We start from the raw sequence: 112811 nt of genomic DNA on the forward strand, positions 1-112811 counted from the left end.
CCTGGTGGCCGGTGGCCCGATGTCTCTCAGGGAGTTGCTCGTGTTCTGGTTCTTGCTGATCGCGCTGGTCGTGGTCGTCGCGGCGGTCACCCTGGCCGTGGTGGGCGGCGGTTCCGAGGCGGTGCTGCCGGAGGCGGAGCCGGACCGGGTGGCCGACGCGCTGCCCGAGAGCCGCCCGGTCGTACGGGCCGACATCGATGCCCTGCGGCTGCCGGTCGCCCCGCGCGGGTACCGCATGGCCGAGGTGGACGACGTACTGGAGCGGCTCGCGGCGGAGCTCACCGAGCGGGACGCACGGATCGCGGAGCTCACGGCGGCGGCCGCGCAGAACCGCGCGCAGGGTCCGGGCGGACCGGTCGTCGACCTGCACAAGGAGGAGCAGCAGTGACGGCGATCGCGGGCCCGGACGGCGGCCTGCGCTGCCCCTGGGCACTGGCCACCGAGGACTACATCGCGTACCACGACACGGAGTGGGGCCGCCCGGTGCACGGGGACGACGCCCTGTACGAGCGGCTGTGCCTGGAGGCCTTCCAGTCGGGGCTGTCCTGGCTGACGATCCTGCGCCGCCGTGAGGGGTTCCGTACCGCCTTCTCGAACTTCGTGATCTCTGAGGTCGCCGCCTTCGGGCCGGCCGACGCACAGCGGCTGCTCGCCGACGAGGGGATCATCCGCAACCGGGCCAAGATCGAAGCCACGCTCGCCAACGCGAAGGTCCTCGCGGAATGGGAGCCGGGCGAACTGGACGGGCTGATCTGGTCGCACGCCCCGGAGCCGGGCCGTCCGGCCCCCGCGACGATCTCCGAGGTCCCGGCGGTGACGCCCGAGTCCACGGCCCTGTCCAAGGCGCTGAAGAAGGCCGGGATCCGCTTCGTCGGCCCCACCACCGCCTACGCGCTGATGCAGGCCTGCGGGCTGGTCAACGACCACCTGGCCCCCTGCGTCGCCCGTACCCCCGCCTGAGCGGCGGGGGCGGGCGGCGCCTAGCGGCCGAGGTACTTCGGCGGCTGCTTGGCGAGGAAGGCCTCGACGGCGATCGAGTGGTCCTCGGAGGCGCCGGCACGGGCCTGCAGGGTGTCCTCGTGGGCCAGGGCTTCCGTCAGCGAGTGGGACGCCCCGTACGCCAGGGACTCCTTCAGCGCCGCGTAGGCCACCGTCGGGCCGGCCGCCAGGGTGCGGGCCACCGCCTCGGCCTCCGCGTGCAGGGAGTCCGAGGGGACCAGGCGGTTCACGATCCCGAGCTCGTACGCCTCCTGCGCCTTCAGCGAGCGGGGGAAGAGCAGCAGGTCGGAGGCCCGCGAGGCACCGATCAGGCGGGGCAGGGTCCAGGAGACGCCCGAGTCCGCGGTGAGGGCCACCCCTGCGAAGGAGGTGTTGAAGGAGGCCGTGTCGGCGACGACCCGGAAGTCCGCCGCCAGGGCGAAGCCGAAGCCCGCTCCGGCCGCGACGCCGTTGACGCCCGCCACCACCGGCTTGGGCATCTCGGTCAGGGCGCGCACGATCGGGTTGTAGTGGTCCGCGACCGTGTTCATGGTCAGCGTGGACCCGTTCGCGCGGTCCGCCGCCAGGTTCCCGATGTGCTCCTTGAGGTCCTGGCCGACGCAGAACGCCCGATCGCCGGCCGCGGTCAGCAGCACCGCCCGGACGGCCGGATCCGCGGCCGCCGCCTGGACCGCGTCGCGCAGCGCGACCTTGGCCTCGGTGTTCATCGCGTTCATGGCGTCGGGCCGGTTGATCGTGATTTTGGCGAGTCCGTCGGTCACTTCGTAGAGCACGCTGTCGGCCATGGCAGGGGGTCCCCCTTCGTCGCGGGCTTGGCTACCGGCCGGTACCGGCCGGTGCAAGGGCCAGCATGGCGGACCGGACCGTCCCGGGGCATGTGATGTGCGTCAAAGAAAGCGGAGGGCGGACGGCGGGTGCGGCGGCGAAGTATCGCAGGCACGTCCCCGAAATGAGTGGTTTTGGCCGAGCGCGTTGCCCAAGCGTTCCCTGCCGATGTTGGTCATCGGGTCCTGACATGCGGGATAATGGCCAGGAAGCAATGTGTTCGATGCCGGGTTCCAGGCGCCTGAATGGGGCCGTCGGCTGACGATGAGCTGGTTTCAGGAAGGGGAACGAGCATGGCGGCCATGAAGCCGCGGACGGGCGACGGCCCGCTCGAGGTCACCAAGGAGGGGCGGGGCATCGTCATGCGCGTACCGCTCGAGGGCGGCGGTCGGCTCGTCGTCGAGCTGACTCCGGACGAGGCGGACGCCCTGGGTGACGCCCTGAAGAAGGTCGTCGGCTAACGAGTCGGCAGCACCGCACCATCTGCATTCTCAGTATTCTCTGCGCTGCCCCGTCCGCTCCCCGCGGCCGGGGCAGCGTTGTGTCCGGGGCCGGCCGGTGGGTGTTCCGGTGCCGTGCCGTGCCGTGCCGGTGATCGTGCCGGAACCGGTCAGCGCCGGACCGCGCACAGCAGGCCGTCACCCACCGGGAGCAGCGCCGCTTCCAGCGCCGGGCTCTCGCGGACGCTGCGCAGCAGCTCCCGTACGCGCAGCACCTCGGTCTGCTGGGCCCCCGAGTCGACGGTGCGGCCGTCCGAGAAGACCCCCTCGAAGCACACCAGCCCGCCGGGCCGCAGCAGGCGCAACGATTCGGCGAGGTAGTCGAGGGACTCGGACGGGTCGCCGTCGCAGAAGACGAGGTCGTACCCGCCGTCGGCGAGCCGGGGGAGTACGTCGAGTGCCCGGCCGGGGATGAACCGGGCGCGGTTGCCCGCGAAGCCTGCGGCGCGGAATGCCTGGCGGGCGAAGGCCTGCCGGTCGGCCTCGGGATCCACGGTGGTCAGCACCCCGTCGGGGCGCATGCCGTGGAGGAGGTGGATGCCGGAGACGCCGGTGCCGGTGCCGATCTCGGCGACCGCCTTGGCGTCCGCGGTGGCGGCGAGCAGGCGCAGCGCGGCGCCGGTGCCCGGGGAGACGGAGCGCAGGCCCGCTTCCCTGGCCCGGTCGCGGGCCCACCGCAGAGCGTCGTCCTCGGCGACAAACGCGTCGGCGAACGCCCAGCTCGTCTGCCGGTTGCCGGTAATGACCCTCTCCTGTCCCCATAGTTGGCGCAACGGTGACTGTATCCGTTGACGTCGGGAACCCGCAGATGGGACCGGGCGTTGAAGAAAACGGCGGCGGAAAGACCCAGCGCGGCAAAAGGGGGCGAAAGGGCGGCGCGCAGCCGGGATAGATGGGGACGGCACCGGGCAGATCGACGGCCTGGCGAGTCGCAGGCACGTGCAAAGTTAATGCAAAAACGCTTATCCGGAGCTGACGGGAGGGGTGGCTATGGTAGGGACTCCACTGGACACCACCAGAGCCGATAGGGGAGGTGCGGCTGCGCCTGTGGATCGTGGAGGCGTACTCAGACGTCTCTTCTGGTCGGCGGGTGAGCCGAAATCCGTGACCAACATTGCTGACCGCTTCCACACCGCTGCCACCGCAACCACCGCGACCTTTGCCGCCGATGCGGGCACCCAGGCGTGGACCCCTCCCTCCTGGGAGGAGATCGTCAGCACGCACAGTGCGCGGGTCTACCGCCTTGCCTACCGTCTGACGGGTAACCAGCACGACGCCGAGGACCTCACGCAGGAGGTCTTCGTCCGCGTCTTCCGCTCGCTGTCCACCTACACACCGGGCACGTTCGAGGGCTGGCTGCACCGGATCACCACCAACCTGTTCCTCGACATGGTCCGGCGCAAGCAGCGGATCCGCTTCGACGCGCTCGGTGACGACGCGGCCGAGCGGCTGCCCAGCCGTGAGCCGTCCCCCCAGCAAGTCCTGCACGACACCCACTTCGACGCGGACGTACAGCAGGCGCTGGACACCCTCGCGCCCGAGTTCCGTGCGGCCGTGGTGCTGTGCGACATCGAAGGCCTCTCTTACGAGGAGATCGCCGCCACGCTGGGCGTGAAGCTCGGCACCGTGCGCAGTCGTATCCACCGGGGCCGTTCGCACCTGCGCAAGGCGCTCAAGCACCGGTCTCCCGAGGCCCGTGCCGAGCAGCGGGCGCTGGCGGGAGTGGCGGTGGGCGCGCCGGGCGCCGGGGGAGAGGGCGGAGCCGAGTGAGCGGAGTCAGTCCCTCTCCTGCCGAACAGCACCTGGGCGACCGGCTCGCCGCCCTGGTCGACGGGGAACTGAGCCATGACGCGCGCGAGCGGGTCCTGGCGCATCTGGCCACCTGCGCCAAGTGCAAGGCCGAGGCCGATGCGCAGCGTCGTGTGAAGAGCATGTTCGTCGAGAGCGCGCCGCCGCCCCTGTCGGCCGGCCTGCTGGCCCGGTTGCAAGGGCTGCCGGGCGACGGTCCGGACGGACCGCCGGGTCCGCCGGCCCCGCCGGGGGCGGAGCTCTTCGGGTACGTGGCACCGACCGCACCGCAGCAGGGCTTCCGCATACACGAGGTGGGGCGGCCGCGCCGGCGCTTCGCGTTCGTGGCGGCCGGAGCGGTCTCGCTGGCCGCGATCGCCCTGGGCGGCTCGCTGCCGGTCGACAACCTCGACCCGAGCCTCCGGGGCGAGGCCCCGGCGTCGCGGCCCGGGCCGGCGGTGTCCGTGGCCGACGCGGTGGTCCGGGACCGGGCACCCAGTCCCGGATTCGTCGCCGGTCCGCGCCCCACGGCCCCCCTCCCACCGGTCCACCCGTCGCTCACCCCGTCCCCCCGCCCGGTCTCGCTGACCCGCTGACCCGGTGCCACCCCCGGACCCCGGCAGGCTCGGGGTCCGGGGGCGGAGCCGGTGGCGGCGGGGAGACCTGGTTGAATCGGCGGCAGATGCGCCGCCCGGCGGTGCCACAGGTACCTCGGGGGAGCGTCCATGGCCGACCAGCAGCAGCCCGACAAGGCCCCGCCGGCAGAGCCCGGCGCGACCCCGTCCCCGACACCGGCCCCCACGCCCGCTGCGGCGCCCGAGCCGGCTCCCGCTGGGGTGCCCGAGTCCGAGTCCGGCGTCGCGGCGGTCGAAGCCGGCCCGCAGGCGGCTGGAGCCGATTCCGACTCCGGACGAGCGCCCGAGCCGTCTCCCGCTGCGGCGCCCCAGTCCGGGCCGCAGGCGCCTGGGGTCGAGTCCGGCACGGCGCCCGAGCCGGCTTCCGCTGGGGTGTCCGGGTCCGGGTCGCAGGGGCCTGAGGTCGAGTCCGGCACGGCGGTCGAAGCCGGGCCGCAGGCGACCGGGTCCGGGGCGCGGTATGACCCCTGGGGGGAGCAGCCGTTGCAGGTCGCCGACCAGGGCAAGGCGACGGCCGGCCGCGGAATCCGGCTGCGCCACGCCGTGGCCCTCAGCCTCGGCACCGCCCTCCTCGCCGGCGGCGTCGGCGGCTGGCTCGGCGTCCTCGCCGAACGGCAGAGCAGCACCCGCCTCGAACTCCCCCAGGCCGCCGTGGAGAGCAAGGGCCGCGCCCCCGAGAGCGTGGCCGGGATCGCCGCGACGGCCCTGCCCGGCGTCGTCACCCTCCACGTCCGCGGCAGCACCGGCAGCGGCACCGGGACCGGGTTCGTCCTCGACGGGCAGGGCCACATCCTCACCAACAACCACGTCGTCTCCGACGCCAAGGACATAACCGTCACCTTCAGCACCGGCGAGAGCGTCACCGCAGCGCTGGTCGGCCGGGACAGCGGCTACGACCTGGCCGTGGTCAAGGTCGAGGGCGTACGGGGCCTGCGGCCGCTCTCCCTCGGGAACTCCGAGAACGTGAAGGTCGGCGACCCGGTCGTGGCCATCGGCGCGCCGTTCGACCTCTCCAACACCGTCACCGCCGGCATCATCAGCGCCACCGGCCGGCCCATCACCGCCGGCGGCGACAAGGGCGACGGCAGCGACATCAGCTACGTCGACGCCCTCCAGACCGACGCCCCCATCAACCCCGGCAACTCCGGCGGCCCGCTCCTCGACGCCAAGGCCCGCGTGATCGGCATCAACAGCGCCATCCGGGGGGCGGACGCCGACGGGGGCGGCGACGAGCACGCGAAGCAGAGCGGCAGCATCGGCCTCGGCTTCGCCATCCCGGTCAACCAGGGCAAGCGCGTCGCCGAGGAGCTCATCCGCACCGGCCACGCCACCCACCCGGTCATCGGCGTCACCCTCGACATGGAGTACACCGGCGACGGGGCCCGCGTCGGAACCAAGGGGGAGGGCGGCAAGCCCGCCGTCGCCCCCGGCGGCCCCGGGGCCCGCGCCGGGATCCAGGGCGGCGACGTGATCACCAAGGTGGACGGCGTCCGTGTGCACGGCGGGGACGAGCTGGTCATCAAGATCCGCGCCCACCGCCCGGGTGATCCGCTCACCCTGACCGTGCTCCGCGACGGCCGGGAACGCACCCTGGACCTCGTCCTCGGTTCGGCGAACGGATCATGACCGTACGGAGAATCCACGGCTGATGCCGCACCGATGTATGGGCCCGCCGACATCGCCGGGTACCGTGTGTCGTGGCCCGAAATGAAGAGAGCCGAGGAGCGGCAACGTGTTCAACGACATAGGCGCACTCGAACTCGTCACGATCGTGGTGCTCGCCATCCTCATCTTCGGCCCGGACAAGCTCCCCAAGGTGATCCAGGACGTCAGCGGGTTCATCCGCAAGATCCGCGCGTTCTCCGACAGTGCGAAGCAGGACATCCGGTCCGAACTCGGACCCGAGTTCAAGGACTTCGAGTTCGAGGACCTGAACCCGAAGACGTTCCTGCGCAAGCAGCTGACCGAGAACGACGACCTCCGGGAGATCCGCAGCACCTTCGACCTCCGCAAGGAGCTGAACGACGTCACCGACGCCGTGAACAGCCGGGAGACGGCCGCCGCCCCGGCCTCCACTGCGGCCGCCGCGACCTCCGCGACCGGCCCGGACCTGCTGAAGAAGCCCGCCGCCCCGGCCGCCGAACAGCGCACCCCGTACGACGCCGACGCCACCTGAGTTTCGAGCCTTCCGGGCGATTCGGGGTCCGGTGGCTATCCTCCATGAGTCCGGACCCAGGACGCCCCAGGGTGGGGGTCCCCCCGACAAGATGTGGGGGAGGGCCGTTCCGGACCACGGAACGAGAGGCCTCAGATGGAGACGACGAGCAGTAGCCGGGTCGGGGTGCAGCCCGCCGAGGCGCCCGCTGCCGCACCGGCGACGCCCGCCGCATCGGCGGAAGCCGCACCCGCACAGCCCGCACCCGCACAGCCCCAGGAGGCCGCCGCGCCCGTCCCGGCGGCCCGCCGGACGGTCGACGGGTACCTGCGGGCCGATTTCCCCTGGTACGGGCTGGACGGGGCCTTCACCGGCCCCCGCTGGCTCATGCAGGTGGGCACCGGAGCCGACGGCACCGTCGAGCACGGTTCCACCGGCCACGGCGACGAGCCGTCCGCGCGCGGAGAGCTCGCCACCGGCGAGAAGGAGCGCTTCGCGGTGGTCGTCACCGTCGCGAGCAACCCGCTGCGCCGCAGCAGCGACGGCACCGGCGTCCTGGAGGCCACCTCGGTCTCTTCGGCGGCCTGGCTGGCCGGTTCCGGGCTGCTGGCCTACAGCTGGCCCGGCCAGATGGACCACACCCTGCGCGACGACTGGCTCGACCAGCAGACCGAGGCCGCGTGGGAGCTCGCCGACGACCTCGACGGCGAGGACTGGTCGACGCTCTCGCTCCCGGTCGACGGGGAGCCGACGCAGTTCCACTACCGCGAGTCCGAGTTCGGCTGGGTGCTCGCCGGTTCGACGCGGGGCGGCGTGCACGTCGGGGCGTACGGGCGGGGCATGAGCGCGTACGGGCTCGGCTTCTCGGTGATCGGTGACATCGCCTCGTACGAGTAGCCGCACCGGCAGCCGTACGAGCGGCAGTACGCGAAGGGGCACCGCCGGCCGGCGGTGCCCCTTCGCGTTTGCAGGCCGCGGAACGGCCCTCAGAGCGTGTCCTAGAACTTGTTGCGCGGGGTGATGCCCAGCGACATGCCGGCCAGACCGCGGGCGCGGCCGCCCAGCTTGCCCGCGATGGAGCGCAGCGCCGCACCGGCCGGGGAGTCCGGGTCCGACAGGACGACCGGCTTGCCCTCGTCGCCGCCCTCGCGCAGCCGGACGTCGATCGGGATGGAGCCCAGCACCGGGACGGTCGCGCCGACCGTCTTGGTGAGGCCGTCGGCGACCTTCTGGCCACCGCCCGAGCCGAACACGTCGACCATCTCGTCGCAGTGCGGGCAGGGCAGCCCCGACATGTTCTCGACCACGCCGACGATCTTCTGGTGCGTCTGCACGGCGATCGAGCCGGCCCGCTCCGCGACCTCGGCCGCGGCCTGCTGCGGGGTGGTGACGACCAGGATCTCCGCGTTCGGCACGAGCTGGGCGACGGAGATCGCGATGTCGCCCGTACCCGGCGGCAGGTCCAGCAGCAGCACGTCCAGGTCGCCCCAGAACACGTCCGCGAGGAACTGCTGCAGGGCCCGGTGGAGCATCGGGCCGCGCCACACCACGGGCGCGTTGCCCGGGGTGAACATGCCGATGGAGATGACCTTCACGCCGTATGCCGACGGCGGCATGATCATGTTCTCGACCTGGGTCGGGCGGCCGTCCACACCCAGCATGCGGGGCACGCTGTGGCCGTAGATGTCGGCGTCGACGACCCCGACCTTCAGGCCGTCCGCGGCCATCGCCGCGGCCAGGTTCACGGTCACCGACGACTTGCCGACGCCGCCCTTGCCGGACGCGACCGCGTACACGCGGGTCAGCGAGCCCGGCTTGGCGAACGGGACCTCGCGCTCGGCGGTGCCGCCGCGCAGCGTGGCCGCCAGGTCCTTGCGCTGTTCGTCGCTCATCACGTCCAGCGTGACCGCGACCGAGGTGACGCCCGCGACCCGTTCGACGGCCTCGGTGACGGTTTTGGTGATCGTCTCGCGCATGGGGCAGCCCGACACCGTGAGGTAGACCGTGACGGCCACTTCGCCGCCGTCGCCGATCTCCACCGATTTGACCATGCCGAGCTCGGTGATCGGCCGGTGGATCTCGGGGTCGTTCACCGTCGCCAGTGCGTCGAGGATCGCATCCTGCTCGGGCACGGCGGCGGAGCTTGTGTCGGTAGCCATGCCCCGATGGTACGACTCGGTAGCCTGCCTCAGGTAAGGCCGCTAGCGGTCGCCTTCGTCACTCTCCGCCGGGAATAGACGCCGCTCGTCCATCTCCTTGATCAGGTCCTGGAACTCCGACCTGATCCAGTCGCGCGTCGCCACCTCGCCCAGCCCCATCCGCAGGGCCGCGATCTCCCGGGTCAAGTACTCGGTGTCGGCGATGGACCGCTCGTTCTGCTTCCGGTCCTGCTCCAGGTTGACCCGGTCGCGGTCGTCCTGCCGGTTCTGCGCGAGCAGGATCAGCGGAGCGGCGTACGAAGCCTGGAGCGACAGCATCAGCGTCAGGAAGATGAACGGGTACTGGTCGAACCGCAGGTGGTCCGGCGCGAAGATGTTCCACAGCACCCACACGATGATGACCAGGGTCATCCAGACGATGAACCGGCCCGTGCCGAGGAAGCGCGCCACCCGCTCCGACAGCCGCCCGAACGCCTCCGGGTCGTACTCGGGCAGCAGCGAGCGGCGCGGCGCCCGCGGCTGGTCGAGGCGGACCCGCGAGCGCGTCAGCGCGCTCGACCCCGTCGAATGCCCGGCCTTGGTGCGCTCGGCGCGCTCCGCGGCGCGCTCCGCCCGGTCACCGGCCTCGGTGAGCCCGTGCTCGCGCGACTGCAGCCGTGCCTGTTCGCGCCGCTCCCGGATCTGCTCCCGGCGCCGCTCGCGCGCCCCGTCGCGGTCGCGGTCGCCGCGCCCCCGCTCAGTGGCCATGCACGATCTCCTCGGAATGGAAGTCCGTCTCCCGCCAGTCGTCCGGCAGCAGGTGGTCCAGTACGTCGTCCACGGTCACCGCGCCCAGCAGCGAACCGCTCTCGTCGACCACCGGTACGGCGACCATGTTGTACGCGGCCAGGTAGCTGGTGACCGCCGGCAGCGTGGCGTCCGGGCGCAGCGGCGGCAGGTCCGTGTCCACGATCGAGCTCACCAGCGTGAACGGCGGGTCCCGCAGCAGCCGCTGGAAGTGCACCGTGCCCAGGTACTTGCCCGTCGGCGTCTCGTCCGGCGGCCGGCACACGTACACCTGCGCGGCCAGCGCCGGCGACAGGTCCGCCTGCCGTACGCGGGCCAGTGCGTCGGCGACGGTCGCGTCCGGGCGCAGCACGATCGGTTCGGTGGTCATCAGACCGCCCGCGGTGTTCTCCTCGTACGACAGCAGGCGGCGCACGTCGGCCGCGTCGTCCGGCTGCATCAGTGTCAGCAGCCGCTCCTTGTCGACCTCCGGCAGTTCCGAGAGCAGGTCGGCCGCGTCGTCCGGGTCCATCGCCTCCAGGACGTCGGCGGCCCGCTCCTCCTTCAGCTTGCCGAGGATCTCGACCTGCTCGTCCTCGGGCAGCTCCTCCATGACGTCCGCGAGCCGGTCGTCGTCGAGGGCGTTGGCCACCTCGGCGCGCCGCTTCGGCGTCAGGTGGTGCAGGACGTTCGCGACGTCGGCCGGGCGCATCTGCTCGAAGGTGGCGACCAGGTTCTCGGCGCCCTGCCCGTGCTCCTCCAGCGAAAAGCCGGTCACGGCCGACCACTCGACGGTCAGGGTCTCGCCGCGCCGGCGCAGCGCGCCGCTCTTGCCCTTGCGTACGAAGATCTTGTCGATCTCCCAGTCGCGGCGGGCCGGCAGTTGCTGGATGGCCACGTCCAGGACGGTGACCTCCTCGCCGCCCGCGACGAGCTTCACCCGCCGGTCCAGCAGTTCGCCGAGGATCAGCCGCTCGGTGGGCCGCTGCTCGAAGCGCCGCATGTTGACGACACCGGTGGTGATGACCTGCCCGGACTCCACGCCCGTCACCCGGGTCATCGGGAGGAAGATCCGGCGCCGGCTGACCACCTCGACCACCAGGCCCAGGAGCCGCGGCGGACGGCCGCCGACGCGCAGCATCGCGACGAGGTCGCGGACGCGGCCGACCTGGTCGCCGGCGGGGTCGAAGACGGGCACACCCGACAGATGCGAGACGAAGATCCGTGGGGCGCCACCAGCCATGCGAGCGCCTCCTAGTGCGTCGATCCTCAGTCCTACCGCCCCTCAGGCTAGCCCGTGCCGCTGGAGAGCGTCCTGGTGGGGCGGTCCGCCCGTGGGTTGCGCGGCGACGGGCGACCGGGCGGCTTACCGGGCGCGCTACCGGGCGGCCGGCCGGGAGGGCCGACCACCCGCCCGGCGCCGGAGCTACGGCCGGGTACGCTGCCTGCTGCTCGAAGACGCACGACGAGAGGCACCTGCCCGTGACCGCCTACCTCCCCGCCGCTCGGCTGCGCCGGGCGGCCCTCGCCGGTGTCCTGTTCGCTGGCCTGGCCGTCACCGGCACGGGTTGCGGGGCGGACCCGGACGAGGGCACCAACGGGGTCGGCAAGCTCACCGCCGACCAGATCGAGGACAAGGCGAAGGCCGCGGCCGGCGCCGCCGCCTCGGTGCACCTGTCCGGCACGCTCGTCAGCGGCGGCAAGTCCTTCGCGATCGACCTGCGGCTCGGGAAGGACGGCGGCTCCGGCGAGGTGAAGCTGCAGGAGGACACCTTCCAGGTGTTGCGGGTGGGGGAGCAGCTCTACCTCAAGGCGAGCGCCGCTTTCTGGGGGAAGTCCGACTCGGCCGGCAAGCTCGGCGACAAGTACGTGAAGGTGCCCGAGAGCGACCCCACTTACAAGCAGTTCCGCGGATTCACCGACATGCACGTACTGCTCGACGGGCTGCTCGGGCTGGACGGGAAGCTGACCAAGGGCGAGTACACCAAGATCGGGCCCACCCGCGCGGTCCCGGTCACCGTGGACAAGGGCAAGGGCGGCAAGCTGTCGGTCTCCCTGGAAGGGACCCCCTACCCGCTGCGCCTGGAGCGGGCCGGCGGGGCCGGCCGGGTCGACCTCGCGGAATGGGGCAAGGCCTTCCCGCTGGAGGCGCCCGCGCAGGACCAGACCGTCGACTACGGGTCCCAGATGCCGACGACCAAGGGCCAGAGCGGGGGGCCCGCCCCCGGCCCGAGCCCGAGCAAGGGCTCCGGGCAGGGCTCGGACCCTACGAAGTAGCGTCCTGGCGGGCCGTCTTCTTCCGCCGGAACAGGAGCTTCGGCAGGGCGGCCGGGACGGGCCGGCGGGTGACCGCCGGCGAGCCCAGCGGGACCGCGGCCAGCGATCCGCCGGGCAGGTCCGTGCTCGCCGTCACCGGTTCGAGGCGCAGCAGCCGGCACTCGCGCGCCCACCGCTCGGTCATCTCCTCCGAGTCGGGCGCGTTCAGCCGCTTCCCCTTCAGCTCGGCGACGGCTGCCCGCCACTGCTCGCCGAGGGGGTCGAGCTCCTGCACGGTCGCGGTCCAGGCGACCAGCCGGCCGCCCTTGTCCTTGCTGCGCACGGTCACCTCGGCGGACCCGCCGTCCGTGAGCCCCGGGAACGGCTGCTCCCCGGGCCCGTCGCCCAGCACGTGGGCCGCGCCGTCCACCCAGGCGTGCCACAGGGCCCGGTCGGCCCCGGAGCCGCGGACCCAGATCAGGCCGGACTTCTTGGTGGCCTCCTCGACGAGGGCGAGGTCGAGCGTGCTGAGAGTCATGCGCAACAGAGTAGGGGGTGCCCGGGCGGCGGCTAGAGCCAGCCGTGGCGGCGCAGTGCCCGGTGGATGGTGAAGCAGGATGCGGCGATCGCGGCCATCACCATGGGGTAGCCGTAGCGCCAGTGGAGCTCCGGCATGTGCTCGAAGTTCATCCCGTAGACCCCGCAGATCATCGTCGGGACGGCGATGATCGCCGCCCAAGAGGTGATCTTGCGCATGTCCTCGTTCTGGGCGACGGTCGCCTGCGCGAGATTGGCCTGGAGGATCGAGTTCAGCAGTTCGTCGAAGCCGATGACCTGCTCGTGCACCCGAGCCAGGTGGTCGGCGACGTCCCGGAAGTACTTCTGGATGTCCGGGTCCACCAGTCGCATCGGGCGCTCGCTCAGCAGCTCCATCGGACGCAGCAGCGGGGAGACGGCCCGCTTGAACTCCAGCACCTCGCGCTTGAGCTGGTAGATGCGGCCCGCGTCGCCGCCGCGCGCACTGCCCTTGGCGGGCGCGGCGAAGACCGCGCTCTCCACCTCGTCGATGTCGTCCTGGACGGCCGCCGCGACCGCGATGTACCCGTCGACGACGTGGTCGGCGATGGAGTGCAGGACGGCCGAGGGACCCTTCGCGAGCAGCTCGGGGTCGTCTTGGAGACGGTGGCGCAGGGACCGCAGCGAGCCCTGGCCGCCGTGCCGGACCGTGATGACGAAGTCGGGGCCGGTGAAGCACATCACCTCGCCGGTCTCCACCACCTCGCTGGTCGCGGTCAGTTCGGCGTGCTCCACGTAGTGGATCGTCTTGAAGACGGTGAAGAGCGTGTCGTCGTAGCGCTCCAGCTTCGGCCGCTGGTGCGCGTGCACCGCGTCCTCCACGGCGAGCGGGTGCAGGCCGAAGGTGGCGGCGATCCCCGCGAATTCGGCTTCGGTCGGCTCGTGCAGGCCGATCCAGGCGAACCCGCCGTCCTGGCGGACCCGGGCCATCGCCTCACGGGGCGTCAGGCAGGCCGACCCCAGGGCGCGTCGGCCGTCGCGGTACACGGCGCAGTCGACGACCGCACTGCTCGCTGACGGGTCGCGGGTGGTGTCGTAGCCGGGCAGGACGGGCGTGGGCCTGCGAAGGGCCGGACGTACGGCGGCACGCAGGTAGGGCAGCATCGACATGGCAGGCTCCTTCGCACGCACGGCTGCGGACCGTACGGGTGGGAGGTCCCTTCCGGATGGCACGGCCGCGGCGGGCGGGCAGGCCCGGGCGGACGGAAGGAACAGGACGGGAGGACAAAGTTCTGCCGTCGCTCTTCGACTGATCAGATGATCAAACGGGCGGGAACGCGCCCGTACGGGGAGTGGAAGAGCGGTTTGTACTGCACGATCGACTTCGATCCATTGCAGCCCCACCTCCTCCGGCCGGTCCTCCGTGGAGGACGTCCTGTCGCCGGACGCCCCGAAACGCCCCCAGCTACCGCTGGGAGGTGCCCCCATGCTGAGTGTGGCCCCGACCAGCGGTCAACATTATCAGCCGACGGATGGTCAAGACCCGCCCTTTACCCGCCTCATACGAGTTCTATGCTCGCTTCATGGCAGAAATTCTGGCTCTTGTGGAAGCCCGGCTGCGCAGCGCGCTCGGCGAACCCGACGCCCGCGCCGCCGTCACCTTCCTCGGCACCGACCGCATCGAGGTGCTCCGCTTCGCCGAGGGCGACCTCGTGCGGTACGCGACCCTCGGCATGTCCGCGCTTCCGATGTCCGACCCGACCGTCGTGGTCGCCGACCCGCTGCGCGGGCCGCGCGCCGAGCTCGTACTGACCGTCCGCGCGGGCCTGGCGCCCACCGACAAACTGCTGCGCCCGCTCGCGGTGCTCGGCGCCTCGCCGCAGGTGGAGGGGCTGGTCGTGACTCCCGGCGCCTCGCTCGACGTGGGCGGGCCGCTGTGGGACGGGGCCCCCTTCACCTCCGTGCTCGTCGCCGAGCCGGGCGGGCTGGTGGAGGACCTCGAACTGGACGCGCCGATGGACCCGGTGCACTTCCTGCCGCTCTTGCCGATGACGGCGAACGAGGCCGCCTGGAAGCGGGTGCACGGCGCTGCGGCGCTCCAGGAACGCTGGCTGTCGCACGGTACGGATCTGCGGGATCCTCTTCGTACCGCCGTGGCGCTGGACTGACACATCCGGACGGGTGATCGTGTCTTGACGGGGCGCCGGGCGGGGAGGAGCGTGGCCTTTTATGAGGGGCGAACCAAGTTGCCCGAAGTGCGGTGGCCGGGTCAGGGCGCCCGGGCTCTTCTCCGACTCGTGGCAGTGTGCGCTGCACGGCACGGTGCACCCCCTGCAACCCGTCATCCCGCCCAGCGTCGAGGGCCTGGGCGTGGTGGTGAACCGGGCGAAGGTGCCGGTGTGGATGCCGTGGCCGCTGCCGGTGGGCTGGCTGTTCACCGGGGTGGCGGCGGCCGGTGACGACCGCAGCGGGGGCCGGGCGACCGCGGTGGCCTGTTCGGGCCCCGGACCGCTCGGTGGGATCGGCGAGCTGCTGCTGGTCGCCGAGGAGTTGGGAGTCGGCCTCGGCGCGCGCTACGCCGGGATCGACGGCCCCGACCCCGGTACGTACATGGACGTCTCGACCCCGCCGCACGCCAAGGTCGTCGCGGCGGGCCGCCCGACACCGCTGTGGCACGTGAAGGGGGCCCCGGACGACCGGGCCGTGTTCGCCGGCGAGGCGTGCGGGCTGTGGTTGTGGGCCGTCGTCTGGCCCGAGCAGTCGGGCCTGCTGATGTACGACGAACTGGTGTTGACGGACCTGCGGGACGCGGGAGCCGAGGTCGAACTCCTCCCGTGCGGCGCCCTGAGCCCCCGCGTCCTCGGTCCGTAGGGCCTCCTCGCGGGGCCCGGCGGCCGGCGGCATGGCACCCGCGCGGCGGGCGGGCGGTATCCTGGGGTGTCCCCCCGTACCCGCGAGACCCCTGGAGCACCGGCCGTGCGCATCGACCTGCACGCCCACTCCACGGCTTCCGACGGGACCGACACCCCCGCCGAGCTGGTCCTGGGCGCGGCCGCCGCCGGGCTGGACGTGGTCGCACTGACCGATCACGACACCGTCGGGGGATACGCCGAAGCCCTTGCCGCACTGCCGCAGGGGATCACCCTCGTCACCGGCATGGAGCTGTCCTGCCGTCTCGACGGCATCGGGATGCACCTGCTCGCATACCTCTTCGACCCGGAGGAGCCCGAGCTCGCGCGCGAGCGGGAACTGGTCCGCGACGACCGCACCCCCCGCGCCCACGCCATGATCGGCAAGCTCCGGGACCTCGGCGTCGACGTCACCTGGGAGCAGGTGGCCCGGATCGCCGGCGAGGGCTCCGTCGGGCGGCCCCACATCGCCACCGCCCTCGTCGAGCTGGGCGTCGTCCCCACCGTGTCCGACGCGTTCACGCCGGACTGGCTCGCCGACGGCGGCCGCGCGTACGCCGAGAAGCACGAGCTCGACCCCTTCGACGCGATCCGCCTGGTCAAGGCGGCCGGCGGGGTCACCGTCTTCGCGCACCCCGCCGCGGTCAAGCGCGGCCGCTGCGTCCCCGAGTCCGCGATAGCCGAGCTCGCGTCCGCCGGACTGGACGGGATCGAAGTGGACCACATGGACCACGACGCCGACACGCGCGGGCGACTGCGCGCCCTGGCGGGCGAGCTCGGGCTCCTCACGACCGGATCCAGCGACTACCACGGCAGCCGCAAGACCTGTCGCCTCGGGGAGTACACGACGGACCCCGAGATCTACGGCGAGATCACGCGCCGCGCGACGGGGGCCTTCCCCGTTCCGGGCGCCGGCGGAGCGACCGGCGCGTAAGCGCGCCCGTCCGCCCTTTCTTCTTCCTTCGTAACACCCCTCTCTCCTGCAAGGCATCACTGTGTTTGACTTCGCCGTCTTCGGATCCCTATTTCTCACGCTTTTCGTGATTATGGACCCCCCGGGGATCACGCCGATCTTCCTCGCCCTGACCTCCGGCCGCCCCGCCAAGGTGCAGCGCCGCATGGCCTGGCAGGCCGTCTGCGTGGCCTTCGGCGTCATCGCCATCTTCGGCATCTGCGGCCAGCAGATCCTGGACTACCTGCACGTCTCCGTCCCCGCGCTGATGATCGCGGGTGGTCTGCTGCTCCTGCTCATCGCGCTCGACCTGCTCACCGGCAAGAACGACGAGCCCAAGCAGACCAAGGACGTGAACGTCGCCCTCGTCCCGCTGGGCATGCCACTGCTGGCCGGCCCCGGTGCGATCGTGTCCGTCATCCTCGCCGTGCAGAAGGCGGACGGGGTCAGCGGGCAGCTCTCGGTCTGGTCCGCGATCATCGCCATGCACGTGGTGCTGTGGATCACGATGCGCTACTCCCTGGTGATCATCCGGGTGATCAAGGACGGCGGCGTCGTCCTCGTGACGCGTCTCGCCGGCATGATGCTCTCCGCGATCGCCGTCCAGCAGATCATCAACGGCGTGCTCCAGGTCGTGCACGGCGCCTGACCGGCACCGCGTACACGAACGCCCCCGCACCGGATCGGTGCGGGGGCGTTTCGCTCGTGCGTGTGGAGTGTCAGGAGGACGCGCTCTCGGCCGGTCGGATCAGTATGCGCTGGCCTATCGCGGCCGCGTGCTGCACGATCCGGTTGACGGAGGCCGCGTCCACGACGGTGCTGTCCACGGCGGATCCGTCGACGTCGTCCAGGCGCAGAATCTCGAAGCGCATGGGGCTTCTCCCTTCGTCAGTGTTCTCCTTGCACTGTTCCAACGAAGTGTAAGAGGCAAACATTCCCTACGCTAAGGAAATTTTTTCACTGGCTAACTAACCGTGCGGGTGGGCGTCCCAAAACGCGGCCAGCGCACCCGCCGTGACCTGCGGATCCTCCGCATTCGGCGAGTGCTCGGCACCCGCCACCACCACCCGCTCAGCACCCAGGCGATGTGTCATGTCGTCCATCAGCGGGACCGGCCACGCGTAGTCGACCTCGCCCGACAGCACCAGCTTCGGCAGGTCCACACCGCTCAGCCCGTCCACCCGGTCCGGCTCGGAGACCAGGATCCGGCCCGTGGCGATCAACTGCTCGGGCACCGTCGCCAGCCACCGCCCGCGCAGGAACTCCGCGAGCTCGGGGGAGTCGGGCACCGCGTCCTCGGGGTCGAAGGACCGCATCGCCGTCCACACCCCCGGCATGTCCTCCCGCATCGCCTCCAGCGCCGCGACCAGCAGCTTCGTACGCTCCTGCTGCTCCTCGGAGATGGCGGCGGGCCCGCTGCTCATCAGGGTGAGGGAGGCGAAGGGCGCCGCGTCGCGCAGTACCGCGGCCCGCGCGATCAGCCCGCCCAGCGAGTGGCCGACCAGGTGGACCGGCGCCCCGTCCAGCGCGGCGGTCTGGGCGAGGACGTCCAGGGCCAGCTCCTGGAGGGCGTACGCCGACTCCTCGCGCGGGCCGGGACTCTCGTGCTGGCCGCGCCCGTCGACGGCGACGACCCGGTACCCCGCCGCTGCCAGCGGCTCCAGGAGCCCGATGAAGTCCTCCTTGCTGCCCGTGAAACCGGGGACCAGCAGGGCGGTGCCGCGGACCGGCTCGCCGGCCTCGTGCACGGCGAAGTCGCCGCGGGCGGTGGACAGGAGGTACGCGCGGGCACCGGACGGCAGCGTGAGGCGGGGCGGCTTGCTCATGGCCAGAGGTTACCGGTCCGTAGGGGCGTGTCCAGTCGGGGTACGCAGGTGGCCCCGGCCCCCTCGGAAGGGGACCGGGGCCACCGGACGGCGGAACGCGGATCAGGCCTCGGTGGTCTCCGCGGCGGCCTTGCGGGTCCGGGTGCGCTTCGGCTTGGCCGGAGCCTCCTCGGCGACCGCCGCGGCCGGGGCCTCGACGACCGCAGCGGCGGCCTTGCGGGTCCGGGTGCGCTTCGGCTTCGCCGGAGCCTCCTCGGTTGCCGCGGCGGCCTCGGCGACCGGGGCGGCCTCCGCGACCTTGCGGGTCCGGGCGGGGGCCCGGCGGGCCCTGACCGGCTCCACCGGCGGGGCCACCTGGAAGTCCGGCTCCGGCGCCGCGTCGACGACCTTGCGGGTCCGGGACCGGCGGGCCACGACCGTGGCCTCCGCGGCGGGGGACTCGGCGATCGGGGTGACCTGGGCGAGGACGGGCTTCTGGGTCGGGACCCTGCGGGCCCGGACCGGCTCGGCCTTGACCGCGTCGGCCTTGACCGGCTCGGCCCCGGTGGGCTCGGCCACGACCGGCTCGGCCACGACCGTGGCCTCGGCGACCTTGCGGGTCCGGGTCCGGCGGGCCTTGACCGGGGCCTCCGCGGCCGGAGCCTCGGCGGCCGGCGCGACGGCGACGGCCGGGACCACGACCTCGGCGACCGCGACCGCGACCGGAGCCTCGGCGACCGGGGCCACGGCCACCGGAGCCTCGGCGGCCACGGCGGCCGCCGTCGTCACGGAACGCGTCCGGCGGCGACGCGGCTTGCGCGGCTCTTCGGCGGCCGGGTCCTCGGGAACCTGTGCCACCGCAGTGACGGCGGCACCGTCCACCGCGACCTCGGCGACCTCGGCACCGCCGCGCGTACGGCGGCGCTGGCGCGGGGTGCGCGTACGGGCGGGACGCTCCTCGGCAGGGGCTGCCGCGGCCGGGCCGCGACCGCCACGGCCACCGCGGCCGCCGGTCTCGCCCAGGTCCTCCAGCTCCTCGGCCTTCAGGCCGGCCCGCACGCGCTCGGCGCGCGGCAGGATGCCCTTGGTGCCCGCCGGGATGTGCAGCTCCTCGAACAGGTGCGGCGACGTGGAGTACGTCTCGACCGGGTCGTGGAAGTCCAGCTCCAGCGCCTTGTTGATCAGCTGCCAGCGCGGGATGTCGTCCCAGTCGACCAGGGTGACGGCGGTGCCCTTGTTGCCCGCGCGGCCGGTGCGGCCCACACGGTGCAGGAAGGTCTTCTCGTCCTCCGGCGTCTGGTAGTTGATGACGTGGGTGACGCCCTCGACATCGATGCCGCGCGCGGCGACGTCGGTGCACACCAGCACGTCGACCTTGCCGTTGCGGAACGCGCGCAGCGCCTGCTCGCGCGCACCCTGGCCCAGGTCACCGTGGACGGCACCGGACGCGAAGCCGCGCTTCTCCAGCTGCTCGGCGATGTCGGCCGCCGTGCGCTTGGTACGGCAGAAGATCATGGCCAGCCCGCGGCCCTCGGCCTGCAGGATGCGGGAGACGAGCTCCGGCTTGTCCATGTTGTGCGCACGGAAGACGTGCTGCTTGATGTTGGCGACCGTCACGCCCTCGCCCTCGGGCGAGGTGGCGCGGATGTGCGTCGGCTGCGTCATGTACCGGCGGGCCAGGCCGATGACGGCGCCCGGCATGGTCGCCGAGAACAGCATCGTCTGACGCTTGGCCGGGAGGTAGTTGATGATCTTCTCGACGTCGGGCAGGAAGCCCAGGTCGAGCATCTCGTCGGCCTCGTCCAGGACGAGGGCCTTGACGTGCGACAGGTCGAGCTTGCGCTGGCCGGCCAGGTCGAGCAGGCGGCCCGGGGTGCCGACGATCACGTCGACGCCCTTCTTGAGCGCCTCGACCTGGGGCTCGTACGCGCGGCCGCCGTATATGGCGAGGACGCGGACGTTGCGGACCTTGCCGGCGGTCAGCAGGTCGTTGGTGACCTGGGTGCACAGCTCGCGCGTCGGGACGACGACGAGGGCCTGCGGGGAGTCGGTCAGCTGCGCGGGCGTGGCCCGGCCGGCCTCGACGTCCGCGGGGACGACGACCCGCTCCAGCAGCGGAAGGCCGAAACCGAGCGTCTTGCCGGTTCCGGTCTTCGCCTGGCCGATGACGTCCGTGCCGGAAAGGGCGACGGGGAGGGTCATCTCTTGGATCGGGAAGGGGGACACAATGCCGACGGCCTCAAGGGCTTCGGCCGTCTCGGGAAAGATCCCGAGGTCTCGGAACGTAGTCAGGGTGCTGCCTCTTCTGTGAGACGCGGCGCGAGGCGGCGAGGGGGGTCGTACCGTGCCTGGCTGCAGTACTGCGCCCGCCCAGATTCGGGCAGGTCGTACGAAGCTGCGCGGGACCACTAGCCTTCGCTCAAGCGCTCGTGCCGCTGAGGGGGCCCCTCGTGGAGAGGCGGTACGCATGGACGTACGCATCACGCCGAGGGCGGTCGGGTGGAGCCGATCGGGCCACCGACCGGGCATCCTCATTCGGATGGCCCGCCGAGTATCCGGCAGGCGCATTACCACTGTACCCCGGAATCGCGCAGGTGTGTCGGGTGAATTCACCTGGTAGTCGCGTTTAGGCAGACCGGCAGTGACCTGATGCGATGCTTTGAGCGCCCTTCCGGCGGGCTATTGTGCGGAGCATGTCGACCGTTGAAAACGCATCGCCCTCCGACGACAGCGCCGCCGCCGAAGCGACCGGGATCGCTGCCCAGGACTGGGCGGCCGCCTCCGCCTCGCCGCAGTACCGGGCCGCCGTCGTGGACCTGCTGGGCGCGCTCGCGTACGGAGAGCTCGCGGCCTTCGAACGCCTCGCGGAGGACGCGAAGCTCGCGCCCACCCTCGACGACAAGGCCGAGCTCGCGAAGATGGCCTCCGCGGAGTTCCACCACTTCGAGCGGCTGCGCGACCGGCTGGCGGCCATCGACGCCGATCCCACCGCCGCCATGGAGCCCTTCGCCAAGGGCGTCGACGACTTCCACCGCCAGACCGCGCCCTCGGACTGGCTGGAGGGCCTGGTCAAGGCCTACGTCGGCGACTCGATCGCCAGCGACTTCTACCGCGAGGTCGCCACCCACCTGGACAGCGACACCCGCGCGCTCGTCGTGAGCGTGCTGGACGACACCGGCCACGGCGGCTTCGCCGTCGAGAAGGTGCGCGCCGCCATCGAGGCCGACCCGCGCTGCGGCGGCCGGCTCGCGCTGTGGGCCCGCCGGCTGATGGGCGAGGCGCTCTCGCAGGCACAGCGCGTCGTCGCCGAGCGCGACGCCCTCTCCACCATGCTGGTCGGCGGCGTGGACGGGATGGCCGCAGGCTTCGACCTGGCGGCCGTCGGCGAGATGTTCACGCGGATCACCAAGGCGCACACCAAGCGGATGGCCGCACTGGGCCTCGCCGCCTGACCGTCCTACCTGCTCGGCCCACCCCGCTCGTACGCCGGCCCCGGCGCGGAATTCCGCGCCGGGGCCGGCGTACGTCGTCAGTCGGAGGAGTCGGAGGAGTCAGACGAGTCGGAAGACCGGTCAGCCCTGCGACGGAAGTGAAAACGGAGTCCGGTGGGAGGGCCGCCGGGGCCCCGAGGCGGGGCGCAGCAACAGCGACAGCACCACCGCGGACACCAGGACCGAGCCGACCAGCGTCGCGGTCAGCGTGTTGTGCCCCGGGCCGAGCGCGAACTGCGTCAGGTACGCCCCGAACAGGGCTCCCAGCACCCCGCTGACCAGCACCATCCTGGGGGACGGCAGCCGCCGGGGCAGCACTCGCAAGGCCACTCCGGCAAGGGCGAGGCCCAGGAGGGCGGAGCCGAGCGCTTCCATCAGCAGCATGTGGGCCTCCCGCGGGTCAGGGGCAAACCGGTTCACTGCGGTCCTACCCGAAGCGGAAGAAAGGGAAACGGCCCGGTGGGATCAACCACCGGGCCGTTCCACTCAGTTCTCGGGTGCGTCAGAGCGCGCCGAAACCGACCTTGCGCACGCTCGGCTCGCCCAGGTCGACGTACGACAGGCGGTCTGCCGGCACCAGGACCTTGCGGCCCTTGTTGTCGGTGAGGCTCAGCAGCGGCTCCGAACCGGTCAGCGCAGCGGTGACGATGCGCTCCAGCTCCTCGGCGCTCAAGTCGCTCTCCAGCACGATCTCCCGGGGTGCGTGCTGCACGCCGATCTTGACCTCCACGGCTTTGTCCCTCCGATGGTCGGTTGTGCGCGATCAGCCGCGCCGTACCCGGTCCACATTAGCCCGGAGAGGGGACGCGGATGCGGCGCTCAGGCCACGCTCGCAGCGAACAGCGGCCGGTCAGGCCCCGCCGGCCCCGTCGGCCTCCTCTGTCGGGGTCAGGCCTGAGCCGCCGGCCCGCCCTCGGTGCCGTGCAGCGGGAAGCCGGCGATGCCGCGCCAGGCCAGCGAGGTCAGCAGGCCCACCGCCGTGTCACGGGCGACCGGGCTCTCGCTGGAGAGCCAGTACCGGGCCACGACCTGCGAGACCCCGCCCAGGCCCACGGCGAGCAGCATCGACTCGTCCTTGGACAGGCCGGTGTCCTCGGCGATGACGTCGGAGATGGCCTCGGCGCACTGGAGCGAGACGCGGTCGACGCGCTCGCGCACCGCGGGCTCGTTGGTCAGGTCGGACTCGAAGACCAGCCGGAACGCGCCGCCCTCGTCCTCCACGTACGCGAAGTAGGCGTCCATGGTCGCGGCCACGCGCAACTTGTTGTCGGTCGTCGACGCCAGGGCCGTCCGCACGGCGAGCAGAAGGGCCTCGCAGTGCTGGTCCAGGAGCGCCAGGTAGAGGTCGAGCTTGCCCGGGAAGTGCTGGTAAAGGACGGGCTTGCTGACGCCGGCACGCTCGGCGATGTCGTCCATCGCCGCCGCGTGGTACCCCTGCGCAACGAAAACCTCCTGGGCCGCACCCAGGAGCTGGTTGCGTCGGGCTCGGCGCGGCAGTCGCGTGCCCCGGGGACGCGCTGCCTCCGTCTGCTCGATGGCTGTCACGCCGCCTCCCACTTTCTCTAAGAACACAGTGCGCTCTGCGCCGCGCCGCCATCGTACTTTTCGGTAACCGAATCTGTAGGGTCGAAGCCGAGTTTTCTCGCTGTACGGACCGCCCGGAGGCGCTGGTCAGCGGCGCTCGGCAGGGGTACCGGGCGGTAGCCGGAGCTGGTCAGCGGTAGTCGTCCTCGTCCAGGGTCACCACCCGCGCCTGCTCGACGGCGTCCCCGTCCGCGGCCTCGTCGCGGTCCACCCCCGTGACCCGGTCATCGTCGTCGGGCTGCAACTCGGCCAGCTGTTCCGCCGCATCGGCCTCGGGCGCCTCGGCGTCGAGGGACTCCCGGAAGCGCTCCTGGAAGGTGTCCGGCTCTGCGGGGTCGACGGTCATGTGGCTCCCCTTCTTCCCTCTCCCCTCGCGGGTGTGCCTCACCTACGAGCCTAGGAGGATCGCGGATACCCCGCTACGCGGATCCCCATGCATCTGTGATGCCGAACACAAGAGTCCGGACGTGATCGTCTCGTAACATTGGCCGCATGTCTTCGACCGAGCTGCCGGGTGTGCGATCCACATCCGAGGCGTCCTCCCAGGTGGGAGCCGTCCACGTCGCCGAGGGGGAGCAGCTGCGCACCGTGGTGCTGCCCGGACTGGAGCTCGCCGTCCGGTCCCGGCCCCCGGCGTGCACGGGTCTGCCGCCCGCTCTCTTCGTCCACGGACTCGGCGGTTCGTCGACGAACTGGTCGGACCTCATGGTGCAGCTGGAGGACACCGTCGACGGCGAGGCCCTCGACCTGCCCGGCTTCGGCTGGTCCCCGCCACCCGCCGACCGGGACTACTCGGTCACGGCGCTGGCCCGCGCGGTCATCCGGCACCTCGACGCCGCCGACCGCGGCCCCGTGCACCTGTTCGGCAACTCCCTCGGCGGCGCCGTCTCCACCCGCGTCGCGGCGGTCCGCCCCGACCTGGTGCGCACGCTCACGCTGGTCTCGCCCGCACTGCCCGAGCTGCGCGTGCAGCGGTCGGCCGTCCCGACGGCCCTGCTCGCCGTCCCCGGGACGGCCTCCCTGTTTCTGCGGCTGACCCGCGGGCTGACCGCCGAGGCGCGCACCCGAGGGGTGACGGCGCTCTGTTACGGAGACCCCTCCCGGGTGACACCGGAGGGCTTCGCCCACGCCGTCGAGGAGATGGAACGGCGGATGGCCCTCCCGTACTTCTGGGAGGCGATGAGCCGCTCCTCGCGCGGCATCGTCGACGCGTACACCCTCGGCGGGCAGCACGGGCTGTGGCGCCAGGCGCAACGGGTCCTCGCCCCGACGCTGTTGGTCTACGGTGGCCGGGACCAGCTGGTCTCGTACCGTATGGCGCGCAAGGCGGCGGCGGCCTTCCGGGGTTCGCGGCTGCTGAGCCTGCCCGAGGCCGGGCACGTGGCGATGATGGAGTACCCCGAGGTGGTGGCGGGCGCCTTCCGGGAACTGCTGCACGACACCGACCGGGAAGCCCAGGGCATCCGGGACATCCGAAATTCTGAAGACGGCAGAGGCTGAGGACCGTGGGACGACATAGTCGCAAGGGGCCCGCTCCGGCCCCCGCCCCTGTCCACCCGGCGCCGGCGGCGGAGCCCGCAGCGCCGTTCCCGTACGAGGAGCCCCTCCCGTACGAGGAGCCCCTCCCGTACGAGGAGCCCCTCCCGTACGAGGAGCCCCTCCCGTACGAGGAGCACCGTCCGTACGAGGAGCAGCCCCCGTACCAGCAGCACCGTCCGTACGGCGGGCAGCGCGGGTACGAGGAGCCGCGCGGCGGCCACCCCGAGCAGCGCGAGCCCGGCGGCGCCTGGGGCGCGGGGCCCGACGCGGTCTACGGGGACTGGCACGGCGTCCCGCGGGCGCGGCGTTCGGCCGCAGCCGTCCTGGACACCGACACCCAGGCCTTCGGCACCCCCGCGGCCGGCTTCCCGCAGGTGACGCTCCCGGCGCCCGCGCCCGCGCCCGACCCCTTCACTTCCACCGGTTCGCACCACCGCGTGCCCGGTCCGCGTACGCCGGTGGAGACGGCCGCCCCGACCCCGCCGGCGGCGCCCGCCGCTCCCGCCGGGCCCGCGGCCCCCGCCGAGGAGCAGCCCCGCTCCGGTCGCGGGCGCAAGGTCCGTACGTACACGGTGGCCGCCGCGGCGGTCACCACCGTGCTCGCCGTCGTCGTCGCCGTGCAGGTGAACTCCGACGGGGACAGCGGCTCCTCGCCCACCGCGCGGGCCGCCGGCGACAACGGCAAGCGCGCCCAGCCCGGCAGCTCCGCGGCCTCCCGCTCCGACGGCCGGGCGACCCCCGCCGCACCGGCGGCACCCGCGGTGGAGCTGTCGTACGAGCAGAAGATGGCGCAGCAGTTCCCCATCGACGAGAAGCTGAAGGGCTCCGGGGCCTTCGACACCGTCCCCGGGGTGGCGCCCGCGCCCGGCAAGGGCAAGAAGGTCCGCTACCGGGTCGACGTCGAGCAGGGGCTGGGTCTGGACGCGCAGCTGTTCGCCGAGGCCGTGCACCGCACCCTCAACGACGACCGCAGCTGGGGTCACGGCGGGACGAAGACCTTCGAACGGGTGCCGGGCGGCGACGCCGACTTCGTGATCACGCTGGCCAGCCCCGGCACCACCGGCGTGTGGTGCGCCAAGTCCGATCTGGACACGACCGTCGACAACGTCAGCTGTGATTCCGCCTCCACCGAGCGCGTCATGATCAATGCGTTCCGCTGGGCGCAGGGCTCGACGACGTACGGCGCGGACCAGATGTTCGCCTACCGGCAGATGCTCATCAACCACGAGGTCGGACACCGCCTCGGCCACGGGCACGTGAACTGCCAGACCCCGGGCGCACTCGCGCCGATCATGCAGCAGCAGACGAAGTCCCTGGACATCGGCGGAATCCAGTGCAAGGCCAACCCCTGGGTGTTCCCCGGGAATTGATGGGCACTAGGTCGTGAACTGCGCCTTCGTGCGCCCGAGTTCAGCGGCGACGGGCCCGGCTCCGCGTTCGACGTGACGACCCGGGCCCGGGTCTCGGTGCTGCTGGCCGCCGTACCGGCCCTGGACCCGGGGCTCGCCGCCGCGCGCCGCCCTCGCGGCAGCGGCCCCTTGCGCAAGACGAGGGGCGCGAGGGGTACGAGGGGCCACGAGAGGTACGAGGGCCGTAGGCCCTTTCTAGCGCGCTCGAACGCGGGCCGTGGGCGAAAGTTACGACTCTTCACCCCTTCCGGTGGCGCGACGGACAACCGTCCGTCGCGCCTTCGGCATATCCGCTTGAGTTTCCCGCGGCGGGTCACCGGACCGACGGCGGCCGCCTGAACGGGAGATCGGGGGTGCCACTCGTGCGGATCGGACTGCTCACCGAAGGTGGTTATCCGTATGCGACGGGAGAGGCGAGGCTGTGGTGCGACCGGCTGGTCCGCGGGCTGCCGCAGCACGAGTTCGAGCTCTACGCGCTGAGCCGCAGCGCCGAGCAGGAGGAGCGCGGCCGGGTCGTCCTGCCCGAACACGTCACCCGCGTCTGGACCGCCCCGCTCTGGGCCCCGGCGGACGACGGGCACACGTACTCCCGGCGTGAGCGCCGCCGCTTCGCCGACTGCTTCAAGGAACTGGTCCGCGGGATCTGCGCGGGCGAGCCCGAGCCCTTCGCCGCCGGACTGTACGGACTGGCCGAACTCGCCCGGGAACAGGGCGGGCTGTACGCGGCCCTGCGTTCCGAGACCGCGGTGCGGGCGGTGGAGTCCGCCTGCCGGGCCCCCGGCGCGCTCCGCTCCGTACAGCGCGCGCAGGTCGCCGACCTGCTGGACTTCGTCGACGAACTGGAACGGCTGCTGAGGCCGCTGTCCCTCGACTGGTACGAGGACCTGCGCGAGGTCGACGTCTGCCACGCGGCGGCGGGGGGTGTGGCCGCGCTCCCCGGCCTACTGGCCAAACGCTTCTTCGGGGTTCCGCTGCTGGTCACCGAGTACGGGGTCCAACTGCGGGCCCACTACCTGGAGCACGCGGCGGACGCCCCCGCAGGACCCGCCGGACCCGGCGGACGGGGAGGCGCGCCCAGGCCCGCGGTACGGGCCCTGCTCGCCGCCTTCCACATGCGCCTGGCCACCGAGATCTACGCCCGGGCCGACCTCCTCACCCCCGGCAACGCACACGCCCGGCGCTGGCAGGAGCGCTGCGGCGCCCCCCGGGACCGGCTGCGGACGGTGTACCCGGGAATGGAGGCGGACCGATTCGCCAGCGTCGGCGAGGACCCGGACCGCGGCGACCCGGACACCCTGGTCTGGGTCGGCCGGATAGAGCCCGCCAAGGACCTGATCGCCCTGTTGCACGCCTTCGCCGAGGTACGCAGGGCCGCGCCGCAGACCAGGCTGCGGATCTTCGCGACAGCCGTGGTCCCCGGCTACCTCGCCGACTGCCGCTCGCTCGCCGCACAGCTCTTCCCCGACGAGGCCGTCGACGCCGTCACCGTCGGGGAGAACCCCGTCTCCTTCGAGGAGATCGGCGGCCCCGACGCCCCCTCGCCGGCCGACGCGTACGGCTGCGGACGGGTGGTCGTGCTGTCCTCGGTGATCGAGGGCTTCCCGATCACCCTCGCCGAAGCCATGCTCTGCGGCCGGGCCACCGTCTCCACCGATGTCGGCGCCGTGTGCGAGGTCATCGGCGGTACCGGCCTGGTCGTCCCGCCGCGCAACCCGCGGGCCCTGGCCGACGCCTGCCTGTCGCTGCTACGGGACCCCGAGCGCGCCCACCGGCTCGGCGCGGCCGCCCGGGCCCGGGCCCTGGAGCTGTTCACCGTCGAGCAGAACGTCGCCGCCTTCCGCGAGATCTACCTCCAGCTATTGGCCCACGGATCGGCCCGGCCCGACGGCGGGATCCCCTTCGAACAGCCCCCCGAGGCCCGGGTCCCGGGCCACTGGACGAGCCCCGCCTGGGCGGCCCCGGACCCCGCGCCCGCGAAGACCCCGAACACCACCACGACCACGACCACGGAGGCGACGGTATGACCCTGGACGAAGCCGCCCCCGTCACCGCGGCCCCCCGCCGCAGGGCCGCCGGGGACCCCGTCAAGACGCTGCTGCACCGGCACCGGGCCCTGTGCGAGCGGGCCGTGGACCCGCTGGAGATCGCCGCCGGACTGGAGGTGCAGGGCATCACCGACCGCACCGCCGCCCGTTTCCGGCACCGGGACGTGTTCTCCCTCGCCGAAGAGCTCTACGCCCGCACCCCGCGCGGGGACGAGCCGGCCGCGCCCTGCGCCGTCCGGCCGTCCGACGCCCGGGCCTTACGCGGCTTCGGGTACGCCGTACTCCCCGGAGCCGTCGCGCTCGGGGCGTCCGCCGCCGGGGTGCCGTTCGCCGGGCCCGTCGCCGTACTCGTCACGGTCGCCGCCCTGGTGTGGCCCGCCGGGCCCGCGCCGGTCTCCGCCGGCCGGTTCCCCTACGCCGCGCTGCTGCTCGCCGCGGCCGCCGTCGGCTGGGCCGTGCACCGCCACGGCACGCCCCTCGGCGTCGCCCTCGCCCTGGCCGCGGCCCCCGGGTACCTGGTCGGCGCCGTGTTCGCCTCCCGCGCCCGCAGCCGGCTCGCCGGTAGCCGCGCCCTGGAGGACTTCGCGGACCGGGCCCGGCCGCTGCTGATCGCGGCCGCGCTGGCCTTCACCGCGGCCGCCACCGGGGCGGCCGCGATCGCCGGAACCCCCTACGCCGTCGCCGTACCGCTCGCCCTGCTGCTCTTCCTGGCCCGCCTGCTGCTCGTGCACGGCGCCCCGCGCGGGCCCGTCGCCGCAGCCCTGGCCCTCGTCCTGGTCCCGACCCCGCCGGCGGTGGCCGCCGCCGCGGCGGGGCTCCTCGTGCACGCCGCCCTCGTGCTGTCCCGCGCCTCCGCGCACGCGCGGCACTGAGCCGGGCCCACCCCGTCCCGCCGCCGCTCTTCGGAGCCGCCGCCGAGGCGCCGTACCCCCCCACATCCCCTACCCGCGTCTACCCCCGACCCCCTGCCCAACGACCAAGGAGACACAGGATGACCGGCCAGCCAACCAACCGAGGGGCCGCGCGATGAGGGTGCTGCTGATCGGAGCCAATGGATACCTCGGCCGCTACGTCGCCGACCGGCTGCTCGCCGACCCCGCCGTCCAGCTCACCGCGCTCGGCCGCGGCGACGACGCGGACGTCCGCTTCGACCTCGCCACCGGCAGCCCCGGCGCCCTCACCCGGTTCCTCGACGCCGTCCACCCCGGCGTCGTCATCAACTGCGCCGGCGCCACCCGCGGCGGGGCCCGGGAGCTGACCCGGCACAACACCGTCGCCGTCGCCACCATCTGCGAATCCCTGCGCCGCAGCGGATGCGGGGCCCGCCTCGTCCAGCTCGGCTGCGCCGCCGAGTACGGGCCCAGCCAGCCCGGATCGTCCACGGCCGAGGACGCCGTGCCCAGACCGGGCGGCCCGTACGGCGTCAGCAAGCTCGCCGCCACCGAGCTGGTGCTCGGATCCGGGCTGGACGCCGTCGTCCTGCGGATCTTCTCGCCCGTCGGGCCCGGCACCCCCGCCGGATCCCCGCTCGGCCGGCTCGCCGAGGCCATGCGCCGCGCGATGCAGTCCGGGGACGGCGAGCTCAAGCTCAGCGGGCTCGGCGTCCAGCGCGACTTCGTGGACGTACGGGACGTGGCGCGGGCCGTGCACGCCGCCTCGCTCTCCGCCGCCCAGGGCGTCGTCAACATCGGCACCGGGCGCGCGGTCCGGCTGCGCGACGCCGCGGCGGTACTGGCCCGCGTCGCCGGGTACGGCGGCGCCCTGCACGAACTCGACGTACCGCAGCAGGGCCAGCACGGGCAGCACGGGCAGGGCCACGGCCACGTACCGGGCCACGGCGCCGGCCACGGACACCCGCTCGGCTACCAGGGCCGGCCGCAGCAGCTCGCCGCCATCGGCTCCCCGCGCTCCGAGGCCACGGCCGAACAGCTCGCCGCGGCCGCCGTGGCACCCGCGTACCCGTACCCCGACGGCTGCGGCGCCTGGCAGCAGGCCGACGTGCGCACGGCCCGGGACCGGCTCGGCTGGCGGCCCCGGATCGGCCTGGAGGAGTCCCTCGCGGACATCTGGATGGAGGCGGCGTGCCGCATCTGACGACGGCGACGACGGCGGCCGCCGCGACCGAGGCGGGCCGCCTCGGCCTCGGCGTCCCCGGCTACGCCCACCCGCTGCTCGCCCCGGTCGAATGGGCCGAGCTGACTCGCCCCGGGACCCCGCTGCACTGGACCGTGCTCAATGTCACGGACGGCCCGGGCGGCCGACCCGACCCGCACTGCACGGAGGCCGCGGGCAAGCTCCGGGAGGTGGGCGGGACCGTACTCGGCCATCTCGCGATGCGAGACGGTGCGCGGTCGTTCGGCGAGCTGGTGTCGGACGCGCACCGCTACCTCGACTGGTACCGGGTGGGCGGCTTCTATCTGGCCGAGGCCCCCGCGGACCGGGCCGAACTGGCTGCGGTGCGCCGGGTCGCCGACGCCCTGCGCGGCCTCGGCGACGACCTCCGCATCGTGCTGGGACACGGCACGCACCCGTACGAGGGCTACACGGAGGCCGCCGACCAGCTGGTCACCTTCTCCGGGGCGTGGGTCGATTACCGCTGGTCGCAGGTGGCCGAGTGGACCGCTGAGCACCCGCCCGAGCGTTTCTGCCACCTGGTCCACGGGGTGCCGCGGACCCACCTGGAGGAGGCCGTCCGGATCGCCCGCTGGCAGGGCGCCGGCACGATCTGGTTCACCGACCGGGGCAACGCCGGAGGTCGCGATCCATGGACCTCAATGCCCGCTTACTGGGACGAATTCGTCTCGCGGATCGGACCGGGTGTCTCGGAATGAAGAAGGGCGTGGCAGTGTTACGGAAAGAACCACCGTTCAGACTTTCCCATCTACGGAGTCCCCGTGTCGCTGCCACCCCTGGTCGAGCCAGCTGCTGAGCTCACCGTTGACGAGGTCCGTCGGTACTCCCGCCACCTGATCATCCCGGATGTCGGGATGGACGGCCAGAAGCGCCTGAAGAACGCCAAGGTGCTGGCCGTGGGCGCGGGCGGCCTCGGCTCGCCCGCCCTCATGTACCTGGCCGCGGCCGGCGTCGGCACGCTGGGCATCGTGGAGTTCGACGAGGTCGACGAGTCGAACCTCCAGCGCCAGATCATCCACAGCCAGTCGGACATCGGCCGCTCCAAGGCCGAGTCCGCCCGCGACAGCGTGCTGGGCATCAACCCGTACGTGAACGTGGTCCTTCACGAAGAGCGGCTCGAAGCCGAGAACGTGATGGAGATCTTCAGCCAGTACGACCTCATTGTCGACGGCACGGACAACTTCGCCACGCGCTACCTCGTCAACGACGCCTGCGTACTGCTGAACAAGCCGTACGTGTGGGGCTCGATCTACCGCTTCGACGGCCAGGCCTCCGTCTTCTGGTCCGAGCACGGGCCGTGCTACCGCTGCCTGTACCCGGAGCCCCCGCCGCCGGGCATGGTCCCGAGCTGCGCCGAGGGCGGCGTGCTGGGCGTGCTCTGCGCGTCCATCGGGTCCATCCAGGTCACCGAGGCCATCAAGGTCCTCACGGGCGTCGGTGAGCCGCTGGTCGGCCGCCTGATGATCTACGACGCCCTGGAGATGCAGTACCGGCAGGTCAAGGTCCGCAAGGACCCCGACTGCGCGGTCTGCGGTCCGAACGCGACCGTCAAGGAGCTCATCGACTACGAAGCCTTCTGCGGCGTCGTGTCGGAGGAGGCCCAGGAGGCGGCCGCCGGCTCCACGATCACTCCGAAGCAGCTCAAGGAGTGGATCGACAACGACGAGTCGATCGAGATCATCGACGTCCGCGAGATCAACGAGTACGAGATCGTCTCGATCCCGGGCGCGAAGCTGATCCCCAAGGGCGAGTTCCTGATGGGTACCGCCCTCCAGGACCTCCCGCAGGACAAGCGCATCGTCTTGCACTGCAAGACGGGTGTCCGCAGTGCGGAAGTCCTCGCGGTCCTGAAGTCCGCGGGCTTCTCCGACGCGGTGCACGTCGGCGGCGGCGTCATCGGCTGGGTCCACCAGATCGAGCCCGAGAAGCCGGTCTACTAGTCACGCCCCGGAGGGGCCGTACCGCGCAGGGGCGCGGTACGGCCCCTCCGGCGTTCGCCCACGCGCCCTGCGGTCCGGCGTTCGCTCACACGCCCTCGGGCTCCTGCGGCGTCACCGGCGCCGCGGTGCCCGTGGGCTCCCCGGACGGGGTGCAGACGACCCCGGAGGGCGGCACCTTCCCGTCCAGCAGGTAGCTGTTCACCGCACCCTGCACGCACTTGTCGCCGCTGTTGTACGAGCCGTGCCCCTCGCCCTTGTACGTGAGCTCCACGCCGACGCCGGGGCCGAGCCGCTCCACCATGTTGCGGGCGCCCGCGTACGGGGTGGCCGGGTCGCCGGTGTTGCCGATCACCATGATCGGCGCCGCGCCGGGGGCGGAGACGTCCGGGGTCTCCCAGGTGCCCGGGACCGGCCAGTCGGTGCAGCTCATCAACGCCCAGCCGAGGAAGTCCCCGAAGACGGGGGATGCGGCCCGGAAGGCGGGCAGCTTCGCCTTCGTCTCCTCCAGCGTGTACCGGCCCTTGGAGTCGGCGCAGTTGATCGCCGTGTTCGAGGCGCCGAGGTTGCTGTAGTGCCCCTGCTGGTCACGGCCGTTGAGCGAGTCGGACAACGCCATCAGCAGCTGTCCCTGCCCGCCTTCGGCCTCGTCGAGCCCCTGCTCCAGCAGCGGCCACAGCTCCTTGGAGTACAGGGCCTGCGCGATGCCGTTCGTGGCGGCGGACGCGGTGAGCATCCGGGTGCCGATGCCGGGGATGGGCTTGTCCGCCAGGCTCTTCTGGAGCTTGATGATGTTGTCCTCGATCTCCTTGGCGGTGCTGCCCTGGAGCCGGCACTCGTCGCCGCGGTTCACGCAGTCCTGCGCGAAGTTGCCGAGGGCCAGCTGGAACCCCTTGGCCTGGCCGAGGGCGCTCTGCTCCGAGTTCTGCGTCGGATCGACGACGGCGTCGAAGACGGCGCGGCCGACGTTCTTCGGGAAGAGGTGGGCGTAGACCCCGCCGAGCTCGGTGCCGTAGGAGATCCCGAAGTAGTTCAACTTCTCGTCGCCGAGGGCCTGCCGGATCCGGTCGAGGTCGCGGGCGGCGTTCTCGGTGCCGACGTACGGCAGCAGGTGCCCGGAGTTGTCTTTGCAGGCCTGCTGGTACTTGTCGAGGTTGGCGACGTAGGCCTTCTCCTCCTGCGGCGTGTCCGGCGAGGAGTCCTGGGCGTAGTAGGCGTCGAGCTGCTTGTCGTCCTCGCACTTGACGGGGGCGCTGCGGCCGACGCCGCGCGGGTCGAAGCTCACGAGGTCGTACCGCGCCCGCAGGGCCTCGTACTCCGAGGCCGCGCCGGGCAGCGTACTGATCCCGGAGCCGCCGGGCCCGCCGAAGTTGAACACGAGCGACCCGAGCCGCTTGTCCTTGTTCCGCGCCTTGGCTCGGATCAGCGCGAGAGGAACCGTTTCTCCCTCGGGCTTGGCGTAGTCGAGCGGGACGTGGAGGGTGGCGCACTCCCAGTCCTTGGGCGGTGCCTGCCCACCGCCTTGGGCGACGTCGGGAGCCTCGCAATCCCCCCACTTCAGCGGCGCGGCACCCTTGGTCCCCCCGGCCTGGGGCGTCCCGCCCTCGCCGTCGTCGGAACACCCGCCGACCCCGGAGAGCCCGACGGCAACGACAACGGCAACGGCACCCCGCACCAAGTTTCGACGCATACCCCCATCCTGCGACCCCCACCCCCACCCCGCCCCCGCGCTGACCCGTTCGGGGCGCCGTGGTCAGCGATGACCTGGCGGTTTCAGCGGCCGGGAACGCTGACGAGCAGTTCCTTGAGGCCGATCCGCCCCGCTCCGCTGCCGACGAGGGTGACTTTGGCCAGCGGGCCGCGCCGCCTGGTTTCCGGCCGGGGCGGGTACCAGCGGAGCGCGGTCAGCCGAACCTCGACGTCGGGCACACCGACGGCTCGGAACACCATGCCGACCTGTGCCTCACCGGTGAGGCTTTCCGCCACGCACAGCAGCTCCTCGGCGGAGCTCTTCGCGAGCTGGGTCACGTACAGCCGCGCCACGGTCGGCGGTGCGGGCTGCGCGGCGATCGCCTGAATGATGAGTTCGATGTCCTCGGACGCGGCGACACAGAACTCCTGATCGTGCTGGCTGATGGCCGTTGCGAGATCATTGAGGTCCGCTCCATCCGGACCGGACTCGTTGATCAGCCTAGCTGGCATGATCAATGAGTTCTTCCTTTCGTCGAAGAACCAGGCGATGTTTCGCGGTGTATCTCGCACCACAGAAGCGAACATTCCGTTCAGCTCCGGGTGTGGCTCGCTGAAACGCCAACCGAGCGTGGGTAGCTGGACGAGCCCGGTGGTGTGATTGATTTCGCTGGTGGACCTGAGCCAGACCACAGGTGCGAATCGCTCAAGGGCCGCCCTTGCCCGCTGGAAGCGCGGCAGTGGTTCCTCCATGGTCACCTCCACTGCGTGTTCCTGCGTAGCTGCCACAGCGCCCTCAGGTCGGCCGGGCCTTCCAATCGTATGACTCGCTCGGGGTTCTGCGATCGCAGGGCCCGCTCGTAGTCTCCTCGCGGTACTGGATCCAGACTCAGGGTCGGGTCGTAGACGTATCGACCGTCGGTGTAGACCTGATGGAATTCATATTCGACATTTCTGATTCCGTTGGCCCCGGCCTCAGGTGTCCTGAGCGTCCCGGATGGGGTGATGTAGTGGACGACCTTTCCCTCGCCCCCTGCCTGCCTCATGATGAATTCAGAGATCTCGGTGCAATCGACGTATTCGCCCCTGGGGGCTGCCCGCATGGCGTCGATCAAATTCTGTTTCGGCGGGTGGGCGGGGTTCGGCTCCCTGAAATCAAAGGGGTCGCGCTCCGGGCACCCATCCGGTGCAAGACCGTGGGCGTCTGACCAAGTGTGGGGGTTGTGTACGTACGCGGCCGGGTTGGGGGACGGGGTGAGGCCCAGGGGGTCCGGGGAGAGGTAGCGGGCCGTTTCGGGGTCGTACGTGCGGAAGTAGTTGTGATGGAGGCCCGACTCGGGGTCGTAGTACTGGCCGGGGAAACGGAGCGGGGTGTAGGCCGTCGCATCGGTGTTCCAGGTTGTGGTGCCCCACAGGGTGGTGCGGGTGCGCCATGCCGTCGTGCCGTCTTCGGCGAGGAGCTGGGTCGGGGTGCCGACCAGGTCGGTGACGATCGCGAAGAAGCGGTCGTCCACCTCGTCCTGGTCGATGCGTTCGGTCTGGGTGAGGGGGTGGAGGCCCTGGTGGGTCCAGGTGACCGTGACACCGCCGGTGGTCTGCTCGCAGAGGGTCGTGCCGTCCCAGGTGAAGAGGGTTTCCTCGACGACTGTGCCCGTTTCCGACAGGCGTCGCTTGGCGGTGCGGCGGCCCAGGGGGTCGTACGTGTACCGCCACCGCGTGCCGTCCGGGGTGGTGACCGCCGTCAGCTGGTCTTCCGCGTTCCATTCGTAACGCCAGGTGTCCGGTTTGCGGGAGAGGCGGGTCTTCTGGCGGAGGGTGACGCGGCCCAGGGCGTCGTGTTCGTAGCGGATCGAGCCCGCGCGGGTGATGCGGGTGCCCGTGTACGTGCGCTCGCCCACCGCCTCCGCGCCCGGGTGGCGGGTCGGCCAGGAGGCGTGCGTCTGGTTGCCCGCCTCGTCGTACGCATACCGCTCCGACCAGGACGTTGCCTCCACCGCCGTGACGCGGGCGGCAGAGTCGAGGGTGAACGTGCTGGGGCCGGTGACCGAGTCGTCGATGCCGGTCAGGTAGCCGTCGGCGCGATAGCTGTAGCCGCGGCGCTGGAGGGTGCGGCCGTCCTGGCCCACGACCGACTGTGCGGTCCGGCGGCCCATGCCGTCGTACTCGTGGGTGAGGGAGAGCAGCGGGTTCAGTGTGCGGGTCAGTTCCTGACCCGCCGAGTCCCGGTCGAAGCTCAGCGTGCGGCCCGCGGTGGTGAGCGTCGAGCGCCTGCCCGCCGCGTCGTACGTCCATGAGGACTCCGACCCCGTGGGGGTGGTGCGGTGCGTGCGGCGGCCCAGCGCGTCGTACCCGAACGTGAGCGTGCGGCCGTCGACCGTCTCCGAGACCAGCCTGGCCAACTCGTCGCGGAGCCAGGTGACCGTCGCGTCCGGGGAGGCCGCGGTCGCGAGGGCGTCGAAGGAGTCGTACGCGTACGTCGTGACCCGGCCTGCCGCGTCCTTGCGGAGCACCTGGCCGAGCGCGTTGTGCTCGTAGGTCGTCGTCTCGCCCACCGCGTTGCTACGGGCGCTGAGGCGGCCGGCGGCGTCGTAGCCGTACGTGAGGGTGCGGTCGTCGAAGTCCGACTCGGTGGCCAGGCGGCCCGCAGGGTCGTAGGTGTAGTCCCAGGTGAGGCCTTGGGGGTTGGTGACACCGGTGAGGCGGAGCTGGGTGTCGTGCGCGAAGGAGTAGCGGGCGCCGTCCGGGCCGGTCCGGGTGACGAGGAGGTCGAAGTCGCCGTACTCGGAGACCGTCACCCCGCCCACCGGGTCCGTGTGGGTCAGGCAGTTGCCCTCACCGTCGTACGTCCACGACTCCGTGCTGCCATCGGGGTTCAGACGGTGCAGCAGACGGCCTTCGACGCTCCATGTGAAGTACGTGGTGTTGCCGAGTGGATCGGTGATCGCGATCGGGCGGCCGAAGGCGTCGCGGACGTACTGAGTCGTCGCGCCCAGCGGGTCCGTCGTCGACACCACCTGGCCCGTCGGATCCGAGCGCACTGTCGTCGTCTGGCCCAGGGCATCCGTCACCGTCGCCAGGTGGCCGCGGACGTCGTACGAGAACCGGGTCGTGATGCCGGACGGATCGGTGACGGAGGTGCGGTTTCCGCGGTCGTCGTACGTTTGGCGGGTCACCCGGCCGTCCGCATGGACGACTTCGACGGGCAGGCCCAGGGCGTCGTACGCCGCGCGGGTCTCGCGGCCGTCCGGGCGGACCACCGCGGTGAGCCGGCCTTCTTCGTCGTAGCGGAAGCGGGTGGTGTGGCCGAGCGGGTCGGTGCGGGAGAGCAGGCGGTTGAACCGGTCGTGCTCGAAGCGCGTCGTCGCGCCCGTGGGGTCGATCTCCGCGGTGATCTGGGCACGGTCGTTGACCAGGAACCGGGTGCGGTGGCCCAGGGAGTCGATGAGGGTGGTGCGGCCCGGCTCGTAAGTGAAGCGGACGTCGAGGTGACCGTTGGTGCCGGACTGGGCGATGCAGCGGTGCTGCTCGTCGTAGACGTAGTCGAAGTGGCGGTCGTTGGTGTCGGTCCACGAGGTGATCCGGCCCAGTTCGTCGTAGCCGAAGCGCAGGGGGCGGCCCGAGGAGTTGGTGACGTCCGTGAGGTGGCCGTCCGTGTACCCGTAGCGCAGGACTTGGGTGCCGTCCGCCAGGGACAGGCCGGTTATTCGGCCGTCCGAAGACGTCAGGCGCAGCTCGTAGCCGCCGCTGTGGGAGACGGCGAGCGGGGCGCCGGACTCGTCGTACGAGAAGGCGATCCAGGCGCCGCCCCGGTCGTCGACCTGCAGCAGCGCGCCGTCCTCCGCGAAGTGGCGGACATGGCCGGAATCGGGGTCGGTCACTGTGTACGCGCCGTCGGCATCGAGGACCAGCGGCCAGCGATGGCCGTGGGACGGGAGGACGGCGGTCCCCGGCTCGGGGGTCGGGTAGGCGAGCAGGCTTCCGTCCTCGCGGACGAAGACGATGCCTTCCTCGTCGATCTCCAGGCGCTGGTCGACCGTACTGGCCCAGGTCGGGCCGAACCACCGGCCCGAGCGGTACGAGGATTCGAAGGTGCGGTTGAAGACCAGCGGCAGCGAGCCGGGCAGCACGAGGTCGGTCTGAGGGAGGATCATCCGGCCCGTCGCCATGTCGACCGGGTCCTCGCGGCAGGTCAGGTCCTCCCTCTTGGCGCGCGCCGCAGCTTCTTGTTCGGCCTTCTGTGCCGCGCGCGTCGCCTCCTTCCGGGCCGCGTTCTCCGCGCCCGTCTCCGCGGCACGGGCACCCGTACGGGCGGCTGTGCGGGCGGCCCCGCCCGCACCCTTGGTGCCGATGAATTCCGGGGCGAGGCGGCCCCAGCCCTCACTCGCGTCGCCTTCGAAGCTGTCGAGGACGGCGCCGGGGATGCGCTCCGGGTGCGAGGCCGTGGAGACGAGGCCCGCCAGGGTCATGTTGAGGTGCTGCGCGTACTCGGCGGGGTGCGTGAGGTTGTACGGGTCCGCCGGGTTGAGGCCGCGGGCGAAGTTCAGCAGGTCCGCGGTGCCCTTCACGACCCCGCCCGTGAAGTGGGTGAGCTCGACGGCCTGGGCCCCCTCGTGGTCGAGGAAGCCGGACCAGGCTCGCTCCATCGCGGGCGGCTTGGCCGGGGCGTGCTCCAGAGCGGTCTGCAGTACCTTCTGCACTGCCGAGGCGGTCTCATCACGCTGGCGGCGTGCCTCGTTCAGGATCTCCTGGGCCCGTTTGCGGTCCGCCGCGCCCACGTCACCCGGGACGGTCGGCTTCGGGCCGGGATCGTGACCGGCCTTGGCGGCGGCCTCGTACTCCTCGGCCTTGGTCTCGTAGGCGGCGTCCGCGTCCTTCGTGGCCTTGTCGCCCTTCTTGTAGAGGTGGACCGCCTCTCCCGCCTGCTGCTGCGCCCACTGAACCGTCTCCGTGTACCGGGCCAGCGCGCCGGCGGCAGCCTCGCAGGCGTCGGCCGCCCGGAGCCAGTCCGTCGGATGCATCGCGAACTTCTCCCGGAAGGCGTCGGCCGCCGCGCCCTTCCAGCGGCCCGAGTCCAGGGCGCGCATGCCCTCTCCGACCCGGTCGAACGCCGTCTGGAAGTCCCTGAAGTGCTTGGCCGATTCCCGGATCGCGGAGGGCGAGCCGTGGATCAGCTCGTTGGCCTCCTCGGTCTGGCCGAGTTGCTGCTCACCCACCGTGGCGCCGAGGTTGGTGGCGGCGTTGTCGCCCCAGTCCTCGACCTTGTCCGCCGCGCCGTGTGCGCCGACGTGATCGAGGGCTTCGCCGATCCCGTCGGTGGCCTTGTCGATGCCCTCGCCGGCGACCTTCTTCGCCGACTCCCAGCCGTGGTCCAGCCTGTCCAGGCCCTTGTTGACCAAGCTGCCCCAGTCCGCCATCAGTGCTCACCCTCCGCCTGAGGCTCGGGTGCGGGGCCGACCAGGTCCTCCACCACGGTGTTCATCTCGTCGCGCAGTCCGACTGCGTTGAGGGCCTGGTTGGAGAGCAACATGTCGGAGCTGTTCAGGTCGCGGATCGTGGTCTTCCAGGCCTCCTTGCTGCCCTCGGTGGCCCGTTCATAGGACTCGCCGCTGTAGTCCGCGTCGCGGACCTGGGTGTACGGATTGTCGGAGAGGACGTCGTCCCAGCTCTTCGCGGTGATGTCCGCCTCGGAGGCGTACGGATTGCCCATCACGGCGTTCGTGCCCACCTTGAACGCGCCCTGGACGTACTGGTCCTGCTCGTGTACGAGACCCGCCGACAGGCCGACGTTGAACGCGAAGCCGTTTCCCTGCTGGACCAGCGAGCGCACCCCCCACTCCCAGCGCTCGCAGAACGTCCTGAGGGTGGATGTCAGACCTTCGTGACCGGTCTGCATGCCCGACAGGGCGAGCTCGGAGAAACCGCGGCCCATGCCCGCGGTGCCGACCGAGCCGACCTCCTTCAGCTCGGCCAGCGTTTCCGTGATGCCGCGCGCTATCAGCCCGAGAGCCTCTTTCGAGACGTCCAGATCCGGCTGGTCCCCGCTCACGCCGCCACCTGCCCGTCCAGTGCCGCCGCGTCCGGCACGATGCCGCGCAATGGAGGAAGCACCACCCCGTCGGGGCCGGCCGCGTCCAGTGCCACCCCGCACGGGAAGTCCAGGGCCGCGAGCAGCTCGTCCAACAGCCGGGCACCCGTGATGCGCCGGTATGGCCACTCACGTTCGGCCTCGTCCCGTGCCGCCGCGAACCGGGCCAGCGCCTCCTCGTCGGAGAACGCGCAGATCCAGTCCAGGCCTCCGAGTCCGGCCGTCCACAGCCCGCCCCGCTCGTCCAGCGGTACGAGCACCACCCGGCTGCGGAAGTCGGCCAGCCGCTCCAGTACCGCTGTGCAGGCCAACTCGAAGGGATCGGCGGCGGGTTCGCGCACGCGGCCCGCGGCCTCCGTCCGGAGCCGGCCCCACTCCTCGTCGAATCCCACTCCGACACCCCCCGCTCAGTTTGCAATCGAACGCAATTTTGAGGGCTGTTCGGGTGGGAGCCAACTTTGCGCCTTGTCCGGCGCACAGATTGAGACGGGGTCAGGGTGGGGGAGGAGTTGCGGGCTGCCAGGGGTCCGCCCATCGGGCCCACGGCCCGCCGCGTCGGCCTGGCGCCGGGCGCTGACCCGCCTGCCGTACTTCCTAGATGGCCTCTTTCCGGGTCAGGTAGTTGAAGGACAGCCAGCCCGGCAGGACCGGGAGCCAGAACGTCATCAGGCGGAACAGCAGGACCGCCGAGATGGCGACCTCCTTCTCCAGGCCCGCCGCGATCAGACCCAGCGTCAGCGTCGTCTCCACGGCGCCGATGCCGCCCGGCGTCGGCGCCGCCGAGCCCAGTGCGTTGCCCGCCAGGAACACCACCGCGATGCTCGCGTAGCTGAGGGCCTGCCCGCCGCCGAACGCCCGGATCGAAGCGTCCAGGCACATCACGAAGCAGCCGGTCAGCAGCAGCATCCCGCCGATGCCCGTCATCAGCTTCTGCGGTCGCTGGAGCACGTCCAGCATGCGCGGCACCACGCCCGCGAACAGCGCCCGAACCCGCGTCGCCACGAACTTCCGCAGGATCGGCACCGCCGTCACCACCAGCACCAGCACCGCCACCGTCAGCAGACCCGCGATGACCGTCCGGGACGGGGTCATTTCCGGGGTCTTCTCGGTGCCGGTCAGGTAGCCGAAGGCCAGCAGCAGCAGGATGTGGCTCGCCAGTCCGAACAGCTGCGAGGCACCCACGCTCGCCACCGCCAGTCCCGGCCGGATCCCTGCCCGCTGGAGGAAGCGCGTGTTCAGTGCGACGCCGCCGACCGCCGCCGGCGCCACGAGCTTCACGAAGGACCCCGCCACCTGCGCGACCACCGTCCGCAGGAACGACACCCGCTCCGGCACGAACCCCAGCAGGCTCATCGCCGCCGCGAAGTACGTCAGCGCGGAGAAGGCCAGCGCGGCCCCCACCCAGCCCCACTGCGCCTGGCCGACGATCGTCGCGAAGTCCACGTGCGCCAGCTGCGTGAGCAGGAAGTACGCGCCGAACGCGCCCGCGATGAACGACACCAGGGTGCGCGGCCGGATCCGCTCCAGCCGGGCCGGTTCCACCGGCGCCTGCGGGCGGATCAGCAGCACCTGCTGGCGGATCTGGCTCAGCAGGTCCTCTTCGCGGGCCCCGTCGAGGGCGTCGTCCAGCGCCCTCTTCTCGGCCTTCTTCTCCGCGGACGTGGACGTCGCCGACTTGGCTCCCGCAGGCTTGGCACCCGCCTCGCGCGCCGCCTTCGCGGCCCGCGAGGACTCCAGTACGGCCTCCCGCTGCCGGTCGGCCCGCTCCCGGGCCAGTCTGCGCAGCGTCGCCCGGGTGGAGCGGCTCAGCGCGATCGGCTGGAGCAGCGGCAGGCAGTCCGCCACCGCGTCCGGCCCGAGCACCGACACCGCCGAGGCCACCGCGCGCTCCGCGCCGACCCGCAGGCCGAGCGTGGTCAGCAGCTGGGCGATGTCCATCCGCAGGACGAGGTCGCCGGCCGCGATCTCACCGCCGCGCAGGTCGGTGAGGACGACGTTGCCGGAACGATCCACCACGAGCGCGTCGCCGGTGAGCCGCCGGTGGGCGATCCGCCGCGACTGCAGGGCTCGTACCTGTTTCCACGTGCTGCGCGTCAGGTCGTCGGTGATCTCCTCGTCGGCGAGCGCGTCGAGGTTCCGGCCGTCCAGGTGCTCGTACACGAGCATGACGGCGTCCGGGCCGAGTTCGGAGGTGGCGATCAGCTTCGGCGCGTTGGCCCCGGCGGCGATGGCGGCGTACGCGAGGAGCGCCTCCTGTTCCAGGGCCTGGCGCAGGGACTGGAGGCTGCGCCGCGTGGTGATGCCGCGCAGGGTGAGCCGGCGCCAGACCCGGTAGAAGAACCCGTGGGCCTGCTGTTCGCGGTCGACGACGGTGACGTCGAGCGGCGGGCCGTCCTCCAGGGTGACGTGGTAGCGGCGGCCCCGGTCGCTGACCTCCGAGGGGTCGGCGCCGTCCGGGAGCTCCGCGCGCATGGCACTGACCGGCTTGAAGCCGACCCGGCGCAGGCCGGCGAGGAGGGTCTGCCCGGTGGGGCGGACGTTCGGCGAGCCGACGGCGTACAGGGTCCCGTACGCGACGCTCCAGCCGATCAGCACGGTCAGGATGATCGAGAACGGGGTGGTGTACCCGCTGACCAGCATCGCGAAGGCGTCGAGCAGCAGGACCACCCACAGCGCGACCCGCCAGCGCGGTCTGCGGGTCATGCCGACGGCGGTCATGTACGCGATGACGGGCGCGAGGTAGCCGTGCACCGGGTCGGTGATGGGGCCGCCGATGCTGGTGGGACGGGTGAGGGCGTCCTGAATGGTGTCGGAGGCGGCCTGGGAGACCCACAGGTCGGTGGCCAGGGTCACGCCGTGCGCGAGGACGGCGGCGAGCACGCCGTCGGCGATGCGCAGTCCGTCCCGTTTGATCAGCCGTTCGATGGCGAACGCGACGGGTACGAGCAGTACGGCGATGCTGGACACCAGCCCGGCGACCTTGATCAGCACATCGGGCGCGGCGCCGGTGCCCTGGCTGATGTCGGCTTCGAGGCCGGCGGTGGTGCGGTGCGCGAAGGCGGCGATGCCGAGGACGACGGCGATGCCGAGGACGCCGACGAGGAGGCGTACGAGGTCGGAGGGCCGGTGGACGCGGGCGGCGAGCAGCGGCTCGTCGACCTCGACCTGGTCGGCGGACGCGGCGGCGCGCCCGTGCGGCCCGTCGGCGCGCTCCTGCGGCCCGTCGGCGTCGGCCGCGGGCACGTCCTCGGGCACGTCGTCCCCGGGCACGTCCTCGGGTACGTCTCCCGGCCCGCCTCCGGGCTCGTTTCCGGGCCGGTCCCCGGCGCCGGGTCCGGCGCCGGGTCCGGTGCCGCTTCCGGATGCGGGCGCGGCCCGGCCGGGGAGCTCGTCGGGGAGCTTCCCGGGACGCGGGTCTGGGCGCGTGCTGTCGTCCTCAGCCGCGCCGTCCGGAGGGCTCACACCCTGCTCCTTCGTCGTCACTTCCGTCTCTTCTTGATCACGTATCACCAGTCACCGCCCGGAAGATGGTGGCACGGACCGACGTGCGGGCGGGGCATCAGGGTGCGTGCCGGTACGGAAGGAAACCTTCCGGGAACCGGTCCGTGATGTACGGCACCATGGGCGCAATGAGCGAAGACCTGCCCGCGTACGCGGAGCGCGTGCTGGATGCGGCCGAGCGGATTCCGCCCGGCCGGGTGATGACGTACGGGGACGTCGCCGAATGGCTCGGCGAGGGCGGACCGCGCCAAGTCGGGCGCGTGATGGCCCTGTACGGGGGAGCCGTGCCCTGGTGGCGGGTGGTCCGGGCCGACGGACGACCGCTGCCCGGCAGCGAGCACCGGGCCCTGGAGCACTACCGCGCAGAAGCCACTCCGCTGCGTCTGACCGCCGACGGCGAGGCCCGGCTGAACATGCCGCGGGCGCGCTGGGACGGGCAGGAGGAGCACGCCGCACGGGACGAGGGTCACATCTGACAGCTTCGGCCATGCGGCGCCCGGGCGGGCGGTCGGGCGCCCGTACGGGGGACCGGTACGGGGGCGGGAGCGGTGACCGGCGAGGGCCCCGGCGGCTTCCCGGGCCCCACCTCGGGGAACTGCGCGGCACCCGCCGGTTGCCGTAGCGTTGCCTCTTCGGCCGCAGCAACCGCAGACCCACCAGGACCGGCACCCCACGTGATCACCTCTCCATCCGACCGCTCCGAGCGGCGGCGTACGCGGACCCCTGACGCGTACCGCCTCGTGCGCAGTGGGCCGCAGCGGGTGGATCCCCCTGTTCTGGACGCAGCACAGCAGGCGGTGGTTGATCACGCAGGCGGACCGCTTCTCGTCCTGGCCGGGCCGGGCACCGGGAAGACGACCACGCTGGTCGAGGCGGCCGCGGCCCGCGTCGAGGCCGGGGTGGACCCCGCCCGGATCCTGATCCTCACCTTCAGCCGCAAGGCGGCGGTGGAGCTGCGCGACCGGGCCGCCCTGCGGCTCGGCGGGGCGCGCGCCCCGCAGGCGACCACGTTCCACTCCTTCTGTTACGGACTGGTCCGCGCCCACCAGGACACCGACCTGTTCGCGGATCCGCTGCGGCTGCTGTCTGGCCCGGAGCAGGACGTGACGGTCCGCACCCTGCTGGAGGGACAGCGGCAGATCCGGTCCATCCGCTGGCCCGACGACCTGCGGGCCGCCCTGACCACGCGCGGCTTCGCCGACGAGGTCCGCGCCGTCCTCGCCCGCGCCCGCGAGCTGGGCCTCGGCCCGTCGGCGCTCGACGCGTTCGCGACCCGGCTGGGCCGCCCGGACTGGAAGGCGGCGGCCGCGTTCCTCTCCGAATACCTGGACGTCCTGGACATGCAGGGCACGCTGGACTACGCGGAGCTCCTGCACCGGGCGGTCCTGCTCGCGGAACGCACTCCGTCGCTCGCCTTGGCCTACGACGTGATCTACGTGGACGAGTACCAGGACACGGACGCCTCCCAGCTGCGGCTGCTGCGGGCCCTGGCCGGGCCGGCGGGCACGCTCGTCGCGTTCGGCGACCCGGACCAGTCGATCTACGCGTTCCGCGGCGCCGACATCAACAACATCCTGGACTTCGAAGCCTCCTTCCCGGGCGCGGCGGTCCACGCCCTGACGGTGGGCCGCCGCTCCGGCGCGAACCTCCTCGCGGCGACCCGCCTCCTGACCTCGCGCATGCCCGTCCCGCGTCTCCCCGCAGCGGCGGTCCGCGCGCACCGCGGCCTGGAGCCGACGCGGGAGGGTGGCCGGGTCGAGGTGTTCACGTACCCGACGGCGGGCGCCGAGCTCGACAACATCGCCGACGTCCTGCGCCGGGCGCACCTGGAGGACGGCGTGCCGTGGCAGGACATGGCCGTCCTGGTCCGCTCCGGCGGCCGCACCCTCCCCGCGATGCGCCGCGCACTGATCTCGGCGGGAGTCCCTGCGGAGACGGACGGCACGGACACCCCCCTCCGCCACGAACCGGCGATAGCCCCCCTCCTCACGGCCCTCCGCGTCGCCGCCACCCCCCTGCCTGCGGTCGAGGACGCCGCCACCACCCCCCGGACCGCCGCAGGCGATGACTCCGGCCTGCTCGGGCAGCCGCAGGTCGGCGGTTCCGCCGACGGCCCGGCGCCGGACGCCGGAGGCGTCGAGACGGGCGAGACGGGCGAGACCGCTCACGATTCCGGGGTGTCTGGCCGGGGGACCTCCGCCGCCGAGTCCGGCCTGCCGGCAGATGTCGGTTCCGAGGGGACCGGTCCGCTGCCGGGGGCTTCCCCCGACCTCGCCGAGCCCGCCGCCGCAGTCGCCCCCGGGCCCGCCGCAGACGCCGCGCACGGGGGCGCCGTTCCCGCCGCCGGCGACGCCACCGGGTCCGTCTTGGCCGACGGGCCGGTGGACGGCTCCGCCGAGGCCGCGACCGCCGCAGGCGACGGCGTCGACGCGGGGTGGGTCGGGGTCGAGGCGGCCCTGGTGCTGCTCGGGTCGCCGCTCGGCGGGATGGACGCCGCCGACCTCCGCCGGCTCGGCCGCGCCCTGCGCGACGAGGAGCGGGCAGCCGGCATCAAGGTGCCGGCACCGTCCGACGTGCTGCTCGCGCGCGCCCTAGCCGAGCCCGAACGGCTCGTCGCCCACGATCCCGCGTACGCCCGCGGAGCCCAGCGCCTCGGACTGCTCCTGCGCAAGGCCCGGGAGCTCCTCCAGGGCGGCGGCACCGCCGAAGAGGCCCTGTGGACCCTGTGGGACGGGACCTCCTGGCCCGACCGGCTGGAGCGCCAGGCACGCCGCGGCGGCGCCGGCGGCCGCAACGCCGACCGTGACCTCGACGCCGTCTGCGCGCTCTTCGACACCGCCGCCCGCGCCGAGGAGCGCACCGGCGGCCGCGGCGCGCTCAACTTCCTCGAACAGCTCGAAGCCGAGGACATCGCCGCCGACACCCTCACCACCCGCGCCACCCGCTCCGAGGCCGTCCGCCTCATGACCGCCCACCGTTCCAAGGGCCTGGAGTGGTCCCTCGTCGTCGTGGCCGGCGTACAGGAGGGGCTCTGGCCCGACCTGCGCCGCCGCGGCTCCCTCCTCGAAGCCGACCGCATCGGCCGCGACGGCCTCGCCGAGCCCCTCACCCCCGGCGCGCTCCTCGCCGAGGAACGCCGCCTCTTCTACGTCGCCGCCACCCGCGCCCGCGACCGCCTCGTCGTCACCGCCGTCAAGGCCCCCGCCGAGGACGGCGACCAGCCCTCGCGCTTCTTGACCGAGCTCGGCGTCAGCCCGAAGGACGTCGCCGGTCGGCCCCGCCGCCCCCTGGCCGTCCCCGCGCTCGTCGCCGAGCTGCGCGCCACCACCGTCGACCCCGACGCCTCGCCCGCACTCCGCGAGGCCGCCACCCGCCGGCTCGCCCGCCTCGCCGCGCTCACCGACGAGGACGACCGTCCGCTGGTTCCCGCCGCGCACCCGCAGCGCTGGTGGGGGCTGTACGAGCCCACCGCCTCCACGGTCCCGCTGCGCGACCGGGACCGGCCCGTCGCCCTCTCCGGCAGCGCCCTGGACCAGCTCGCCAACACCTGCTCCCTCCAGTGGTTCCTGGGCCGCGAGGTCAAGGCCGACGCCCCCTCCACCGCAGCCCAGGGCTTCGGCAACGTCGTTCACGTCCTCGCCGACGAGGTCGCCTCCGGCCGCACCCCCGCCGACCTGGCCGTCCTGATGGAACGCCTCGACTCCGTCTGGGACGCCCTCGCCTTCGACGCCCCCTGGAAGTCCCGCCAGGAGAAGGACAACGCCCGCGCCGCCCTGGAGCGCTACCTGCGCTGGCACACCACCGACCGCGGGGGCCGGGCGGCCGTCGCCACGGAGCACTCGTTCGACGTCACGCTCGAAGCGGGTGACTACGCCGTTCGGATCCGGGGTTCCATGGACAGGGTCGAATCGGACCCCCAGGGGCGTGCGTACGTCGTCGACTTCAAGACCGGCAAGGCCGCGCCCACGAAGGACGAGGTCGCGCGGCATCCCCAGCTCGCCGTGTACCAGCTCGCCGTGCGCGAAGGCGCCGTCGACGAGGTCTTCGACGGGGTGCGCCCCGACGCGGGCGGCGCCGAACTGGTGCACCTGCGCCAGGGCGCCGCCGTGCGGGACGGCGGTGACGCGGTGCCCAAGATCCAGGCGCAGCAGCCGCTCGACGGCGAATGGGTCGGGGACCTGCTCGCCACCGCCGCCGGCCGGGTCCTGGACGAGCGCTTCGCGCCCGCCGCCGGCCGGCACTGCGACCACTGCTCCTTCCGCAGCTCGTGCACCGCCCGCCCCGAGGGCCGCCAGACCGTCGAGTGACCGGTGACCGGTGACGGTTGGTCGGCCGTTGGCCGTTGGCCGTTGGCCGTCGGCTGGCGGCTGGCGGCTGACCAGCGGCCTGCGGCTGACCGGTGTCCGGCGGCTGACTGGTGTCCGACCGACGGATGAGACGGCGGCCGGGAGTGTCCGTGGCTCGGGCTAGCCTCTTTACGTGTCCGCGCGTCCGTCCGTCCTCACCGACCCCGAGCAGCTCAAGGAGCTCCTCGGCATCCCTTTCACGCCCGAACAGCTGGCCTGCATCACCGCCCCGGCCGCCCCGCAGGTCATCGTGGCCGGCGCCGGCTCCGGCAAGACCACGGTCATGGCGGCCCGCGTGGTCTGGCTGGTCGGCACCGGAGCGGTCGCGCCCGAGCAGGTCCTCGGCCTCACCTTCACCAACAAGGCCGCCGCCGAACTCGCCGAGCGCGTGCGCAAGGCCCTCGCGCGGGCCGGCATCAGCGACCCGGACCCTTCCCCGGCCGAGGCCGACGCGGCCGGCGGCGAGCCCCGCATCTCCACCTACCACGCGTTCGCCGGCCAGCTCCTGAAGGACCACGGCCTGCGCATCGGCCTGGAGCCCAGCGCCCGGCTGCTCGCCGACGCCACCCGCTTCCAGCTCGCCGCGCGCGTGCTGCGCGAGGCCCCCGGACCGTACCCGGCGCTCACCAAATCCGTCCCCGACCTGGTCAGCGACCTGCTCGCGCTCGACGGGGAGCTCTCGGAGCACCTGGTCACCCCGGCGCAGCTGCGCCGGTACGACACGGAGCTCCTCGACACCCTCGCCACCACCAAGCTCAGCAACGACGACCTGCGCAAGATCCCGGAGGCCGTGCGCGGCCGCCTCGAACTGCTGGAGCTGACCGAGCGCTACCGCGCCGCCAAACGCTCCCGCGACCTGCTCGACTTCAGCGACCAGATAGCCCTCTCCGCGCAGCTCGCCACCACCCGCCCCGAGGTGGGGACGCTGTTGCGCGAGGAGTTCAGGGTGGTCCTGCTCGACGAGTACCAGGACACCTCCGTCGCCCAGCGGCTACTGCTGTCCGGGCTGTTCGGCGGGGGCGCCGGGCACGCCGTGACCGCCGTCGGCGACCCTTGCCAGGCGATCTACGGCTGGCGCGGTGCGTCCGTGGCCAACCTCGACGACTTCCCCGAGCACTTCTCGCACGCCGACGGCAGCCCCGCCACCCGCTTCTCGCTCAGTGAGAACCGGCGCAGCGGCGGGCGCCTCCTCGACCTGGCCAACGGGCTGGCGGCCCCGCTCAGGTCCATGCACGAGGGTGTCGAAGCGCTGCGCGCGGCGCCGGGGGAGGAGCAGGCCGGCACCGTCCGCTGCGCCCTGCTGAACACGCACGCCGAGGAGCTGGAGTGGCTCGCGGACTCGGTCGCGCACCTGGTCCGTACGGGGACGGAGCCGCGCGAGATCGCGGTGCTGTGCCGGTCCGCGCGGGACTTCGCGCAGATCCAGGCCGTGCTGGTGGCCCGGGACGTGCCGGTGGAGGTCGTCGGCCTGTCGGGCCTGCTGCACCTCCCGGAGGTCGCGGACCTGGTCGCGGTGTGCGAGGTGCTCCAGGACCCGGGCGCCAACGCCTCCCTCGTCCGGCTCCTCATCGGCCCGCGCTGGCGGATCGGCGCCCGCGACCTGGCCCTGCTGGGCCGCCGGGCGCGGCAGCTGATCGGCCGCGCGCCGGGCGAGGTGGACCCGGACGAGCGGCTCGCCGCGGCGGTGGAGGGCGTGGACCCGGCGGAGGTCGTCTCGCTGGCGGATGCGTTGGAGACGTTCCTGGACGGCAGCGGCAGTGGCGGCGTAGGCGGGGGCGGCGGCGCCGGGCAGGGCGCGGCCGCGGACGACCTGCCGTTCTCCGCGGCTGCCAGGGTCCGCTTCGCGCACCTCGCCCAGGAGCTGCGCGACCTGCGGCGTTCGCTCGCCGACCCGCTGATGGACGTACTGCACCGGGTGCTGGCCGTGACCGGCCTGGACGTGGAACTGTCGGCTTCGCCGCACGCGCTGGCGGCCCGGCGCCGCGAATCGCTGTCCGGCTTCATGGACGTCGCGGCCGGCTTCGCGTCCCTCGACGGCGAGGCCTCCCTGTTGGCCTTCCTCGGCTTCCTGCGCACGGCGGTCCAGTACGAGAAGGGCCTGGACCACGCCCTGCCCGGCGGGGAGAACACGGTGAAGGTGCTCACCGCCCACAAGTCCAAGGGCCTGGAGTGGGACGTGGTGGTGGTCCCGGACCTGTGCGCGGGCTCGTTCCCCAAGGAGAAGGCCCCGGAGCCGTGGACTTCGTACGCCAAGGTCCTGCCGTACGCGCTGCGCGGCGACGCGGCGACCCTTCCCGGCGATCCGGCGTTGACCTCGGCGGGGCTGAAGTCCTTCAAGGCCGCCCTGAAGGAGCACAAGGCGGTGGAAGAGCTCCGCCTCGGCTACGTCACGTTCACCCGGCCCCGCTCGCTGCTGCTGGCCTCCGCGCACTGGTGGGGCCCGACCCAGAAGAAGCGGCGCGGCCCCTCGGCGTTCCTGACCTCCCTGTACGACCACTGCGCGGCGGGCCACGGCGAGATCGAAGCCTGGGCGCAGGAACCGGCCCCGGACACGGAGAACCCGTCGCTCGCCACGGAGTCCACCCCGGACCGGTCCTGGCCCCTGCCCCTGGACCCGGACTCGCTGGCCCTGCGCCGTGCGGCGGCGGCCCTGGTCGAGTCCCACCTGGCCACCCCCGCGCCGGACCCGGACCCCGCCCCGGACCCCTACCTCTGGCCCCCGGACTGCGAGGAGCCCCGGCCGGCCGCGGACGACCTCTGGGCCCCGGACGACCCCACCGGCGCAGCCGTGCCCCGCGAGCGGACCGCCGCGCCGGCCGCGGACGACCTGTGGGCCCCGGACGAGGCCACCGGCGCGGCCGTGCCGCACCCGCGCGTCGGAGCACCGGACGGCGGCGACCTGTGGACGGCGGACGAGGCCTGGGCCGTACCCGCGGGGGCCGACGCGGCATCCGTCCCGCACCCCCGCACCGGGGCCGGCGCGCCGCCCGGCGAAGGGTCCGGGGCCGCAGGCCCGACCCCGGACGACGGCGCAGCCGTACCCGGGGTCCGGGGCGGAGCCCCGGTTTCGGGAAGGGGCGGGGTAGGGGAAGGGCTTCCACCCGGCAACGTCCCGTGGCCCGCCGACGACCCCTGGTCCGAAGGGCCCGGGTTCGACGACCCTCGGATCGACGAGCCCTGGTCCGACAACCCCCGGGCTGACCACCCCCGGCCGGGCCACCCCCGGTCCGACGCCCCTCGGTCCGGCCACCCCCGGTCCGACGCCCCTCGGTCCGACGAGCCCCGGTCCGACGAGCCCCGGTCCGACGGGCCCCGGGCCGACGAGCCCTGGTCCGACGGGCCCTGGTCCGACGCGCCCCGGGCCGGAGGGCCCGCGCCCGGTTCGACCCCGCCGCCCGGGGGCACCGACCCGTACGCAGGCGCAGGCGCAGCCGCCGGCGCGGACGGCACCGGCCCGTACCGCCCCGGTACGCCGCCCGGCGACCGGCCCCGCACCGCCCGTACGGGCCACACCGCCCTCACCCCCGAAGAGGCACGGGCCGTCGCCTCCTGGGACCGGGACCTCGACGCCCTGGAGGGCGAGCTCCGTCGCGCCCGCGCCGCCGTGCGCGACGTCGAGCTCCCGGCCGCGCTCTCCGCCAGCCAGCTCATGCGCCTCGCCGCGGACGCGCAGGGCTTCGCACGCGACCTCGCCCGCCCCATGCCCAAGCCCCCGCAGCCCGCCGCCCGCCAGGGCACCCGTTTCCACGCCTGGGTCGAGTCCCGCTTCGACGAGCTCCCCCTGCCGCTCCTCGACGTCCTCGACCCGGCCACCGAGCTGCCCGGCTCAGACCAGGAGATTGCCGACGAGGCCGACCTCGACTCCCTCAAGGCCGCCTTCGAGCGCAGCGAGTACGCCGAGCGCACGCCCCACCGCATGGAGGTCCCGGTCCAGCTCACGCTCGCCGGCCGGGTCGTACGTGGCCGGATCGACGCGGTGTACCGCAACCCCGACGGCTCGTACGAGATCGTCGACTGGAAGACCGGCCGCACCACCGAGGCCGATCCGCTCCAGCTCGCCGTCTACCGCCTGGCTTGGGCGGAAGCCACCGGCACGCCCCTCGACGGGGTCACCGCCGCCTTCCTCCACGTCCGCAGCGGCCGCGTGATCCGGCCCCGGAACCTCCCCGACCGGGCGCGCCTTGAGCGGATCCTCCAAGGCAAATCGGACACGGACAGTGGCCCGCAACCCGACAGTTAGGCTCGTAGGCATGAGCGAAACCCCGGCGGACAGCGTCGTCCGCACGTACATCGACGCGCACCGCGCGACTTTCCTCGACGACCTCGCCGAGTGGCTGCGCATCCCCTCCGTCTCGGCCCAGCCCGAGCACGCGGACGACGTACGTCGCAGCGCCGAGTGGCTCGCCGCGAAGCTCAAGGAGACCGGCTTCCCGGTCACGGAGGTCTGGGAGACCCCCGGCGCGCCCGCCGTCTTCGCCGAGTGGCCGAGCGCGGATCCGGACGCCCGGACCGTCCTCGTCTACGGGCACCACGACGTGCAGCCAGCCGCCGTCGCCGACGGCTGGCACACCGACCCGTTCGAGCCGGTCGTCAAGGACGGCCGGATGTACGCGCGCGGCGCCGCCGACGACAAGGGGCAGGTCTTCTTCCACACCCTCGGCGTACGGGCCCACCTGGCCGCGACCGGCGCAGAGGCGCCCGCCGTGCACCTGAAGCTGCTCATCGAGGGCGAGGAGGAGTCGGGCTCCCCGCACTTCCGTGCCCTGGTCGAGCGGGAGGCGGAGCGCCTCGCCACCGACATCGTGATCGTCTCCGACACCGGCATGTGGTCAGAGACCACGCCCACCGTCTGCACCGGCATGCGCGGCGTCGCCGACTGCGAGATCGACCTGCACGGGCCCGACCAGGACATCCACTCGGGCGCCTTCGGCGGGGCCGTGCCCAATCCGGCCACCGTCGCCGCCCGCCTGGTCGCGGCGCTGCACGACGCCGACGAGCGGGTCACGATCCCCGGCTTCTACGACAACATCGCCGAGCTCACGGACGAGGAGCGGGCGCTGATCGCCGAGCTGCCGTTCGACGAGTCCGAGTGGCTGCGCACGGCGAGGTCGCACGCCGCCGCGGGAGAGAAGGGCTACTCCACCCTGGAGCGGGTCTGGGCCCGCCCGACGGCCGAGGTCAACGGCATCGGCGGCGGCTACCAGGGCCCCGGCGGCAAGACCATCGTGCCCGCCTCCGCCCACCTGAAGCTCTCCTTCCGGCTGGTGTCCGGGCAGGACCCGTACGAGGTGGAGGCGGCGGTCAGGGACTGGGTCGCGGCCCGCATCCCGGAAGGGATCCGCCATTCCATCGTCTTCGGCGCGCCCACCAGGCCCTGCCTGACGCCGCTGGACCACCCGGCGCTCCAGTCCGTCGTGCGGGCCATGGGCCGGGCGTTCGGCGAGAAGGTCCGCTTCACCCGCGAGGGCGGCTCCGGGCCCGCGGCGGACCTCCAGGACGTACTGGACGCGCCCGTGCTGTTCCTCGGCATCTCCGTGCCGTCCGACGGCTGGCACTCGCCGAACGAGAAGGTCGAGCTGGACCTGCTCATGAAGGGCGTCGAGACGGCCGCCTACCTGTGGGGCGACCTGGCCGGCCGCCACGGGCACCCCGTCTAACCCCACCGCGTCACCCCGTCTAACCCCACCGCGTCACCCCGGGTGACCCCACCACGTCACCCAGCCACGAGTCACCCGTCACGAGTCACTGAGCCTGCCTGTCCCACCACCGGGGGAGTTGGAAGTACCTGTGAGCACCCATACCGAGCACCCGATCTCGCTCGCCGCGCCCAGCGGGATCGACCGCGCCGCGCACCACCGCCTCGACGAGGCCTGGCTCGCGGCCGCCTGGAGCCACCCGACGACGCGCGTCTTCGTGGTCTCCGGCGGTCAGGTCCTGATCGACGACACCCCCGACGGGGAGACCGGGATCGTGATGACCCCGGCCTTCGAGGCCCCGGTCACCGAGACGCACCGCTACTTCCTGGGCACCGACGACGACGGCGTACGGTACTTCGCGCTCCAGAAGGACTCGTTGCCGGGCCGGATGGACCAGTCGGCCCGCCCGGCCGGCCTGCGCGAGGCCGGGCTGCTGCTGGGCCCGCGCGACGCCGGGCTGATGGTGCACGCGGTGGCCCTGGAGAACTGGCAGCGGATGCACCGCTTCTGCTCGCGCTGCGGCGAGCGCACGGTGGTCGCGGCCGCCGGGCACATCCGCCGCTGCCCCGGCTGCGGAGCCGAGCACTACCCGCGCACCGACCCCGCGGTGATCATGTTGGTCACCGACGAGCACGACCGCGCGCTGCTGGGCCGCCAGGTGCACTGGCCGGAGGGGCGCTTCTCGACGTTGGCCGGGTTCGTGGAGCCGGGCGAGTCGATCGAGCAGTCGGTCGTCCGCGAGGTGTGGGAGGAGGCGGGCATCAAGGTCGGCGAGGTCGAGTACGTCGCCAGCCAGCCCTGGCCGTTCCCGTACAGCCTGATGCTGGGCTTCACGGCGCGCGCCACCACCACCGAGATCACGGTCGACGGCGAGGAGATCCAGGAGGCCCGCTGGTTCTCCCGCGAGGAGCTGCGTGCCGCGTTCGAGAGCGGCGAGATGGTGCCCCCGTCGGGGATCTCCATCGCGGCGCGGCTGGTCGAGCGCTGGTACGGGGAGCCGCTGCCGCGTCCGCTCGCGTAAGGCCCGCCACACGGCAGAAGGCCCCCGCCGCGGCGGGGGCCCTTCTGTTCGCTGCGTCACGTCGCTGCGTCACGTCGATGCGCACCCGGCCACCTCGCCGCGTGCCGCCCCGGCCGTCAGACGGCGAGGGCCTGCTTGACCTGGGCCAGGCTCGGGTTCGTCATGACCGACTCGGCCCCGGCCGGGGACACCACGAGGACGGTCGGAACGGTCTGGTTGCCGCCGTTCGCCTTCTCGACGAACGCCGCGGACTCGGGGTCCAGCTCGATGTTGATCTCGTTGTACGCGATGCCTTCCCGGTCCAGCTGGGTCTTCAGCCGACGGCAGTAGCCGCACCAGGTCGTGCTGTACATCGTGACGGAACCCGTGTCCTGCATGCTGCGGTCTCCTCTGTGGGGTCTGGGTGGTCCGAGTACTCGAACGTACGGGACCGCGGGGCCATTCCCGCAGCCGCGGTGCCCCCGGTACGTCAAGTACGTCAAGTGCGTCGGGTGCGTCACGTGCAGCACGGGGGCCGCGCGGGCCGCGAGCCGGTACGACGAATGCGCGCACCCTGTGGACAAGTTTCCCGCCCGCCCCTCGGGACCTGGCAGCATGGCGGGGTGACATCAGCAACGCACTCCTCATCCTTCCCCGCCGGCGCGGACTCGGCCGACGCGGTGCTCCTGGGCCTGGACCCGGAGCAGCGCGAGGTCGCGACGACCCTGCGCGGACCGGTGTGCGTGCTGGCGGGAGCGGGCACGGGCAAGACCCGGGCGATCACCCACCGGATCGCCTACGGGGTCCGTTCCGGCCAGCTGATGCCGGCCAGCGTGCTGGCCGTCACGTTCACCAACCGCGCCGCCGGCGAAATGCGCGGCCGCCTGCGCACCCTGGGCGCGGGCGGGGTCCAGGCACGGACGTTCCACTCCGCCGCCCTGCGCCAGCTCCAGTACTTCTGGCCCAAGGCGATCGGCGGCGAGGTGCCCCGCCTCGTCGAGCGCAAGATCCAGCTCGTGGCCGAGGCCGGCGCGCGCTGCCGCATCCGACTCGACCGTGGCGAGCTGCGCGATGTCACCGGTGAGATCGAGTGGGCGAAGGTCACCCAGACCGTGCCCTCCGACTATCCGGCAGCCGCCCTCAAGGTGGGCCGCGAAGCCCCCCGGGACATGGCGGAGATCGCCCAGATCTACGGGACGTACGAGCAGCTCAAGCGCGACCGCGGCATGATCGACTTCGAGGACGTGCTACTGCTCACGGTCGGCATCCTCCAGGACCGCCACGACATCGCCGAACAGATCCGCACCCAGTACCAGCACTTCGTGGTGGACGAGTACCAGGACGTCAGCCCGCTCCAGCAGCGACTGCTGGACCTGTGGCTCGGCGAGCGCGACAGCCTCTGCGTCGTCGGCGACGCCAGCCAGACGATCTACTCCTTCACCGGTGCCACCCCGGACCACCTGCTGAACTTCCGCACCCGCTACCCGCAGGCCACGCTCGTCAAGCTGGTCCGCGACTACCGCTCCACCCCCCAGGTGGTCCACCTCGCCAACGGGCTGCTCAGCCAGGCCAAGGGCCGCGCCGCCGAGCACCGCCTGGAGCTGGTCTCCCAGCGCGAGCCCGGCCCCGACCCGGTCTACGCCGAGTACCCCGACGAGCCCGCCGAGGCCGAGGGCGTCGCCCTGCGGATCCGGGACCTGATCGCGGCGGGCGTCCCGGCCGGCGAGATCGCCGTGCTCTACCGCATCAACGCCCAGTCCGAGGTCTACGAGCAGGCCCTCGCCGACGCCGGGGTGCCGTACCAGCTGCGCGGCGCCGAGCGCTTCTTCGAGCGGGGCGAGGTGCAGAAGGCGATCCTCGCCCTGCGCGGCGCCGCGCGCTCCGGCGGCAACGACCCCCTCCTCGACGACGTCGTCGAGCTCGGCTCCCAGGTCCGGGCCGTCCTCAGCTCCACCGGCTGGACCACCGAGCCGCCCGCCGGCTCCGGGGCCGTCCGCGACCAGTGGGAGTCCGTGGCCGCCCTGGTCCGGCTCGCCGAGGACTTCGCCCGGAGTCGGCCCGGCGCGACCCTGGCGGACCTGACCGTAGAGCTGGACGAGCGCAGGGCGGCCCAGCACGCCCCGACCGTCCAGGGCGTCACCCTCGCCTCGCTGCACGCCGCGAAGGGCCTGGAATGGGACGCCGTGTACCTGGCCGGCCTCACCGACGGCATGATGCCGATCACATACGCCAAGACCGACGAGCAGGTGGAGGAGGAACGCCGGCTCCTCTATGTCGGGGTCACCCGGGCGCGTCACCACCTGACGCTCTCCTGGGCGCTCTCCCGGGCTCCGGGCGGCAGGCCCTCCCGCCGCCCCAGCCGCTTCCTGAACGGGCTGCGGCCGGGCTCTGCGGCCCCCGGCGGCCGGGCGGGCGGTACGGCCGAGCGGGCGCCCCGGACGCGGGGGCGCCGCGGCCCGGCGCTGTGCCGGGTGTGCGGCAAGACGCTCACCGAGGCCGGCGAGCTGAAACTGATGCGCTGCGACGACTGCCCGTCGGACATGGACGAAGGCCTCTACGAGCGGCTGCGGGAGTGGCGCGCGGGCCAGGCGAAGGAGCAGGGACTGCCCGCGTACTGCGTCTTCACCGACAGGACGCTCGTCGCGATCGCCGAGGCCGCGCCGTCCGAGGAGGGCGAGCTCTCGATGATCTCTGGAGTCGGCCGCCGCAAGCTCGACCGGTACGGAGCCGACGTCCTGGCCATCTGTGCAGGTCAAGAGCCTGGGGGCAGCGATGCTGACGACGCGTAGAAACTCGTCGGAAAAATAGTTTGCACATGCCCAGCGAATCCCCATAGGTTCTTAGCAACGGAAACGGTGGCTTCTCCAAAGCTCCGGATCCGTGCTGTACTTATCCGAATACGTATGGGACAGGCCCCCGGGCCCCGTCCCCGAGACGCCGAGAGGAGGCGAGAACCAGTGACCAGCTTCATCACCACCACCAAAATGACCGATCGCTCGGTCGCCGCTTCCTGCACGCTCGGCTCCTCCTCGCTCCTCCCGCTCCTGGGTACCGGTCTGTCCGCGATTTCCGCTGACAGCCCTGCCCTGCTGGCTGCGCCCTCCGCGCTCCTGGCGAGCGTGCGGAATGAGCGACCGACCCAGGCACCGGTGGCAGTACTGGAAGCCCAGGCGCATGGCGCCTATGGGTTTGCGGCCGCAGCCGGTGCCGGATCCAAGACGCAGACGAAGCAGACGAAGCAGCAGCACCACCTGATGTGGGCCTTCCGTGGGCTCGAACCCTGGAGTGATCCAGCCTGATTCCAAGATCAGGCCGGCGCCTTCAGGGCCGCGGAACCCCACCCGGGATCCGCGGCCCTTCTGTTTGCCCCCGAACGGGGGCGACGGCACGAAGGAGCCTCGGGACTGGCAAGACCAGGTACCAGCCGCCCCCGGCCGAACCCGGCCGGAACGACTAGCCAACCAAGACGAGGAAGAAAACACCGTGCAACTCGAAGCGCACGCCCCGTCCGTACCGCAGACCCAGACGATCTCCCCGCCCGCAGTCCCGGAGGACTCCACCTTGACTCCCCTCACCGCGCTGACCGCGCTCGACGACGCCATCGAGAACCTCGGCGTACCCGTCGCCTGCCGTACCTACGACCCCGAGGTCTTCTTCGCCGAGTCCCCGGCCGACGTCGAGTACGCCAAGTCCCTGTGCGCCACCTGCCCGCTGGTCGAGGCCTGCCTCGCCGGTGCGGTCGAGCGCCGTGAGCCCTGGGGTGTCTGGGGTGGCGAGCTGTTCGTCCAGGGCGTTGTCGTAGCCCGGAAGCGCCCCCGTGGCCGTCCGCGCAAGAACCCGGTTGTCGCGGCATGACCGCCGCCGGAACCATCGACCGCCCCCTGACGCACGACCCCTTGAAGCAGGCCCTCATGACCGCCCACACGACGAGCGAGCAGCCGCACGGCTCCGCCACCGCAGACTTCATCACCGCCGGCGCGATCACCTCGCGTCAGAACAGGACCCGCGAAATGCAACTCATCCCAGAAGCCCTGGCTCGTGCCCATATGGACGACCGCATGCGTGAGGTCGACGCCGAGCGTCGCGCCCTGCGCCTGGTCGCCGCCCGCCGCATGCAGCGGCGAGCCGAGCGCGTCTCGCTGCGCGCCCGGCGGGCGCTGGCCATCGCCGTCATGCAGTAAGCAGCACGCAGCCGCCGCTGACCAGCGGCGCCGCAGCGTACGGGGGACCGGTCCGAACGGACCGGTCCCCCCGGTGCGTTGCGGACGGCTCTCCACCCCTCGCGGGGATATCGTCTGGAGGTGGACCAGCCGAATCCCCACCCCGCCCCGTCGGGACCCGAGGCCCAGCCCGTCGTCTGCGCGCGCTGCGGCAAGAAGGCCCCAGACGGCGCCCCGCCCACCTGGACCTGCTCGGTGGAGAACGGGACCAGACAGTACTTCTGCGTCGATTGCGCGCGGGCCAACCTCCGGGCGATCGAGGGCCGCCTCGACTCGTCCTGGTGGTGACTCGGGCCCGCAGGCCCCCGCGCTCACTCCTCGGGCAAGAACCCCGGGAGCCAGGACTCCAGTTCGCCCCGCAGCCGTACCGTCGCGCCCAGCTGGCAGAGCACCCCGATGGTGCTCAGCGTCACCCGGTGGATCAGCAGGTACGAGGGCGGCAGATTGATCTGCCGGCCCAACTGGTGTGCGGGGGAGCGGGGATCGGCGATCCGGGCCGCCTGGCCGCGCAGCCACGGGCGCGTGAAGGTGAACTCATCGGCCCGGGCCGGCTCGATGATGGGCAGCAGGTAGTCCAGCACCGCCTCCGGGTCCAGTTCGATGGACTCCTTCACGAACCCCTCGGCGCACAGGTGCCCGTAGGTCCCCTCCGCGTCGCCCTCCAGCGTCATCCTCAGTGACGTCCCGATGGGTTTGGGCCAGCCTCCGGGCAGCCGGTCGACGGTGCCGAAGTCCAGCACGCCCAGCCGTATTCGGCCGTCCGCCCCGGATATCAGACGGAAGTTGCCCGGATGCGGATCGGCGTGCAGCAGCCCGGTGCGCGCGGGCCCCGAGAAGAGGAACCGGGCCAGCAGCTGACCGGCGCGGTCGCGCTCCTCCTCGGTGCCGTCCGCTATCACCTCCGACAGCGGGGTCCCCTCCATCCACTCGGTCACCAGCACCTGGTCGCCCTGGTGCACGACATCCGGCACGACCACGTCCTCGTCGCCCTCGAACGCGTCCGCGTGGATCCGCTGGGCCTCGGCCTCCAGCTCGTAGTCCAGTTCCTCCGCGACCCGGTCGCGCAGCTCCTCGATCAACGGCTTGACGTCCATGCCGGGAATCAGCGGACCCAGCAGCCCCGCGAACCGGCCCAGCTGCTTCAGGTCCGACAGCAGCGCCTCACCGGCCCCCGGGTATTGGACCTTCACCGCGACCTGCCGGCCGTCGTGCCACACCGCCCGGTGCACCTGCCCGATCGAGGCCGCCGCGGCCGGCTTGTCCTCGAACTCCTCGAACAGGTCGCGCCAGTCGGCGCCCAGTCGGTCCGCCAGCACCTGGTGCACCGTCTGGGCGGGCAGCGGCGGGGCCGCCTCCTGAAGCTTGGTCAGCGCGGCCCGGTACGGCCCGGCGACCTCCTCGGGCAGGGCCGACTCGAAGACCGAGAGCGCCTGCCCGAACTTCATGGCACCGCCCTTCAACTCTCCGAGCGTGCGGAACAGCTGATCGGCGGTGCGCTGCTGGAGCTCGCGCGCCACGATCTCCGCCGACTTGCCCCCGATCCGCTTTCCCAGCCCCCAAGTGACCCGGCCCGCGAAGCCGAGTGGCAGCGCGGCCAGCTTGACGGTACGGGTGACCGCCTTCCGGGGAAGATCAGACATGCGCCCCTCCAATTCCCAGACAGCTGTGCCGCAAGCGGCGGTTCAGGACGGCCCTCGGCCCATCGCATCCTGTCATGGTGCCTGCGCCCCACCCCGCCCGAGGCGTCCACCCCGAAGCCGACGGGAGTCCCGACCCCCGGACAGCATCGGTCCCCGCGGGCGAGCATGACCGGACACCGGATGGAGCCTTCACGGCCCCGCCCCCTGCTCCGCCGTAACCCTGGCCGCGGCGCACGGGCAGTCGGGATGCGGGCTCAGGGGCGTCTGCTCCCAGTGAAGACCGGGGAGGGCGGCCTCCCAGCGGGAGGCCGTCGACGCGGGCAGCTCGCCGTCGAGGAAGGACAGGGCGTGGGCCGCGGCGAGGCCGGCCACCGCCGTGGCCAGGCCCAGGTCGCAGGCGGCGGCGGCCCGGCGGCGGTGCGCCGAGCGCCATTGGACGAGCATCCGCGGCCAGGCCGGATCCGCCTCGACCCGGTCGCGCTCCATGCAGCCCGCGCACGCCGTGGCACCCGGCAGCACCAGCGGACCGACCAGCCCGGTGCCCTCCAGCACCCCGGCGTACAGGTGCGGGGTGCCGGTGGCGATCCAGTCGGCCGCGGTGCCCGGATCCGGGGCCCACGCCTGCAAGCCGTCCCGGGGCGCGACCACCACCAGGGACACACCCGGCTCGGGCCCCTCGTGTTCCGTGGCACGCGGTGGGCGCGCCGGGGCCGATTCGCGGACCAGCCCGGCCGCCGCCTCGGCCCGCAGCCGCCCCACACTGCCCGGCCCAAGTCCACCCGGTGCCACGTCCGCGGGCTCCACCCGGCCGCCGTCGAGGACCTCGACCCGGCCCACGCCGGCTCCCGCCAGGACCCCGGCGATCATCCCGCCCACCCGGCCGCTCCCGCGCACCTGGACCCGTACGGCCCGCCGCGCCGCGACGCCCCGCAAGTCACCTCCCGGCTCACGGCGTACCAGCGAGAGCGAGCCCAGATCGGGCCCGAGCCGCTCCAGCGCCTCCGGCCGCTTGCGCACGGCCTGCGCCCGAGGGCCGCCCGCGGTCGCGTCGTCCAGCAGGCCGGCCGCTGCCAGCCGGCGGACCAGCAAGTCCACCTGCCCCTCCGGCAGCCCCACGGCCGCCGCCTCCGCGCGCAGCAGTTCCATGCCCCGCGTCCCGTCGATCCGGTCGATGAGCGATCCGGTCGCCGTGTCCACCGGGCCGAGCACCACCGCGTGCGCAGGCGTTACCCCGAACTGCACCGTCTGTAGATCCCGCCACGCCCTCGCCAGCGCCGGCTTCACCTTCGGATACATGGCTTTCCCCCTCGTACGAACTGCGCCTCGTTCCCTTCCTCCGCAGAGTGCCCGCCCGGCGCATTCCGTGCGCGGATTTGTCCACAGGCAAGAGCTATTAGGCATATGAGATGGAGAAATGGGGCGCTTCCTGCGCGACCTTCGAATCGATCATGTTCGAACGGTGGAGCAGCGGGACTTCGGCCGCGGCGAGCGGGTACGGTCTTGGGCGTGTCCGCCGACCCACAGCAGCGCGCCGTCGAAGTCCGCCGGAGCGCGCGCCGCCGCAGGACCGTTTCCGCCTACCGCGAGGGTGACCGGACGGTCGTCCTCATCCCTGCCCGGATGTCCGAGGCCGAGGAGCAGCGCTGGGTGGGCGTCATGCTCGACAAGCTCGCCGCGCAGGAGAGCAAGCGCACCCTCGGGGACGCGGAACTCACCGCACGCGCCGAGCGTTTGTCCGAGCAGTACTTCAGCGCCCGTGCCCGCCCCCGCTCGGTGCGCTGGGTCACCAACCAGAACACGCGCTGGGGCTCCTGCACCCCTGCCGAAGGCAGCATCCGGCTCTCGCACCGCCTCCAGGGGATGCCGGAGTACGTCGTCGACTACGTGCTGCTGCACGAGCTGGCGCACCTCCTCGTGCCCGGCCACGGCCCCCGCTTCTGGGAACTGCTCGACGCCTACCCGCGCACCGAGCGGGCCCGCGGCTACCTGGAGGGAGTGGTCGCCGCCGAGCGGCTGCCCAAGGTCCCCGAGGCCCGGGAGGAATGACCGGACCGCGCACCCCCGGCCGCGGACGTATCGATATGTACCGGGTCGGTACCGGCTTGGCCGGATGTCGGCAGATGCGGCTAGCCTGAGCGGCACGCAATTTCACAGTCGGGATGGGGGACGGTCGTTACGTATGGCCAGGGAATTCCAACGCGGTCACAAGGCCAAGATCAGCGATCTGACGGCCGGCACCGATCTGTACGTGGGCGTCCAGATCGCCGGGCCCGGACTCGCCTTCGACATCAGCTGCTTCGGCCTTGACGCCAACGAGCAGCTGTCGGACGACCGGTACTTCATTTTCTACAACCAGCCGAAGTCGCCGGAGGAGTCCATCCAGCAGCTCGGCCCGCAGGCCGGCGACACCGAGTCCTTCCGGGTGACGCTGGACCGCGTCCCGGCGAGCATCCACAAGCTGTCCTTCACCGCCACGATCGACGGCGACGGACAGATGTCGCAGATCGGACCGGGCTACATCCGGATCGTGGCCGGCGGCGAAGAGGTCGTCCGGTACTCCTTCACGGGTGCGGAGTTCAGCACCGAGCGCGCCGTGATGCTCGGCGACTTCTACCTCAAGGACGTGTGGCGGTTCGCCGCCGTCGGCCAGGGCTTCGACGGCGGACTCGCCGCGCTGCTGAAGAACTTCGGCGGCGAGGTCGCCGAGGAGGACGAGCAGCAGGCGCAGCAGCCGCAGGCCCCCGCCCCCGCTCAGTCCGGCGCCGCGCCGGGATTCGCCCCGCCGCCGCAGGGAGCCGCCCCGGCGCAGTCCTTCGGCACCCCGGTCCAGGCCCCGGCCCCGCAGGCCCCGCCCGCCCCGTACGTTCCGCAGCCCGCCCCGGCTCCCGCCCCGGCCCCGCAGTACCAGCAGCCCGGCGCGCCCGCCCCCGTGCACTCGGCCCCGACCATGGTCGGCCCGCTGACCACCCCGCCGGCCCCCGCGCCGTACGGACAGCCGCCGCACGCCCCGCAGCCGCCCGGCCCGCCGTCGTACGGCCAGCAGTCGCAGCCCTCGTACGGCCAGATGCCCGGTTACGGCCAGGTCCCGCCGCCCGCTCCGGCCCCCGCGCCGTACGGCCAGCAGCCCGGTTACGGCCAGGTCCCCGGCCAGCAGCCGGCCCCGTACGGTCAGATGCCCGGCCAGCAGCCCGGCTACGGCCAGGGCGCCCCGCAGGCCGCCGGCGCCGGACTCGCCGCCGCGCTCCAGCCGTACAAGGAAGTGCCCACGGGCACCCGCTGGACCGCGCAGAACCACCAGCTCATGCGCGTCGACCTGGCCATGGGCGGCCAGCCCGTCCTCGCCCGCCAGGGCAGCATGGTGCTCTACCAGGGCAAGGTCGACTTCAGCTACAAGGGCGCGGGCTTCGCCGGCCGCATCGTCGGCAACGCCACCGGCCAGGAGATGCAGCTGATGCGCTGCAGCGGCCGCGGCCAGGTCTTCCTCGCCGAGAACGGCGCCCACCTGCACGCCATCGAGCTCCAGGGCGACGGGATCTGCGTCTCCGCCGAGAGCGTCCTCGCCTTCGACGAGAGCCTCCAGCACGAGGTCCGCCGCATCGAGGGCCACGGCATCCCCGGCGGCGCCCTCTTCACGATGCTGTTCCAGGGCTCCGGCACGGTGATCGTCAAGACGCACGGCACGCCGGTCGTACTGCCCGTCACCCCGACCACCTTCGCCGACAGCAATGCCATCGTCGCGTGGTCGGCGGCCTCCCAGGTGATCGTCTCCAGCCAGGTCCGGCTGCGGCGCAACGCCTACCCCGGCCACAGCGGGGAGACCGTGAACCTCCAGTTCCGCGGCGCTCCCGGCAACTTCATCGTCGTCCAGCCGTACGAGGTCTGAGGGAGCCCGTCATGAACGCAATGAACCAGCAGCTCGCGGGCTACGCCCCCACCCCCGTCACGGCCCGCATGGAGAACCACGGCCGGGCCATGCTCAAGGTCGCCATGCAGAGCGGCCAGGACCTCTTCGCACGCACCGGATCGATGGTCGCGTACGAGGGCTTCGTCCAGTACGAGCCCAACCCGCCGGCCATGCGCCAGATGGCTTCCCAGTGGCTGACCGGCGAGGGCGCCCCGCTGATGAAGTGCACGGGCGACGGCCTGCTCTACCTCGCCGACTACGGCGCCGACGTCGTCGTGATCAACCTCAACAACGACGCGCTGTCGGTCAACGGCACCAACCTGCTCGCCTTCGACGCCCACCTCCAGTGGGGCGTCGAGCGGGTCAAGGGCATGGCCAAGTTCGCCGGCCAGGGCCTGTTCAACGTGCAGATCTCCGGCACCGGCTGGGTCGCGATCACCTCCCGGGGCACCCCGATCGTGGTCGACTGCGGCCGCGGCGAGGACGAGACGTATGTCGACCCCGACGCGCTCGTCGCCTGGTCCCCGAACCTCAAGGTGAAGGGCAAGCGCAGTTTCAAGGCCTCGTCGATGATCGGCCGGGGCAGCGGGGAGGCCTACCAGATGGCCTTCTCCGGTCAGGGCATCGTCGTCGTACAGCCCAGCGAGGACAGCACCGACCGGCTCCGGGGCCGGGGCTGAGGGGGAGCGGACACATCATGCAGAGCGCACTTTTCGCCCACGCAGAGGCGCAGTCCCAGGAGCGGTACGCCGTCCAGAACCCGCAGCTGCTGCGGGTCACGCTGGCCGGCTCCGACGACGTACTCGCCCGCAAGGGCGCGATGGTCGCCTACCAGGGCATCGTCGACTTCGACGGCGAGTACCAGAGCACCACGCAGCGCACCGCCCTCGCCCGCACCGGCGAGGGACTCGACCTGATGCGCTGCTCCGGGCAGGGCACGGTCTACCTGGCCAACCTCGCCCAGTACGTCCACGTCGTGGACGTGGACCAGGACGGCCTCACCGTCGACAGCAGCTACGTGCTGGCGCTGGACTCCAGCCTGCACACCGAGGCGATCGCGGTCGACAGCCAGTACGGGATCTCCGGTTCCGGCAAGTACCAGCTCAACATCACCGGCCGCGGCAAGGTCGCGCTGATGACCTCTGGGCAGCCGCTGATGATGCAGGTCACGCCCGACAAGTACGTCAACGCCGACGCGGACGCGGTCGTCGCCTGGTCGACCTCGCTGCGCGTGCAGATGCAGGCCCAGACGCACTCCAGCGGCGTCTGGCGGCGGCGCGGCAACACCGGCGAGGGCTGGGAGCTCAGCTTCCTCGGCACCGGCTTCGCGCTGGTGCAGCCGAGCGAGGTGCTGCCGCCGCAGAACGCCCAGCTCGGTCAGGGCATGGCCGCGCAGTACGGCATGGGCCAGCACGGCGTCCACGTGCAGAACCAGAACAACGCCTGGAACTGACGAGGGGCACACGGCACGTGCAAGGGGCGGCTCCGCGGATGCGGGGCCGCCCCTTGCACGTGTTCCGGTGTGTCCCGGTATCTGGGTGTCTCCGGAGGCGTCAGAGCCGCGCCAGGGTCGCCTCCAGCAGCCGCACGACCGAGGCGTCGGCCACCGCCGCGACCTCCTCGTACGGGAACCAGCGCAGGTCCAGCGATTCCTCGCTGATCTCCGCCACCGCGCCGGCCGGAGCCAGCGCCGCGTACTGCACGTCCAGGTGCCAGTTGCACGGCGCCGGGATCGGGTGCCGGTCCAGCCGCACCGGGCCGCCCGGCAGCAGCGTCAGCCCCGACGCGATGCCCGACTCCTCGACGGCCTCGCGCAGCGCGGCCCCGGCGAGCGTGGTGTCGTCGGGCTCGCAGTGCCCGCCCAGCTGGAGCCACATGCCGAGCTTCTTGTGCAAGGTCAGCAGTACGCGCCCGCCCGCCGGGTCGACGACCAGCGCGCTGCCGGTGATGTGCCCCGCCCGGCAGGGCTTGTAGACCCCGTCCGGGTGCGCCGCCAGGTGCTCCAGGTACAGGTCACGCAGTTCGGGCTGGTCCTCGTACCCCTTGAGGACCAGCACCGCGTCGTCGTACAGGCTCACTTCTTCGTTTCACCCTCACCATCGGCGTCGCCCGGAGTTTCCTGCCCGCCCTGTTCGCGCTTCTGCGCCGCCTCGCCGAGCATCTTGTCGATCTCGGAGAAGTCCAGCTGCTCGCGGTGCACGAACCCGTCCGGGTCGTCCAGGTCGGAGGCCGTCGGCAGCATGTCCGGGTGCTCCCAGAGCCCGTCCCGGCCGTCCACCCCGCGCGCGTCGGTCAGCGACGCCCACAGCCGCGAGGCGTCCCGCAGCCGGCGCGGGCGCAGCTCCAGCCCGATCAGCGTGGCGAAGGTCTGCTCCGCCGGGCCGCCGGAGGCGCGCCGCCGGCGCATGGTCTCGCGCATGGCGTCCGCCGAGGACAGCCGGGGCTTGGCCGCCTCGTGGACGACCGCGTCCACCCAGCCCTCGACCAGCGCGAGCGCCGTCTCCAGGCGGGCCAGGGCGGCCTTCTGCTCGGGGGTGTCCTGCGGCTGGAACATGCCGCCCTGGAGCGCTTCCTGAAGCTGCTCCGGGTTCGTCGGGTCGAGCTGGCCGACCACGTCCTCCAGCTTGGATGTGTCGACCTTGATGCCCCGCGCGTACCCCTCGACCGTGCCCAGCAGGTGCGAGCGCAGCCACGGCACGTGCGCGAACAGCCGGGCGTGCGCCGCCTCGCGCAGGGCCAGGTACAGCCGCACCTCGTCGGCCGGGACGCTCAGGTCCTTGCCGAAGGCCTCGATGTTCAGCGGAAGCAGCGCGGCCTTGCCGGCCGGACCCAGCGGAAGGCCGATGTCGGTGGAGCCGACGACCTCGCCCGCGAGGGTGCCGACGGCCTGGCCGATCTGCTGGCCGAACATGGCGCCGCCCATGGAGCGCATCATGCCGAGCAGCGGGCCCGCCATGGCCTGCATCTCCTCGGGCAGCACACTGCCCATGGCCACGCCGACGCGCTCGGCGACCGGGTCCACGAGCTCCTTCCACACCGGGAGGGTCGCCTCGACCCACTCGGCACGGCTCCACGCGACGGCCGTCGTCGCGCCCGAGGGCAGCGAGGTCACCCCGTCCAGCCAGTGGTCGGCGAGGCGCACGGCCTCGTCGACGGCGGACTTCTCGGCGATGCCGACGCTGACGTCCTTCACACCGTCCGCCGTGCCCTGGGCGACGGTCTGGCGGGCGATGTCCTTGGCCATGTCCCAGTTCACGGGACCGCCCTCGTAGCTGAGCATCTGGCCGAGCTGCTGGAAGGCCGCGCCCAGGTCGTTCGGGTTCATCGAACCGAACATCGCCGCGAACGGATTGTCCGCGCCGCCCGGGCCGCCGGCGCCGCCCGGCAGGCCCATGCCCGGGAACCCGAACGGATTCGGGCCGCTCTGACCGCCCTGATTGCCCTTCTTCTTGCCTTCGTCGCCGTTCTCCGGCTCCTCCGGCGGAAGGCCGAATCCGAATGGGGTGTCGCTCACGGGTTTCCTCGGCTCGTAGGGCCGCCGGCAGGGCCGACGGGAAATGGTCCGACAACACCACCCAGCGTAGACACCACACCCGCTTCCGGGCTCGGTGCTCCGCCGACTCCTGGGCTGCGGCAGGATGGACATCACCTGGTAGGTACGCGTCGCGGCGCGTCCCTACTGAAGACAACCGCTGGAGACGCCTGGTGAGTTCCCCAGATCCACAGGTTCGCGCGCCCCACGACGCCGAAAACCGCCCTGAGCACGGCGAGAGCGCCCACGGCGTTCGCCAGCCGCGAAACCAGGCTGCACGAGGCCCCGTGATCGCCGTGACCGGCGCCGCTTCCGGGGTCGGGGCGGCCCTGGTGGCCCGCCTGGCCGCGTCCGACGAGGTCAAGCAGGTCGTGGCGATCGACGAGCGGCGCGGTGACTGCGCCGCCGCGCAGTGGCACGTGCTGGACGTACGGGACCCCGCGATCGCCGAGAAACTGCGCGGCGCCGACGTGGTCGTCCACCTGGCGCTGGACCTCGACCTGGAGACGGACCCGGCCGCCCGTACGGCGTACAACGTGCGCGGGACACAGACCGTCCTGACGGCCGCCGCCGCGGCCGGGGTGCACCGGGTCGTGCTGTGCACCTCCGCGATGGTCTACGGGGCCCTGCCGGACAATGACATCCCGCTGTCGGAGGACTCCGAGCTGCGGGCCACGGCCGAGGCGACGGGCGTCGGCGACCTGCTGGAGATCGAGCGGCTCGGCCGCCGGGCGCCGCGGGCGCACCCCGGGCTCAACGTGACGGTGGTCCGCCCGGCGGTCCTGGTCGGCGGCACCGACACCGCCCTGACCCGGTACTTCGAGTCGCCGCGCCTGCTGGTGGTGGCCGGCTCCCGGCCGACCTGGCAGTTCTGCCACGTCGAGGACCTGGTCAGCGCGCTGGAGTACGCGGCACTGGAGAAGGTCGAGGGCGAGCTGGCGGTGGGCTGCGAGGGCTGGCTGGAACAGGAGGAGGTCGAGGAGCTGAGCGGCATCCGCCGCATGGAGCTCCCGTCGGCGGTCGCGCTCGGCGCGGCGGCCCGGCTCCACCGGATCGGCCTGACTCCCTCCCCGGCAGGGGACCTCGCGTACACGATGCATCCGTGGGTGGTCAGCGTGAGCGGGCTGCACGCGGCGGGTTGGCGGCCGCGCTGGACCAACGAGGAGGTGCTGGCCGAGCTCCTCCAGGAAGTCGCGGGCCGGCACACGGTCGCTGGGCGCCGGCTGGGCCGCAAGGACGCCACCGCGGCGGGCGCGGCCGGCGCGACGGTCGCCCTGCTGGGCGCGGCGGCGGTGGTCCGCAGGGCCCGCAAGCGCCGCGGCATCTGACCGTCCCGGGCCTGCCGGCCCCGGGCCCCGAGGGGTCGGCCCCGCCCCGGGCGTCCGGCCCCGGGTGGGGGCTGCACGGGTCTGCCGCGGGCGGCGGGTGCCCGAGCTCGGGGCGGCTCGGCCGCGGTGATCCTGTAGGAGGCTCCATACCGGTGGGCCGTACAGCCGGTCGAATCGGCTCTTCCGAGATGTGAGAGCGGTGGTGCACGATGGCTGCATGGCACCGCACTTCGACCACCCCGGCGAGCAGGCCGCTCCGGACCCGATCCGGCTGCTCGAAATCCGTGAGACCCCGCTCTCGATCGACGAGGTCTTCAAGGCGGTAGGCGACGACGCGACGGGTGGCACGACCCTCTTCGTCGGCACCGTGCGCAACCACGACAGCGGGGCCGACGTCGACGCGCTCGGCTACTCCTGCCACCCGTCGGCCGAGGCCGAGATGCGCCGCGTCGCCGAGCGCGTGATCGACAAGTACCCGGTCCGCGCCCTGGCCGCCGTCCACCGCATCGGCGACCTGGCCGTCGGCGACCTCGCGGTGATCGTGGCGGTGTCCTGCCCGCACCGCGGCGAGGCCTTCGAGGCCTGCCGGATGCTGATCGACGACCTCAAGCACGAGGTCCCGATCTGGAAGCACCAGACCTTCTCCGACGGCACCGAGGAGTGGGTCGGAGCCTGCTGAGCGCCCTCGGCCGGCGCCTTGGCGGGCGCTGGCCGGCGGGTACTCGGGGGCCGGGTGCGGGGGTGGGGGTGCGATCTTGTACTGTCCCACCCGTTCGGCCGCGCAACACGCCCTCGATTTGCGTAACCCCCCTCCGGGCACGAGCGTTGAAGCCACCAACGACACGTACTTTCGGGGCAGGGAGGCACGTCCATGGCGTCACTGGCGTGGTTGCTGATTCCGCTGTTCGCCGCCATCGGAGCGGCGATATGGGGCAGCTGGGCGGCGCGCGACCGCACTCAAGGTGACATATCCGAACTCGCGGGATACGCGAGGTTCCGTGAAGCCATGGACAAGGCCGATCAGGCCAGGGCGAAGGCAGCGGCCCATTCCGGTTCCGACGCGGTGTGACGCGTCCCGGGCGAGGCCCCTCGAAGACCCGCCCCTGAGAATCCGCTGAGAGTTCCGCGTACGGCCCCCGTACGGACCGGCCCCGGCGGCCGCCCGTCTGGGGCGTCCCGTACTGTCGATCCATGCCACGCCGCACTGCGACGATGCTCGCCTCCACCCTCCTGCTGTTCGCGCTGCTCTGCGCAGGGGTTTTCATCAAGGTCCCGTACTCGGAAATGAGCCCGGGCCCGACGGTGAACACGCTCGGGGACTCGCACGGCGAGCCCGTCATCAGCATCGCGGACCACAAGACGTACCCGGCCAGTGGGCACCTCAACATGACGACGGTCCGGGTCACCGGCGCCGACTACGACATGAACCTGCTGGAAGCGGTCTACGGCTGGCTGTCCGACGACAACATCGTCGTCCCGCACGAGAACCTCTACCCGGACGGGAAGACGGAGGAGCAGTCGACCCAGGAGAACGCCGAGGAGTTCAGCCAGTCGCAGGAGAGCGCCAAGGTGGCGGCCCTCAAGCAGCTGGGCACTCCGGGCGTCGCCTCCCGCGTCGTGGTCTCCACCGTCGTCAAGGGGAGCCCCGCCGAGGGCAAGCTGCACGCCGGTGACGTGATCCGGGCCGTCGACGGCAGCCCGATCAACGCCCCCGAGGACGTGGCCAAGCTCGTCACCAAGCGCAAGGCCGGCGAGCCGGTCGAGTTCACCATCGTGCCCGCCGCCGAGGCGGCAGCGGCCGAGAAGGCGCACAAGGAGCCCACCGGGTCGACCAAGGTCGTGATCACCACCGCGAAGGCGGAGGGCGACGGGCATGCCATCGTCGGCATCCGGGCGGGCACCGACCACACCTTCCCGTTCGCGATCGACATCAAGCTCGCCGACGTCGGCGGCCCGAGCGCGGGCCTGATGTTCTCCCTCGGCATCGTCGACAAGCTCACCCCGGGCGATCTGACCGGCGGGAAGTTCGTCGCGGGCACCGGCACCATCGACGACGCCGGCAAGGTCGGCCCCATCGGCGGCATCCAGATGAAGACGATCGGGGCCCGGCAGGCCGGCGCCGAGTACTTCCTGACGCCCGCCGAGAACTGCTCCGCCGCCTCCCAGCACGTCCCCGACGGCCTGACCCTCGTGAAGGTCTCGACCATCGACGACGCCACGAAGGCGCTGGAGAAGATCAGCAAGGGCGACACGGCCGGCCTGCCGCAGTGCGGCTAGCGGCCGGTCCGCCCCCGAGCCCGTCCGCCCGGGCCGGTCAGTCCAGGAACGTCGCGGCCAGCGCCTCGGCCAGGCCCGGCACCAGGCTCGCGCCGGTCAGGACCTCGGTCGAGGAGTCCTTCTCGCGCAGCCGTACCGCGGACTCCCGGGAGCCGTCGCGCAGCACGCCCACGGTCAGCCGCACCTCCTGCCGGTCCGGGTGAGTGGCGACCCACTTGGCCAGCTGCTTGTCGCTGAGCCCCTCCGGTACGGAGGCCTCCGCGGACGGCGGCAGCATCAGCCGTTCCACCGTCAGCGCGCAGCCGACGATCGCCTTGGGCCAGGCGATGGTTCCCAGGAACTTGTCCAGCGGCGTGCCCTTGGGCACCTCGTCCTGCTCGATCGGGGTGAGCTGGCTCTTGCCCGCGTCGTCCTGGTCGAGGCCGAGCTGGCCTGCGAGCCGCGGCTCCGACTTGCGGAGCTTGGCGGTGTCGACGAGCGCGAACAGCCGGGCGGGCTTGTCCCAGCCGAGGGAGGAGGCGTACTCGTCGATCTCAAGGACGGCACGCGTCAGGGGAGTGGCCGCCATCGGCGTGCCGGGGGAAGGAGAAACGTTGGACATGGACTACATCCTGCCTCCTTTCCACCCGACACCGGGAACCGACTAAAGCCTCAGTAAGTTGAATCAGTGGGCCCTACGATCGGGGGCCCAGCTTTTGAAATGTCCAGCACGACACTCAGCGACTTTCGAGGTGCGCACCTTGGCTTTCCAGATGCCGGACCGCGGCGGAGGCCCTTCCGGGCCACGGATGAGAGTCGGCCGCCCCTCCCGGCGTGCCCGCACTCTTCTGATGACCTTGGGCGTACTGGCCGTCCTGGGCATGGCGTTCGTCATGTTCGCGGGCTTCTGGACGGACTGGCTCTGGTTCCGCTCCGTGAAGTACTCCACCGTCTTCACCACCACCCTGTGGACCAAGATCGGCCTCTTCGCCGTCTTCGGCCTGCTGATGGCGGGTGCCGTCGGCCTGAACATCTGGCTGGCGTACCGGCTGCGGCCGCCGCTGTCCGCGATGTCCATGGAGCAGCAGAGCCTCGACCGCTACCGGATGAGCGTCGCCCCGTACAAGACGTGGCTGCTCCTCGGGATCGCGGCGCTCGTCGGCATGATCGCGGGCGCCTCGGCGGCCGGCCAGTGGAAAACCTGGCTGATGTACGTGAACGGGGTGCCCTTCGGGCAGAAGGACCCCCAGTTCCATCTGGACGTGTCGTTCTACACCTTCGACCTGCCCTGGTACCGCTTCCTGCTCGGCTTCGGCTTCGCCGCGGTCGTGCTGTCGGTGATCGCCGCGGTCGTCGTCCACTACCTGTACGGCGGCCTGCGCGTGACGAGCCCGGGCGCCCGGGCCACCGCGGCGGCGACCGGACACCTGTCGGTGCTGCTCGGCCTCTTCGTGACGCTGAAGGCCGTGGCGTACTGGCTCGACCGGTACGGCCTCGCCGTGAAGTCCAGCGACTTCAAGGCCGCGGACAACTGGACCGGCCTGCGCTACGTCGACGCGAACGCGTACCTGCCGGCGAAGACGATCCTCGTCGCCATCGCGGCCATCTGCGCCGTGCTCTTCTTCGCGACGCTGTGGCGCCGCACCTGGCAGCTGCCGGTCATCGGCTTCGGCCTGATGGTGCTCTCGGCGATCCTGATCGGGGGGCTGTACCCGGCGATCGTGCAGAAGTTCCAGGTCCAGCCGAACGAGCAGGCCAAGGAATCGCCGTACGTCGAGAAGAACATCAAGGCGACGCGTGACGCCTACGGGATCGACCGCTCCGAGGTGAAGGACTACCCGGGCGTCCCGCAGACCGAGGACAAGACCAAGCTGCGGCAGGCGGCCGACACCACGGCCAGCGTCCGGCTCCTCGACCCGAACATCGTCTCGCCGGCGTTCCAGCAGCTCCAGCAGGTCAAGGGCTACTACGGCTTCCCGTCCACGCTCGCCGTGGACCGGTACAGCGGCCAGGACACGGTCATCGGGCTGCGCGAGCTGAACATCGGCGGCATCCCGAAGAACAACTGGATCAACGACCACTTCAAGTACACGCACGGCTACGGCGTGGTCGCCGCCAAGGGCACCACCGTCAAGGACGGTGCCCCCGACTTCACCCAGTCCGACCTGCCCTCCAAGGGGATGTTCGGCACGGACTTCGAGCAGCGCATCTACTACGGCGAGCAGACGAAGCAGTACTCGATCGTCGGCGGACCGCAGAAGGAGCTCGACTACTCGGACGACAAGGGCGAGAAGGAGACGAGCTACAAGGGCGGCTCCGGCGTCAACCTCGACAACCCGGTCAACCGGGCGGCGTACGCGCTCGCGTTCAGCGAGCCGCAGATCCTCTACTCCGGCGCCATCGGCGACGGCTCGCGGATCCTGTACCACCGCACGCCCAAGGAGCGCGTCGAGGCGGTCGCCCCGTGGCTGACCATCGACGGCGCCCCGTACCCGGCGGTCGTGGACGGCCGGATCAAGTGGATCGTCGACGCGTACACGACGACGAACGGCTACCCGTACGCCTCGCGCACCACGCTGGGCCAGAGCACCGCGGACTCACTGACCAACAGCCAGCGCGCGGTGGTGGCGCAGGAGAACCAGGTCAACTACATCCGCAATTCGGTCAAGGCCACGGTCGACGCCTACGACGGCACGGTCAGTCTGTACCAGTGGGACACCGAGGACCCGGTCCTGAAGACCTGGATGAAGGCGTTCCCGGGGACGGTCAAGCCCAAGAGCGAGATCTCCAAGCCGCTCATGGACCACCTGCGCTACCCGCAGGACCTCTTCAAGGTCCAGCGCGAGCTGCTCACCCGGTACCACGTCACGGACCCGCAGACCTTCCTCAGCGGCAGTGAGGCCTGGGCCGTCCCGGACGACCCGACGACCAAGGCCGGCACGGCGGTCCCGCCGTACTACCTGTCGATGAAGATGCCGGACCAGAAGGAGAAGGACCAGGTCTTCTCGCTCACGACGACGTTCACGCCGAACGAGCGGGACAACCTGAGCGCCTTCATGGCGGTCAACGCCGATCCGGGCACCCAGGACTACGGCAAGATCAGAATCCTGAAGCTGCCGACGAGCAAGCCGGTCGACGGCCCCAAGCAGGTGCAGAGCAAGTTCCAGTCGGAACCGAAGATCGCTGAATCGATCAGGCTGCTGCGCGGCGGCGACTCGGAAGTCGAGTACGGCAATCTGCTCGCGGTGCCGCTCGACGGCGGAATGCTGTACGTGGAGCCGGTGTACGTGCGCAGCTCGAACCTGAAGTACCCGCTGCTGCGCAAGGTGCTGGTGACGTACGGCAACCAGACCGCGTTCGAGGACAGCCTGGAGAAGGCGCTGAACGTGGTCTTCGGGGCCGAGGCGCCGACCGTGCCGACGACTCCGGTGACCCCGCCGGGCGAGGGCACCACCACGCCCCCGACCGCCACGGACCCGACGGTCAAGGCGGCGCTCGACGATGCCAGGAAGGCGATCGAGGCGGCCGACAAGGCCCGTCAGTCCGGCGACTGGACGGCCTTCGGCAAGGCGCAGGACGACATCAAGGCGGCGCTGCAGCGGGCGATCGACGCGGAGGCGAAGCTGACCGCCCCGAAGCCGGCTGGATAAGGAGTAATGGCTCAGTCCCGCGTCGTGATACTGTGGTTTCACCGACGCGGGGTGGAGCAGCTCGGTAGCTCGCTGGGCTCATAACCCAGAGGTCGCAGGTTCAAATCCTGTCCCCGCTACTGAAGATGAAGGCCCGGATCCATGGGATCCGGGCCTTCGTCATGTCCAGGGGGGACACGCGGGGCCATGAGGTAGCTGAGACGGGTGAGTTGGGGCGGGACCGTGTTTGACTTATCTCTCTGTGGGCATGTCGACAAAACGCTGTAGTGACCTCACAGGCTGCGACATACCAGGTGTACGCGGGTAGCAGGTGATGCGACGATGGGATTTATGGGGGACAGGTCAACTCTGCTGGAGACAGGGCGGTTTGTGAGGGCGGAAGTCGAATCGGGCGCAGAGGCCAACGAGGAGGCTCCGGTCGTTAACGCGCAGACCGCACTGACCGATGCGGATTTCGCGGAGGAAATGTTCGCCGAGACCGACCCGGCGAGCGACACCGAGCTGGAGGCACGGCACCGGGTCGCGGCCGACCGGGGGGACCCGGGCGCGATGAGCGTGCTCGGGGCGCTGCTGCTGCGCCGCGGCGACCTGGCCGGCGCGGAGCCGTACCTGCGCGGCGCCACCGCGGAGGGGGACCGCGCCGCCGCCAACAACCTGGGAGTGCTGCTGCTCCAACGGGGCTACCCCGAGGAGGCCGCCGGCTGGTGGCGCGTCGCCGCCGTGGCCGGATCCGCGCCGGCCGCACATGCGCTGGGCCGCCACTTCCGCGAGCGCGGGGACGAGCCCGCCGCCGAGTACTGGCTCCGCCAGGCAGCGGAATCCGGCCATGCCCTCGGCGCGTACGGGCTCGCCGAGCTGCTGGAGCACCGCGGCGACAAGGGTGTCGAGCGCTGGCTGCGGCAGGCGGCCGAGCAGGGGCACCGCGAAGCCGCCTACCGGCTGGCCCGGCACCTGCGCAAGGGCGACCCCGCAGAGGCCGAGCAGTGGTACCGGCAGGCCGCCGCGCGCGGGCACCGGCAGGCCGCACTGCACCTGGGCGCCCTCCTGGAGGCGCGCGGCGAGCTCAAGGAGGCCGGGCGCTGGTACCTGACCTCCGCCAAGCAGGGCGAGGCGCGCGCCGCGTGCGCGCTCGGCTTCCTGCTGCGCGACGCCGGCGACGAGGAGAGCGCCGTCGCGTGGTGGAACCGGGCCGCACAGGACGGCGACGGGAACGCCGCCAACGCCCTGGGGGCGCTGCACGCCGCGCGGGGCGAGACCCAGACCGCGGAGAAGTGGTACCGGACCGCCATGGACGCGGGCGACCAGAACGGGGCGTACAACCTTGCTTTGCTGTGCGCCGCACAGGAGCGGACCGCCCAGGCCGAGCAGTGGTACCGGCGCGCCGCCTACGCCGGCCACCGGGAGGCCGCCAACGCCCTCGCCATCATGCTGCTCCAGGTCGGCGACGCGGCCGGGGCCGAGCCGTGGTTCTCGAAGGCGGCCGAGGCGGGCAGCGTCGACGCCGCGTTCAACCTCGGCATCCTGTTCGCGAGCCGGGACGACGACCGGACGGCGCTGAAGTGGTACGAGCGGGCCGCGTCGGCCGGCCACACCGACGCGGCGCTCCAGGTCGGGATCGCGCTGGTCCGCGACGGCGAGGACCGCGCGGCCGAGCGGCACCTGCGCTGCGCCGCGGGCGGCGGCAGCGCGGAGGCGGCGTTCCGGCTGGCCGCTCTGCTGGAGTCGCTGGCTCCGCCGCCGGAGCCGGTGGCGCTGGGCGAGCCGGTCGGCGGGGCCGGGCGCAGCGAGAGCGAGGAATGGTACGAGCGGGCCGCGGAGCTGGGGCACCGGCGCGCCCAGGTGCGGGTCGGGATGCTCGCCGCCGCGCGGGGCGATCTGGCGGTCGCGGCCCGGTGGTACCGGGAGGCGGCCGAGGCCGGGTCCCGGAACGGGGCCTTCAACCTCGGGCTGCTGCTGGCGCGGGAAGGGAACGAGCCGGAGGCCGCACTGTGGTGGACCCGGGCCGCGGTGGCCGGCCACGGCCGGGCGGCGCTGCGGCTGGGGCTGCTGGCCGCCCGGCACGGGGACCTGGCCGAGGGGCAGAAGTGGTGCGTCCGGGCCATGGAGCTGGGGCCGGCGGAGGTCTCCGAGCGCGCCGCCCGCCTCCGCGAGGCCCTCGCGGAGGAACTCTCCGCCTGACCCCCGGGGGCCCTGGCCCCTGACCCCCGGCCGGCGGGGCGCAGGGGTCTGCGGGGCCCATCGTTAAGCGATTTGCATCTGTGCGGGGGCGTCACGTAAAGTCGTGTTTACCGACGCGGGGTGGAGCAGCTCGGTAGCTCGCTGGGCTCATAACCCAGAGGTCGCAGGTTCAAATCCTGTCCCCGCTACTGAAGGCTGAAGGCCCGGATCCTCTGGATCCGGGCCTTCAGTCGTTTACGCGAACGAAGTGCAACGAAGCGGAGGGCCCGGGAACATCGTTCCCGGGCCCTCCGCTTCGCTGGTTCGTCACGCCCCCGCGCAGGACGGGCACAGCCCGCGGTACGTCACCTCGACCGCCGACACCACGAAGCCGAAGCGCTCCGCGTCCGGGAGGTCGGCCAGCGGGTTCCCCGACGGGTGCACGTCGCGGATCGCGCCGCACTGGGCGCAGACCAGGTGCTGGTGGGGCTGGTGGGCGTTGGGGTCGTACCGCTTGGCCCGGCGGTCCGTGGAGACCTCCAGCACCTCGCCGAGGGACACGAGCTCACCCAGCGTGTTGTAGACGGTGGCGCGCGAGATCTCCGGCAGCTTGTCCACCGCGCGCGCATGCACCTCGTCGGCCGTCAGGTGAACGTGGTCACCGTCGAGCACCTCGGCCACGACACGCCGCTGTGCGGTCATGCGCCATCCGCGTCCGCGAAGTCGTTCCAGCAGGTCACTCATGGACACCAGCCTAACAGCGCGGGGAATGGGTGTAACTCCCGAACGTGTGTGGAGTTGGAACCTTACTTGACTTAGACAAAGTCCATCGTAGGATCGAGTGCAGTAGACGACAGGGCCAAGGACAGGCACATGGCAGGAATGACGCAGGAGGCGCACGTGACGCAGGGACCGCTCACCACGGAGGCCGGGGCTCCGGTCGCCGACAACCAGAACAGCGAGACGGCCGGCGTCGGAGGGCCCGTCCTGGTCCAGGACCAGCTGCTCCTTGAGAAGCTGGCGCACTTCAACCGCGAGCGCATCCCGGAGCGCGTGGTGCACGCCCGCGGAGCCGGCGCGTACGGCACCTTCACCCTCACCCGTGACGTCTCGCAGTGGACCCGGGCGAAGTTCTTGTCCGAGGTCGGCAAGCAGACCGAGACGTTCCTGCGCTTCTCCACCGTCGCGGGCAACCTCGGCGCGGCCGACGCGGTGCGCGACCCCCGCGGCTGGGCGCTGAAGTTCTACACCGAAGAGGGCAACTACGACCTCGTCGGCAACAACACCCCGGTGTTCTTCATCAAGGACGCCATCAAGTTCCCGGACTTCATCCACACCCAGAAGCGCGACCCGTACACCGGCTCGCAGGAGGCGGACAACGTCTGGGACTTCTGGGGCCTCTCGCCCGAGTCCACCCACCAGGTGACCTGGCTGTTCGGCGACCGCGGCATACCGGCGTCCTACCGCCACATGAACGGCTACGGCTCGCACACGTTCCAGTGGAACAACGAGGCCGGCGAGGTGTTCTGGGTCAAGTACCACTTCAAGACCGACCAGGGCATCAAGAACCTCACCCAGGCCGAGGCCAACAAGCTCGCCGGTGAGGACCCCGACTCGCACCAGCGCGACCTGCGCGAGTCCATCGAGCGCGGCGACTTCCCGACCTGGACCGTGCAGGTCCAGATCATGCCCGCGGCCGACGCGACCGAGTACCGCTTCAACCCGTTCGACCTCACCAAGGTGTGGCCGCACGAGGACTACCCGCCGATCGAGATCGGCAAGCTGGAGCTCAACCGCAACCCGGAGAACGTCTTCGCCGAGGTCGAGCAGAGCATCTTCAGCCCGGCCCACTTCGTCCCCGGCATAGGTCCGTCCCCGGACAAGATGCTCCAGGGCCGCCTCTTCGCGTACGGCGACGCCCACCGCTACCGCGTCGGCATCAACGCCGACCACCTGCCGGTGAACCGCCCGCACGCCACCGAGGCGCGCACCAACTCCCGTGACGGCTTCCTGTACGACGGTCGCCACAAGGGTGCGAAGAACTACGAGCCGAACAGCTTCGGCGGCCCGCACCAGACCGACCGCCCGCTGTGGCAGTCCGTCCCGGTGTCGGGCGGCACGGGCAACCACGCCGCCCCGGTGCACTCCGAGGACAGCGACTTCGTCCAGGCCGGCAACCTCTACCGGCTGATGCCGCAGGACGAGAAGTCCCGTCTGATCGAGAATCTTTCCGGCTTCATCGCCAAGGTCTCCCGTGACGACCTCGCCGAGCGCGCGATCGACAACTTCCGTCAGGCGGACGGTGACTTCGGCAAGCGGCTGGAGGCCGCGGTCCAGGCCCTCCGCGGCTGATCCACCGCTCGTCGACAGCTGAAGGGCCGGACCCCGGACGGGGTCCGGCCCTCCGGCTTACGCGGGTACGGCGCTGCGCCGGTCCGGCACCCAGCAGCGGATGACGTCGCGCACGGACACGATGCCGACGGGGCCGCCGTGCTCCAGCACGATCAGATGGCGGAAGCCGCCGTGGACCATCGCCTCCGCGGCCTCCTGGACGGTGGCCTGAGGGGTGCAGAACACCACGTTGTTGGTGGTGTGCGCACCCACGGACTCCCGGTCGGGATCGTGGCCCGCACCGAGGGAGTTGAGGATGTCGCGTTCGGTCAGGATGCCGATCCCGCTGTGGTCGGGATCGAGGACGACGGCTGCGCCGACGCGTCGGCCGGACATCAGGCTGGCCGCCTGCCGGAGGGTGTGGGCGGGTCCGAGGGTGAGGATCACGGTGCTCATGGCGTCGCGGACGAGCATGAAGAGGACCACCTCCTGGGGAGAGTCCTCCGCCGCACTTAGAGAAGGACTTCACAAGCGCACAAGCGGAGGAGTCTCAGATTCCCATGGACACGGAGGGTCATCAAGAGGGCGCACCCGGTTGTCCGGGTGCAGGGACCCGACGGCTCAGGCGCGCGGGCGCAAATACCCCAGCATCTCCTCGTGCAACAGCCCGTTCGAGGCGGCCGCATTCCCGCCGTGCACGCCCTGCGCGCCGTCCAGGCTGGTGAACCGGCCTCCCGCCTCCTGGACCACGACCGCGATGGCCGCCATGTCCCACAGGTTCAGCTCCGGCTCCGCGCACAGGTCCAGCGAGCCCTCGGCGACCATCATGTACGGCCAGAAGTCGCCGTAACCGCGGGTGCGCCAGCATTGCCGGGTCAGGTCCAGGAACCCGGCCAGGCGGCCCTGCTCCTCCCAGCCGCTCAGCGAGGAGTACGCGAAGGAGGCGTCGCCCAGGGTGCCCACCTTCGAGACGCCGAGCCGTACGGGAGCACCACCCAGCGCACCGCCGGCGTACGCGCCCGCGCCCTGCGCCGCCCACCAGCGGCGACCCAGCGCCGGCGCCGAAACCACGCCGACCACGGGCCGGAAGACCCCGTCGGAGCCCTCCTCCATCAGCGAGATCAGCGTCGCCCAGACGGGTACGCCGCGCACGTAGTTCTTCGTGCCGTCGATCGGGTCCACGACCCAGCGGCGCGGGCCGCTGCCCTTGAGGCCGTACTCCTCGCCCAGAATGGCGTCGGCGGGCCGCGCGGCCTCGATCCCGGCCCGGACGACCTCCTCCGCGGCCTTGTCCGCCTCGCTCACCGGGGTCATGTCCGGCTTCGTCTCGACCTTCAGGTCCAGGGCGCGGAACCGCTGCATCGTGGCGGTGTCCGCCGCGTCGGCGAGCTCAAGGGCAAGGCGCAGGTCATCGTCATACTCGGGCATGGCCGAACAGTATCGGGACTCCCCGGACCCGGCGAACGCCGTCCACGGTGCGACCGGCAGGCGCCCTTGACAGGATCTGTCGGTCCGTCAACTCTGGCGGGAAGGCCGAGCGGGGAAGTCGAGCGGGGAGGCGCGCATGCCGGCAGCCCGGGAGTCCTTGTTGGAAGCTGCGGGTGCGGCACTGTTGGCACGCCCCTGGCCCTCGGTGCGGATGGTCGACGTGGCAGCCACCGCCGGGGTGTCCCGGCAGACCCTCTACAACGAGTTCGGCGGCAAGGCCGGCCTGGGCCGGGCCCTGGTGCGCCGCGAGGCCGACTGGTACCTCGAAGGGGTGGACCGGGTGCTGCGCTCCCCGGCCGGGGTGGCCGAACGTCTCGCCTCGGTCGCGGAGTGGACCGTACGGGCGGCCCGCGCGCGGCCCCTCGTACGGGCCCTGCTGACGGGCTGCTGGGACGGGAACTTACCGGTGCCGCCCGGGCAGGGAGTGCGGCCCGGAGTGCCGGCCCCCGGGCCCGGGGAGCTGGCCCGGGCCGTCCGCGACCGGGCCTCGGCCACGCTCGCCCCGGGGGAGGGGGCGCAGCGGTGCGAGCTCGCCGTGCGCCTCGCGCTGTCGTACGTGATAGCCCCGGGAGAGGAGCCGGGCCTCGGTGAGCTGATGCGGCTCCTGCGCCTGCTCAGTGAGTCGAACCGGACAGCTGGAGGCCGATGACGCCCAGGATGACCAGCGTGATCGAGACCAGTTTGAGGGTGGAGACCAGGTCGCCGAGGAAGATCATGCCGTAGATGGCCGTACCGGCGGCCCCGATGCCCGTCCACACCGCGTAGGCGGGGCCCACGTCCAGCTTCTTCAACGCCAGCGTCAGCAGGCCGAAGCTGCCCAGGGCGAAGCAGGCGAAGGCGATGGTCGGCCACAGCCGGGTGAACCCGTGGGACAGCTTGAGGCAGACCGCGAAACCGGTCTCCAGGATCCCCGCGACGACCACCAGCAGCCACGCCATGGCGCATGCCTCCCCGCCTCAGGTGACGTCGTGTCACATGGTGCGACTATGCATTTACCAGACGCGGTACCCGGCAAACCCCTCCGGACGATCAGTCGCCTTCGCGGCGTTCGCGGGTCTGCAGCAGCCGCCGCAGCGAGTACAGGCGCGCCGGATCCGCGTGGCCGTCCTCCACCCACTTGTCGAGCGCGCAGTCCTGTTCGTCGTGGCTGCAGGCCCGCGGGCAGTCCTCGGTACCGGGAACCAGGTCCGGGAAGGCCAGGATCACCCGGGACGGGTCGACGTGGTGCAGGCCGAACGAGCGCACGCCCGGGGTGTCGATGACCCAGCCGTCGCCGGCGGGCAGCGGAAGCGCGAGCGCCGAGGTGGTGGTGTGCCGGCCGCGGCCGGTCACCGCGTTGACGTGCCCGGTGGCGCGCTGGCGGCCTTCGGAGACCAGCGAGTTCACCAACGTGGTCTTGCCGACGCCCGAGTGGCCGACGAAGGCGGTGATCCGGCCGGCCAGGCGCTCGCGCACCCGGTCGGCGGCGTCACCGCTCGCCAGCTCATCGCGGTTGGTCACCACGTAGTTCAGGCCGAACGTGGAGTAGATCTCCAGGATCTTGTCCGCGGAGGTCAGGTCCGACTTCGTGAGCACGAGCAGCGGTTCGAGCCCGGCGTCGTACGCGGCCACCAGACAGCGGTCGATCATCCGCGGCCGCGGCTCCGGGTCGGCCAGCGCCGTCACGATCGCCAGCTGGTCCGCGTTGGCGACGACCACCCGCTCGTACGGGTCGTCGTCGTCCGCGGTGCGCCGCAGGACCGACTTGCGCTCCTCGATCCGCACGATCCGCGCGAGGGTGTCCTTCTTCCCGGTCAGGTCGCCGACGATCCAGACCCGGTCGCCGACGACCGCCGCCTTGCGGCCCAGCTCACGGGCCTTCATCGCGTGGATCGTGCGGCCGTCGACCAGGCAGGTCAGCCGGCCCCGGTCGACGGTCAGGACGAAGCCCTCGGCCGCGTCCTCGTGCTTGGGCCGGATGGTGGTCCGGGGCCGGTTGCCCTTGGGGTTGGGCCGCTGGCGGATGTCGTCCTCGTCGGTGTGCTTGCCGTACCTGCGCATGACGGGCCCTACGCTCCCGCTACCGGCGCAGCTTTGCCGAGCATGTCGGTCCACATCTTCGGGAAGTCCGGCAGGGTCTTCGCGGTCGTCGCCACGTTCTCGATCTGCACGCCTTCGACCGCCAGGCCGATCACCGCGCCCGCGGTGGCCATCCGGTGGTCGTCGTACGTGTGGAACACGCCGCCGTGCAGCGGGCGCGGACGGATGTGCAGGCCGTCGGCGGTCTCGGTGACTTCGCCGCCGAGCCGGTTGATCTCGGTGGTCAGCGCCGCCAGCCGGTCCGTCTCGTGCAGGCGCAGGTGGGCCACCCCGCGCAGGGTGGAAGGGGAGTCGGCCAGCGCGGCGACGGCCGCGATGCCGGGGGTGAGCTCGCCGACCTCGCCGAGGTCCACGTCGATGCCGTGGATCTTGCCGCTGCCGGTGAAGACCAGGCCCGCGTCGGTCAGCTCGCAGGAGCCGCCCATCTCCGTGAAGATCCGGCGCAGCTCGTCGCCGGGCTGGGTCGTGCGGCGCGGCCAGTCCGGGATCGTGACCGTGCCACCGGTGATCAGGGCCGCCGCCATGAACGGCTGCGCGTTCGACAGGTCCGGCTCCACCACCATGTCGCGGCCCAGCAGCGCGCTCGGCGCGACCCGCCACACGTTCGGCTCGCCGCCCGCCTCCGGGGTGTCGACCTGGGCGCCCGCCGCGCGCAGCATCTCCACCGTCATCCGGATGTGCGGCATCGACGGCAGGGTGGTGCCCACGTGCCGGACCTCGACGCCCTGGTTGAAGCGCGGGGCGGACAGCAGCAGGGCCGAGACGAACTGCGAGGAGTTGGAGGCGTCGATCTCGACGACGCCGCCCTCCAGCGCCCCACCGCCCTGAACGGTCAGCGGCAGCGCGCCCCGCCCGTCGTCGTCGATCCGGGCGCCGAGGGTACGCAGGGCGCTGATGACCTGGCCGAGGGGGCGCTCGTACGAGCGCGGGTCGCCGTCGAAGCGGATGTCACCGGCGGCCAGGGTGGCCACGGGCGGCAGGAAGCGCATGACCGTGCCCGCGTTGCCGACGTCGACGGTGGCCGGGCCGTGCAGGGCGGCGGGGATGATCCGCCACGCCTCGCCGCCGGCGCCGTCACCGGAGCTGGAGGAAGCGGTCTCCTCGATGCCGACGCCGAGCGCGCGCAGCGCGTCCGACATCAGCTGGGAGTCGCGCGAGCGCAGCGGGCGGCGCACCCAGCCCGGCTCGGCGGCGAGCGCGGCGAGGACGAGGGCGCGGTTGGTGACCGACTTCGACCCGGGCACGGTGACGGTGGCGTGGACGGTGCCGTCGGCGAGCGGAGCGGGCCAGAGGGCGGGGAGCGCGGGGGTCTCGGTCATGGCCCCCACTTTAGTGGCTCCCCCCGGGCCCAGATCTTGATCGCGCCGCCGCCGGGGGTCGGTCTCAGAGGTTGAGAAGCCAGCGCCCGCCGCCGATGAGCGAGCACAGGGCGACGGCGTGGAAGAGCAGCAGCCAGGCCACCGGGTGGACGTGCGTGAGCCGCCCCAGCTGGTCCGCATCGGAATCCGGAGCCCCGCCGTGCCGGCGCTTGGCGCCCAGCTCGAAGACCGGGCGCACCCCGCCCAGCAGCAGGAACCACACCACCAGGTACGCGAAGACGGCCTGGACCTCGGCCGTGGCGAACCAGGAGACCAGGACGAACGTGCCGCCGGTCAGCACCACCGTCAGGGCGCCGTACGCGTTCCGGATCATCACCAGCATCGCCAGCAGCAGCGCGGTGGCCGCCCACAACAGCAGCGTGATCCGGTGCGCCGACAGCAGCGCCGCCCCGCCGAGCCCGAGCAGCGGGGGCGCCGTGTACCCGGCGGCGGCCGTCAAGATCATGCCGATCCCGGTGGGCTTGCCCCAGCTGACGGTGACGCCGCTGGTGTCCGTGTGCAGCCGGATCCCGTCGAGCCGCCGGCCGGTCAGTAGCGCGATCAGCCCGTGGCCGCCCTCGTGGGCGATGGTCACGGCGTTGCGGGACAGCCGCCACAGCGGGCGCAGCCCCACGGCGGTCAGCGCGGCCACGCCCGTCACGATCACCAGCCACAGGGCCGGCGGGGTCTGTATGCCGGTGAGCCGGTCCCACAGGCCGGCGGCGGCGGTCGGGGTGCTGTCCATAGAGTGGCGGACTCCTTGCGGTGAGGGGTGGGCGGGATGGCAGTGTGGCAGCCATGTGCGGACGGTATGCAGCGAGTCGTAAGCCCGAGGAACTGGCGGAGGCCTTCGGCGTCGAGCGGTGGGAGCCCGAGGAGACCCTGGCACCCGACTGGAACGTGGCCCCGACGAAGCAGGTCCACGTCGTCCTCGACCGTCCCGTGAAAGACGCGGCGGACCCGCGTCCGGTTCGTCAGCTGCGCGTCTTGAAGTGGGGGCTCGTCCCCTCCTGGGCCAAGAACCCCGACGGCGCCGCCCGGATGATCAACGCCAGGTCGGAGACGCTGGCAGAGAAGCCGTCCTTCCGCCGTCCCTTCGCGCAGCGCCGTTGCATCGTCCCCGCCGACGGCTACTACGAGTGGGTCACCGCCCACGACGAGCGGCAGCTGGAGGTCGAGGGCAAGAAGAAGCGGGCCCGCAAGCAGCCGTACTTCGTGCTCCCCGCCGACGGCTCCGTTTTCGCCATGGCCGGGATGTACGAGTTCTGGCGCGATCCGGTCCTCCCCGGCGACCACCCCCAGGCCTGGTGGGCGACCTGCTCCGTGATCACCGCTGAGGCCGAGACCGGGCCGCTGGGCGTAGCCCCCGCCGAGGGGCCGGCCTCGCTCGCCGACATCCACCCCCGGATGCCGCTCATGCTGACCCCGGACCGCTGGGACGCCTGGCTGGACCCGGCCCGGACCGACCCCGACGAACTCCAGGCCCTGCTCGCGCCGCCGCCGGGCGGCCTGATGCGCGCCTACCCCGTCTCCACCGCCGTCAGCAACGTCCGCAACAACGGCCCGGAGCTGCTGGAGGAGCTGGCCGCGCCGGAGGAGTGCACGCTGTTCTGACCCGTGCTGTGTCTGCCCCCTGAGGGCTGCCCGACCCGTGCAGGATGGGTGCCATGATCACGCGTACCGAGAGCGTCGACACCCCGGCGGGCGAGGCCCGCATCACCTGGCACCCCGCCCCCGCCCGCACGGCCCGCCTCGTCCTCGCCGTCAGTCACGGCGCCGGCGGCGGGATCGAGGCCCGCGACCTCCAGGCCCTGGCCGCGGCCCTGCCCGTGCACGGGATCACCGTCGCGCTCGTCGAGCAGCCGTGGCGGGTCGCCGGGAAGAAGGTGGCCGCCGCGCCCAAGGTGCTCGACGAGGGCTGGCGGGCCCTGTGGCCGGCGCTGGCCAAGCCCGGACTGCCCGTGGTGGCGGGCGGGCGCAGCGCCGGCGCCCGGGTGGCCTGCCGGACCGCCGCCGAGCTGGGGGCGGCCGGCGTGCTGGCCCTGGCGTTCCCGTTGCATCCGCCGGGCCGGCCCGAGAAGTCCCGGGCCGGGGAGCTCACCGGAGCCGGGCGGCCCACGCTGGTGGTCCAGGGCGGCCGGGACCCCTTCGGGCGGCCGGAGGAGTTCCCGCCGCCGACCGCGCAGGCCCCGTACGAGCTGGTGGAGGTTCCGTACGGCGATCACGGCTTCGCCGTGCCGAAGAAGGCCGGTCCGACCCAGGACGAGACCCTCACGGTGATCACCGAGGCCGTCGCCGCCTGGCTGGGCGGGCTTCCCCACTGATCGGCCCGCATTGCCCAGGCGGTACGGAATCCGGGAATCCGCTGGAAAAGCGAAGTGATTCCGATCACTTTCCGGCGCCCACCTGACAGAGGTCGAAAACCCTGCCCCCGCCCGGGAATGCGGGACCCGACCCTTCTGTTGTGCCGGATGTCAGAACGTACGGGAACACGTCGGAGGAGAGGGAGCGCATGACCCAGGTCATCAGCCAGCACCGTCCGCAGGCGGCAGGCCTGGACTGGACGGTCCTGCCCGGGCCCAAGCGCGGCCCGCTTCAGGCGGCGGAAGGCCGGGAGGGTCGACTATTCTCCGATTCGAGCGGGTCCGCTTTCGGAGCCGTCACGCAGTCGGAGGAGGTGGGTCCTGTCGCTGGGACCGACGAAGGCCACGCGGAGGAGACGACCCCGGAGCGCAATGCGCGCTTCGAGAGGGATGCCCTCGGCTACCTCGACCAGATGTACTCGGCCGCGCTGCGCATGACGCGCAATCCGGCCGACGCCGAGGACCTGGTCCAGGAGACGTATGCGAAGGCATACGCGTCCTTCCACCAATTCCGCGAGGGCACCAATCTCAAGGCGTGGCTGTACCGCATTCTGACCAACACGTTCATCAACTCCTACCGCAAGAAGCAGCGTGAACCGCAGCGCAGCGCCGCGGAGGAGATCGAGGACTGGCAGCTGGCGCGCGCCGAGTCGCACATGTCGACGGGACTTCGCTCCGCCGAGTCGCAGGCGCTGGACCACCTGCCCGACTCGGATGTGAAGGAAGCCCTTCAGGCCATTCCGGAAGAGTTCCGCATCGCGGTCTATCTTGCTGACGTAGAGGGCTTTGCGTACAAGGAGATCGCGGACATCATGGGTACACCCATCGGTACGGTCATGTCGCGACTGCACCGTGGCCGCCGTCAACTCCGCGGAATGCTGGAGGACTACGCCCGTGAGCGCGGGCTGGTCCCCGCGGGCGCGGGAGAGTCGAACGACCTGAAAGGCTCGGGCTCATGAGCTGCGGAGAGCCGCACGAGACGGAGTGCTCCGAGGTCCTGGACCACCTGTACGAGTTCCTGGACCACGAGATGCCGGACAGCGATTGCACGAAGTTCGAGACCCACTTCGGCGAGTGCAATCCCTGCCTGGAGAAGTACGGCCTTGAGCAGGCCGTCAAGAAGCTGGTGAAGCGCTGCTGCGGTTCGGACGACGTGCCGACCGACCTGCGCTCCAAGGTCATGGGGCGGATCGAGCTGATCCGTTCCGGCCAGGCCGTCCCCGATCACGACGTGACCGCGGACCCCGCCACCGGCTGATCGAACAACCGCCCCTGGAAGCCCACTTCGTTCACCCGAAGGTGCTAATCCGGGGGCGCCCGTACGGCGCAATACGAAAATGTGGCCCGCTGTGCAAGGGGCCCCACCTATTCTCCCCAAACGGTGCCGGTGCGATGCCGCGCCGGACGTGCACCGCACAGGGGAGGAGAGCGCCATGCGGGTACTTCCGCCGGCGGCGCGCGGATACGTCCTGTGCGCCGTCCTCGCGGCTTCGGCCTGCACCGCTCCGGCTTTCGCCGATCCCGGCACCCCCTGGCCGGCCGTCGGGCTGCTCGCCCTCCTCTACCTCGGCTGCGAACTGGTCAAGGCCTGCCCGCTGCCGGGCATCAGGGTCCCCGAGGGCATCGGTTCCTTCTTCCCCGTGGTGCTCGCCGCGGTCTTCCTGCTGCCGCCGGCCGCCGCCGCGCTCGTCGCGCTGCCCGGCGGATTCGCCCAGGCGGTCGTCCAACGGCCCGCCCGGGTCCGGCGGGTGTGGCACGCGGCGCAGCAGGCCGTCGCCGCCTGGGCCGCGGCGTGGACGTTCGGGCTGCTGGGAGGGCCGGTCGCGCTGGGCGGACGCTCCTTCGCGGGGCCTCCCGGCGGGCGGCTCGCGGAGTTCCCGTACGCGATGCTCCCCGCGGCAGCCGCGGCCGCCGCCTTCTGCCTCGTACTGACCGCCCTCGAAGGGGGCGTCCTGGCCACCGCCGAGCGCCGCCCCGCGCGCACGGCATGGCACGGCCTGCTCACCGGCTCCCTGGCCCCGCACTGCGTGCACGGCCTCGCCGGGCTGATGATGGCCGTCATGTGGCGCAGCCCGTACGGGCTCCCGGCCGCGCTGCTCGTCCTGCTGCCGATGTACGTCTCCTGCTGGATCTTCGCCCAGTACCACCGCGAGCGCGCAGCCCACCAGGCCACGATCCGGGCGCTCGTCCAGGCCGTCGACCTCAAGGACCGCTACACGCGCGGCCACGGCGAACGCGTCGGCCAGGCCTCCGCGATGATCGCCCGCGAGCTTGGCATGCCCGAGGACCGGCTCGAAGTCGTCCGCATCGCCGGGATCCTGCACGACGTCGGCAAGATCGGCGTCCCGACCCGGCTGCTGCGCAAGGACGGCCCGCTGACCCCCGAGGAGCGCCGGATCATCGAGCTCCACCCCGAGTACGGGCACGAGATCGTGCGCGGCATCGGCTGCCTGGGCGAGGCCCGGTCCGCGATCCTGCACCACCACGAGCGGGTCGACGGCTCCGGTTATCCGTACGGGCTGGCCGGGGAGCAGATCCCGGTGCCGGCCCGGGTGGTGGCGGTGGCCGACGCCTTCGACGCGATGACCTCGACCCGCTCGTACAGCCGGGCCCGGCCGGTGCCGGTGGCCCTGGCCGAGCTGGAACGCTGTGCCGGGGCGCACTTCGATCCGGTGATGGTCCGCGCCCTGGTCACCTCCATCGGGCGGCACGGCTGGCATCCGGTGGTCACCGCCGACGACGACGTCCAGGTGATCCCGGCCGGTTCCGCTCCCCCCTCCGTTTCGGGTTCCGCTTCCGCTTCCGCTTCCGCGTCGGGAGCCGTCGCGGACGCCGGTGGCCCCGGGCTGGCCGGGCTCCCGGCCCAGGGCGCCCGCCTCGTCGTACGGACCGCGGAACCGCGGGCCGCGCAGGAGCCCGACGGCGGGGACGGACCGTGAGGGGCCCGGTCGTCGCGGCGGTGCGCGGGGCCGCCGGGGCGCTCACCCTGGCCGGTCTCGGACACACCCTCTGGTACGGACTCGTCGAACCCGGCACCGCCCTGGCCTTCGGCACCCTGATCGCCTGCGGTGAGCTCGCCCGCCGCGACACCGGTGACGCCCGTGACACCGGCGTCCTCCGTGCCGCCCAGGACGGGGGCGGGGACCGCCAGCCCGCACCGCTGGGCTCCGCCGGCGCCCTCGCGTACGCCCTGCTCGGCCCGAGCGGCGCCCAGCCCACCCACCACGGCGTGCTCCAGATCGTCGCGGTCGTCGTCGCCGCGGCCCTCGCCGGGATCGTCCCGCACGTCGCCCGGGGCCGCGCACCCACCGCCGACCACCTGGCCCGCCGGGTCCTGACCGTCTCCTTCGCCGCCGTCTGCTTCCAGCCGCTCTACAACTCCGGCCGGCTGGAACACGGGATCGGGCAGGGCCCGTACCTCGTCCTCTTCCTGCTGTTCCTGCTCGGCCTGACCGCCCTGTGCGACGCCGTCCTCGCCGCCGTGCTGGCCCGCGCCCGCACGGGCTGGCCGTACGGGCCGCTGCTGCGCGACGAGCTGCGCGCCCAGCTCGGCATCGGCTCGGCGATCTGCGCCACCGGGCTCGTCATGGCCCTCGGCGTGGCCGTCGCCGGCCTGTGGGCCCTGCCCGTCTTCTGCGTTCCCCTGCTGCTCACCCAGATGTCCTTCCACCGGATCAGCGCGATCCGCACCACCTACCGCCAGACCATCACCTCCCTGGCCCGGGCCACCGAGATCGCCGGCTGTACCCGCCCGGGGCACTCCCGCCGGGTCGCCGCGCTCAGCTGCGCCGTCGGCCGGGAGCTCGGCCTGTCGGAGCGGGAGCTCACGGTGCTGGAATACGCCGCCCTCATGCACGACATCGGTCAGCTGTCCCTCGTCGACCCGGTCCGGGCCGGGGCCACCGCCGGACTGCCCGCCGCCGAGGCCCGCCGGATCGCTGAGCTGGGCGGTGAGGTGGCCCGCCAGACCGGGGTGCCCGCCGAGGTGGCCGTGGTGGTGGAGCGGCAGGCGGACCCGTACCGTGACCAGCCCGTCGCGGCGCGCATCGTGCGGGCGGTCAACGCGTACGACGACCTGCTCGGCGGGAGCCGTCACCCGGGCGGCCCACTGGCGGCCCTGGAGCAGCTGCGGCTGGGCACCGGGCGCGACTACCAGCCGGAGGTCGTGGAGTGTCTTGCAAGGGTTCTGGCCAGGGGCGGACGTGACAGAGTTGTTCCCGTCCCGCCGGGGTAACCCATGGGTAATGAGCGGCCGTCCGAGTGGGCATGGTTGGATGCAAGTAGGAGTGTCCGCAAGGCTGCACCGTTGTCCCCCAGCCACTGCTGGGAGGTGCCCCCAGGCAGGCGGGAATTGTGAGGATCTTCGGGAAGGTACGGCATCGACCCTCCGCCTCGTGGCGGCAGGCCACCGACCGCGCGTTCACGCTGATCGGCGACGGGCGGTACGAGGACGCGGGCGCGCTGCTCACCAGAGCCGCCGACCTGGAGCCCTGGCTGTCCGAGTCCTGGTTCAACCTCGCACTGCTGCACAAGTTCCGGCACGACTGGGAGCAGGCGCGGTCCGCCGGACTGCGCGCCGTGGCCCTGCTGGACCGCGAGACCGGCGCCCCTGACTGGTGGAACGTGGGGATCGCCGCGACCGCGCTGCAGGACTGGCCGCTGGCCCGCCGGGCCTGGCAGGCGTACGGGCTGAAGGTGCCCGGCGACCCGCACGGCCCGGGCGCCCACCCCGCGAAAGGCAGCGGCGAACCGGTCGGCATGGAGCTCGGCAGCGCCGCCGTGCGGCTGTCCCCCGAGGGCGAGGCCGAAGTCGTGTGGGGCCGCAGGCTCGATCCGGCCCGCATCGAGGTCCTCTCGATCCCGCTGCCCTCCTCGGGACGCCGCTGGGGCGAGGTCGTCCTGCACGACGGGGTCCCGCACGGCGAGCGGGTCACCGCGGCGGGGCCCTCGTACCCCGTCTTCGACGAGATCGAGCTGTGGGCGCCCTCCCCGGTGCCGACCTGGGTGGTCCTGCTGGAGGCGGCCACCGAGGAGGACCGCGACGCACTGGAGCAGCTGGCCTCGGACGCGGGCTTCGCCGCCGAGGACTGGTCGTCCTCGGTGCGGCTGCTGTGCCGGACCTGCTCGGAGAGCGTGATGCCGAGCGGCGAGGGCGACGGGGAGCACCTGGACCCGCACGACCACAGCGAACCGGGGCACCCCGGACCACTGGGCCACCGCACCAACGGTTCCGGACCCCTGTGGGTGCCTGAGCGGGAGTGCGGCATCGCGGCGCCGGCCGGCCTGGTGCGCGGACTGCTCGACGGCTGGGTCGCGGACAGCCCGGAGACCCGTGAATGGCGGGATCTCGAAGAGGTCTGCTGAGCGGCACCGTAGGCTGTACCGGCACATTGTGAACGGACTTACGGAAGGCGTACGGCGGACATGGCGCAGCAGGAGAACGAGGTCGTCGAGGTCGTCAACGACGGGTACGTCGTGGACACCGAGGACTGTGAGGCGCGCGAGGTCGCCCACCGCGAGCGCGGCACCGCCCGCCCGATCACGGTGGTCGGCAACCCCGTACTGCACCGGGAGTGCAAGGACGTCACCGAGTTCGGTGACGAACTGGCGCGGCTGATCGACGACATGTTCGCCAGCCAGAAGGCGGCCGAGGGCGTGGGCCTGGCCGCGAACCAGATCGGCGTGGACGCCAAGGTCTTCGTCTACGACTGCCCGGACGACGACGGCATGCGGCACACCGGTTTCGTGGTCAACCCGAAGCTGGTGGAGCTGCCGGCCGCCTCCCGCGTGCTCGACGACTCCAACGAGGGCTGCCTGTCGGTCCCGACCGCCTACGCCGCGCTGGCCCGCCCGGACTACGCCGAGGTGACCGGCCAGGACGCTCAGGGCAACCCGATCAAGGTCCGCGGTACGGGCTACTTCGCGCGCTGCCTCCAGCACGAGACGGACCACCTGTACGGGTACCTGTACATCGACCGCCTCTCGAAGCGCGACCGCAAGGACGCCCTGCGCCAGATGGAAGAGGGCACCCCGCGCTACGAGACCGTCCCGAACGCGTAGCACCGCCCGCTGCGGCAGGGGAGTCGGCCCGGTGGCCCCGGGTCGACACCACTGCCGGGCGGCGGCAGCACGGACGTGACGCGCGCGGTGAACGCCTAGGAGGCCTGCGCGAGCGCGGGATCGACCGGCGTCTGCGCGCGGCCCAGCAGCACCCGCAGATCGTCCGGCAGGGGCATCGGCGTCAAGAGGCCCGCCGCCGTACGCCCGGTGTTGCCGTACGGCACGCGCCCGGTCACCGACCCGGCGCCGGCCACCAGGATCCGCACCACCTGCCCCACCGTCTCCGCCCGGTCCCGGCAGCGCACCGCCAGCCGGAACATGTGCCAGTGGGCGCGGGTGTGGGGCCAGGCCCAGGCCTGGGAGATGATGTGCGCCCGCTCCAGCGCGGTCCACATGGCCCGGGTGTCGGGCGCGGCCTCGCGGGCGCGGCGCAGCTCGTCCTCAAAGGCCTTGCGCACGGCGGCCGGCATGGACTTGCCGGTGCAGGCGGCCACGCATTTGCTCATTGCGTTTCTCATGCGCCCACAGTGCGGCCACGGGGCCCTGCGGGGCTTGAACGAACCTGCTACATCCATTGGACGGTGCGGGTGAAGCCCGACGGCGTGATCCCGAACATCCGCCGCCACACCCGGCTGAGATGCGCCCCGTCGGCGAAGCCCGCGCCGTGCGCCGCGTCCGTCAGGGAGTGCCCCAGGGAGGCCAGTTCGGCGGCCCGCATCAGCCGCAGCCACAGCACGTACGGGCGGAACGGCAGCCCGAGTTCCGCCCGGAACAGGTGCGCGAGGCGGCTCTCCGACAGGCACGCCACCTCGGCCGCCCGAGCCAGCCGTACCGATTCCCGGCCGGGCAGCCACTCCAGTACCCGTGCCAGCCCCGGGTGCTCCGCCGCGTCCGGCTGCGGCCCTCCGGGCAGTACGGCGTCCAGTGCGCACGCCGCCTCGAAGGCGTCGGCGGGCAGCCCCGCGGCCGGTACGAGGTCCCCCGCGTCCCCCGCCAGCGCCGAGAGCCGGCGCCCCGCCGAGGAGAGCGGGTCGTAGTGCAGCACCACCCCGTGCGGCGCCCCGCGCAGCACCGCGTGGCGCACCCCGGCCGGGACCACGTACGCCCGGCACCCGACGGGCTCCCCGTCCGGCCCGGCCATCAACAGCTCGTCCCCGTCCAGCGCGGCGATGACCTGGACGGAGTGATGGGCGTGCACACCGGCGGACCCGACGGCGCCCCCGTACAGCAGGCCCCCCGGCCGCAGCCGGGCCCGCCCCGCCCACCCGTCGGCGGTCATGCGGCCGGCCCGGGACACGACGAAGCGCCCCCGCCCGAGAACCCGGTGGACCGGGTGTCGCTCCCCATGGGCGGGGACGCTATCAAGCCGTACCGGCGGTGGCCGGACGGGACTTAGAAGTCCTCGTCCAGGTCGACCGTGCCCTCGACCGCGACCTGGTAGGCCGACGGACGGCGCTCGAAGAAGTTCGTCAGCTCCTGGACGCCCTGGAGCTCCATGAACGAGAACGGGTTCTGCGAGCCGTACACCGGCGGGAAGCCGAGACGGACCAGGCGCTGGTCCGCGACGCACTCCAGGTACTCGCGCATCGACTCGGTGTTCATGCCCGGCAGGCCGTCACCGCACAGGTCGCGGCCGAACTGCAGCTCGGCTTCCACGGCCTCCTTCAGCATGTCGGTGACCTGCTGCTGGAGCTGCTCGTCGAAGAGCTCCGGCTCCTCCTTGCGGACCGTGTCCACGACCTCGAACGCGAAGTTCATGTGCATGGTCTCGTCACGGAACACCCAGTTGGTGCCGGTGGCCAGGCCGTGCAGCAGGCCGCGCGAGCGGAACCAGTACACGTACGCGAAGGCGCCGTAGAAGAACAAGCCCTCGATGCACGCCGCGAAGCAGATCAGGTTCAGCAGGAAGCGGCGGCGGTCGGCCTGGGTCTCCAGCCGGTCGATCTTCTCGACCGAATCCATCCACCTGAAGCAGAACTGCGCCTTCTCGCGGATCGACGGGATCTCCTCGACGGCGTCGAAGGCGGCCGCGCGGTCGTCCGGGTCGGGCAGGTAGGTGTCGAGCAGCGTCAGGTAGAACTGGACGTGCACGGCCTCCTCGAACAGCTGGCGCGACAGGTACAGGCGCGCCTCCGGGGAGTTGATGTGCTTGTAGAGCGTCAGCACCAGGTTGTTCGAGACGATCGAGTCGCCCGTCGCGAAGAACGCGACCAGACGGCCGATCATGTGCTGCTCGGCCGGCGTCAGCTTCGCGAGGTCCGCGACGTCCGAGTGGAGGTCGACCTCCTCGACGGTCCAGGTGTTCTTGATCGCGTCCCGGTAGCGCTCGTAGAAGTCCGGGTAGCGCATGGGACGCAGCGTCAGCTCGAAGCCCGGGTCGAGCAGGTTCTTCTTGTCGGTGGAGCTCATTACTGGCAGGCCTCGCAGGACTCGGGGTTCTCAAGGGAGCAGGCGAGCGCTTCCGCGGCCGCGGCTTCGGCGGCGGCGTCGGCCAGCGGCAGCGCTGCGGGGGCGGCCGCCTGCGCGGCACGGGCGATCTTCGTCGCCGGGCGCGAACGCAGGTAGTACGTGGTCTTCAGACCCTGCTTCCAGGCGTACGCGTACATCGAGGACAGCTTCCCGATGGTCGGCGTCTCCAGGAACAGGTTCAGCGACTGCGACTGGTCGAGGAACGGCGTACGGGCCGCCGCCATGTCGATCAGACCGCGCTGCGGGATCTCCCACGCCGTGCGGTACAGCTCGCGCACCTCGGCCGGGATCCAGCCGAAGCCCTGGACCGAACCGCTGGAGTCGCGCAGGGCCTCACGGGTCTGGGCGTCCCACACGCCGAGCTTCTTCAGCTCCTCCACCAGGTAGCCGTTGACCTGGAGGAACTCACCCGACAGCGTCTCGCGCTTGAAGAGGTTGGAGACCTGCGGCTCGATGCACTCGTACACGCCGGCGATCGAGGCGATCGTCGCCGTCGGGGCAATGGCGAGGAGCAGCGAGTTGCGCATGCCGGACTTCGCGACGCGGGCGCGCAGGGCGTCCCAGCGCTCCGGCCAGTTCAGCTCGGTCTCGTAGTGGTCCGGGTGCAGGACACCGCGGGCGGTGCGGGTCTGCTCCCAGGCGGGGAGCGGGCCGCTCCGCTCGGCGAGGTCGCAGGAGGCCTCGTACGCGGCCAGCATGATCCGCTCGGAGAGCTTGGTGGACAGCGCCCGCGCCTCGGCGGAGTCGAACGGCAGCTTCAGCTTGAAGAAGACGTCCTGGAGGCCCATCGCGCCCAGACCCACCGGACGCCAGCGGGCGTTGGAGCGCCCGGCCTGCTCGGTCGGGTAGAAGTTGATGTCGACCACGCGGTCGAGGAAGGTCACGGCGGTGCGGACGGTCTCGTCCAGCCGCTCCCAGTCGATCTCCCCGTCCACGACGAAGGCGCCGAGGTTGACCGAGCCGAGGTTGCAGACGGCGGTCTCGCCGTCGTTGGTGACCTCGATGATCTCGGTGCACAGGTTCGAGGAGTGGACGACGGTGCCCGGCTCGGCGGTCTGGTTGGCCGTGCGGTTGGAGGCGTCCTTGAAGGTCATCCAGCCCTGGCCGGTCTGCGCGAGGGTGCGCATCATCCGGCCGTACAGGTCACGCGCGGGCATGGTCTTGCGGGCCAGGCCGTCCGCCTCGGCCTTGCGGTAGGCGGCGTCGAACTCGTCGCCCCACAGGTCGACCAGCTCGGGCACGTCGGCCGGGGAGAACAGCGACCAGTCGGCGTCCGCGTTCACGCGGCGCATGAACTCGTCCGGCACCCAGTGCGCCAGGTTCAGGTTGTGGGTACGGCGCTGGTCCTCGCCGGTGTTGTCGCGGAGCTCCAGGAACTCCTCGATGTCCGCGTGCCAGGTCTCCAGGTAGACGGCGGCGGCACCCTTGCGGCGGCCGCCCTGGTTCACGGCCGCGACGGAGGCGTCGAGGGTCTTCAGGAACGGCACGATGCCGTTGGAGTGGCCGTTCGTACCGCGGATCAGCGAACCGCGGGCGCGGATGCGCGAGTACGAGAGACCGATGCCGCCGGCGTGCTTCGACAGACGCGCGACCTGGTGGTAGCGGTCGTAGATCGAGTCGAGCTCGTCCAGCGGGGAGTCCAGCAGGTAGCAGGAGGACATCTGCGGGTGCCGGGTGCCGGAGTTGAACAGCGTCGGGGAGGACGGCAGGTAGTCGAGGCGGCTCATCAGCCGGTACAGCGAGGCCACTTCCTCGACGGCCTGGACGCTGTCGTTCTCGGCGAGGCCGCAGGCCACGCGCAGCATGAAGTGCTGCGGGGTCTCGATGACCTGGCGGGTGATCGGGTGGCGCAGCAGGTAGCGGCTGTGCAGGGTGCGCAGGCCGAAGAAGCCGAAGCGGTCGTCGGCGCCCTCGGCGAGCGTGTGCTCGACCAGCGCGTCCAGGCGGCTCGCGTGCAGCGCCACGAACTCGGCGGTGCGGTCGGCGATCAGGCCCTCGCGGTGACCGACCGCGACGGAGGCGGAGAAGGAGGTGGCCCCCTGGCCGGTGGCTTCCTCGGCGACGGCCAGCGTCAACAGCCGGGCGGCGAGCCGGGAGTACGCCGGGTCCTCGGAGATCAGACCGGCGGCGGCCTCCGTGGCCAGTCCGCGCAGTTCGGCCTCGTCGGCGGCGGCGCTGCGCCCGCGGAGCGCGGCGGCGGCGACCCGGCCCGGGTCGGTGTCGGGGAGGTCGGCCGTCAGCTCGGTGAGGGTACGCAGCAGTGCGGCCCCAGGTCCCCCGGTCTCGATTCCGGTGTCGGACGGGTCGGACTCGGCGCGCGGTGCGGAAGGCGCGATGGTCACGGGGGGAGCTCTCCCTCGCTCGGCTCCGGGACACCTTTGGTGCGGGCGCGAGCGGGCGCGCGCGGGCATGGCAGGGCAGCACCGCGCGGCGTCCACCGGCCCAACCGCGAGGCCCGGACGTATCGACACCCGGTTCGGTCGAGCCGGGTGCACTGTCGGCAGGTCATCGGACTTGCGGTGACACCAATGGGTGTACTTCATACCGTTGCGGGACAGTTCCGGATTCCCACCGGATTCCCCTGCGACGACAGCGAGGACGAGCATACATGTGGGGGCCGCCTCGTGTGCGACCCCCTAGATGTTGTGTCGGCGTCGCTACAGATCGAGACCGTACGTGAGCAGAGCGAGGCCGGGGACGGGCTCCCAGTCCCGTCCGGGGGTACGGACGAAACCGAGCCGTTCGTAGATCCGGTGGGCCCCGACCATGTCGTCCGTGGTGGACAGCACGAGGCGCCGTACGCCCTCGATCGCGCGGGCGCGGTCGATGCAGGCCCGTACCAACGCCTCCCCGGCGCCCCGCCCGCGACCCTCCCGGGCGACGGCCAGCATCCGGAACTCGGCCTCGCCGGCTCCGGCGATGTCGCACAGCGGGCTCCCGGGCGCGGCGAAGGCCACACCGCCGAGGATCCGCCCGTCGCTCGTCGCGGCGACGAGTATCTCTCCGTCGGCCGCCCGTCCCGCCACGTCCTGCAGCCGCGCGAGGTACGGGTCTTCCTCGCCGAAGGTGAGCAACCCGTCCCCGAGATAGGCCTGCACGGTGATCTCCCCGAGCGTCCCGTACTCCGTCGCCAATGCTTCCCTGATCACGATGTCCATGCGGTCGAGTGTGCCGGACGGCTGTCGGTGCCCGGCGCTATCGTCGGAGACGGCACCGTCGAGAAGGGCGAGCGAGGCACGACCGTGATGACAGACCGGCCCCACATGCTGACTGAGGACTTCGAAGCCGTGGCGCGCATGGCGGCGCGCGAGAGGGAGGGGACACGGCTGGAGTTCATCGACGGGATCATCAGGAGCAAGGCCATGCCGGACGGCGACCACGGGATGATCATCCAGTGGCTCACGCGGATCTGTATGCAGTACCGCCCCGAGCTGTGGCTGCATCCCGGGCAGGGCATCAAGGCCCAGGAGTACCGGGCAGGTCGGGCGATTCCGGATGCGGTGCTCGCACCGGCCAAGGCGTTCGCCGGCCAGGGCGACTGGGTCGACCCCGCCCCGATCCTCATGGCCGTCGAGATGACCTCGTGGGACTCGGACACCCACCGGCGGGACCACGTCGAGAAGCCCCGCGCCTACGCGGAGACGGGCATCCCCGTCTACCTCCTGATCGACCGGGCCAAGTGCGAGATCTCCGTCTACAGCCAGCCCAACGGCCGACGGTACGAGAACACCCGCGTCGTGGCGTACGGCAAGGACGCCGAGCTCCCCGACCCCATCGGCATCACCCTCCAGACCGAGGTCCTCAAGGACTGGGTGCGCTGAGAACGCCCGAGGGCCCCGCCTGCTCGGCGGGGCCCTCGGGTGAGTCAGGGCTCAGCAGCAGCGGAAGCCCTCGCGGGGGTCCGCCTCGCGGGAGTCCGTACGGGCGCGTTCGAAGGCGCGGCGGGTCATGACCCGCGCGTCCGGGTCGTGCGTACGGGCGTGCGCGACGTACCGGTCGTACGCCGCCTCGCCCGAGAACTCCCGTACGAAGTAGCTCACCTTCGTCAGCGCCGCTCGGACGCCGCTCATGCGACGGGCTCCTTCGCGCGGCCGCCGCCCGAGTCCAGGCCGGCGGCGGCGAGCTCGGCGCGCTCCTCGGGCGTCGCGATGAGCCCGGCCGGAGCGACGATCTTCGACTCGGTCCACGGGACCTCGGCCAGGCTGACCGACTCCGGGCTGCGGACGGCCTTGAGGCAGGTCCGCGCGGCGTCCAGCAGCACGATGATGATCAGTGCCGCGAAGAGCGCAGACAGGACGCCGTCGACCGTGGCGTTGGTGACGATGGTGTGCATCTCGCCCGCGTTCTTCGCCGGCGGCAGCACCTTTCCGGCGTCGATGCCGCTCTGGTACTTGTCGCGCTGGGCGAAGAACCCGACCTTCACGTCGTCGGAGAACACCTTCTGGTAGCTCGCGGTGAGCGTGACGGCCACGTCCCAGGCCAGCGGGACGGCGGTCACCCACGCCCACTTGAGTCGCCCGGACTTCACCAGCAGCGTGGTGCAGACGGCCAGGGCCACCGCCGCGAGCAGCTGATTCGCGATCCCGAACAGCGGGAAGAGCTGGTTGATGCCGCCCAACGGGTCCTTGATGCCGACCCACAGGAAGTAGCCCCAGCCGCCGACGACGAGCGCGCTCGCCAGCCACACGCCGGGCTTCCAGCTGATGTCCTTGAAGGGTTTGTACACGTTGCCGAGGGTGTCCTGGAGCATGAACCGGCCGACACGGGTGCCCGCGTCGAGGGTGGTCAGGATGAACAGAGCCTCGAACATGATCGCGAAGTGGTACCAGAACGCCTTCATGCCGGCGCCGCCGACCACGGACGAGAAGATCTCGGACATTCCGAGTGCGAAGGTGGGAGCGCCACCCGTACGGGACAGCAGGCTGGTCTCCTCCACGTCCTTCGCGGCCTGTGCGAGGAACTCGGGGGAGATGGCGAAGCCGAAGTGGGTGACGGCCTGTGAGGCGGTGTCGACCGTGGTGCCGATGACGCCGGCGGGGGAGTTGACCGCGAAGAACAGGCCGGGCTCGATGATGGTGGCCGCGATGATCGCCATGACGGCGACGAAGGACTCGGTCAGCATGGCGCCGTAGCCGATGACCCGGACCTGGGTCTCCTTCTGGATCATCTTCGGGGTGGTGCCGGAGGACACCAGCGCGTGGAAGCCGGACAGGGCGCCGCAGGCGATGGTGATGAAGACGAACGGGAACATCGACCCGGCGAAGACCGGCCCGTCCCCGCGGGCGGCGAAGTCGGTGACCGCGGGCATCTTCAGGGTCGGCATCGCCAGCACCACGCCCACCGCCATGAGCGCGATGGTGCCCACCTTCATGAAGGTGGAGAGGTAGTCGCGGGGCGCGAGGAGCATCCACACCGGCAGCACCGAGGCGATGAAGCCGTACGCGACCATCCACAGGACGAGCGTCTCCTTCTCCAGGGTGAAGGTGCTCGCCAGCGAGGAGTCGGCGACCCAGCCGCCCGCGACGATGGCGAGCAGCAGGAGCGCGACGCCGATGACGGAGATCTCGGTGACCCGGCCCGGCCGCAGCACGCGCAGGTAGAAGCCCATGAAGAGCGCGATGGGGATGGTCATGCCGATGGAGAAGACGCCCCAGGGGGAGTGCGCCAGCGCGTTGACGATGACCAGGGCGAGCACAGCCAGCAGGATGATCATGATGGCGAACACGGCGACCAGGGCGGCGGCTCCGCCGACGGGGCCGATCTCGTCCCGGGCCATCTGGCCGAGGGAGCGCCCGTCGCGGCGGGTGGAGAAGAAGAGGGTGACCATGTCCTGGACGGCGCCCGCGAAGATGACGCCGGCGACGATCCAGATGGTGCCCGGCAGGTAGCCCATCTGCGCGGCGAGGACGGGGCCGACCAGGGGGCCGGCTCCGGCGACGGCGGCGAAGTGGTGGCCGAACAGCACCCGGCGGTCGGTGGGGTGGAAGTCGACGCCGTTGTCGAGGCGTTCGGCCGGGGTGGCCCGCGTCTTGTCGACCTTCAGGACGCGGTCGGTGATGAAGCGCGCGTAGAAGCGGTAGCCGATGGCGTACGAGCCCAGCGCGGCGGCGAGCAGCCAGGCCGCGGAGATCTCCTCGCCGCGGGAGAGGGCGAGGATGCCCCAGCCGAGGGCCCCGACGAGGCCGACGAGGACCCAGACGGCGATCGACTTGGGAGTCATGCCCCCGGAGCCCTCTGGTGCGGAGGGCGAGTCCGCCGTGCCCGGACTCGCCGCGTTCCGTTCTGTACCTGTTGCTTCCGGTTCCGGCATGATCCTCGTCCCCTCGTTGATCATCTGCGTAAGCGCAGGGAATCTACGGGGGCCCGCCCGGTGAACGTAAGCCCCCGTCCGCATAGCGGAACGAGAGTCAACTACGAATCACACGGCGGGGCGCTGGAGTCGGGCGACGAACTTGTAACGATCGCCGCGGTACACCGACCGTACCCACTCGACGGGTTCGCCGTCGGCGTCCAGCGAGTGTCGGGAGAGCATCAGCATCGGCAGGCCGACGTCGGTGCCCAGCAGGCCCGCCTCGCGCGGGGTGGCGAGGGAGGTCTCGATGGTCTCCTCGGCTTCCGCGAGCCGTACGTCGTACACCTCGGCGAGGGCGGTGTAGAGGGAGGTGTACTTGGCCAGCGAGCGGCGCAGCGCGGGGAAGCGCTTGGCCGAAAGGTGAGTGGTCTCGATGGCCATGGGCTCACCGCTGGCGAGGCGCAGCCGCTCGATGCGCAGCACCCGGCCGCCCGCGGCGATCTTGAGGAGCCCGGCGAGGGTGTCGTCGGCCGTCACGTAGCCGATGTCGAGGAGTTGGGAGGTGGGCTCCAGCCCCTGGGCCCGCATGTCCTCCGTGTACGAGGACAGTTGGAGCGGCTGTGAGACCTTCGGTTTCGCGACGAAGGTGCCCTTGCCCTGGATGCGCTCCAGTCGACCCTCGACGACGAGCTCCTGGAGCGCCTGGCGCACGGTGGTCCGCGAGGTGTCGAATTCGGCCGCGAGCGTGCGCTCCGGCGGCACCGGTGTGCCGGGGGGCAGTGTTTCCGTCATGTCGAGCAAGTGCCGCTTGAGTCGGTAGTACTTGGGCACACGCGCCGTGCGAGTGGCCGCCCCGCCTTCCGGCTCCGTGGTCGCCCCTTCGGTGGACATCGCCGCCCGCCTTCCCGACTCCAGTTTCGCTGCCGTCACCGGCTCCTCCGATATGTGCGGTCACATCGTGACACGGGTGGGAGGACAGGCCTCCTCCCTCCCCCAGGTGTCGGTCCGGTAACGGACCGATCACCCGCTCATTAGACCCTTGACACCCCTAAAGGTCTAGGCCAAGCTCCGGTTACTGGTCTAAACCAATATGGATCAGATCCCGGCCCCACGGGCAGTACTTGGTGCATGTCACCGCGGCGGGCGAGGGAAGTTGCAGGCAGCATCCCTGAGGAGGGTGGCGTGAAGCGCAAGCTCATCGCGGCGGTCAGTGTCGCGGGCATGATGGTCGGAGTCGCGGCGTGCGGCAACGGCGGCGACGACAAGGGGAAGACCGACGCGGGCGGCGCCAAGGAGATCACCGTCTGGGTGATGGACGGTTCCGCGCCGAAGGCCTGGATCGACGAGGTCAACAAGGAGTTCTCGGCCAAGCACCCCGGTGTCACCGTAAAGGTCGAGGAGCAGCAGTGGAAGGGCATTCAGGAGAAGGTCACCACGGCCCTCTCCGAGAACACCCCGCCGGACGTCCTTGAGCTCGGCAACACCCAGACCGCCGGCTACGCCGTCACCGGCGGCCTCGCCGACCTCACCAAGGACAAGGCCAAGCTCGGCGCCGACGCCTGGCAGAAGAGCATGCTCGCCTCGGCCGAGTACGACGGCAAGCTCTACTCCGCTCCCTGGTACGCGGCCAACCGCGTCGTCGTGTACGACAAGAAGGCCTTCGCCAAGGCCGGTGTCACCCCGCCGACCACCCGCGACGAGTGGATCGCCGGCCTCGACAAGCTGAAGGCCGCGGACCCCTCCACGCAGCCGATCTACCTCCCCGGCCAGAGCTGGTACGTGCTCGCCGGCTTCATCTGGGACGAGGGCGGCGAGCTCGCCGTCAAGGACGGCGACAAGTGGAAGGGCGGCCTCGGCACGCCCCAGGCCGCCTCCGCGATGGACTTCTACAAGAAGCTCCAGGCCTACTCCACCGCTCCGAAGGACAAGGACGAGGCCACCCCGCAGCAGTCCACCGACATCGTCCCCAAGGGCGGCGTCGCCTCCTGGATCGGTCTCGGCTGGGAGGCCGGCGGTGCGGAGAAGGCCCTGAAGGACGCGGGCAAGGAAGCCGACTTCGGCTACTTCCCGATCCCGGGCAAGACCGCCGACAAGCCGGGCACCGTCTTCCTCGGCGGCTCGAACCTCGCCGTCGCCGAGCGCTCCAAGAACAAGGAGCTCGCCAAGGAGTGGCTGGCCCTCGCCGCCGGCAAGGACCAGATGACGAAGTACGCGGCCGAGGTCAAGGGCGCGCTGCTCCCGAACCAGTCCGGCGCGAACTTCGCCCCCGCCGCGGGCTCCTTCGCCGAGGCGATGGGCAAGGGCGGCGTCAACGGCCGCATCACCCCGGTCACCCCGGGCTGGGCGAACGTCGAGACCGAGCCCAACCCGCTCAAGGAGTTCATGACCAAGGTCCTCAAGGGTGAGGACGCCGCCAAGGCGGGCGCGGACGCGGACAAGGAAATCGCGAGCCGCATCAACAAGTAGCACGTAGCACCGGGGGTGCGGACGGCCGCCCACGCGCCCGCCGCACCCCCGGTCGCGCATGACAGACCTGTGCGACGCCCGACCGCAGCCGAGGTAGCCAAGACATGACCGTGCACTCCCAGGGAGCGGCGACCGCTCCACAGGACGCACCACCGAAGTCCGCCGGACGGCAGCAGCCGCCGCCCAAGACCACCGGGAGCACCCCGTCGGCTCCCCGCCGGGGCAGAAAGCCGCTCCCCTCGGGCTGGCTGCCGTACCTCCTGATCGGGCCCGCGGTCCTCAGCCTGGCCACGCTGCTGCTGTACCCGTTGGCCAAGAACGTGATCCTGTCGTTCCAGAAGGTCGACAAGATCGAGTTCATCCAGCGGAAGGCGCCCTTCAACGGGGTCGAGAACTACACCCAGCTGCTGGGCGACTCCCACTTCTGGACCGTCGTCGTCCGCACCTTCGCCTTCACCGCGGCCAACGTCGCACTGATCATGCTGATCGGCAGCCTGCTGGGCATCCTGCTGAACCGCCTCGGCACGTGGATGCGCCTGGTCCTGTCGATGGCCCTGGTGATGGCCTGGGCCATGCCGATCGTCGCGTCCGTCACCGTCTTCCAGTGGCTGTTCGACGAGCAGTTCGGCGTCATGAACTGGGTCATGCGCAGCCTCGGCTTCTCCGGCTACGAGCAGCACAACTGGTTCGAATCCGGGTTCTCCACCCTGGTGATCGTCACCGTCCTGGTGGTCTGGGGATCCGTCCCCTTCGTCGCCCTCAACATGTACGCCGGCCTGACCACGGTCAGCGGCGAGCTGTACGAGGCCGCGCGGATGGACGGCGCCAACGGCTGGCAGACGTTCTGGCAGGTCGTCTTCCCGAACCTCAAGCCGTTCTTCCTCGTCACCACGTTCCTTGAGGTGATCTGGGTCTTCAAGGCCTTCACCCAGGTCTACGCGATGAACCGCGGCGGCCCCGACCGCGCCTCCGAGACCCTGCCCGTCTTCGCCTTCGTCGAGGGCCAGAGCCAGGGCCACTACGCGCTCGCGGCAGCGATCTCCGTCCTGACGATCGTGATGCTCGTGATCGTCATGTCCTTCTACTTCCGCCTGATCCTGAAGCAGGAGGAGGAGCAGTGAGCACCACCACCGCGCCGAAGCCCGCGCCCGCCGCGCCGAAGCCCGCCCAGCGCCTGCGCACGCGCCGCCCGCTGCGCCCCGCCGCCGTCGTGAAGAACCTGGGCGCCCTCGCCCTCGCCGTGGTCTTCGTCTTCCCCGTCTACTGGATGTTCTCCTCGGCCCTCAAGCCGTCCGGGCAGATCCTCTCCAAGGACCCCGTCTTCGTCTTCACCCCGACGCTCGACAACTTCACGAAGGCCACCGGCGTCGATCTGTTCTGGACGTACGTGGGCAACAGCCTGCTCGTCACCGTCGGCGCCGTCGCCCTGGCCCTGGTCGTGGCCCTCGCCGCGAGCTTCGCCATCGCCCGCATGAAGTTCAAGGGCCGCAAGGGCCTGGTGCTCGGTGTGATGATGGCGCAGATGGCCCCCTGGGAGGTCATGGTCATCGCGATGTACATGATCGCCCGCGACGCCGACATGCTGAACAGCCTCCCGCTGCTGACCGCGATCTACTTCGTGATGGTCCTGCCCTTCACCATCTGGACCCTGCGCGGCTTCATCGCCGCCGTCCCGGTGACGCTGGAGGAGGCCGCCCAGATCGACGGCTGCACCCGCGGCCAGGCCTTCCGCAAGGTGATCTTCCCGCTGCTGGCCCCCGGCCTGATGTCCACCTCGCTCTTCGGATTCATCACCGCCTGGAACGAGTTCGCGATGGTCCTGATCCTCAACAAGGACAAGACCGCGCAGACCCTGCCCCTGTGGCTGACCCAGTTCCAGAGCGCCTTCGGCAACGACTGGGGCGCCACCATGGCCGCGTCCTCGCTGTTCGCGGTCCCGGTCCTGGTGATCTTCGTCTTCCTCCAGCGCAAGGCCGTCGGCGGCATGACCGCCGGCGCCGTGAAGGGATAACGGCCCATGACAGTCCTTGCGCACCGCACCACGGCGTCCGGTTCGGACGACCGGCTCGGCCGGGACGCCCTCGCCGTCCTTCAGCCCGGCTTCGAGGGCACCACCGCCCCCGCCTGGCTGCTCCGCCGGATCGGCGAAGGGCTCACCGCCGTCGGCCTCTTCGGCCGCAACATCGCCTCGCCCGAGCAGCTCGCCGCGCTCACCGCGCAGCTGCGCGCCGAGCGGGACGACGTCCTCGTCGCCATCGACGAGGAGGGCGGCGACGTCACCCGCCTGGAGGTCCGCGGCGGCTCCTCCTTCCCCGGCAACCTGGCCCTCGGCGCCGTCGACGACACCGCGCTCACCCGGGACGTCGCCCGCGAGCTGGGCCGCCGGCTCGCCGAGTGCGGGGTCAACCTCAACTGGGCCCCGTCCGCCGACGTCAACTCCAACCCGGACAACCCCGTCATCGGCGTCCGGTCCTTCGGAGCCGACACCGACCTCGCCGCCCGGCACACCGCCGCCTACGTCGAGGGCCTCCAGGCCGCCGGCGTCGCCGCGTGCACCAAGCACTTCCCGGGCCACGGCGACACCAACGTCGACTCGCACCACGCCCTGCCGCGCATCGACGTGGACCCCGACACCCTCCAGGCCCGCGAGCTGGTCCCGTTCAGGGCCGCCATCGAAGCCGGCAGCAAGGCCGTGATGAGCGCGCACATCCTCGTGCCCGCCCTCGACCCGACCCGCCCGGCCACGCTCAGCCCGCAGATCCTGACCGGCCTCCTGCGCAAGGAGCTCGGCTACGAGGGCCTGATCGTCACCGACGGCATGGAGATGAACGCCATCGCCGGGACGTACGGCATCGAGCGGGGTTCGGTCCTCGCCATCGCGGCCGGCGCCGACGCGATCTGCGTCGGCGGCGGACTCGCCGACGAGGCCACGGTGCTCCGGCTGCAGGCCGCCCTGGTCGCGGCCGTACGGGAGGGCGCGCTCCCGGAGGAGCGGCTCGCCGACGCCGCCGCCCGGGTACGGGCGCTGGCCTCATGGACCCGGCGGGCCCGGGCCGCCGCCGCGCCGGGCGCGCCGGAGGGGGGCGCGCCCGGCATCGGCCTGGCGGCGGCCCGCCGCGCGGTGGTCGTCTCCGGCGCCGCCGCGCCCGTGAGCGCCCCGTACGTCGCCACGCTCGCGCCCGTCGCGAACATCGCGGTCGGGGACGAGACCCCGTGGGGCGTGGCCGCCGAACTGGCCGCGCTGGTGCCGGGGACCGCCTCCGGGGTGTTCCCGGAGGGGGCCACGGCCGCGGACGTCCTGGCCGCGGCGGGCGGGCGCACCGTCGTGGTGGTGGTCCGCGACGCGCACCGGCACCCGTGGATGACGGCGGCCCTGGACGCGCTGGTCGCGGCCCGCCCGGACACCGTCGTCGTCGAGATGGGAGTACCGCGGGCCGAGCCCCGCGGAGCCCTGTACATCGCGACCCACGGCGCCTCGCGGGTCTGCGGCAGGGCGGCGGCGGAGCTGATCGCCGGGGTCTGACCAGCCCCGGAGCTCCCGGTCCGCCCTGTCCCGCGCCCCCCGGACGCCTCGTCCCGGGGGCGTGGGCATGCCCGGGCGGATGCCGGAAGGGCCGGGCTCCCCGACGGGAGCCCGGCCCTTCCTCGCGCGTGGGGGAGGTGCCGCCTAAAGCCCCTGCCACGCGGGCTTGTCGGCGTACGCGTGCCGGAAGTAGTCCGCCAGCTTCAGCTTGGACGCGGCGGCCTCGTCCACGACCACGGTCGCGTGCCGGTGCAGCTGCAGCGCGGAGGCCGGGACCAGCGCGGACAGCGGACCCTCGACGGTCTGTGCGACGGCTTCGGCCTTGCCCTCGCCGGTGGCGAGCAGCACCAGGTGGCGGGCGTCGAGGATGGTGCCGATGCCCTGGGTGATGACGTGGTGCGGGACCTGGTCCAGGTCGTCGTCGAAGAAGCGCGCGTTGTCGACGCGGGTCTGCTCGGTGAGCGTCTTGATCCGGGTGCGGGACGCGAGCGAGGAACAGGGCTCGTTGAAGCCTATGTGCCCGTCCGTGCCGATGCCGAGCAGCTGGAGGTCCACGCCGCCCGCCTCCGCGAGGGCGCGGTCGTACGCCTCGCACGCGGCGACGATGTCCGCGGCAGAGCCGTCCGGGCCCATGAAGGAGGCCTCGGACAGGCCGAGCGGCTCGACGACCTCGCGGAGCACGACGGCGCGGTAGGACTCGGGGTGGCCGGCCGGCAGGCCGACGTACTCGTCGAGCTGGCAGATGCGGGCCTCGCCGGCGTCGACCTCGCCGGCCTTCACCTTCGCGGCCAGGGCTTCGTAGACGGGCAGCGGGGTAGAGCCGGTCGCCACGCCGAGCAGGGCGTCGGGCTTGCGGCGGACCAGGGCGGCCATGGCCTCCGCGATGAGCTCGCCGCCTGCCTTGGCGTCCGGGACGATGACAACTTCCACGCGGGGCCTGCCGATCTGGAGTGGGACGGAGTGTGTGGTATAGACCAATCTAGCAGAGGCGGGGCCTCCTGCGGCCGGTCTTGCACCCCCTTCCATCGTGATCCGGTCACCCGCCCCCGGCCTCCCGGTGCCACGAGGCGCAGGCGTGACCCCCTCGTACTGCGCGCCGCCCGCGCGAAGGGGGGCGCGGTCCGCGGGCCGCCGGTCGGAGCGGCCCGCGGACCGTGCGCCTGCGGTCAGAGCAGCGACAGCTGGAGGCCGCCCGTCGCGTCCAGGTGCTGGCCCGTCACCCAGCGCGAGTCGGCCGAGGCCAGGAAGGCCACCACGTCGGCGACCTCCGAAGCCGTGCCCACCCGGCCGAAGACGGAACGCGAACTCGCGTGCGCCCGCGCCGCGGGGTCCGCCAGCCAGGCCGCGTTGAGGTCGGTGTCCGTGATGCCGGGGCCCACCGAGTTCACGGTGATCCCGCGCGGGGCCAGCTCGGCCGCCAGCGACCGGGTCAGGGCGTTCACCGCGCCCTTGGCGGTGATCGTCGCCAAGATCGCGGGCAGGGCGATGTCCGGGGTGCCGGTCACGTTCACGATCCGGGCCCCGTCGGGCAGCCGCGCCAGTCCGTGCTTGATCACGAAGAACGGCGCCTTCGCGTTGAGCGCGTGCACCCGGTCGTACGTCTGCTCGTCGGTGTCCGCGATGCCGGCGAACGTGGCGGCGCCCGCGTTGTTCACCAGGACGTCGACCGTGTCGGTGTGCTGCGGGTGCGCCTCGTAGGCCGCCCACAGTGCCTGCGCGTCGCCCGGGACCCCGAGCTCGGCCCTGATCGCGAACGCCCGGCCGCCGGCCGCTCCGATCGCGGCGACCGTGTCCTTCGCCGCCGCTTCGTCCCGCCCGTAGTGCACGGCGACCAGCGCCCCGTCGCGGGCGAGCCGTTCGGCCACCGCCCGTCCGATGCCCCGGCTGCCGCCCGTGACCAGTGCCGTCTTCCCCTTGAGCACGCCCATGACGCGCCCCCCTTCAGAATTTGCTAGTGGTCGCTACAGAAAGGGACCGTACCAGATTACGTAACGCCCGCTATAGAATGAGGCCCATGGTGACCGGACAGCGGGGCAGGCCCCGCTCCTTCGACCGCGACGCCGCCCTCGACAAGGCGATGCTCGCCTTCTGGGAGCGCGGCTACGAGGCAACCTCGATCTCCGATCTGACCGCCTCGCTCGGCATCAGCGCGCCCAGCCTGTACGCCGCCTTCGGTGACAAGCGCAAGCTCTTCGACGAGGTCGTGGTGGTCTACGGCGGCCGGTACGCCGATTTCGCGGGCGCGGCCCTGGCCGAGGAGCCCACCGCCGGGGCCGGTCTGCGGCGCGTCCTGCGCGAGGCGGCGGAGATCTACACCGACCCGGCCCACCCGCCGGGCTGCCTGGTGATCAGCGCGGCCGTCAACACCACCTCGGAGGAGGTGGCCCGGGCCCTGCGCGAGCGCCGCGAAGCCAACCTGGAGATGTTCGAGCGCCGGATCCGGGCGGACGTCGCCGCCGGCGTGCTGCCCGCCGGTACGGACGCCCGGGCGCTCGCCCGCTACGCGCTGGCGGTGCTCGTGGGGATGTCCCAGCAGTCGCGCGACGGGGCGGGCCGGGAAGAACTGGAAGCGGTAGCGGAGCTCGCGATGGGAGCCTGGCCGGGAATTTCCGCCGCCCCGTGAGTTCCTCTGGGCCACGGTGCCGGGACGGGACCCTCAGCCCGTCCGGCACCGTAGCCCGGAGTACTTACGGCCGGCAGGTGTGCGGTTCCCGTCGGCCGTTGGGAGGTGCCCGCGCGGTCAGGGCAGAGCGCGCGGCTTACCTCGATCCGTCCTCCTGTGCGGGGAGGGCGGAAGTATCAATCAATTGTGGACTAGACCATTCTGTTCTGTCCATCCAATGGCGGGCTCTGCCATCCCGTCACTTCCTCCAACAGTACGCGGATGGAGCCCCTCCTGGATACTCCTGAGTAGTCGCCGTGGGGAAAGTCATGGCCCATACCCGGGGTACGCTCGCCACGTGCCCTCCATGAACGACCTCGTACGCCAGCACACCGCTCTCAGTGAAACCGACCTGGAGTGGCTCCACCTGCTGGTCTCGGAGTGGCAGCTGCTCTCCGACCTGTCCTTCGCCGACCTCGTGCTGTGGGTCCCCACCCTCGACGGCACCCGGTACGTCTCGGTCGCACAGATGCGCCCCAACACCGGCCCCACCTCGTACCAGGACGACATGGTCGGCCATCTGGTTCCGCGCGGCCGGCGCCCGCTGCTGGACGCCGCGCTCGACGAGGGCCGCATCGTGCGCGAGGGCGACCCGGAATGGCGCGAGGAGGTGCCCGTCCGCGTCGAGTCCATTCCGGTGCGACGCGAGGGCCGGGTGCTGGGCGTGATCGCGCGCAACACCAACTTGCTCACTGTGCGTACACCCAGCCGACTGGAGCTCACCTACCTCCAGTCCGCCTCCGACCTGGCCCAGATGATCGCGGCCGGCTCCTTCCCGTTCCCCGGGCAGCAGGTCGACATGGACGCCTCCCCGCGCGCCGGGGACGGCCTGATGCGGCTCGACGCCGACGGCGTGGTCACGTACGCGTCCCCGAACGCCCTCTCCGCCTACCACCGGCTCGGCCTCGCCGCCGACCTCGTCGGCCAGCACCTCGGCACCACCACCGCCGAACTCGCCCCCTCCCGGGGCCCCGTGGACGAGGCGATCGTCAAGCTCGCCAGCGGCTGGGCCCCGCGCGAGACCGAGGTCGAGGGCAACGGCGGGGTCATCCAGCTGCGCGCCATCCCGCTCAAGCCCAAGGGCACCCGGATCGGCTCCCTCGTCCTGTGTCGGGACGTCACGGAACTGCGCCGTCGCGAACGCGAATTGATCACCAAGGACGCGACCATCCGGGAGATCCACCACCGGGTGAAGAACAACCTCCAGACCGTGGCCGCGCTGCTGCGGTTGCAGGCCCGCCGGATGGATTCCGAGGGCGGCCGCGAGGCCCTCAACGAGGCCGTGCGTCGCGTCGGTTCGATCGCGATCGTGCACGAGACGCTCTCTCAGAACCTCGACGAGCGCGTCGAGTTCGACGAGATCGCCGACCGGGTGATCGCGATGGTCGCGGAGATCTCGCCGGGCAAGGTGGAGTGCCGGCGCACCGGCCGGTTCGGAATCCTGGACGCAGAGGTCGCCACTCCGCTGTCGATGGTGCTGACGGAGATCCTCCAGAACGCCCTGGAACACGCCTTCACCCAGGGGGAGGGCGGCCGGGTCGAGGTGTCCGCGACCCGCGCCGGCTCCGGCCGGGCGGACGGCCGGCTGCTGATCACGGTGCTCGACGACGGATCCGGCCTGCCCGAGGGCTTCGACCCGCAGCGGGCCGGCAACCTCGGCCTCCAGATCGTCCGGACCCTGGTGGAGGGCGAGCTCGGCGGCACGTTCGACATGCTCCGGGCCGAGCCGCGCGGCACCAAGGTCGTCCTCGACATCCCGGCCAGCCCGCAGAAGTAGCGGCGCACTCGTCACGCAGCGTGACGCAGTGGACCCCGGACAGCACTGAGCCCCGGACCGAAACTTCTCGGTCCGGGGCTCAAGAGCACGTTGCTGAGCGCTTGTCTGGTGTTGCTACGCGCTGCGTCGAGGCTCGAAAGTCGATGTTCAGGCGGTTGCGTTGCGCGCCCGATTGCGAGCGGCGCGGCGCTTCATCGCGCGGCGCTCGTCCTCGCTGAGACCGCCCCAGACGCCGGAGTCCTGACCGGACTCAAGCGCCCACTGCAGGCACTGCTCCATGACGGGGCAGCGGCGGCAGACGGCCTTGGCTTCCTCGATCTGCAGCAGCGCAGGACCGGTGTTGCCGATGGGGAAGAAGAGTTCCGGGTCTTCCTCGCGGCAAACGGCGTTGTGACGCCAGTCCATGGCTGCTCCATCTCCTTGTATTGCGGGCAGGTTGCTTGTGAATGTGAACGCTTTCACGAATCCCCCCGTGAGGGAAGGGCGACCGCCCAGTTTCCTGGAAGGTCAGTCAGGGACTCGTGGAGGGGTTCTGGC

Annotated in this window: 102 protein-coding genes, 2 tRNA genes and 1 riboswitch; of the genes, 60 read left to right on the forward strand and 44 right to left on the reverse strand. The window is 72.0% G+C overall.

The window, feature by feature from the left end; genetic code table 11:
* Nucleotides 1-34: 34 nt before the first annotated feature.
* Nucleotides 35-388 carry a DivIVA domain-containing protein gene (locus tag OHA65_RS24420; protein WP_405763428.1) on the forward strand — a complete coding sequence of 118 codons (354 nt, stop codon included), beginning with the start codon at nucleotides 35-37 and terminating at the stop codon, nucleotides 386-388.
* Nucleotides 385-960, forward strand: a complete 576-nt coding sequence (locus OHA65_RS24425; RefSeq protein WP_405762429.1) for a DNA-3-methyladenine glycosylase I — start codon at nucleotides 385-387, stop codon at nucleotides 958-960. The genes OHA65_RS24420 and OHA65_RS24425 overlap by 4 nt, the downstream gene beginning before the upstream one ends.
* Before the next feature lie 20 nt (nucleotides 961-980).
* Here the strand turns inward: OHA65_RS24425 and OHA65_RS24430 are convergent, their stop codons facing one another.
* Nucleotides 981-1784 (reverse strand): enoyl-CoA hydratase-related protein, encoded by an 804-nt coding sequence (locus OHA65_RS24430; RefSeq protein ID WP_327285262.1) that lies wholly within the window; start codon nucleotides 1782-1784, stop codon nucleotides 981-983.
* Between the two features lie 333 nt (nucleotides 1785-2117).
* Here OHA65_RS24430 and OHA65_RS24435 point away from each other — a divergent pair, with 333 nt between their 5' ends.
* Nucleotides 2118-2285, forward strand: coding sequence for a DUF3117 domain-containing protein (locus OHA65_RS24435; protein WP_003966491.1), 168 nt, complete (start codon nucleotides 2118-2120; stop codon nucleotides 2283-2285).
* 149 nt (nucleotides 2286-2434) lie between these two features.
* Here the strand turns inward: OHA65_RS24435 and OHA65_RS24440 are convergent, their stop codons facing one another.
* Nucleotides 2435-3097 (reverse strand): class I SAM-dependent methyltransferase, encoded by a 663-nt coding sequence (locus OHA65_RS24440; protein ID WP_327285263.1) that lies wholly within the window; start codon nucleotides 3095-3097, stop codon nucleotides 2435-2437.
* A 217-nt stretch (nucleotides 3098-3314) separates the two neighbouring features.
* Between OHA65_RS24440 and sigE the strand changes: the two genes are divergently transcribed.
* The 5 genes from sigE to OHA65_RS24465 all read left to right on the forward strand — a co-directional run bounded on the left by sigE (nucleotide 3315) and on the right by OHA65_RS24465 (nucleotide 7799).
* Nucleotides 3315-4094 (forward strand): RNA polymerase sigma factor SigE, encoded by a 780-nt coding sequence (gene sigE / locus OHA65_RS24445; protein ID WP_266625777.1) that lies wholly within the window; start codon nucleotides 3315-3317, stop codon nucleotides 4092-4094.
* Nucleotides 4091-4708: a zf-HC2 domain-containing protein gene (locus OHA65_RS24450; RefSeq protein WP_371644703.1), complete on the forward strand. Its 618-nt coding sequence runs from the start codon at nucleotides 4091-4093 to the stop codon at nucleotides 4706-4708. Before sigE ends, OHA65_RS24450 begins: the two co-directional genes overlap by 4 nt.
* Nucleotides 4709-4837: 129 nt before the next feature.
* Complete coding sequence (locus tag OHA65_RS24455) at nucleotides 4838-6373, forward strand: trypsin-like peptidase domain-containing protein (protein WP_329314460.1); 1536 nt, start codon at nucleotides 4838-4840, stop codon at nucleotides 6371-6373.
* A 106-nt stretch (nucleotides 6374-6479) separates the two neighbouring features.
* On the forward strand, nucleotides 6480-6923 hold the full coding sequence (locus OHA65_RS24460; protein WP_329314461.1) for a sec-independent translocase: 444 nt from the start codon (nucleotides 6480-6482) through the stop codon (nucleotides 6921-6923).
* Nucleotides 6924-7058: 135 nt separating this feature from the next.
* Nucleotides 7059-7799, forward strand: a complete 741-nt coding sequence (locus tag OHA65_RS24465; protein ID WP_327285266.1) for a hypothetical protein — start codon at nucleotides 7059-7061, stop codon at nucleotides 7797-7799.
* A 101-nt stretch (nucleotides 7800-7900) separates the two neighbouring features.
* Here OHA65_RS24465 and OHA65_RS24470 read toward each other — a convergent pair whose 3' ends face one another.
* The 3 genes from OHA65_RS24470 to OHA65_RS24480 are packed head-to-tail and all read right to left on the reverse strand — an operon-like array spanning nucleotide 7901 to nucleotide 11069.
* Nucleotides 7901-9061 (reverse strand): Mrp/NBP35 family ATP-binding protein, encoded by a 1161-nt coding sequence (locus OHA65_RS24470; protein WP_327285267.1) that lies wholly within the window; start codon nucleotides 9059-9061, stop codon nucleotides 7901-7903.
* Between the two features lie 42 nt (nucleotides 9062-9103).
* Nucleotides 9104-9742, reverse strand: coding sequence for a DUF1003 domain-containing protein (locus OHA65_RS24475; protein WP_371646921.1), 639 nt, complete (start codon nucleotides 9740-9742; stop codon nucleotides 9104-9106).
* A 55-nt stretch (nucleotides 9743-9797) separates the two neighbouring features.
* Complete coding sequence (locus OHA65_RS24480; RefSeq protein WP_327285269.1) at nucleotides 9798-11069, reverse strand: magnesium transporter MgtE N-terminal domain-containing protein; 1272 nt, start codon at nucleotides 11067-11069, stop codon at nucleotides 9798-9800.
* A 239-nt stretch (nucleotides 11070-11308) separates the two neighbouring features.
* Here OHA65_RS24480 and OHA65_RS24485 point away from each other — a divergent pair, with 239 nt between their 5' ends.
* Nucleotides 11309-12103 (forward strand): hypothetical protein, encoded by a 795-nt coding sequence (locus OHA65_RS24485; RefSeq protein WP_405762431.1) that lies wholly within the window; start codon nucleotides 11309-11311, stop codon nucleotides 12101-12103.
* On the opposite strand, the gene OHA65_RS24490 is transcribed toward OHA65_RS24485, so the two are convergent.
* Together OHA65_RS24490 and OHA65_RS24495 are read right to left on the reverse strand one after the other, a co-directional pair.
* The gene (locus OHA65_RS24490) at nucleotides 12093-12620 is read right to left on the reverse strand and encodes a hypothetical protein (RefSeq protein ID WP_327285271.1); all 528 of its coding nucleotides are present in this window, start codon (nucleotides 12618-12620) and stop codon (nucleotides 12093-12095) included. The genes OHA65_RS24485 and OHA65_RS24490 overlap by 11 nt on opposite strands.
* A 32-nt stretch (nucleotides 12621-12652) precedes the next feature.
* Nucleotides 12653-13768 (reverse strand): magnesium and cobalt transport protein CorA, encoded by a 1116-nt coding sequence (locus tag OHA65_RS24495; RefSeq protein ID WP_327285272.1) that lies wholly within the window; start codon nucleotides 13766-13768, stop codon nucleotides 12653-12655.
* Between the two features lie 413 nt (nucleotides 13769-14181).
* Between OHA65_RS24495 and OHA65_RS24500 the strand changes: the two genes are divergently transcribed.
* From OHA65_RS24500 to OHA65_RS24515, 4 genes are all read left to right on the forward strand, one after another.
* Nucleotides 14182-14766 carry a suppressor of fused domain protein gene (locus OHA65_RS24500; RefSeq protein ID WP_327285273.1) on the forward strand — a complete coding sequence of 195 codons (585 nt, stop codon included), beginning with the start codon at nucleotides 14182-14184 and terminating at the stop codon, nucleotides 14764-14766.
* A 61-nt stretch (nucleotides 14767-14827) separates the two neighbouring features.
* Nucleotides 14828-15469, forward strand: coding sequence for a DUF6758 family protein (locus OHA65_RS24505; RefSeq protein WP_327285274.1), 642 nt, complete (start codon nucleotides 14828-14830; stop codon nucleotides 15467-15469).
* Between the two features lie 105 nt (nucleotides 15470-15574).
* Nucleotides 15575-16441, forward strand: coding sequence for a PHP domain-containing protein (locus OHA65_RS24510; RefSeq protein WP_327285275.1), 867 nt, complete (start codon nucleotides 15575-15577; stop codon nucleotides 16439-16441).
* 61 nt (nucleotides 16442-16502) lie between these two features.
* Complete coding sequence (locus OHA65_RS24515) at nucleotides 16503-17108, forward strand: MarC family protein (protein WP_327285276.1); 606 nt, start codon at nucleotides 16503-16505, stop codon at nucleotides 17106-17108.
* Nucleotides 17109-17178: 70 nt separating this feature from the next.
* Here OHA65_RS24515 and OHA65_RS24520 read toward each other — a convergent pair whose 3' ends face one another.
* The 3 genes from OHA65_RS24520 to OHA65_RS24530 all read right to left on the reverse strand — a co-directional run bounded on the left by OHA65_RS24520 (nucleotide 17179) and on the right by OHA65_RS24530 (nucleotide 20466).
* Nucleotides 17179-17331 (reverse strand): hypothetical protein, encoded by a 153-nt coding sequence (locus OHA65_RS24520; protein WP_327285277.1) that lies wholly within the window; start codon nucleotides 17329-17331, stop codon nucleotides 17179-17181.
* A 96-nt stretch (nucleotides 17332-17427) separates the two neighbouring features.
* Complete coding sequence (locus tag OHA65_RS24525; RefSeq protein WP_327285278.1) at nucleotides 17428-18285, reverse strand: alpha/beta hydrolase; 858 nt, start codon at nucleotides 18283-18285, stop codon at nucleotides 17428-17430.
* A 102-nt stretch (nucleotides 18286-18387) separates the two neighbouring features.
* Nucleotides 18388-20466: a DEAD/DEAH box helicase gene (locus OHA65_RS24530; RefSeq protein ID WP_405762433.1), complete on the reverse strand. Its 2079-nt coding sequence runs from the start codon at nucleotides 20464-20466 to the stop codon at nucleotides 18388-18390.
* A 491-nt stretch (nucleotides 20467-20957) separates the two neighbouring features.
* Between OHA65_RS24530 and OHA65_RS24535 the strand changes: the two genes are divergently transcribed.
* A complete protein-coding gene (locus OHA65_RS24535; protein WP_327285280.1) occupies nucleotides 20958-21716 on the forward strand; it encodes a ferritin-like fold-containing protein in 759 nt (252 codons plus the stop codon).
* Nucleotides 21717-21836: 120 nt separating this feature from the next.
* On the opposite strand, the gene OHA65_RS24540 is transcribed toward OHA65_RS24535, so the two are convergent.
* The 4 genes from OHA65_RS24540 to OHA65_RS24555 form a co-directional block, all read right to left on the reverse strand.
* The gene (locus OHA65_RS24540; protein WP_371644708.1) at nucleotides 21837-22139 is read right to left on the reverse strand and encodes a hypothetical protein; all 303 of its coding nucleotides are present in this window, start codon (nucleotides 22137-22139) and stop codon (nucleotides 21837-21839) included.
* A 118-nt stretch (nucleotides 22140-22257) separates the two neighbouring features.
* A complete protein-coding gene (locus OHA65_RS24545) occupies nucleotides 22258-22485 on the reverse strand; it encodes a DUF3107 domain-containing protein (protein ID WP_030153467.1) in 228 nt (75 codons plus the stop codon).
* A gap of 158 nt (nucleotides 22486-22643) precedes the next feature.
* Nucleotides 22644-23300 (reverse strand): TetR/AcrR family transcriptional regulator, encoded by a 657-nt coding sequence (locus OHA65_RS24550; protein WP_327285281.1) that lies wholly within the window; start codon nucleotides 23298-23300, stop codon nucleotides 22644-22646.
* Between the two features lie 169 nt (nucleotides 23301-23469).
* A complete protein-coding gene (locus tag OHA65_RS24555; RefSeq protein WP_327285282.1) occupies nucleotides 23470-23685 on the reverse strand; it encodes a hypothetical protein in 216 nt (71 codons plus the stop codon).
* Nucleotides 23686-23831: 146 nt separating this feature from the next.
* Here OHA65_RS24555 and OHA65_RS24560 point away from each other — a divergent pair, with 146 nt between their 5' ends.
* The 7 genes from OHA65_RS24560 to moeZ all read left to right on the forward strand — a co-directional run bounded on the left by OHA65_RS24560 (nucleotide 23832) and on the right by moeZ (nucleotide 32405).
* On the forward strand, nucleotides 23832-24839 hold the full coding sequence (locus OHA65_RS24560; protein WP_328763575.1) for an alpha/beta hydrolase: 1008 nt from the start codon (nucleotides 23832-23834) through the stop codon (nucleotides 24837-24839).
* Between the two features lie 5 nt (nucleotides 24840-24844).
* Nucleotides 24845-26248, forward strand: a complete 1404-nt coding sequence (locus OHA65_RS24565) for a DUF3152 domain-containing protein (RefSeq protein ID WP_371644711.1) — start codon at nucleotides 24845-24847, stop codon at nucleotides 26246-26248.
* 401 nt (nucleotides 26249-26649) lie between these two features.
* Nucleotides 26650-28311: a GT4 family glycosyltransferase PelF gene (gene pelF, locus OHA65_RS24570; RefSeq protein ID WP_328763578.1), complete on the forward strand. Its 1662-nt coding sequence runs from the start codon at nucleotides 26650-26652 to the stop codon at nucleotides 28309-28311.
* Entirely contained in the window at nucleotides 28308-29204 is an 897-nt protein-coding gene (locus OHA65_RS24575; RefSeq protein WP_327285286.1) for a hypothetical protein, read from the forward strand. Before pelF ends, OHA65_RS24575 begins: the two co-directional genes overlap by 4 nt.
* Nucleotides 29205-29358: 154 nt before the next feature.
* Nucleotides 29359-30426 carry an NAD-dependent epimerase/dehydratase family protein gene (locus OHA65_RS24580; RefSeq protein WP_328763579.1) on the forward strand — a complete coding sequence of 356 codons (1068 nt, stop codon included), beginning with the start codon at nucleotides 29359-29361 and terminating at the stop codon, nucleotides 30424-30426.
* The gene (locus OHA65_RS24585) at nucleotides 30414-31163 is read left to right on the forward strand and encodes a spherulation-specific family 4 protein (RefSeq protein ID WP_405762435.1); all 750 of its coding nucleotides are present in this window, start codon (nucleotides 30414-30416) and stop codon (nucleotides 31161-31163) included. The genes OHA65_RS24580 and OHA65_RS24585 overlap by 13 nt, the downstream gene beginning before the upstream one ends.
* A 63-nt stretch (nucleotides 31164-31226) precedes the next feature.
* A complete protein-coding gene (moeZ, locus tag OHA65_RS24590) occupies nucleotides 31227-32405 on the forward strand; it encodes an adenylyltransferase/sulfurtransferase MoeZ (RefSeq protein ID WP_327285289.1) in 1179 nt (392 codons plus the stop codon).
* Between the two features lie 85 nt (nucleotides 32406-32490).
* Here the strand turns inward: moeZ and OHA65_RS24595 are convergent, their stop codons facing one another.
* From OHA65_RS24595 to OHA65_RS24620, 6 genes are all read right to left on the reverse strand, one after another.
* Nucleotides 32491-34092: an alpha/beta hydrolase gene (locus OHA65_RS24595; protein WP_327285290.1), complete on the reverse strand. Its 1602-nt coding sequence runs from the start codon at nucleotides 34090-34092 to the stop codon at nucleotides 32491-32493.
* A gap of 83 nt (nucleotides 34093-34175) precedes the next feature.
* Nucleotides 34176-34844, reverse strand: coding sequence for a hypothetical protein (locus OHA65_RS24600; protein WP_327285291.1), 669 nt, complete (start codon nucleotides 34842-34844; stop codon nucleotides 34176-34178).
* A 2-nt stretch (nucleotides 34845-34846) separates the two neighbouring features.
* Nucleotides 34847-39505: a putative T7SS-secreted protein gene (locus OHA65_RS24605; protein ID WP_329314473.1), complete on the reverse strand. Its 4659-nt coding sequence runs from the start codon at nucleotides 39503-39505 to the stop codon at nucleotides 34847-34849.
* A complete protein-coding gene (locus OHA65_RS24610; RefSeq protein ID WP_327285293.1) occupies nucleotides 39505-40137 on the reverse strand; it encodes a hypothetical protein in 633 nt (210 codons plus the stop codon). The genes OHA65_RS24605 and OHA65_RS24610 overlap by 1 nt, the downstream gene beginning before the upstream one ends.
* Nucleotides 40134-40568: an SseB family protein gene (locus tag OHA65_RS24615; protein WP_328763587.1), complete on the reverse strand. Its 435-nt coding sequence runs from the start codon at nucleotides 40566-40568 to the stop codon at nucleotides 40134-40136. The genes OHA65_RS24610 and OHA65_RS24615 overlap by 4 nt, the downstream gene beginning before the upstream one ends.
* Nucleotides 40569-40770: 202 nt before the next feature.
* Nucleotides 40771-43686, reverse strand: a complete 2916-nt coding sequence (locus tag OHA65_RS24620; RefSeq protein WP_405762437.1) for a YbhN family protein — start codon at nucleotides 43684-43686, stop codon at nucleotides 40771-40773.
* 98 nt (nucleotides 43687-43784) lie between these two features.
* Here OHA65_RS24620 and OHA65_RS24625 point away from each other — a divergent pair, with 98 nt between their 5' ends.
* From OHA65_RS24625 to nudC, 5 genes are all read left to right on the forward strand, one after another.
* Nucleotides 43785-44153, forward strand: coding sequence for an MGMT family protein (locus OHA65_RS24625; RefSeq protein WP_327285296.1), 369 nt, complete (start codon nucleotides 43785-43787; stop codon nucleotides 44151-44153).
* A 201-nt stretch (nucleotides 44154-44354) separates the two neighbouring features.
* Nucleotides 44355-47984: an ATP-dependent helicase gene (locus OHA65_RS24630; protein WP_405763431.1), complete on the forward strand. Its 3630-nt coding sequence runs from the start codon at nucleotides 44355-44357 to the stop codon at nucleotides 47982-47984.
* Nucleotides 47985-48156: 172 nt separating this feature from the next.
* On the forward strand, nucleotides 48157-52263 hold the full coding sequence (locus OHA65_RS24635; protein WP_405762439.1) for a UvrD-helicase domain-containing protein: 4107 nt from the start codon (nucleotides 48157-48159) through the stop codon (nucleotides 52261-52263).
* A gap of 10 nt (nucleotides 52264-52273) precedes the next feature.
* Nucleotides 52274-53680, forward strand: coding sequence for a dipeptidase (locus tag OHA65_RS24640; RefSeq protein WP_405762441.1), 1407 nt, complete (start codon nucleotides 52274-52276; stop codon nucleotides 53678-53680).
* A 118-nt stretch (nucleotides 53681-53798) separates the two neighbouring features.
* Nucleotides 53799-54740, forward strand: a complete 942-nt coding sequence (gene nudC, locus OHA65_RS24645) for an NAD(+) diphosphatase (RefSeq protein WP_328763595.1) — start codon at nucleotides 53799-53801, stop codon at nucleotides 54738-54740.
* A gap of 116 nt (nucleotides 54741-54856) precedes the next feature.
* Here nudC and OHA65_RS24650 read toward each other — a convergent pair whose 3' ends face one another.
* Nucleotides 54857-55117: a mycoredoxin gene (locus OHA65_RS24650; RefSeq protein WP_054223160.1), complete on the reverse strand. Its 261-nt coding sequence runs from the start codon at nucleotides 55115-55117 to the stop codon at nucleotides 54857-54859.
* A gap of 165 nt (nucleotides 55118-55282) precedes the next feature.
* Between OHA65_RS24650 and OHA65_RS24655 the strand changes: the two genes are divergently transcribed.
* From OHA65_RS24655 to OHA65_RS24675, 5 genes are all read left to right on the forward strand, one after another.
* The gene (locus OHA65_RS24655; RefSeq protein ID WP_371644720.1) at nucleotides 55283-57508 is read left to right on the forward strand and encodes an ATP-dependent DNA helicase UvrD2; all 2226 of its coding nucleotides are present in this window, start codon (nucleotides 55283-55285) and stop codon (nucleotides 57506-57508) included.
* A gap of 168 nt (nucleotides 57509-57676) precedes the next feature.
* Nucleotides 57677-58018 carry a hypothetical protein gene (locus OHA65_RS24660; protein ID WP_328763599.1) on the forward strand — a complete coding sequence of 114 codons (342 nt, stop codon included), beginning with the start codon at nucleotides 57677-57679 and terminating at the stop codon, nucleotides 58016-58018.
* Nucleotides 58019-58202: 184 nt separating this feature from the next.
* Nucleotides 58203-58574 (forward strand): WhiB family transcriptional regulator, encoded by a 372-nt coding sequence (locus OHA65_RS24665; RefSeq protein ID WP_030291222.1) that lies wholly within the window; start codon nucleotides 58203-58205, stop codon nucleotides 58572-58574.
* Nucleotides 58571-58900, forward strand: coding sequence for a hypothetical protein (locus OHA65_RS24670; protein WP_327285302.1), 330 nt, complete (start codon nucleotides 58571-58573; stop codon nucleotides 58898-58900). The genes OHA65_RS24665 and OHA65_RS24670 overlap by 4 nt, the downstream gene beginning before the upstream one ends.
* A 120-nt stretch (nucleotides 58901-59020) precedes the next feature.
* Nucleotides 59021-59227 carry a hypothetical protein gene (locus OHA65_RS24675; protein ID WP_099889587.1) on the forward strand — a complete coding sequence of 69 codons (207 nt, stop codon included), beginning with the start codon at nucleotides 59021-59023 and terminating at the stop codon, nucleotides 59225-59227.
* Between the two features lie 23 nt (nucleotides 59228-59250).
* Here OHA65_RS24675 and OHA65_RS24680 read toward each other — a convergent pair whose 3' ends face one another.
* Together OHA65_RS24680 and OHA65_RS24685 are read right to left on the reverse strand one after the other, a co-directional pair.
* Complete coding sequence (locus OHA65_RS24680) at nucleotides 59251-60579, reverse strand: AarF/ABC1/UbiB kinase family protein (RefSeq protein ID WP_327285303.1); 1329 nt, start codon at nucleotides 60577-60579, stop codon at nucleotides 59251-59253.
* Between the two features lie 189 nt (nucleotides 60580-60768).
* Nucleotides 60769-61875 (reverse strand): ThiF family adenylyltransferase, encoded by a 1107-nt coding sequence (locus OHA65_RS24685; protein WP_405762442.1) that lies wholly within the window; start codon nucleotides 61873-61875, stop codon nucleotides 60769-60771.
* Between the two features lie 105 nt (nucleotides 61876-61980).
* Here OHA65_RS24685 and OHA65_RS24690 point away from each other — a divergent pair, with 105 nt between their 5' ends.
* From OHA65_RS24690 to OHA65_RS24705, 4 genes are all read left to right on the forward strand, one after another.
* Nucleotides 61981-62625 carry a M48 family metallopeptidase gene (locus tag OHA65_RS24690; protein WP_371644725.1) on the forward strand — a complete coding sequence of 215 codons (645 nt, stop codon included), beginning with the start codon at nucleotides 61981-61983 and terminating at the stop codon, nucleotides 62623-62625.
* Between the two features lie 133 nt (nucleotides 62626-62758).
* Nucleotides 62759-64462, forward strand: coding sequence for a TerD family protein (locus tag OHA65_RS24695; RefSeq protein ID WP_328763604.1), 1704 nt, complete (start codon nucleotides 62759-62761; stop codon nucleotides 64460-64462).
* Nucleotides 64463-64482: 20 nt separating this feature from the next.
* Nucleotides 64483-65163 (forward strand): AIM24 family protein, encoded by a 681-nt coding sequence (locus tag OHA65_RS24700; protein WP_327285770.1) that lies wholly within the window; start codon nucleotides 64483-64485, stop codon nucleotides 65161-65163.
* A 17-nt stretch (nucleotides 65164-65180) separates the two neighbouring features.
* Complete coding sequence (locus tag OHA65_RS24705) at nucleotides 65181-65936, forward strand: AIM24 family protein (RefSeq protein ID WP_327285307.1); 756 nt, start codon at nucleotides 65181-65183, stop codon at nucleotides 65934-65936.
* Nucleotides 65937-66036: 100 nt separating this feature from the next.
* Here the strand turns inward: OHA65_RS24705 and OHA65_RS24710 are convergent, their stop codons facing one another.
* The gene (locus OHA65_RS24710) at nucleotides 66037-66561 is read right to left on the reverse strand and encodes an NUDIX hydrolase (RefSeq protein WP_327285308.1); all 525 of its coding nucleotides are present in this window, start codon (nucleotides 66559-66561) and stop codon (nucleotides 66037-66039) included.
* Nucleotides 66558-67997, reverse strand: coding sequence for a zinc-dependent metalloprotease (locus tag OHA65_RS24715; RefSeq protein ID WP_327285309.1), 1440 nt, complete (start codon nucleotides 67995-67997; stop codon nucleotides 66558-66560). Before OHA65_RS24715 ends, OHA65_RS24710 begins: the two co-directional genes overlap by 4 nt.
* A 191-nt stretch (nucleotides 67998-68188) precedes the next feature.
* Between OHA65_RS24715 and OHA65_RS24720 the strand changes: the two genes are divergently transcribed.
* The 4 genes from OHA65_RS24720 (at nucleotide 68189) to OHA65_RS24735 (ending at nucleotide 71620) form a co-directional block, all read left to right on the forward strand.
* A complete protein-coding gene (locus OHA65_RS24720; protein WP_327285310.1) occupies nucleotides 68189-69343 on the forward strand; it encodes an SDR family oxidoreductase in 1155 nt (384 codons plus the stop codon).
* 217 nt (nucleotides 69344-69560) lie between these two features.
* The gene (locus OHA65_RS24725; protein WP_327285311.1) at nucleotides 69561-70022 is read left to right on the forward strand and encodes a molybdenum cofactor biosynthesis protein MoaE; all 462 of its coding nucleotides are present in this window, start codon (nucleotides 69561-69563) and stop codon (nucleotides 70020-70022) included.
* A gap of 192 nt (nucleotides 70023-70214) precedes the next feature.
* The gene (locus OHA65_RS24730) at nucleotides 70215-70412 is read left to right on the forward strand and encodes a hypothetical protein (protein WP_266663975.1); all 198 of its coding nucleotides are present in this window, start codon (nucleotides 70215-70217) and stop codon (nucleotides 70410-70412) included.
* A 122-nt stretch (nucleotides 70413-70534) separates the two neighbouring features.
* Entirely contained in the window at nucleotides 70535-71620 is a 1086-nt protein-coding gene (locus OHA65_RS24735; protein ID WP_327285312.1) for a PDZ domain-containing protein, read from the forward strand.
* A 37-nt stretch (nucleotides 71621-71657) separates the two neighbouring features.
* Here OHA65_RS24735 and OHA65_RS24740 read toward each other — a convergent pair whose 3' ends face one another.
* Nucleotides 71658-72221, reverse strand: coding sequence for a PPA1309 family protein (locus tag OHA65_RS24740; RefSeq protein WP_327285313.1), 564 nt, complete (start codon nucleotides 72219-72221; stop codon nucleotides 71658-71660).
* Nucleotides 72222-72372: 151 nt separating this feature from the next.
* Between OHA65_RS24740 and OHA65_RS24745 the strand changes: the two genes are divergently transcribed.
* The 4 genes from OHA65_RS24745 to OHA65_RS24760 all read left to right on the forward strand — a co-directional run bounded on the left by OHA65_RS24745 (nucleotide 72373) and on the right by OHA65_RS24760 (nucleotide 77615).
* Nucleotides 72373-75249, forward strand: a complete 2877-nt coding sequence (locus OHA65_RS24745; protein WP_327285771.1) for a UPF0182 family protein — start codon at nucleotides 72373-72375, stop codon at nucleotides 75247-75249.
* Nucleotides 75250-75294: 45 nt separating this feature from the next.
* Nucleotides 75295-75368: transfer RNA gene (locus tag OHA65_RS24750), tRNA-Met, on the forward strand.
* Between the two features lie 202 nt (nucleotides 75369-75570).
* Complete coding sequence (locus tag OHA65_RS24755; protein ID WP_327285314.1) at nucleotides 75571-77427, forward strand: tetratricopeptide repeat protein; 1857 nt, start codon at nucleotides 75571-75573, stop codon at nucleotides 77425-77427.
* Nucleotides 77428-77541: 114 nt separating this feature from the next.
* Nucleotides 77542-77615, forward strand: a tRNA-Met gene (locus tag OHA65_RS24760).
* A 118-nt stretch (nucleotides 77616-77733) separates the two neighbouring features.
* On the opposite strand, the gene OHA65_RS24765 is transcribed toward OHA65_RS24760, so the two are convergent.
* Complete coding sequence (locus OHA65_RS24765) at nucleotides 77734-78150, reverse strand: Fur family transcriptional regulator (protein ID WP_053784599.1); 417 nt, start codon at nucleotides 78148-78150, stop codon at nucleotides 77734-77736.
* A 138-nt stretch (nucleotides 78151-78288) separates the two neighbouring features.
* Between OHA65_RS24765 and OHA65_RS24770 the strand changes: the two genes are divergently transcribed.
* Complete coding sequence (locus OHA65_RS24770; protein ID WP_327285772.1) at nucleotides 78289-79758, forward strand: catalase; 1470 nt, start codon at nucleotides 78289-78291, stop codon at nucleotides 79756-79758.
* A 57-nt stretch (nucleotides 79759-79815) separates the two neighbouring features.
* Here the strand turns inward: OHA65_RS24770 and OHA65_RS24775 are convergent, their stop codons facing one another.
* Nucleotides 79816-80211: a CBS domain-containing protein gene (locus OHA65_RS24775; RefSeq protein WP_327285315.1), complete on the reverse strand. Its 396-nt coding sequence runs from the start codon at nucleotides 80209-80211 to the stop codon at nucleotides 79816-79818.
* A 147-nt stretch (nucleotides 80212-80358) separates the two neighbouring features.
* Complete coding sequence (gene hisN, locus OHA65_RS24780; protein ID WP_327285316.1) at nucleotides 80359-81165, reverse strand: histidinol-phosphatase; 807 nt, start codon at nucleotides 81163-81165, stop codon at nucleotides 80359-80361.
* A 136-nt stretch (nucleotides 81166-81301) separates the two neighbouring features.
* On the opposite strand from hisN, the gene OHA65_RS24785 reads away from it, so the two are divergent.
* Entirely contained in the window at nucleotides 81302-81874 is a 573-nt protein-coding gene (locus OHA65_RS24785) for a TetR/AcrR family transcriptional regulator (protein WP_327285317.1), read from the forward strand.
* Here the strand turns inward: OHA65_RS24785 and OHA65_RS24790 are convergent.
* From OHA65_RS24790 to OHA65_RS24805, 4 genes are all read right to left on the reverse strand, one after another.
* On the reverse strand, nucleotides 81840-82163 hold the full coding sequence (locus OHA65_RS24790; protein WP_327285318.1) for a multidrug efflux SMR transporter: 324 nt from the start codon (nucleotides 82161-82163) through the stop codon (nucleotides 81840-81842). The genes OHA65_RS24785 and OHA65_RS24790 overlap by 35 nt on opposite strands.
* Nucleotides 82164-82254: 91 nt before the next feature.
* Nucleotides 82255-83265: a ribosome small subunit-dependent GTPase A gene (gene rsgA / locus OHA65_RS24795; protein ID WP_327285319.1), complete on the reverse strand. Its 1011-nt coding sequence runs from the start codon at nucleotides 83263-83265 to the stop codon at nucleotides 82255-82257.
* Nucleotides 83266-83273: 8 nt separating this feature from the next.
* Nucleotides 83274-84623, reverse strand: a complete 1350-nt coding sequence (gene aroA, locus OHA65_RS24800; RefSeq protein WP_327285320.1) for a 3-phosphoshikimate 1-carboxyvinyltransferase — start codon at nucleotides 84621-84623, stop codon at nucleotides 83274-83276.
* Between the two features lie 64 nt (nucleotides 84624-84687).
* Nucleotides 84688-85407 (reverse strand): M50 family metallopeptidase, encoded by a 720-nt coding sequence (locus tag OHA65_RS24805; RefSeq protein ID WP_327285321.1) that lies wholly within the window; start codon nucleotides 85405-85407, stop codon nucleotides 84688-84690.
* Between the two features lie 53 nt (nucleotides 85408-85460).
* On the opposite strand from OHA65_RS24805, the gene OHA65_RS24810 reads away from it, so the two are divergent.
* The 8 genes from OHA65_RS24810 to def all read left to right on the forward strand — a co-directional run bounded on the left by OHA65_RS24810 (nucleotide 85461) and on the right by def (nucleotide 93085).
* Nucleotides 85461-86276: an SOS response-associated peptidase gene (locus OHA65_RS24810; protein WP_371644732.1), complete on the forward strand. Its 816-nt coding sequence runs from the start codon at nucleotides 85461-85463 to the stop codon at nucleotides 86274-86276.
* 53 nt (nucleotides 86277-86329) lie between these two features.
* Nucleotides 86330-86986 (forward strand): alpha/beta family hydrolase, encoded by a 657-nt coding sequence (locus OHA65_RS24815; protein WP_371644734.1) that lies wholly within the window; start codon nucleotides 86330-86332, stop codon nucleotides 86984-86986.
* 353 nt (nucleotides 86987-87339) lie between these two features.
* Nucleotides 87340-87984: a sigma-70 family RNA polymerase sigma factor gene (locus tag OHA65_RS24820; protein WP_008741505.1), complete on the forward strand. Its 645-nt coding sequence runs from the start codon at nucleotides 87340-87342 to the stop codon at nucleotides 87982-87984.
* On the forward strand, nucleotides 87981-88283 hold the full coding sequence (gene rsrA / locus OHA65_RS24825; RefSeq protein ID WP_053784609.1) for a mycothiol system anti-sigma-R factor: 303 nt from the start codon (nucleotides 87981-87983) through the stop codon (nucleotides 88281-88283). The genes OHA65_RS24820 and rsrA overlap by 4 nt, the downstream gene beginning before the upstream one ends.
* A gap of 175 nt (nucleotides 88284-88458) precedes the next feature.
* On the forward strand, nucleotides 88459-89964 hold the full coding sequence (locus tag OHA65_RS24830; RefSeq protein WP_327285324.1) for an HD-GYP domain-containing protein: 1506 nt from the start codon (nucleotides 88459-88461) through the stop codon (nucleotides 89962-89964).
* Nucleotides 89961-91259 carry an HD domain-containing protein gene (locus OHA65_RS24835; RefSeq protein ID WP_327285325.1) on the forward strand — a complete coding sequence of 433 codons (1299 nt, stop codon included), beginning with the start codon at nucleotides 89961-89963 and terminating at the stop codon, nucleotides 91257-91259. Before OHA65_RS24830 ends, OHA65_RS24835 begins: the two co-directional genes overlap by 4 nt.
* 119 nt (nucleotides 91260-91378) lie before the next feature.
* Entirely contained in the window at nucleotides 91379-92389 is a 1011-nt protein-coding gene (locus OHA65_RS24840; RefSeq protein WP_327285326.1) for a hypothetical protein, read from the forward strand.
* Between the two features lie 60 nt (nucleotides 92390-92449).
* A complete protein-coding gene (gene def / locus OHA65_RS24845; protein WP_327285327.1) occupies nucleotides 92450-93085 on the forward strand; it encodes a peptide deformylase in 636 nt (211 codons plus the stop codon).
* A 95-nt stretch (nucleotides 93086-93180) separates the two neighbouring features.
* On the opposite strand, the gene OHA65_RS24850 is transcribed toward def, so the two are convergent.
* From OHA65_RS24850 to OHA65_RS24870, 5 genes are all read right to left on the reverse strand, one after another.
* Entirely contained in the window at nucleotides 93181-93603 is a 423-nt protein-coding gene (locus OHA65_RS24850; RefSeq protein ID WP_327285328.1) for a DUF3703 domain-containing protein, read from the reverse strand.
* A 47-nt stretch (nucleotides 93604-93650) separates the two neighbouring features.
* A complete protein-coding gene (locus OHA65_RS24855; RefSeq protein WP_327285329.1) occupies nucleotides 93651-94364 on the reverse strand; it encodes a helix-turn-helix domain-containing protein in 714 nt (237 codons plus the stop codon).
* Between the two features lie 113 nt (nucleotides 94365-94477).
* Complete coding sequence (locus tag OHA65_RS24860; protein ID WP_327285330.1) at nucleotides 94478-95494, reverse strand: ribonucleotide-diphosphate reductase subunit beta; 1017 nt, start codon at nucleotides 95492-95494, stop codon at nucleotides 94478-94480.
* On the reverse strand, nucleotides 95494-97896 hold the full coding sequence (locus tag OHA65_RS24865) for a ribonucleoside-diphosphate reductase subunit alpha (protein WP_405756628.1): 2403 nt from the start codon (nucleotides 97894-97896) through the stop codon (nucleotides 95494-95496). Before OHA65_RS24865 ends, OHA65_RS24860 begins: the two co-directional genes overlap by 1 nt.
* Before the next feature lie 139 nt (nucleotides 97897-98035).
* Nucleotides 98036-98177, reverse strand: a riboswitch (cobalamin riboswitch).
* A 34-nt stretch (nucleotides 98178-98211) separates the two neighbouring features.
* Complete coding sequence (locus tag OHA65_RS24870; RefSeq protein WP_328763615.1) at nucleotides 98212-98712, reverse strand: GNAT family N-acetyltransferase; 501 nt, start codon at nucleotides 98710-98712, stop codon at nucleotides 98212-98214.
* A 105-nt stretch (nucleotides 98713-98817) separates the two neighbouring features.
* Between OHA65_RS24870 and OHA65_RS24875 the strand changes: the two genes are divergently transcribed.
* Entirely contained in the window at nucleotides 98818-99375 is a 558-nt protein-coding gene (locus tag OHA65_RS24875) for a Uma2 family endonuclease (RefSeq protein WP_327285332.1), read from the forward strand.
* 51 nt (nucleotides 99376-99426) lie between these two features.
* Here OHA65_RS24875 and OHA65_RS24880 read toward each other — a convergent pair whose 3' ends face one another.
* The 3 genes from OHA65_RS24880 to OHA65_RS24890 all read right to left on the reverse strand — a co-directional run bounded on the left by OHA65_RS24880 (nucleotide 99427) and on the right by OHA65_RS24890 (nucleotide 102737).
* Nucleotides 99427-99624: a YbdD/YjiX family protein gene (locus OHA65_RS24880; RefSeq protein WP_327285333.1), complete on the reverse strand. Its 198-nt coding sequence runs from the start codon at nucleotides 99622-99624 to the stop codon at nucleotides 99427-99429.
* Nucleotides 99621-101774 carry a carbon starvation CstA family protein gene (locus OHA65_RS24885; RefSeq protein ID WP_327285334.1) on the reverse strand — a complete coding sequence of 718 codons (2154 nt, stop codon included), beginning with the start codon at nucleotides 101772-101774 and terminating at the stop codon, nucleotides 99621-99623. Before OHA65_RS24885 ends, OHA65_RS24880 begins: the two co-directional genes overlap by 4 nt.
* 198 nt (nucleotides 101775-101972) lie before the next feature.
* A complete protein-coding gene (locus OHA65_RS24890; protein WP_327285335.1) occupies nucleotides 101973-102737 on the reverse strand; it encodes a GntR family transcriptional regulator in 765 nt (254 codons plus the stop codon).
* Between the two features lie 291 nt (nucleotides 102738-103028).
* Here OHA65_RS24890 and OHA65_RS24895 point away from each other — a divergent pair, with 291 nt between their 5' ends.
* From OHA65_RS24895 to OHA65_RS24910, 4 genes are all read left to right on the forward strand, one after another.
* Complete coding sequence (locus OHA65_RS24895) at nucleotides 103029-104312, forward strand: extracellular solute-binding protein (protein WP_327285336.1); 1284 nt, start codon at nucleotides 103029-103031, stop codon at nucleotides 104310-104312.
* A gap of 104 nt (nucleotides 104313-104416) precedes the next feature.
* Entirely contained in the window at nucleotides 104417-105433 is a 1017-nt protein-coding gene (locus OHA65_RS24900; protein WP_327285337.1) for a sugar ABC transporter permease, read from the forward strand.
* A gap of 53 nt (nucleotides 105434-105486) precedes the next feature.
* A complete protein-coding gene (locus tag OHA65_RS24905; RefSeq protein ID WP_328765233.1) occupies nucleotides 105487-106323 on the forward strand; it encodes a carbohydrate ABC transporter permease in 837 nt (278 codons plus the stop codon).
* Nucleotides 106324-106329: 6 nt separating this feature from the next.
* Nucleotides 106330-107835 (forward strand): glycoside hydrolase family 3 protein, encoded by a 1506-nt coding sequence (locus OHA65_RS24910; protein WP_328763619.1) that lies wholly within the window; start codon nucleotides 106330-106332, stop codon nucleotides 107833-107835.
* Between the two features lie 144 nt (nucleotides 107836-107979).
* On the opposite strand, the gene nagB is transcribed toward OHA65_RS24910, so the two are convergent.
* Nucleotides 107980-108765 (reverse strand): glucosamine-6-phosphate deaminase, encoded by a 786-nt coding sequence (nagB, locus tag OHA65_RS24915; RefSeq protein WP_327285339.1) that lies wholly within the window; start codon nucleotides 108763-108765, stop codon nucleotides 107980-107982.
* Between the two features lie 236 nt (nucleotides 108766-109001).
* Complete coding sequence (locus OHA65_RS24920; protein ID WP_327285340.1) at nucleotides 109002-109763, reverse strand: SDR family oxidoreductase; 762 nt, start codon at nucleotides 109761-109763, stop codon at nucleotides 109002-109004.
* An 86-nt stretch (nucleotides 109764-109849) separates the two neighbouring features.
* Between OHA65_RS24920 and OHA65_RS24925 the strand changes: the two genes are divergently transcribed.
* Together OHA65_RS24925 and OHA65_RS24930 are read left to right on the forward strand one after the other, a co-directional pair.
* The gene (locus OHA65_RS24925; RefSeq protein WP_327285341.1) at nucleotides 109850-110458 is read left to right on the forward strand and encodes a TetR/AcrR family transcriptional regulator; all 609 of its coding nucleotides are present in this window, start codon (nucleotides 109850-109852) and stop codon (nucleotides 110456-110458) included.
* A 346-nt stretch (nucleotides 110459-110804) separates the two neighbouring features.
* A complete protein-coding gene (locus OHA65_RS24930) occupies nucleotides 110805-112274 on the forward strand; it encodes a PAS domain-containing sensor histidine kinase (RefSeq protein WP_327285775.1) in 1470 nt (489 codons plus the stop codon).
* Between the two features lie 147 nt (nucleotides 112275-112421).
* Here the strand turns inward: OHA65_RS24930 and OHA65_RS24935 are convergent, their stop codons facing one another.
* The gene (locus OHA65_RS24935; protein ID WP_004937597.1) at nucleotides 112422-112679 is read right to left on the reverse strand and encodes a WhiB family transcriptional regulator; all 258 of its coding nucleotides are present in this window, start codon (nucleotides 112677-112679) and stop codon (nucleotides 112422-112424) included.
* Nucleotides 112680-112811: the final 132 nt, after the last annotated feature.

It is taken from the genome of Streptomyces sp. NBC_00045 (genome assembly GCF_045041095.1).
Taxonomy (GTDB): domain Bacteria; phylum Actinomycetota; class Actinomycetes; order Streptomycetales; family Streptomycetaceae; genus Streptomyces.

What these genes read in the sequence shown, in the direction of transcription:
- OHA65_RS24430 (WP_327285262.1), bottom strand. Translation starts at nt 1,784, where the DNA reads ATGGCCGACAGCGTGCTCTACGAAGTGACCGACGGACTCGCCAAAATC.
- OHA65_RS24435 (WP_003966491.1), top strand. Translation starts at nt 2,118, where the DNA reads ATGGCGGCCATGAAGCCGCGGACGGGCGACGGCCCGCTCGAGGTCACC.
- sigE (WP_266625777.1), top strand. Translation starts at nt 3,315, where the DNA reads ATGGTAGGGACTCCACTGGACACCACCAGAGCCGATAGGGGAGGTGCG.
- OHA65_RS24455 (WP_329314460.1), top strand. Translation starts at nt 4,838, where the DNA reads ATGGCCGACCAGCAGCAGCCCGACAAGGCCCCGCCGGCAGAGCCCGGC.
- OHA65_RS24465 (WP_327285266.1), top strand. Translation starts at nt 7,059, where the DNA reads ATGGAGACGACGAGCAGTAGCCGGGTCGGGGTGCAGCCCGCCGAGGCG.
- OHA65_RS24470 (WP_327285267.1), bottom strand. Translation starts at nt 9,061, where the DNA reads ATGGCTACCGACACAAGCTCCGCCGCCGTGCCCGAGCAGGATGCGATC.
- OHA65_RS24480 (WP_327285269.1), bottom strand. Translation starts at nt 11,069, where the DNA reads ATGGCTGGTGGCGCCCCACGGATCTTCGTCTCGCATCTGTCGGGTGTG.
- OHA65_RS24490 (WP_327285271.1), bottom strand. Translation starts at nt 12,620, where the DNA reads ATGACTCTCAGCACGCTCGACCTCGCCCTCGTCGAGGAGGCCACCAAG.
- OHA65_RS24495 (WP_327285272.1), bottom strand. Translation starts at nt 13,768, where the DNA reads ATGTCGATGCTGCCCTACCTGCGTGCCGCCGTACGTCCGGCCCTTCGC.
- OHA65_RS24500 (WP_327285273.1), top strand. Translation starts at nt 14,182, where the DNA reads ATGGCAGAAATTCTGGCTCTTGTGGAAGCCCGGCTGCGCAGCGCGCTC.
- OHA65_RS24505 (WP_327285274.1), top strand. Translation starts at nt 14,828, where the DNA reads ATGAGGGGCGAACCAAGTTGCCCGAAGTGCGGTGGCCGGGTCAGGGCG.
- OHA65_RS24520 (WP_327285277.1), bottom strand. Translation starts at nt 17,331, where the DNA reads ATGCGCTTCGAGATTCTGCGCCTGGACGACGTCGACGGATCCGCCGTG.
- OHA65_RS24525 (WP_327285278.1), bottom strand. Translation starts at nt 18,285, where the DNA reads ATGAGCAAGCCGCCCCGCCTCACGCTGCCGTCCGGTGCCCGCGCGTAC.
- OHA65_RS24530 (WP_405762433.1), bottom strand. Translation starts at nt 20,466, where the DNA reads ATGACCCTCCCCGTCGCCCTTTCCGGCACGGACGTCATCGGCCAGGCG.
- OHA65_RS24535 (WP_327285280.1), top strand. Translation starts at nt 20,958, where the DNA reads ATGTCGACCGTTGAAAACGCATCGCCCTCCGACGACAGCGCCGCCGCC.
- OHA65_RS24540 (WP_371644708.1), bottom strand. Translation starts at nt 22,139, where the DNA reads ATGCTGCTGATGGAAGCGCTCGGCTCCGCCCTCCTGGGCCTCGCCCTT.
- OHA65_RS24555 (WP_327285282.1), bottom strand. Translation starts at nt 23,685, where the DNA reads ATGACCGTCGACCCCGCAGAGCCGGACACCTTCCAGGAGCGCTTCCGG.
- OHA65_RS24560 (WP_328763575.1), top strand. Translation starts at nt 23,832, where the DNA reads ATGTCTTCGACCGAGCTGCCGGGTGTGCGATCCACATCCGAGGCGTCC.
- OHA65_RS24575 (WP_327285286.1), top strand. Translation starts at nt 28,308, where the DNA reads ATGACCCTGGACGAAGCCGCCCCCGTCACCGCGGCCCCCCGCCGCAGG.
- OHA65_RS24580 (WP_328763579.1), top strand. Translation starts at nt 29,359, where the DNA reads ATGAGGGTGCTGCTGATCGGAGCCAATGGATACCTCGGCCGCTACGTC.
- OHA65_RS24595 (WP_327285290.1), bottom strand. Translation starts at nt 34,092, where the DNA reads ATGCGTCGAAACTTGGTGCGGGGTGCCGTTGCCGTTGTCGTTGCCGTC.
- OHA65_RS24600 (WP_327285291.1), bottom strand. Translation starts at nt 34,844, where the DNA reads ATGGAGGAACCACTGCCGCGCTTCCAGCGGGCAAGGGCGGCCCTTGAG.
- OHA65_RS24605 (WP_329314473.1), bottom strand. Translation starts at nt 39,505, where the DNA reads ATGGCGGACTGGGGCAGCTTGGTCAACAAGGGCCTGGACAGGCTGGAC.
- OHA65_RS24625 (WP_327285296.1), top strand. Translation starts at nt 43,785, where the DNA reads ATGTACGGCACCATGGGCGCAATGAGCGAAGACCTGCCCGCGTACGCG.
- OHA65_RS24640 (WP_405762441.1), top strand. Translation starts at nt 52,274, where the DNA reads ATGAGCGAAACCCCGGCGGACAGCGTCGTCCGCACGTACATCGACGCG.
- OHA65_RS24650 (WP_054223160.1), bottom strand. Translation starts at nt 55,117, where the DNA reads ATGCAGGACACGGGTTCCGTCACGATGTACAGCACGACCTGGTGCGGC.
- OHA65_RS24655 (WP_371644720.1), top strand. Translation starts at nt 55,283, where the DNA reads ATGCGCGCACCCTGTGGACAAGTTTCCCGCCCGCCCCTCGGGACCTGG.
- OHA65_RS24670 (WP_327285302.1), top strand. Translation starts at nt 58,571, where the DNA reads ATGACCGCCGCCGGAACCATCGACCGCCCCCTGACGCACGACCCCTTG.
- OHA65_RS24680 (WP_327285303.1), bottom strand. Translation starts at nt 60,579, where the DNA reads ATGTCTGATCTTCCCCGGAAGGCGGTCACCCGTACCGTCAAGCTGGCC.
- OHA65_RS24685 (WP_405762442.1), bottom strand. Translation starts at nt 61,875, where the DNA reads ATGTATCCGAAGGTGAAGCCGGCGCTGGCGAGGGCGTGGCGGGATCTA.
- OHA65_RS24690 (WP_371644725.1), top strand. Translation starts at nt 61,981, where the DNA reads ATGAGATGGAGAAATGGGGCGCTTCCTGCGCGACCTTCGAATCGATCA.
- OHA65_RS24695 (WP_328763604.1), top strand. Translation starts at nt 62,759, where the DNA reads ATGGCCAGGGAATTCCAACGCGGTCACAAGGCCAAGATCAGCGATCTG.
- OHA65_RS24700 (WP_327285770.1), top strand. Translation starts at nt 64,483, where the DNA reads ATGAACCAGCAGCTCGCGGGCTACGCCCCCACCCCCGTCACGGCCCGC.
- OHA65_RS24705 (WP_327285307.1), top strand. Translation starts at nt 65,181, where the DNA reads ATGCAGAGCGCACTTTTCGCCCACGCAGAGGCGCAGTCCCAGGAGCGG.
- OHA65_RS24725 (WP_327285311.1), top strand. Translation starts at nt 69,561, where the DNA reads ATGGCACCGCACTTCGACCACCCCGGCGAGCAGGCCGCTCCGGACCCG.
- OHA65_RS24730 (WP_266663975.1), top strand. Translation starts at nt 70,215, where the DNA reads ATGGCGTCACTGGCGTGGTTGCTGATTCCGCTGTTCGCCGCCATCGGA.
- OHA65_RS24735 (WP_327285312.1), top strand. Translation starts at nt 70,535, where the DNA reads ATGCCACGCCGCACTGCGACGATGCTCGCCTCCACCCTCCTGCTGTTC.
- OHA65_RS24740 (WP_327285313.1), bottom strand. Translation starts at nt 72,221, where the DNA reads ATGTCCAACGTTTCTCCTTCCCCCGGCACGCCGATGGCGGCCACTCCC.
- OHA65_RS24745 (WP_327285771.1), top strand. Translation starts at nt 72,373, where the DNA reads ATGCCGGACCGCGGCGGAGGCCCTTCCGGGCCACGGATGAGAGTCGGC.
- OHA65_RS24755 (WP_327285314.1), top strand. Translation starts at nt 75,571, where the DNA reads ATGGGATTTATGGGGGACAGGTCAACTCTGCTGGAGACAGGGCGGTTT.
- OHA65_RS24765 (WP_053784599.1), bottom strand. Translation starts at nt 78,150, where the DNA reads ATGAGTGACCTGCTGGAACGACTTCGCGGACGCGGATGGCGCATGACC.
- OHA65_RS24770 (WP_327285772.1), top strand. Translation starts at nt 78,289, where the DNA reads ATGACGCAGGAGGCGCACGTGACGCAGGGACCGCTCACCACGGAGGCC.
- OHA65_RS24775 (WP_327285315.1), bottom strand. Translation starts at nt 80,211, where the DNA reads ATGCTCGTCCGCGACGCCATGAGCACCGTGATCCTCACCCTCGGACCC.
- hisN (WP_327285316.1), bottom strand. Translation starts at nt 81,165, where the DNA reads ATGCCCGAGTATGACGATGACCTGCGCCTTGCCCTTGAGCTCGCCGAC.
- OHA65_RS24785 (WP_327285317.1), top strand. Translation starts at nt 81,302, where the DNA reads ATGCCGGCAGCCCGGGAGTCCTTGTTGGAAGCTGCGGGTGCGGCACTG.
- OHA65_RS24790 (WP_327285318.1), bottom strand. Translation starts at nt 82,163, where the DNA reads ATGGCGTGGCTGCTGGTGGTCGTCGCGGGGATCCTGGAGACCGGTTTC.
- rsgA (WP_327285319.1), bottom strand. Translation starts at nt 83,265, where the DNA reads ATGCGCAGGTACGGCAAGCACACCGACGAGGACGACATCCGCCAGCGG.
- aroA (WP_327285320.1), bottom strand. Translation starts at nt 84,623, where the DNA reads ATGACCGAGACCCCCGCGCTCCCCGCCCTCTGGCCCGCTCCGCTCGCC.
- OHA65_RS24805 (WP_327285321.1), bottom strand. Translation starts at nt 85,407, where the DNA reads ATGGACAGCACCCCGACCGCCGCCGCCGGCCTGTGGGACCGGCTCACC.
- OHA65_RS24810 (WP_371644732.1), top strand. Translation starts at nt 85,461, where the DNA reads ATGTGCGGACGGTATGCAGCGAGTCGTAAGCCCGAGGAACTGGCGGAG.
- OHA65_RS24815 (WP_371644734.1), top strand. Translation starts at nt 86,330, where the DNA reads ATGATCACGCGTACCGAGAGCGTCGACACCCCGGCGGGCGAGGCCCGC.
- rsrA (WP_053784609.1), top strand. Translation starts at nt 87,981, where the DNA reads ATGAGCTGCGGAGAGCCGCACGAGACGGAGTGCTCCGAGGTCCTGGAC.
- OHA65_RS24830 (WP_327285324.1), top strand. Translation starts at nt 88,459, where the DNA reads ATGCGGGTACTTCCGCCGGCGGCGCGCGGATACGTCCTGTGCGCCGTC.
- def (WP_327285327.1), top strand. Translation starts at nt 92,450, where the DNA reads ATGGCGCAGCAGGAGAACGAGGTCGTCGAGGTCGTCAACGACGGGTAC.
- OHA65_RS24850 (WP_327285328.1), bottom strand. Translation starts at nt 93,603, where the DNA reads ATGAGAAACGCAATGAGCAAATGCGTGGCCGCCTGCACCGGCAAGTCC.
- OHA65_RS24855 (WP_327285329.1), bottom strand. Translation starts at nt 94,364, where the DNA reads ATGACCGCCGACGGGTGGGCGGGGCGGGCCCGGCTGCGGCCGGGGGGC.
- OHA65_RS24860 (WP_327285330.1), bottom strand. Translation starts at nt 95,494, where the DNA reads ATGAGCTCCACCGACAAGAAGAACCTGCTCGACCCGGGCTTCGAGCTG.
- OHA65_RS24870 (WP_328763615.1), bottom strand. Translation starts at nt 98,712, where the DNA reads ATGGACATCGTGATCAGGGAAGCATTGGCGACGGAGTACGGGACGCTC.
- OHA65_RS24875 (WP_327285332.1), top strand. Translation starts at nt 98,818, where the DNA reads ATGCTGACTGAGGACTTCGAAGCCGTGGCGCGCATGGCGGCGCGCGAG.
- OHA65_RS24880 (WP_327285333.1), bottom strand. Translation starts at nt 99,624, where the DNA reads ATGAGCGGCGTCCGAGCGGCGCTGACGAAGGTGAGCTACTTCGTACGG.
- OHA65_RS24885 (WP_327285334.1), bottom strand. Translation starts at nt 101,774, where the DNA reads ATGACTCCCAAGTCGATCGCCGTCTGGGTCCTCGTCGGCCTCGTCGGG.
- OHA65_RS24890 (WP_327285335.1), bottom strand. Translation starts at nt 102,737, where the DNA reads ATGTCCACCGAAGGGGCGACCACGGAGCCGGAAGGCGGGGCGGCCACT.
- OHA65_RS24900 (WP_327285337.1), top strand. Translation starts at nt 104,417, where the DNA reads ATGACCGTGCACTCCCAGGGAGCGGCGACCGCTCCACAGGACGCACCA.
- OHA65_RS24910 (WP_328763619.1), top strand. Translation starts at nt 106,330, where the DNA reads ATGACAGTCCTTGCGCACCGCACCACGGCGTCCGGTTCGGACGACCGG.
- OHA65_RS24920 (WP_327285340.1), bottom strand. Translation starts at nt 109,763, where the DNA reads ATGGGCGTGCTCAAGGGGAAGACGGCACTGGTCACGGGCGGCAGCCGG.
- OHA65_RS24925 (WP_327285341.1), top strand. Translation starts at nt 109,850, where the DNA reads ATGGTGACCGGACAGCGGGGCAGGCCCCGCTCCTTCGACCGCGACGCC.
- OHA65_RS24930 (WP_327285775.1), top strand. Translation starts at nt 110,805, where the DNA reads ATGAACGACCTCGTACGCCAGCACACCGCTCTCAGTGAAACCGACCTG.
- OHA65_RS24935 (WP_004937597.1), bottom strand. Translation starts at nt 112,679, where the DNA reads ATGGACTGGCGTCACAACGCCGTTTGCCGCGAGGAAGACCCGGAACTC.